At 63.1% G+C, this 108,184-nt stretch carries 123 protein-coding genes, 1 tRNA gene and 1 pseudogene (2 of these 125 cut by a window edge); 31 read left to right on the plus strand and 94 right to left on the minus strand.

Annotation, left to right across the window (positions count from 1 at the left end):
* Positions 1-836, minus strand: the 5' portion of a protein-coding gene (locus P7F60_RS06085) for an alpha/beta hydrolase (protein ID WP_277916821.1). 94 nt of this gene lie to the left of the window's left edge; only the first 836 of its 930 coding nucleotides appear in the window; it begins with the start codon at positions 834-836; its stop codon lies off the left edge, out of view.
* A 393-nt stretch (positions 837-1,229) separates the two neighbouring features.
* Here P7F60_RS06085 and P7F60_RS06090 point away from each other — a divergent pair, with 393 nt between their 5' ends.
* On the plus strand, positions 1,230-2,489 hold the full coding sequence (locus P7F60_RS06090; RefSeq protein WP_277916822.1) for an AGE family epimerase/isomerase: 1,260 nt from the start codon (positions 1,230-1,232) through the stop codon (positions 2,487-2,489).
* Between the two features lie 35 nt (positions 2,490-2,524).
* On the opposite strand, the gene P7F60_RS06095 is transcribed toward P7F60_RS06090, so the two are convergent.
* Positions 2,525-3,019, minus strand: coding sequence for a heme-degrading domain-containing protein (locus P7F60_RS06095; RefSeq protein WP_277916823.1), 495 nt, complete (start codon positions 3,017-3,019; stop codon positions 2,525-2,527).
* Between the two features lie 57 nt (positions 3,020-3,076).
* Positions 3,077-3,250 carry a hypothetical protein gene (locus tag P7F60_RS06100; protein ID WP_277916824.1) on the minus strand — a complete coding sequence of 58 codons (174 nt, stop codon included), beginning with the start codon at positions 3,248-3,250 and terminating at the stop codon, positions 3,077-3,079.
* 141 nt (positions 3,251-3,391) lie between these two features.
* On the opposite strand from P7F60_RS06100, the gene P7F60_RS06105 reads away from it, so the two are divergent.
* Complete coding sequence (locus P7F60_RS06105; RefSeq protein WP_277916825.1) at positions 3,392-3,649, plus strand: DUF2171 domain-containing protein; 258 nt, start codon at positions 3,392-3,394, stop codon at positions 3,647-3,649.
* Positions 3,650-3,784: 135 nt separating this feature from the next.
* Here P7F60_RS06105 and P7F60_RS06110 read toward each other — a convergent pair whose 3' ends face one another.
* Positions 3,785-4,144, minus strand: a complete 360-nt coding sequence (locus tag P7F60_RS06110; RefSeq protein WP_277916826.1) for a hypothetical protein — start codon at positions 4,142-4,144, stop codon at positions 3,785-3,787.
* A 165-nt stretch (positions 4,145-4,309) separates the two neighbouring features.
* Here P7F60_RS06110 and P7F60_RS06115 point away from each other — a divergent pair, with 165 nt between their 5' ends.
* The 4 genes from P7F60_RS06115 (at position 4,310) to P7F60_RS06130 (ending at position 5,914) form a co-directional block, all read left to right on the plus strand.
* Entirely contained in the window at positions 4,310-4,582 is a 273-nt protein-coding gene (locus P7F60_RS06115; protein ID WP_277916827.1) for a DUF982 domain-containing protein, read from the plus strand.
* Positions 4,583-4,633: 51 nt separating this feature from the next.
* Positions 4,634-5,056, plus strand: a complete 423-nt coding sequence (locus P7F60_RS06120; protein ID WP_277916828.1) for a secondary thiamine-phosphate synthase enzyme YjbQ — start codon at positions 4,634-4,636, stop codon at positions 5,054-5,056.
* 109 nt (positions 5,057-5,165) lie between these two features.
* The gene (locus P7F60_RS06125) at positions 5,166-5,504 is read left to right on the plus strand and encodes a hypothetical protein (RefSeq protein WP_277916829.1); all 339 of its coding nucleotides are present in this window, start codon (positions 5,166-5,168) and stop codon (positions 5,502-5,504) included.
* 89 nt (positions 5,505-5,593) lie between these two features.
* Positions 5,594-5,914: a hypothetical protein gene (locus P7F60_RS06130; protein WP_277916830.1), complete on the plus strand. Its 321-nt coding sequence runs from the start codon at positions 5,594-5,596 to the stop codon at positions 5,912-5,914.
* A 131-nt stretch (positions 5,915-6,045) separates the two neighbouring features.
* Here P7F60_RS06130 and P7F60_RS06135 read toward each other — a convergent pair whose 3' ends face one another.
* Positions 6,046-6,762 carry an SIMPL domain-containing protein gene (locus P7F60_RS06135; RefSeq protein WP_277917189.1) on the minus strand — a complete coding sequence of 239 codons (717 nt, stop codon included), beginning with the start codon at positions 6,760-6,762 and terminating at the stop codon, positions 6,046-6,048.
* A 174-nt stretch (positions 6,763-6,936) separates the two neighbouring features.
* On the opposite strand from P7F60_RS06135, the gene P7F60_RS06140 reads away from it, so the two are divergent.
* A tRNA-Ile gene (locus P7F60_RS06140) sits at positions 6,937-7,012 on the plus strand.
* 57 nt (positions 7,013-7,069) lie between these two features.
* On the opposite strand, the gene P7F60_RS06145 is transcribed toward P7F60_RS06140, so the two are convergent.
* Together P7F60_RS06145 and P7F60_RS06150 are read right to left on the minus strand one after the other, a co-directional pair.
* Positions 7,070-7,246 carry a hypothetical protein gene (locus tag P7F60_RS06145; RefSeq protein WP_277916831.1) on the minus strand — a complete coding sequence of 59 codons (177 nt, stop codon included), beginning with the start codon at positions 7,244-7,246 and terminating at the stop codon, positions 7,070-7,072.
* 148 nt (positions 7,247-7,394) lie between these two features.
* Positions 7,395-8,303 (minus strand): DNA cytosine methyltransferase, encoded by a 909-nt coding sequence (locus P7F60_RS06150; RefSeq protein WP_277916832.1) that lies wholly within the window; start codon positions 8,301-8,303, stop codon positions 7,395-7,397.
* 337 nt (positions 8,304-8,640) lie between these two features.
* On the opposite strand from P7F60_RS06150, the gene P7F60_RS06155 reads away from it, so the two are divergent.
* Complete coding sequence (locus P7F60_RS06155) at positions 8,641-9,141, plus strand: hypothetical protein (protein ID WP_277916833.1); 501 nt, start codon at positions 8,641-8,643, stop codon at positions 9,139-9,141.
* A gap of 10 nt (positions 9,142-9,151) precedes the next feature.
* Here P7F60_RS06155 and P7F60_RS06160 read toward each other — a convergent pair whose 3' ends face one another.
* The 52 genes from P7F60_RS06160 to P7F60_RS06415 all read right to left on the minus strand — a co-directional run bounded on the left by P7F60_RS06160 (position 9,152) and on the right by P7F60_RS06415 (position 48,394).
* Positions 9,152-9,406, minus strand: coding sequence for a DUF2312 domain-containing protein (locus P7F60_RS06160; RefSeq protein ID WP_277916834.1), 255 nt, complete (start codon positions 9,404-9,406; stop codon positions 9,152-9,154).
* Positions 9,407-9,410: 4 nt separating this feature from the next.
* Positions 9,411-10,391: a contractile injection system protein, VgrG/Pvc8 family gene (locus tag P7F60_RS06165; protein WP_277916835.1), complete on the minus strand. Its 981-nt coding sequence runs from the start codon at positions 10,389-10,391 to the stop codon at positions 9,411-9,413.
* Complete coding sequence (locus P7F60_RS06170) at positions 10,388-10,648, minus strand: tail protein X (RefSeq protein WP_277916836.1); 261 nt, start codon at positions 10,646-10,648, stop codon at positions 10,388-10,390. The genes P7F60_RS06165 and P7F60_RS06170 overlap by 4 nt, the downstream gene beginning before the upstream one ends.
* Positions 10,648-11,073 carry a phage tail protein gene (locus P7F60_RS06175; protein WP_277916837.1) on the minus strand — a complete coding sequence of 142 codons (426 nt, stop codon included), beginning with the start codon at positions 11,071-11,073 and terminating at the stop codon, positions 10,648-10,650. Before P7F60_RS06175 ends, P7F60_RS06170 begins: the two co-directional genes overlap by 1 nt.
* The gene (locus P7F60_RS06180) at positions 11,073-13,445 is read right to left on the minus strand and encodes a phage tail tape measure protein (protein ID WP_277916838.1); all 2,373 of its coding nucleotides are present in this window, start codon (positions 13,443-13,445) and stop codon (positions 11,073-11,075) included. The genes P7F60_RS06175 and P7F60_RS06180 overlap by 1 nt, the downstream gene beginning before the upstream one ends.
* A gap of 76 nt (positions 13,446-13,521) precedes the next feature.
* Positions 13,522-13,959 (minus strand): hypothetical protein, encoded by a 438-nt coding sequence (locus tag P7F60_RS06185; RefSeq protein ID WP_277916839.1) that lies wholly within the window; start codon positions 13,957-13,959, stop codon positions 13,522-13,524.
* Positions 13,960-13,968: 9 nt separating this feature from the next.
* Positions 13,969-14,487 (minus strand): phage major tail tube protein, encoded by a 519-nt coding sequence (locus tag P7F60_RS06190; RefSeq protein WP_277916840.1) that lies wholly within the window; start codon positions 14,485-14,487, stop codon positions 13,969-13,971.
* A gap of 12 nt (positions 14,488-14,499) precedes the next feature.
* On the minus strand, positions 14,500-15,798 hold the full coding sequence (locus P7F60_RS06195; protein ID WP_277916841.1) for a phage tail sheath subtilisin-like domain-containing protein: 1,299 nt from the start codon (positions 15,796-15,798) through the stop codon (positions 14,500-14,502).
* Positions 15,799-15,941: 143 nt separating this feature from the next.
* Positions 15,942-16,334, minus strand: coding sequence for a hypothetical protein (locus tag P7F60_RS06200; protein ID WP_277916842.1), 393 nt, complete (start codon positions 16,332-16,334; stop codon positions 15,942-15,944).
* Positions 16,331-17,368, minus strand: coding sequence for a glycine-rich domain-containing protein (locus tag P7F60_RS06205; RefSeq protein WP_277916843.1), 1,038 nt, complete (start codon positions 17,366-17,368; stop codon positions 16,331-16,333). Before P7F60_RS06205 ends, P7F60_RS06200 begins: the two co-directional genes overlap by 4 nt.
* Positions 17,368-18,090, minus strand: coding sequence for a hypothetical protein (locus P7F60_RS06210; RefSeq protein ID WP_277916844.1), 723 nt, complete (start codon positions 18,088-18,090; stop codon positions 17,368-17,370). Before P7F60_RS06210 ends, P7F60_RS06205 begins: the two co-directional genes overlap by 1 nt.
* Positions 18,091-18,102: 12 nt before the next feature.
* Complete coding sequence (locus P7F60_RS06215) at positions 18,103-21,267, minus strand: DUF4815 domain-containing protein (protein WP_277916845.1); 3,165 nt, start codon at positions 21,265-21,267, stop codon at positions 18,103-18,105.
* Positions 21,268-21,276: 9 nt separating this feature from the next.
* Positions 21,277-22,008, minus strand: a complete 732-nt coding sequence (locus P7F60_RS06220; RefSeq protein ID WP_277916846.1) for a hypothetical protein — start codon at positions 22,006-22,008, stop codon at positions 21,277-21,279.
* Positions 22,005-23,165, minus strand: a complete 1,161-nt coding sequence (locus P7F60_RS06225) for a hypothetical protein (RefSeq protein WP_277916847.1) — start codon at positions 23,163-23,165, stop codon at positions 22,005-22,007. The genes P7F60_RS06220 and P7F60_RS06225 overlap by 4 nt, the downstream gene beginning before the upstream one ends.
* Complete coding sequence (locus P7F60_RS06230; protein ID WP_277916848.1) at positions 23,162-24,046, minus strand: baseplate J/gp47 family protein; 885 nt, start codon at positions 24,044-24,046, stop codon at positions 23,162-23,164. Before P7F60_RS06230 ends, P7F60_RS06225 begins: the two co-directional genes overlap by 4 nt.
* Positions 24,043-24,426 carry a baseplate assembly protein gene (locus tag P7F60_RS06235; RefSeq protein ID WP_277916849.1) on the minus strand — a complete coding sequence of 128 codons (384 nt, stop codon included), beginning with the start codon at positions 24,424-24,426 and terminating at the stop codon, positions 24,043-24,045. Before P7F60_RS06235 ends, P7F60_RS06230 begins: the two co-directional genes overlap by 4 nt.
* A 5-nt stretch (positions 24,427-24,431) precedes the next feature.
* Positions 24,432-24,623: a hypothetical protein gene (locus P7F60_RS06240; RefSeq protein ID WP_277916850.1), complete on the minus strand. Its 192-nt coding sequence runs from the start codon at positions 24,621-24,623 to the stop codon at positions 24,432-24,434.
* A 24-nt stretch (positions 24,624-24,647) separates the two neighbouring features.
* The gene (locus P7F60_RS06245; RefSeq protein WP_277916851.1) at positions 24,648-25,184 is read right to left on the minus strand and encodes a phage baseplate protein; all 537 of its coding nucleotides are present in this window, start codon (positions 25,182-25,184) and stop codon (positions 24,648-24,650) included.
* Entirely contained in the window at positions 25,177-25,701 is a 525-nt protein-coding gene (locus tag P7F60_RS06250; protein WP_277916852.1) for a hypothetical protein, read from the minus strand. Before P7F60_RS06250 ends, P7F60_RS06245 begins: the two co-directional genes overlap by 8 nt.
* Positions 25,698-26,207 (minus strand): phage virion morphogenesis protein, encoded by a 510-nt coding sequence (locus P7F60_RS06255; protein ID WP_277916853.1) that lies wholly within the window; start codon positions 26,205-26,207, stop codon positions 25,698-25,700. The genes P7F60_RS06250 and P7F60_RS06255 overlap by 4 nt, the downstream gene beginning before the upstream one ends.
* On the minus strand, positions 26,204-26,623 hold the full coding sequence (locus P7F60_RS06260; protein ID WP_277916854.1) for a DUF1320 domain-containing protein: 420 nt from the start codon (positions 26,621-26,623) through the stop codon (positions 26,204-26,206). The genes P7F60_RS06255 and P7F60_RS06260 overlap by 4 nt, the downstream gene beginning before the upstream one ends.
* Positions 26,624-26,850: 227 nt before the next feature.
* Entirely contained in the window at positions 26,851-27,315 is a 465-nt protein-coding gene (locus P7F60_RS06265; RefSeq protein WP_277916855.1) for a hypothetical protein, read from the minus strand.
* Positions 27,316-27,427: 112 nt separating this feature from the next.
* On the minus strand, positions 27,428-28,405 hold the full coding sequence (locus tag P7F60_RS06270) for a capsid protein (RefSeq protein ID WP_277916856.1): 978 nt from the start codon (positions 28,403-28,405) through the stop codon (positions 27,428-27,430).
* Between the two features lie 24 nt (positions 28,406-28,429).
* The gene (locus P7F60_RS06275) at positions 28,430-28,807 is read right to left on the minus strand and encodes a hypothetical protein (RefSeq protein WP_277916857.1); all 378 of its coding nucleotides are present in this window, start codon (positions 28,805-28,807) and stop codon (positions 28,430-28,432) included.
* Positions 28,807-29,889 carry a phage protease gene (locus tag P7F60_RS06280; protein ID WP_277916858.1) on the minus strand — a complete coding sequence of 361 codons (1,083 nt, stop codon included), beginning with the start codon at positions 29,887-29,889 and terminating at the stop codon, positions 28,807-28,809. Before P7F60_RS06280 ends, P7F60_RS06275 begins: the two co-directional genes overlap by 1 nt.
* A 329-nt stretch (positions 29,890-30,218) precedes the next feature.
* Positions 30,219-31,424 (minus strand): phage minor head protein, encoded by a 1,206-nt coding sequence (locus P7F60_RS06285; protein ID WP_277916859.1) that lies wholly within the window; start codon positions 31,422-31,424, stop codon positions 30,219-30,221.
* Complete coding sequence (locus P7F60_RS06290; RefSeq protein ID WP_277916860.1) at positions 31,411-33,060, minus strand: DUF935 domain-containing protein; 1,650 nt, start codon at positions 33,058-33,060, stop codon at positions 31,411-31,413. Before P7F60_RS06290 ends, P7F60_RS06285 begins: the two co-directional genes overlap by 14 nt.
* Positions 33,060-34,727 carry a hypothetical protein gene (locus P7F60_RS06295; RefSeq protein WP_277916861.1) on the minus strand — a complete coding sequence of 556 codons (1,668 nt, stop codon included), beginning with the start codon at positions 34,725-34,727 and terminating at the stop codon, positions 33,060-33,062. Before P7F60_RS06295 ends, P7F60_RS06290 begins: the two co-directional genes overlap by 1 nt.
* A complete protein-coding gene (locus P7F60_RS06300) occupies positions 34,724-35,371 on the minus strand; it encodes a phage protein Gp27 family protein (RefSeq protein ID WP_277916862.1) in 648 nt (215 codons plus the stop codon). The genes P7F60_RS06295 and P7F60_RS06300 overlap by 4 nt, the downstream gene beginning before the upstream one ends.
* Positions 35,372-35,374: 3 nt before the next feature.
* On the minus strand, positions 35,375-35,677 hold the full coding sequence (locus tag P7F60_RS06305; RefSeq protein ID WP_277916863.1) for a hypothetical protein: 303 nt from the start codon (positions 35,675-35,677) through the stop codon (positions 35,375-35,377).
* Positions 35,674-36,036, minus strand: coding sequence for a DUF2730 family protein (locus tag P7F60_RS06310; RefSeq protein WP_277916864.1), 363 nt, complete (start codon positions 36,034-36,036; stop codon positions 35,674-35,676). Before P7F60_RS06310 ends, P7F60_RS06305 begins: the two co-directional genes overlap by 4 nt.
* 225 nt (positions 36,037-36,261) lie before the next feature.
* Positions 36,262-36,627 (minus strand): hypothetical protein, encoded by a 366-nt coding sequence (locus P7F60_RS06315; RefSeq protein ID WP_277916865.1) that lies wholly within the window; start codon positions 36,625-36,627, stop codon positions 36,262-36,264.
* Positions 36,624-36,926: an NAD(P)+ transhydrogenase beta chain gene (locus P7F60_RS06320; RefSeq protein WP_277916866.1), complete on the minus strand. Its 303-nt coding sequence runs from the start codon at positions 36,924-36,926 to the stop codon at positions 36,624-36,626. Before P7F60_RS06320 ends, P7F60_RS06315 begins: the two co-directional genes overlap by 4 nt.
* An 87-nt stretch (positions 36,927-37,013) precedes the next feature.
* Positions 37,014-37,847, minus strand: coding sequence for a peptidoglycan-binding protein (locus P7F60_RS06325; RefSeq protein ID WP_277916867.1), 834 nt, complete (start codon positions 37,845-37,847; stop codon positions 37,014-37,016).
* Between the two features lie 78 nt (positions 37,848-37,925).
* On the minus strand, positions 37,926-38,285 hold the full coding sequence (locus P7F60_RS06330) for a helix-turn-helix domain-containing protein (RefSeq protein WP_277916868.1): 360 nt from the start codon (positions 38,283-38,285) through the stop codon (positions 37,926-37,928).
* On the minus strand, positions 38,282-38,482 hold the full coding sequence (locus P7F60_RS06335; protein WP_277916869.1) for a hypothetical protein: 201 nt from the start codon (positions 38,480-38,482) through the stop codon (positions 38,282-38,284). Before P7F60_RS06335 ends, P7F60_RS06330 begins: the two co-directional genes overlap by 4 nt.
* 3 nt (positions 38,483-38,485) lie before the next feature.
* Positions 38,486-38,728 (minus strand): hypothetical protein, encoded by a 243-nt coding sequence (locus tag P7F60_RS06340; RefSeq protein WP_277916870.1) that lies wholly within the window; start codon positions 38,726-38,728, stop codon positions 38,486-38,488.
* Positions 38,725-39,198, minus strand: a complete 474-nt coding sequence (locus P7F60_RS06345) for a hypothetical protein (protein WP_277916871.1) — start codon at positions 39,196-39,198, stop codon at positions 38,725-38,727. The genes P7F60_RS06340 and P7F60_RS06345 overlap by 4 nt, the downstream gene beginning before the upstream one ends.
* Positions 39,198-39,887 (minus strand): DUF2786 domain-containing protein, encoded by a 690-nt coding sequence (locus tag P7F60_RS06350; protein WP_277916872.1) that lies wholly within the window; start codon positions 39,885-39,887, stop codon positions 39,198-39,200. Before P7F60_RS06350 ends, P7F60_RS06345 begins: the two co-directional genes overlap by 1 nt.
* On the minus strand, positions 39,884-40,525 hold the full coding sequence (locus P7F60_RS06355; RefSeq protein WP_277916873.1) for a regulatory protein GemA: 642 nt from the start codon (positions 40,523-40,525) through the stop codon (positions 39,884-39,886). The genes P7F60_RS06350 and P7F60_RS06355 overlap by 4 nt, the downstream gene beginning before the upstream one ends.
* Complete coding sequence (locus P7F60_RS06360) at positions 40,522-41,532, minus strand: DUF5131 family protein (protein ID WP_277916874.1); 1,011 nt, start codon at positions 41,530-41,532, stop codon at positions 40,522-40,524. Before P7F60_RS06360 ends, P7F60_RS06355 begins: the two co-directional genes overlap by 4 nt.
* The gene (locus P7F60_RS06365) at positions 41,532-41,801 is read right to left on the minus strand and encodes a hypothetical protein (protein WP_277916875.1); all 270 of its coding nucleotides are present in this window, start codon (positions 41,799-41,801) and stop codon (positions 41,532-41,534) included. The genes P7F60_RS06360 and P7F60_RS06365 overlap by 1 nt, the downstream gene beginning before the upstream one ends.
* Positions 41,798-42,094, minus strand: a complete 297-nt coding sequence (locus P7F60_RS06370) for a hypothetical protein (protein WP_277916876.1) — start codon at positions 42,092-42,094, stop codon at positions 41,798-41,800. Before P7F60_RS06370 ends, P7F60_RS06365 begins: the two co-directional genes overlap by 4 nt.
* Positions 42,095-42,096: 2 nt before the next feature.
* The gene (locus P7F60_RS06375) at positions 42,097-42,633 is read right to left on the minus strand and encodes a host-nuclease inhibitor Gam family protein (RefSeq protein ID WP_277916877.1); all 537 of its coding nucleotides are present in this window, start codon (positions 42,631-42,633) and stop codon (positions 42,097-42,099) included.
* 11 nt (positions 42,634-42,644) lie between these two features.
* Positions 42,645-43,061, minus strand: coding sequence for a hypothetical protein (locus P7F60_RS06380; RefSeq protein ID WP_277916878.1), 417 nt, complete (start codon positions 43,059-43,061; stop codon positions 42,645-42,647).
* The gene (locus P7F60_RS06385; protein ID WP_277916879.1) at positions 43,061-43,360 is read right to left on the minus strand and encodes a hypothetical protein; all 300 of its coding nucleotides are present in this window, start codon (positions 43,358-43,360) and stop codon (positions 43,061-43,063) included. The genes P7F60_RS06380 and P7F60_RS06385 overlap by 1 nt, the downstream gene beginning before the upstream one ends.
* Complete coding sequence (locus tag P7F60_RS06390) at positions 43,360-44,202, minus strand: AAA family ATPase (protein ID WP_277916880.1); 843 nt, start codon at positions 44,200-44,202, stop codon at positions 43,360-43,362. Before P7F60_RS06390 ends, P7F60_RS06385 begins: the two co-directional genes overlap by 1 nt.
* 266 nt (positions 44,203-44,468) lie before the next feature.
* A complete protein-coding gene (locus P7F60_RS06395; RefSeq protein WP_277916881.1) occupies positions 44,469-46,526 on the minus strand; it encodes a transposase domain-containing protein in 2,058 nt (685 codons plus the stop codon).
* Entirely contained in the window at positions 46,523-46,720 is a 198-nt protein-coding gene (locus tag P7F60_RS06400; RefSeq protein WP_277916882.1) for a hypothetical protein, read from the minus strand. Before P7F60_RS06400 ends, P7F60_RS06395 begins: the two co-directional genes overlap by 4 nt.
* Positions 46,720-47,181 carry a hypothetical protein gene (locus tag P7F60_RS06405; protein ID WP_277916883.1) on the minus strand — a complete coding sequence of 154 codons (462 nt, stop codon included), beginning with the start codon at positions 47,179-47,181 and terminating at the stop codon, positions 46,720-46,722. The genes P7F60_RS06400 and P7F60_RS06405 overlap by 1 nt, the downstream gene beginning before the upstream one ends.
* Positions 47,178-48,020, minus strand: a complete 843-nt coding sequence (locus P7F60_RS06410; protein ID WP_277916884.1) for a ParB N-terminal domain-containing protein — start codon at positions 48,018-48,020, stop codon at positions 47,178-47,180. Before P7F60_RS06410 ends, P7F60_RS06405 begins: the two co-directional genes overlap by 4 nt.
* The gene (locus tag P7F60_RS06415) at positions 48,020-48,394 is read right to left on the minus strand and encodes a hypothetical protein (RefSeq protein ID WP_277916885.1); all 375 of its coding nucleotides are present in this window, start codon (positions 48,392-48,394) and stop codon (positions 48,020-48,022) included. The genes P7F60_RS06410 and P7F60_RS06415 overlap by 1 nt, the downstream gene beginning before the upstream one ends.
* Positions 48,395-48,518: 124 nt before the next feature.
* On the opposite strand from P7F60_RS06415, the gene P7F60_RS06420 reads away from it, so the two are divergent.
* The gene (locus P7F60_RS06420) at positions 48,519-48,992 is read left to right on the plus strand and encodes a hypothetical protein (protein ID WP_277916886.1); all 474 of its coding nucleotides are present in this window, start codon (positions 48,519-48,521) and stop codon (positions 48,990-48,992) included.
* Positions 48,993-49,271: 279 nt separating this feature from the next.
* Here P7F60_RS06420 and P7F60_RS06425 read toward each other — a convergent pair whose 3' ends face one another.
* Positions 49,272-49,622: a helix-turn-helix domain-containing protein gene (locus P7F60_RS06425; protein ID WP_277916887.1), complete on the minus strand. Its 351-nt coding sequence runs from the start codon at positions 49,620-49,622 to the stop codon at positions 49,272-49,274.
* 130 nt (positions 49,623-49,752) lie between these two features.
* On the opposite strand from P7F60_RS06425, the gene P7F60_RS06430 reads away from it, so the two are divergent.
* Together P7F60_RS06430 and P7F60_RS06435 are read left to right on the plus strand one after the other, a co-directional pair.
* Entirely contained in the window at positions 49,753-50,316 is a 564-nt protein-coding gene (locus P7F60_RS06430; protein ID WP_277916888.1) for a helix-turn-helix transcriptional regulator, read from the plus strand.
* Between the two features lie 134 nt (positions 50,317-50,450).
* Entirely contained in the window at positions 50,451-50,651 is a 201-nt protein-coding gene (locus tag P7F60_RS06435) for a hypothetical protein (RefSeq protein ID WP_277916889.1), read from the plus strand.
* 325 nt (positions 50,652-50,976) lie between these two features.
* Here P7F60_RS06435 and P7F60_RS06440 read toward each other — a convergent pair whose 3' ends face one another.
* The gene (locus P7F60_RS06440) at positions 50,977-52,215 is read right to left on the minus strand and encodes a RelA/SpoT domain-containing protein (protein ID WP_277916890.1); all 1,239 of its coding nucleotides are present in this window, start codon (positions 52,213-52,215) and stop codon (positions 50,977-50,979) included.
* Between the two features lie 144 nt (positions 52,216-52,359).
* Between P7F60_RS06440 and P7F60_RS06445 the strand changes: the two are divergent.
* Positions 52,360-52,656 (plus strand): annotated as a pseudogene (locus P7F60_RS06445) (tyrosine-type recombinase/integrase); the annotation flags it as partial.
* A gap of 217 nt (positions 52,657-52,873) precedes the next feature.
* A complete protein-coding gene (locus P7F60_RS06450) occupies positions 52,874-53,308 on the plus strand; it encodes a hypothetical protein (RefSeq protein WP_277916892.1) in 435 nt (144 codons plus the stop codon).
* 47 nt (positions 53,309-53,355) lie between these two features.
* Here P7F60_RS06450 and P7F60_RS06455 read toward each other — a convergent pair whose 3' ends face one another.
* Both P7F60_RS06455 and P7F60_RS06460 read right to left on the minus strand, forming a co-directional pair.
* Positions 53,356-54,009, minus strand: a complete 654-nt coding sequence (locus P7F60_RS06455; protein WP_277916893.1) for a glutathione S-transferase family protein — start codon at positions 54,007-54,009, stop codon at positions 53,356-53,358.
* A 10-nt stretch (positions 54,010-54,019) separates the two neighbouring features.
* A complete protein-coding gene (locus P7F60_RS06460; protein WP_277916894.1) occupies positions 54,020-54,661 on the minus strand; it encodes a dihydrofolate reductase family protein in 642 nt (213 codons plus the stop codon).
* Between the two features lie 97 nt (positions 54,662-54,758).
* Here P7F60_RS06460 and P7F60_RS06465 point away from each other — a divergent pair, with 97 nt between their 5' ends.
* The gene (locus P7F60_RS06465) at positions 54,759-55,274 is read left to right on the plus strand and encodes a helix-turn-helix domain-containing protein (protein WP_277917190.1); all 516 of its coding nucleotides are present in this window, start codon (positions 54,759-54,761) and stop codon (positions 55,272-55,274) included.
* Positions 55,275-55,281: 7 nt separating this feature from the next.
* Here the strand turns inward: P7F60_RS06465 and P7F60_RS06470 are convergent, their stop codons facing one another.
* On the minus strand, positions 55,282-56,025 hold the full coding sequence (locus tag P7F60_RS06470; protein WP_277916895.1) for a response regulator: 744 nt from the start codon (positions 56,023-56,025) through the stop codon (positions 55,282-55,284).
* Positions 56,026-56,214: 189 nt separating this feature from the next.
* Between P7F60_RS06470 and P7F60_RS06475 the strand changes: the two genes are divergently transcribed.
* Positions 56,215-56,898, plus strand: coding sequence for a Crp/Fnr family transcriptional regulator (locus P7F60_RS06475; protein WP_277916896.1), 684 nt, complete (start codon positions 56,215-56,217; stop codon positions 56,896-56,898).
* A gap of 148 nt (positions 56,899-57,046) precedes the next feature.
* Here P7F60_RS06475 and ccoS read toward each other — a convergent pair whose 3' ends face one another.
* Genes ccoS through ccoG form a run of 4 tightly spaced genes read right to left on the minus strand, consistent with a single transcriptional unit; the run spans position 57,047 to position 61,540 of the window.
* Complete coding sequence (gene ccoS, locus P7F60_RS06480) at positions 57,047-57,187, minus strand: cbb3-type cytochrome oxidase assembly protein CcoS (protein WP_277916897.1); 141 nt, start codon at positions 57,185-57,187, stop codon at positions 57,047-57,049.
* Positions 57,184-59,469 carry a cation-translocating P-type ATPase gene (locus P7F60_RS06485; protein ID WP_277916898.1) on the minus strand — a complete coding sequence of 762 codons (2,286 nt, stop codon included), beginning with the start codon at positions 59,467-59,469 and terminating at the stop codon, positions 57,184-57,186. The genes ccoS and P7F60_RS06485 overlap by 4 nt, the downstream gene beginning before the upstream one ends.
* Complete coding sequence (locus P7F60_RS06490) at positions 59,466-59,957, minus strand: FixH family protein (RefSeq protein ID WP_277916899.1); 492 nt, start codon at positions 59,955-59,957, stop codon at positions 59,466-59,468. The genes P7F60_RS06485 and P7F60_RS06490 overlap by 4 nt, the downstream gene beginning before the upstream one ends.
* Positions 59,954-61,540 carry a cytochrome c oxidase accessory protein CcoG gene (gene ccoG, locus P7F60_RS06495; RefSeq protein WP_277916900.1) on the minus strand — a complete coding sequence of 529 codons (1,587 nt, stop codon included), beginning with the start codon at positions 61,538-61,540 and terminating at the stop codon, positions 59,954-59,956. Before ccoG ends, P7F60_RS06490 begins: the two co-directional genes overlap by 4 nt.
* 208 nt (positions 61,541-61,748) lie before the next feature.
* Here ccoG and P7F60_RS06500 point away from each other — a divergent pair, with 208 nt between their 5' ends.
* Positions 61,749-62,486 (plus strand): GGDEF domain-containing protein, encoded by a 738-nt coding sequence (locus P7F60_RS06500; protein ID WP_277916901.1) that lies wholly within the window; start codon positions 61,749-61,751, stop codon positions 62,484-62,486.
* Positions 62,487-62,559: 73 nt separating this feature from the next.
* On the opposite strand, the gene ccoP is transcribed toward P7F60_RS06500, so the two are convergent.
* From ccoP to ccoN, 4 genes are read right to left on the minus strand one after another with little or no spacing between them, the layout of a single operon-like run.
* Positions 62,560-63,423, minus strand: a complete 864-nt coding sequence (gene ccoP / locus P7F60_RS06505; RefSeq protein ID WP_277916902.1) for a cytochrome-c oxidase, cbb3-type subunit III — start codon at positions 63,421-63,423, stop codon at positions 62,560-62,562.
* A gap of 4 nt (positions 63,424-63,427) precedes the next feature.
* Positions 63,428-63,580: a cbb3-type cytochrome c oxidase subunit 3 gene (locus P7F60_RS06510; RefSeq protein WP_277916903.1), complete on the minus strand. Its 153-nt coding sequence runs from the start codon at positions 63,578-63,580 to the stop codon at positions 63,428-63,430.
* Between the two features lie 12 nt (positions 63,581-63,592).
* Positions 63,593-64,324: a cytochrome-c oxidase, cbb3-type subunit II gene (gene ccoO / locus P7F60_RS06515; protein WP_277916904.1), complete on the minus strand. Its 732-nt coding sequence runs from the start codon at positions 64,322-64,324 to the stop codon at positions 63,593-63,595.
* A 12-nt stretch (positions 64,325-64,336) separates the two neighbouring features.
* Complete coding sequence (gene ccoN / locus P7F60_RS06520) at positions 64,337-65,974, minus strand: cytochrome-c oxidase, cbb3-type subunit I (RefSeq protein ID WP_277916905.1); 1,638 nt, start codon at positions 65,972-65,974, stop codon at positions 64,337-64,339.
* Between the two features lie 259 nt (positions 65,975-66,233).
* Between ccoN and P7F60_RS06525 the strand changes: the two genes are divergently transcribed.
* Both P7F60_RS06525 and P7F60_RS06530 read left to right on the plus strand, forming a co-directional pair.
* Positions 66,234-66,947: a helix-turn-helix domain-containing protein gene (locus P7F60_RS06525; protein ID WP_277916906.1), complete on the plus strand. Its 714-nt coding sequence runs from the start codon at positions 66,234-66,236 to the stop codon at positions 66,945-66,947.
* A gap of 148 nt (positions 66,948-67,095) precedes the next feature.
* A complete protein-coding gene (locus tag P7F60_RS06530) occupies positions 67,096-69,021 on the plus strand; it encodes a PAS domain-containing sensor histidine kinase (RefSeq protein ID WP_277916907.1) in 1,926 nt (641 codons plus the stop codon).
* A gap of 69 nt (positions 69,022-69,090) precedes the next feature.
* On the opposite strand, the gene hemN is transcribed toward P7F60_RS06530, so the two are convergent.
* The 6 genes from hemN to P7F60_RS06560 all read right to left on the minus strand — a co-directional run bounded on the left by hemN (position 69,091) and on the right by P7F60_RS06560 (position 73,935).
* Entirely contained in the window at positions 69,091-70,443 is a 1,353-nt protein-coding gene (gene hemN / locus P7F60_RS06535) for an oxygen-independent coproporphyrinogen III oxidase (RefSeq protein ID WP_277916908.1), read from the minus strand.
* Positions 70,444-70,532: 89 nt separating this feature from the next.
* A complete protein-coding gene (locus P7F60_RS06540) occupies positions 70,533-70,979 on the minus strand; it encodes a hypothetical protein (RefSeq protein WP_277916910.1) in 447 nt (148 codons plus the stop codon).
* A 16-nt stretch (positions 70,980-70,995) separates the two neighbouring features.
* Positions 70,996-71,184: a hypothetical protein gene (locus P7F60_RS06545; RefSeq protein WP_277916911.1), complete on the minus strand. Its 189-nt coding sequence runs from the start codon at positions 71,182-71,184 to the stop codon at positions 70,996-70,998.
* A 65-nt stretch (positions 71,185-71,249) separates the two neighbouring features.
* Positions 71,250-72,893, minus strand: a complete 1,644-nt coding sequence (locus P7F60_RS06550; RefSeq protein ID WP_277916912.1) for a cache domain-containing protein — start codon at positions 72,891-72,893, stop codon at positions 71,250-71,252.
* A 130-nt stretch (positions 72,894-73,023) separates the two neighbouring features.
* Positions 73,024-73,272: a hypothetical protein gene (locus P7F60_RS06555; RefSeq protein WP_277916913.1), complete on the minus strand. Its 249-nt coding sequence runs from the start codon at positions 73,270-73,272 to the stop codon at positions 73,024-73,026.
* 87 nt (positions 73,273-73,359) lie between these two features.
* Positions 73,360-73,935 carry a hypothetical protein gene (locus tag P7F60_RS06560; protein ID WP_277916914.1) on the minus strand — a complete coding sequence of 192 codons (576 nt, stop codon included), beginning with the start codon at positions 73,933-73,935 and terminating at the stop codon, positions 73,360-73,362.
* Positions 73,936-74,117: 182 nt separating this feature from the next.
* Between P7F60_RS06560 and P7F60_RS06565 the strand changes: the two genes are divergently transcribed.
* Positions 74,118-74,366 carry a hypothetical protein gene (locus P7F60_RS06565; protein ID WP_277916915.1) on the plus strand — a complete coding sequence of 83 codons (249 nt, stop codon included), beginning with the start codon at positions 74,118-74,120 and terminating at the stop codon, positions 74,364-74,366.
* 3 nt (positions 74,367-74,369) lie between these two features.
* Here the strand turns inward: P7F60_RS06565 and P7F60_RS06570 are convergent, their stop codons facing one another.
* On the minus strand, positions 74,370-75,311 hold the full coding sequence (locus tag P7F60_RS06570; RefSeq protein WP_277916916.1) for a DMT family transporter: 942 nt from the start codon (positions 75,309-75,311) through the stop codon (positions 74,370-74,372).
* A gap of 119 nt (positions 75,312-75,430) precedes the next feature.
* Between P7F60_RS06570 and P7F60_RS06575 the strand changes: the two genes are divergently transcribed.
* Positions 75,431-76,213 carry a helix-turn-helix transcriptional regulator gene (locus tag P7F60_RS06575; protein ID WP_277916917.1) on the plus strand — a complete coding sequence of 261 codons (783 nt, stop codon included), beginning with the start codon at positions 75,431-75,433 and terminating at the stop codon, positions 76,211-76,213.
* A gap of 4 nt (positions 76,214-76,217) precedes the next feature.
* On the opposite strand, the gene P7F60_RS06580 is transcribed toward P7F60_RS06575, so the two are convergent.
* Positions 76,218-77,219 carry a DUF930 domain-containing protein gene (locus P7F60_RS06580; protein WP_277916918.1) on the minus strand — a complete coding sequence of 334 codons (1,002 nt, stop codon included), beginning with the start codon at positions 77,217-77,219 and terminating at the stop codon, positions 76,218-76,220.
* Positions 77,220-77,487: 268 nt separating this feature from the next.
* Here P7F60_RS06580 and P7F60_RS06585 point away from each other — a divergent pair, with 268 nt between their 5' ends.
* The gene (locus P7F60_RS06585; RefSeq protein WP_277916919.1) at positions 77,488-77,727 is read left to right on the plus strand and encodes a DUF2798 domain-containing protein; all 240 of its coding nucleotides are present in this window, start codon (positions 77,488-77,490) and stop codon (positions 77,725-77,727) included.
* A 54-nt stretch (positions 77,728-77,781) separates the two neighbouring features.
* Here P7F60_RS06585 and rpoD read toward each other — a convergent pair whose 3' ends face one another.
* The 4 genes from rpoD to P7F60_RS06605 form a co-directional block, all read right to left on the minus strand.
* Positions 77,782-79,836 (minus strand): RNA polymerase sigma factor RpoD, encoded by a 2,055-nt coding sequence (gene rpoD / locus P7F60_RS06590; protein ID WP_277916920.1) that lies wholly within the window; start codon positions 79,834-79,836, stop codon positions 77,782-77,784.
* A gap of 426 nt (positions 79,837-80,262) precedes the next feature.
* Complete coding sequence (locus P7F60_RS06595) at positions 80,263-80,610, minus strand: GFA family protein (RefSeq protein ID WP_277917191.1); 348 nt, start codon at positions 80,608-80,610, stop codon at positions 80,263-80,265.
* A 110-nt stretch (positions 80,611-80,720) separates the two neighbouring features.
* A complete protein-coding gene (gene dnaG, locus P7F60_RS06600) occupies positions 80,721-82,718 on the minus strand; it encodes a DNA primase (protein WP_277916921.1) in 1,998 nt (665 codons plus the stop codon).
* Between the two features lie 429 nt (positions 82,719-83,147).
* Positions 83,148-83,600 carry a GatB/YqeY domain-containing protein gene (locus P7F60_RS06605; RefSeq protein ID WP_277916922.1) on the minus strand — a complete coding sequence of 151 codons (453 nt, stop codon included), beginning with the start codon at positions 83,598-83,600 and terminating at the stop codon, positions 83,148-83,150.
* A gap of 282 nt (positions 83,601-83,882) precedes the next feature.
* On the opposite strand from P7F60_RS06605, the gene carA reads away from it, so the two are divergent.
* Positions 83,883-85,088 carry a glutamine-hydrolyzing carbamoyl-phosphate synthase small subunit gene (carA, locus tag P7F60_RS06610; RefSeq protein ID WP_277916923.1) on the plus strand — a complete coding sequence of 402 codons (1,206 nt, stop codon included), beginning with the start codon at positions 83,883-83,885 and terminating at the stop codon, positions 85,086-85,088.
* Positions 85,089-85,130: 42 nt separating this feature from the next.
* On the opposite strand, the gene P7F60_RS06615 is transcribed toward carA, so the two are convergent.
* From P7F60_RS06615 to P7F60_RS06625, 3 genes are all read right to left on the minus strand, one after another.
* Positions 85,131-86,522, minus strand: coding sequence for an MATE family efflux transporter (locus P7F60_RS06615; protein WP_277917192.1), 1,392 nt, complete (start codon positions 86,520-86,522; stop codon positions 85,131-85,133).
* A gap of 284 nt (positions 86,523-86,806) precedes the next feature.
* Positions 86,807-88,048 (minus strand): TCR/Tet family MFS transporter, encoded by a 1,242-nt coding sequence (locus P7F60_RS06620; RefSeq protein WP_277916924.1) that lies wholly within the window; start codon positions 88,046-88,048, stop codon positions 86,807-86,809.
* A gap of 308 nt (positions 88,049-88,356) precedes the next feature.
* Positions 88,357-89,295 carry a LysR family transcriptional regulator gene (locus P7F60_RS06625; protein WP_277916925.1) on the minus strand — a complete coding sequence of 313 codons (939 nt, stop codon included), beginning with the start codon at positions 89,293-89,295 and terminating at the stop codon, positions 88,357-88,359.
* Between the two features lie 99 nt (positions 89,296-89,394).
* Between P7F60_RS06625 and P7F60_RS06630 the strand changes: the two genes are divergently transcribed.
* Positions 89,395-90,387: an aldo/keto reductase gene (locus P7F60_RS06630; RefSeq protein ID WP_277916926.1), complete on the plus strand. Its 993-nt coding sequence runs from the start codon at positions 89,395-89,397 to the stop codon at positions 90,385-90,387.
* 43 nt (positions 90,388-90,430) lie between these two features.
* Here P7F60_RS06630 and P7F60_RS06635 read toward each other — a convergent pair whose 3' ends face one another.
* Both P7F60_RS06635 and P7F60_RS06640 read right to left on the minus strand, forming a co-directional pair.
* The gene (locus tag P7F60_RS06635; RefSeq protein WP_277916927.1) at positions 90,431-91,339 is read right to left on the minus strand and encodes a neutral zinc metallopeptidase; all 909 of its coding nucleotides are present in this window, start codon (positions 91,337-91,339) and stop codon (positions 90,431-90,433) included.
* Between the two features lie 54 nt (positions 91,340-91,393).
* Positions 91,394-91,909 (minus strand): DUF2306 domain-containing protein, encoded by a 516-nt coding sequence (locus P7F60_RS06640; RefSeq protein WP_277916928.1) that lies wholly within the window; start codon positions 91,907-91,909, stop codon positions 91,394-91,396.
* A 107-nt stretch (positions 91,910-92,016) separates the two neighbouring features.
* Here P7F60_RS06640 and P7F60_RS06645 point away from each other — a divergent pair, with 107 nt between their 5' ends.
* The gene (locus P7F60_RS06645; protein WP_277917193.1) at positions 92,017-92,799 is read left to right on the plus strand and encodes a LytTR family DNA-binding domain-containing protein; all 783 of its coding nucleotides are present in this window, start codon (positions 92,017-92,019) and stop codon (positions 92,797-92,799) included.
* 8 nt (positions 92,800-92,807) lie between these two features.
* Here P7F60_RS06645 and P7F60_RS06650 read toward each other — a convergent pair whose 3' ends face one another.
* The gene (locus tag P7F60_RS06650; RefSeq protein ID WP_277916929.1) at positions 92,808-93,743 is read right to left on the minus strand and encodes a phosphatase PAP2 family protein; all 936 of its coding nucleotides are present in this window, start codon (positions 93,741-93,743) and stop codon (positions 92,808-92,810) included.
* A gap of 294 nt (positions 93,744-94,037) precedes the next feature.
* On the opposite strand from P7F60_RS06650, the gene carB reads away from it, so the two are divergent.
* Positions 94,038-97,535 (plus strand): carbamoyl-phosphate synthase large subunit, encoded by a 3,498-nt coding sequence (carB, locus tag P7F60_RS06655; RefSeq protein WP_277916930.1) that lies wholly within the window; start codon positions 94,038-94,040, stop codon positions 97,533-97,535.
* A gap of 154 nt (positions 97,536-97,689) precedes the next feature.
* Here the strand turns inward: carB and P7F60_RS06660 are convergent, their stop codons facing one another.
* Positions 97,690-99,183, minus strand: a complete 1,494-nt coding sequence (locus P7F60_RS06660; protein ID WP_277917194.1) for a UdgX family uracil-DNA binding protein — start codon at positions 99,181-99,183, stop codon at positions 97,690-97,692.
* Positions 99,183-100,415 (minus strand): putative DNA modification/repair radical SAM protein, encoded by a 1,233-nt coding sequence (locus P7F60_RS06665; RefSeq protein ID WP_277916931.1) that lies wholly within the window; start codon positions 100,413-100,415, stop codon positions 99,183-99,185. Before P7F60_RS06665 ends, P7F60_RS06660 begins: the two co-directional genes overlap by 1 nt.
* A 258-nt stretch (positions 100,416-100,673) precedes the next feature.
* On the opposite strand from P7F60_RS06665, the gene greA reads away from it, so the two are divergent.
* On the plus strand, positions 100,674-101,150 hold the full coding sequence (gene greA / locus P7F60_RS06670) for a transcription elongation factor GreA (RefSeq protein WP_277916932.1): 477 nt from the start codon (positions 100,674-100,676) through the stop codon (positions 101,148-101,150).
* Between the two features lie 30 nt (positions 101,151-101,180).
* Complete coding sequence (locus tag P7F60_RS06675) at positions 101,181-102,266, plus strand: glycosyltransferase family 4 protein (RefSeq protein WP_277916933.1); 1,086 nt, start codon at positions 101,181-101,183, stop codon at positions 102,264-102,266.
* On the opposite strand, the gene P7F60_RS06680 is transcribed toward P7F60_RS06675, so the two are convergent.
* Entirely contained in the window at positions 102,263-102,727 is a 465-nt protein-coding gene (locus P7F60_RS06680; RefSeq protein ID WP_277917195.1) for an Lrp/AsnC family transcriptional regulator, read from the minus strand. The genes P7F60_RS06675 and P7F60_RS06680 overlap by 4 nt on opposite strands.
* Before the next feature lie 226 nt (positions 102,728-102,953).
* Between P7F60_RS06680 and trxB the strand changes: the two genes are divergently transcribed.
* The 4 genes from trxB (at position 102,954) to P7F60_RS06700 (ending at position 107,293) form a co-directional block, all read left to right on the plus strand.
* Complete coding sequence (gene trxB, locus P7F60_RS06685; protein ID WP_277916934.1) at positions 102,954-103,928, plus strand: thioredoxin-disulfide reductase; 975 nt, start codon at positions 102,954-102,956, stop codon at positions 103,926-103,928.
* 80 nt (positions 103,929-104,008) lie between these two features.
* On the plus strand, positions 104,009-104,905 hold the full coding sequence (locus P7F60_RS06690) for a LysR family transcriptional regulator VtlR (protein WP_277917196.1): 897 nt from the start codon (positions 104,009-104,011) through the stop codon (positions 104,903-104,905).
* 913 nt (positions 104,906-105,818) lie between these two features.
* The gene (locus P7F60_RS06695; protein ID WP_277917197.1) at positions 105,819-106,151 is read left to right on the plus strand and encodes a metalloregulator ArsR/SmtB family transcription factor; all 333 of its coding nucleotides are present in this window, start codon (positions 105,819-105,821) and stop codon (positions 106,149-106,151) included.
* A 29-nt stretch (positions 106,152-106,180) separates the two neighbouring features.
* Positions 106,181-107,293: an alkene reductase gene (locus tag P7F60_RS06700; protein ID WP_277916935.1), complete on the plus strand. Its 1,113-nt coding sequence runs from the start codon at positions 106,181-106,183 to the stop codon at positions 107,291-107,293.
* Positions 107,294-107,413: 120 nt separating this feature from the next.
* Here the strand turns inward: P7F60_RS06700 and P7F60_RS06705 are convergent, their stop codons facing one another.
* Positions 107,414-108,184: the 3' portion of an NAD-dependent epimerase/dehydratase family protein gene (locus tag P7F60_RS06705; protein ID WP_277916936.1), read on the minus strand. Its footprint extends 252 nt past the window's final position; the window shows 771 of its 1,023 coding nt (coding positions 253-1,023); its start codon lies off the right edge, out of view; it ends in the stop codon at positions 107,414-107,416.

A 108,184-nucleotide genomic window follows, 5' to 3' on the forward strand; every position in this document is an offset into this window, starting at 1 on the left:
TGGACCATCTGCGGCTCGTCGCGATACCAAACCTCGATACCGGCCGCCGCCAGGCGCGCGGCAAACAATGCGCCATCGTCGCGCAACGGGTCGAAATGCGCCGTGGTGATATAGGCGGGCGGCAAGCCGCGGACATCGGCGATCCGCAAAGCATGGGCGACCGGGTCATCAGGCGCTTTTAGAATGTCACGATAATAGCGCACATCCGCCGTCGTCAGGCCGGGAGCTTCGCCCATCTCCTCATAGGAGCCGGTTTCGAGATCGCCGCCGAGCGCCGGATAGATCAGCGCCTGCGCCACGACACCCTTCAATCCGTCGCGAAGCGCCCGCACCGCCAGCCCGGCCGCGAGATTGCCTCCGGCACTGTCGCCGATCAGCACGACCTCATGGCCCTCGGCCAGCAGGGATTTCAGCACGGCATAACAATCATCCGTCTGGGACGGCCAGACATGCTCGGGCGCCAGGCGATAATCCACCGCCGTCAGTTCCGCCCCGACACCCTCGGCGATTTCGGCGCAGATCGCATCGTGGCTTTCCAGCGAACCGACCACGAAGCCGCCGCCATGCAGGTAGAGCAGATGTCGCCCCGTGCGCAACGCCGCCGGCCGGTAGCGGCGGATTGTCACCGCCCCGATTTGGCCATCGGTTTTCACCAGCCCGGCCGGCAGCGCCGGCGAGAAGGCGGCGCAAAGCGCATCGTACCAGCCGCGCTGCTGCTCGATGGTGCCGTTGACCGCATCCACCGGATAGAAGGCATCGCAGCGCGCCAGAAAGGCCAGGATACCCGGCTCCGTCGGCATCGGCCGGGTCACCGCCTGCGTTTGTTCCTCGGCCATGACTCTCTCCCTTTGCTTATGATCCGTGAGCGAAGGTGGCAGGCCTATGGAGGAATTTCAATACAAAACAACGCCATACAAAGTCAGCATGAATCGATTTCTCCGGGTATTGAAGTTGTCCTTCATCCGGCCTGCCGCACCTTCTCCCCACACGAAGCAATGCCGTAAGGGAGACGCGCGAGGGAGAAGGCCAGAATGAAGAGCAAAATTCTTCACCCGATTTGCCAGTGACCTGAATCATTCTGTCAGCCAAGCCTGACAAAGCCCGGCATCGATTCATCAATCGCCGCCGCCCTGGCACCTTGCGATAACGTTTCCATCCCCGGATGACAGACGTACATCAGCCGGATATATCTGCTCGGCGCATCGCGTCGCCAGGGAGGACAAGCATCGATGACCGGAGAAAACCAAGCCACGGGCCTGCCCGGCCGCTGGAGCGACCGCCCCTATCACCGCCGCTGGCTGTGGCAGCAGGCGGACGGTCTCTACGATTTCTTCCAGCATCGCGCCGTCAATCCGCGCGGCGGCTTCAACGATCTCGACCGCGCCGGCAGGCCGCTGGATGCGGCGGGACAGGTGCGCGCCATCCATTCCACCGCCCGCATGGTGCATTGCTTCGCAATCGCCAGCCTGCTCGGCCGCCCTGGCGCCGACGACATTGTCGATCACGGCATGACCTATCTCTGGAACCGCCATCGCGACACGACCCATGGCGGCTATGTCTGGTCACTGAACGACGACGGCCCGGTCGATAGCTCCAAGCAGGGATACGGCCATGCCTTCGTGCTGCTTGCCGCCTCCTCCGCCAAAGTCGCTGGCCATCCGCTGGCCGAGCGGATGCTGGCAGATGTGACAGACATCCTCGAAACGAAATTCTGGGAAGCGCGGCACGGCGCCATCGCCGAGGAATTCAATGCCGACTGGAGCGAGATCGAAAGCGGCGCCTATCGCGGCCAGAATTCCAACATGCACCTCACCGAAGCGTTGATGGCCGCTTACGAGGCGACCGGCGAGCGCGCCTATCTCGACAAGGCCGAAAGCATCGCCGACCTCGTCATCCGCCGTTCGGCCGGCTCGGTCGGCTGGCGCGTCGCCGAGCATTTTTCGCGCGACTGGGCGCTCGACAAGGACTATCGCGGCAACGAAATGTTCCGCCCTTCGGGCACGACGCCCGGCCATTGGCTGGAATGGGCGCGGCTGATCCTGCAGCTTTGGTCGCTGGGCGGCAAGCGCCACGACTGGATGCCGCAGGCCGCCGAAGGCCTGTTCTCCCAATCCATGGCGCTCGGCTGGGACGAGACCAAAGGCGGCTTCTTCTACACGCTCGACTGGGACGATGCGCCCGCCAAGCGCAGCAAATTGTGGTGGCCGGTCAGCGAGGGCGCGGGTGCAGCGCATTTTCTCAACCAGCATCGCCCGAGCGATTTCCACGAGGGCAGCTACCGAAAGATCTGGAACATCGTCGCCAATGCCTTCCTCGATCACGACCATGGCGGCTGGCATGAGGAATTGACGGAAGACCTGCGGCCCGCCAACACGCTGTTCCCCGGCAAGGGCGACATCTATCACGCGCTGCAGGCCTGCCTCATCCCGCTCTATCCGGCAGAAGGCAGCCTGACGAAGATGATCGCCGAAAGCGGCGGCAAGGTTTAACGAAAATGGTGCCGGATCTCTGTCCGGCACCCCTATTATTCCGCGCCGAGCTTCAGCGCGTCGTGGTCAGCACCCAGCATGGCGCAGAGCGCCTCGACCACCAGGTTGTGATCCTCACGCTGCGGCAAGCCGGAAACGGTGACGGCGCCAATGCAGCCGGTATCCTTGACGAAGATCGGATAGGAGCCGCCATGTGGCGCGAAATCCACCTCCGACAGGCCGTTGTCGGCCACCGTCTTGCCGGCCTTCTTCAGCATCAGCCCGCAGGCATAGGAACTGCGGAAATAGCGCAGCGTCATGTTGCGCTTTCGGCGAACCCAATTGGCATTGTCGGGGGTCGAGCCGGCAAGAGCGGCATAGAAGGCCGGCATGGAATGCAGCGTCACGTCGATGGCGACGCCGAGATCGCGCTCCGTCGCCATCTTCACTAGCCGCTTGCCGAGCGAAAACGCCGCCTTCAGGTCGAATGCGTCGAAGCGCAGCGCCGCCTCTTGGGTTTCGATGTCGTTGAGATCCTGTTCGATGGTCATCTCGTCCTCCGTATCACGCGGCATTCATTCCCGAAGGCGCGGCGGAAGTAAAGCGGCTCAGCTTGCCGGCGACGCGTCATCGGGAATGTCGATGGTGATCGTCAGCGGCTGTGGATGCGACGACCACAGCAACTGGTAACCGGCAACGGAGCCGAGAATGGCAAGCCAGATGAAGACGGCCTGCGGAGTGATCGGAAAATCGCGGAAACGGCGCTTGGGATCGGAGGACATGGGCTTTTCAAAAGGAACTGACGTCAATCGAGATGGGAAGTGCGGCGCGTCTTGCAAAGGGCCTGCCGGAAATTTCGATTTCCATGGATCGATTTCAGCGGCGCGGCGTTCCTTCTGTGTCAAATCAAAGGAGGATTAGACATGATCAACGCTTCCGAGATCAAGGAACATGCCGAAGTCGTCGGCGCCGATGGCGTGCATGTCGGTACCGTCGACCGCGTCGAAGGCGGCCGCATCAAGCTGACGAAAGCCGATAACGGCAAGGCCGGGCATCAGGGTCACCATCACTTCATTCCTCTGGACATGGTTTCGGATGTCGACAGCGGTCGCGTCCGGCTTTCTAAGAATGGCAAGGACGCCATCGACATGGCCCAGGAAGAAAACGGCCGCATGAACTAAAAACGCATAAATCCACGCTGAAAAACCCGCCGTTTCCCCGGCGGGTTTTTCTCATGCCTAAAATCCCGCAAACGAAATCGGCCCGAATCGAACGATCGATCCGGGCCGAAATTCATCGGGAATGGCTGCGATCGATCACAATTCCGGGCAGCCGGGCCGGTTGGCGAAGGTCATGCGCTCGATACCGTCATCGGTGCGGCCCTCGACCACGATGCGGCGCTCGTTCATGCGCACCACGCGCGCACGGCGCAGACCGGCATCGCGGGCTTCCTCGACCGCCTGGTCCGGATCGCAGCCGGCACGGAAGTCCTCGCGTTCCTGTTCGCGCAGCCGCCGGCGGCGCTCCTCTTCACGGCGGTCGCGAATGACCGGGCGCACGCCATCCGGGCCGATTTGCAATTCCATATCCTGCGCATGCGTCGGCGTGACGAAAGGCACGAAGGTTCCCGCCGTCACGAGAGCAGCCAGGCAGCACGAGGAGACAAGTCTCAACATTTCACTTCTCCGAAAAAGCCGGCCGACCGGGCCGGCGAAAACCTGCACACATCCGCGGAAGAACGAGTCAAAGCAAAAATGGTTCCCATTCCGCATGCGGACGAGGCAGTTCGCGGAACATAAGGCCGCCCAGAACGTTCGACAAGAATCAACGAGGAGGAACCCATGCAACCCCATTTCACGCCGGAAACCACCGGCATACGATGGCTCGTGCCCGTCGACGTGACCGTGCCCGAATGCGGACATCGCGTTTTCCATGGCCCCAGCGAAGCGCTGTGCTACCTCATCCATGAATGCCACAGCGCCAGCGGGCTGACCTATGAAGCGGCGAAGAATGCCTGTATCGAAGCCTTGCGCCACACACGCGATGCCGAAGAGGCGAGACGCGCCTTCCTGGATGCGCTCGGCGGCGAGCACATCCAGACGCTGCACCATTGACCGGTACGCCGGCATGGCGCATCTGCGTTGCCATCGAAACCGGAGCGCGCCATGCCATCCAAGACCATCACCATCGATACGAAGGGCCAAGGGCTCTACGAATTCACCCGCACGGCAGAAGAATTCGTTCAGGCCGATGGCAACGAAGATGGTTTGCTCACCGTTTTCGTGCGCCACACCTCCTGTTCGCTTCTTATTCAGGAAAATGCCGATCCGGACGTTCGCCGCGACCTCGAGGAATTTTTTGCGCGCGTCGTTCCGCCTTCCTCCGATCCGGCGATGCGCTGGGTGCGCCATACCGACGAGGGACCGGACGACATGCCGGCGCATATCAAGGCGGCGCTGACACAGGTCTCGATCGGTATTCCGGTTATCGCCGGACGGCTGGCGCTCGGCACCTGGCAAGGCCTCTACCTGTTCGAGCATCGCGACCGCCCGCACCGGCGCAGCGTCGTGCTGCATCTCTCGGCGTGAACATAAACGCCGGATGAATGGCCGGTTCCGGCCGCATTCAGTTTCGTGCGGATAATGTCGCATCATCGGCAAACCGGAATGGGTCGGTTGCCGGAACAAGGTGACGACGATGACGACACGACAGCGGATTGCGGGCTCGCTTTTCCTGATGCTGGGATTGGCCGCCATGACGGCGCCGGTCGCCGCTGGCGAAGCGATGCTGGGCCGCGACCGCGATGTCGCAGTGGTCTATCCCGATGCGCCGCGCAACGATCGCCATCGCGGCTGGCGTGGAACGCGCGGCTGCGCACCCCTCAATGCCATGGGCCAGGCGGAACAGGAAGGCATTCGCCGCCCGACGGTCGCCGATTTCAACCAGCGCAGCGTCGTCGTAGAGGGCCATGGCCGCTTCGGCTGGGGACGGATGGTCTTCGCCAACATGCCGGGCTGCCCGTTAGTTCTTCGTTAGCCATACCGGCACACTGTGCCATTTTTTGCCATGAACCCTAGCTAAGGCCGGACTCGCTATCGCGCGATTCCCTTTGAAGGAGAACCTTGATGATCCACTTTGCCAAGAACGCCGCCATCGCCGCACTTCTCGCCGTTACCGCGCTGCCGGCCACGGCCGGCTTCGCCGCCGCCGGCGATTTCGGCTATTACGATGGCCCGCGCGTCGAGCATGTCCAGGATGGCTGGGGCGGTTCGCGCCGTGGCTGCCATCCGCGCATGGCCGAAGACATCGCCCGCGACTACGGCATGCGCCGCGCCCGCGTCACCGACGTTACCCCGCGCCGCGTGATCGTCGAAGGCCGCAGCCGTGGCGGCTGGGACCGCATGGTCTTCGCCAATGTTCGCGGCTGCCCGCTGATCCGACGCTAAAATTTTCATGCGGCTCGTTTGAACGAACCCCTCGCGGCCCCGGCTGCGAGGGGTTTTCATTTTCCGCCCTGCCCGGACAGCAGAAAGTCCCGCAATCGCTTGCGGGACTCCCGTTTCGAATCGTCTGCGCCTTACTGGTCGATGGCGAAGACGATACTGACATTGGCGGTGTAATTGGTCTCCCCTTGCGCGATCGGCACCGGCGCATCGGCCGCTTCCTTGGCCATGGCCATGCGGTACATCGGCTGGGGAATCGGGCGGCCGCCGCTTTCGGAGATCTCGATGATGCGTCCGAGCTTGACGCCGGCGGCTTCGGTCAGCAGCTTCGCCTTGGAGACGGCATCGGCGACGGCAGCCTTGCGGGCGTCGTTGAGCACGGCGTCGGGCTTGTCGTTGGTGAAATTGATGTCGCCGCCCTGGTTGACGCCGAGGGTGACCGACTGGTCGAGCAACGCACCGAGCTTGTCGAGATCGCGCAGACGCACGCTCAGCGTATTGGTCGCCTGGTAGGCGACGATCTTCGGCGCCTGCGGCGTCTCGTTGTTGTTCGGATAGACGTATTGCGGCGAAATGCTGAAGCCGGAGGTCTGCAGGTCGCGCTCGGCGATGCCTTCCTTCTTCATGGCGTCGAGAACGGCGGCCATAGCCTTGTTGTTGTCGTCGAGCGCCTGGCGCGCCGTTTCCGCCTGACGCATGACGCTGAGCGTGATCACCGCCATGTCGGGCTTGACGGCGGCATTGCCCTCGCCGGAGACGGTGATGCGGGCTTCCCTCCGCTCGGCACTCTGGGCCATCGCTGGCGCACCCGCCACGGCCAGAATTGCAAGGCTGATGCAGGCTGCCGCCATGTCGGCTTTTCGGATCAGGCGCATACGTTCTCCTATTGCGTGAAAGACCAGAAACATTTCTTGTCCTGCGATTGTGAAGCTATTGCGGCAATCACTTGAGAATGTGCAGGATTTGCGCTAGAGCGAAACCCGCGCCGGGATACCATTGCCCCGCCACCGCCGGAACCTCCGGCCGGGCCTGTAGCTCAATGGTTAGAGCCGGCGGCTCATAACCGCTTGGTTGGGGGTTCGAGTCCCTCCGGGCCCACCAAATTCCATATAGTCCAACCGCTTACAAGGCGGTTGGACAGTGGATTTCTGTGGCTAGTTAGCCTGCAGGTGGGAACGTGATGTCGCCGCGCATTGATAACCCATCCGGGTCGCGTTCGCCCTGTTCGAACTCAATTTGGTTGACCGTATCGACGGCTTCTCGAAACAACCGCTTGAACTCCTCGTTGTCATCGAACTCTATGTCTTCGAGTTCGATGTTGAAAGAGTCGCTCAAGTCTTCCACGCCCAATGTAGCGTGACGCGAAATTTCGGAATTTTGACACCATGATCCGGAATTTGTGGAATTCCAGAGAGCTGTCAAAATGAGTCGGCGGGGTTGTTCCCCGCCTTTTATTTTTCCTCATTGCCCTTCTAAAGGGTCTTCAAGGCTCCCTGAAAGCAGCCTTGAGAGTTCGCCACGCATACGCCGCAGCCAAGCTGACCACTCCGTTACCGGCTGCATCGGATCGGTCCATCCGATCGGCCAACCCATCACCCAATCCGAAAAGTTCGGGTTGAAGATCAGGTCGCCGGGCAAGGATCGGTGCCCAGCGTTCAAACTCAGATGGAGCGGGCGGGAAGACGGGAAGCTGAAAGGCTTCGTCGGTGTCGCCCCGCAGGCTTTCATCAGCAGCCAGATATGCGTCCACACTCTGGCCGCCTTGCCGATCCCGAACTGCGATCCCGCCGCTGCCGCATCGTCCCTCATCCTGAAGCAGTCGTTCACCAGCTCCAGTTCGATCCTCGTGCAGTAGAGGGACTTTGTCGGCGTGGGCCACAATGAAGAGCCGCCGGCGCTGGTGGGATGCGCCGATCTCTGCCGCGCTGAACAGGCCCGCTTTGACCGTAAAGCCCAAGCCGCGAAGGTCTCGGAAGACAGTGTCGGCTCCCAGGGACAAGTGCCCCTCGACGTTTTCGAAGAAGCACCATTCGGGATCCAGCTCGGCAATGATCCTTCTGATATGGGGCCAGAGGTGCCGGGGATCGTTTTCCCCGAGGCGCTTGCCGGCGTAGGAAAACGGCTGGCACGGATATCCGCCAGTGAGGATATGAACCTTGCAACGCCAAGGGCGGCCGTCGAAGGTGGTAACGTCGTCCCAGATAGGCGCTTCATCCAGGGCCGCGTCCTCCATCCGAGCCACGATAGTGGACGCAACGAAGGCTTCCCGCTCGACGTAACAAACAGTTCGGTATCCGGGCTCGGCGATATGCAGGCCGAGTTCGAGGCCACCGACGCCGGCGCAGAGGGCGATCCCGGTGAAGGGATCAGATTTCGTGGGATGTAGAGCCACACATTTTACTCCTTGATGGTCGCTCCTGGCGATCGGAGTGGGGCTCGATAGGCCTCAGGGAATTAAAGGTGCCGCATCGGCGGCACTTGATTTCAATGGTGTTGGCTATGGCGCCCTGCGCCGCCCGAAACAAGAGAGCGGCGCAAGAGCCACAACGGATATTCTGCATTTCAAAAAGCTCACGACTCAGTCACAGGTAGTCCCGCCCTGCAGGGTACGGGTGTGACGGTTGTGCATTCACTACGTCAGGCGGGCTTTGTGGCCAAACTCAGTCCCGTCGTTGAGGGCGTTCATGCGCCCCAGCCACCCGGACAAGGAATTAGCTCGGGTAGCAAGCATGTATATCGAACCTCCCTCCGCAGACGTTTTCTTCCCGTATATCGACCAAGCCAACCGCGAGCTGGGCCAATTTGAGCAGGCCGCTGCCGCGCGCTTGTCTGAACTCATGCCTCAACGGATGAAGCTCGGGCCTGCAAAACTCAACAGCATTCTGGTGCCGTCCGATCTTGAAGACCTGAAGGATCATTCCAAGCATGATCCGATAGGTGCGCTTCACGCTGTTCTCGACAGAGCACACTTCCTTTGGGATTGCGCCCGAGGGATGAATGCACTGAAACCAGGCGGGAAAACCAGTAGAGCGTTTCCTGGCATGGTCGTAAAATTTTGCAATTTCTGCCCTCCCAAGCGCGCCGGGCGCGAGCTGACAATTAAAGTCGAGCAGCTTGAATACCATCCATTGCTGGATTGCTCTTTGCCGGTCTGCCAAGGCAGCGCTTACCTCGCGACAAGCAGCAAAGTTAGCAAAACTGGCTTCAGTGATCTGCCACCCAAAGATTGAGGACGATGGCCTATTCCATGCCCAGCGCGGCCATATAGGACTGCAAAATGCTATCCTCCTCCATCCGCTCATTGGCGTCTTTCTTTCGCAGCCGGATGATGGTGCGGATGGCCTTGACGTCGTAGCCGCGACCCTTCGCCTCGCTATACGTATCCGCAACATCATCTTTGCGGGCGGACACTTCCTCTTCCAGGCGCTCGATGCGCTCAATGAATTGCCGCAGCTCGGCGGCCGCAATGTTTTCGACACTCTCACCATCGGACATGGCATCACTCCTTTCCGCTTTCAGGGGCTTCGAGCGACACCGACGTCATGTAGGTGCCATCGAATTTGTGATCGACACCGGCGCAGCGCCAGAGGCCGTTCGCCTCCGGGCGGAAGTCCACGGTGTTGATCGGGCGGTCGGCCATAATCGAGGGACGGCCGGCCAGGGTGATCGAGCCGGAGCCGGTGCCGCGCGCCTGGCGGTCGCCTTCGGCCCGCGCCGCCGCCTTCGCCTCGGCTTCGCTCGAATAGACGGTTCGAACCCGCTTTGAAGGGCCTTTGAGGGCAGTCGAATAGCTCTCGATGACGGTCTTGCCGGTCGTGCGGTCGAACCAGCCGGCTTCCGTGGTGCCGAAAAACGGCCGCGGCTCGATGTCGAAATTCCAGCTCTCACATTCGAACTTGGAAATGGTCAGCGGCGCGAAGGAGCCGGGTGTCAGGAAAAGGAACTTCTGATCCTTGATCGAGAACAGAGCGCCGTATCGGTCGGCCAGACGCGTCAGGAAGTCCATGGCGCTCTGGTTCGTCCGGCTGAGGTAGGGGAGCTTGATGGACTCCAGTTCGGCCGAGACCTTTGCGCCGAGCTTGTGACGGCCGGCCAGCTCCTTGACGACGTCGCCGAGGCTGGCATCGTCGAAGTGCTCGCTGAGCGGTTCCTTCAGGTCGCTTCGCATATCGGCGGCGCGGCCGGAGACACTGACGAATTCGCCGCCGTCGCCGCCCTCGATGCCGGTCTTTTCGACCGTAAAGACACCCATCTTTTCCGATGTCGTCTGATCGCCGTCGCGGAAACCGAAGCGCACGGTGATGACCGCGCCTGTGGTCGGCAACGCCACGGCATTGGCTTCATCATCGAACTTCAGGTCGATATTGTCGGCCTCCTGGCCGGGTGCGTCGTGGATCGTCGCCGAGACCAGGCGTTCGTAGAAGGCCGAGTTGACGGGCTTCCCGCCTATCGACACGTCAATAAAAGGTTCAAGGTTCATTCGTCCCAAAGCCTTTCGGTCTGCTGTCCCTGATCGGCGATGACGAATTCGGGCAAGGCAACCTTGCACCCGAGCGGCAGCAACAGGCCGGTGCGGGTGATGCCCGGATTGGCCTCAATCGTGGCCTCGACATAGCCGCGCAGCTTGCCGGCGCGCTTGCGGTCGCCGAGCAGCGCATAGGCATAATCGAAGCACAGCAGGCCGACCGTCATGTCCTCGACCTTGACCTCTACTGTGGCAGCCGGAAGCGTCGCCATCACAGCCACCCCGCCAGCAGGCCGGCCGCATCGGAGACGGGCACGAGATTGATGGAGTAGGAAACCTTGCCGCCCTGACCCTGCCAGTTGATCTTGCTGTCCGTCGTCTTGATCGAGAGGATCAGAACCTGCCCCAGCATCTTGCCCTTGACCGTGCCGTCCTCGGACCAGCCGACCATGCTGACCGGCCGCTTGGCGCGCTGGGTGGCGCGCAGCTCCGCCAGTTCCTCCCGGCCGCCGAGTTCGTCCGGATAGAGAATACCGGTGATCGTGATCGGGTCTTCGCCGTAGCCGGTCACCTGCCGGCCCGGCCGGCCGCCGAAACGGGCAATCGCCGGGGCTTTGATCGACGTGTCCCGTTCAAGCTGCTGATAGTTGAGAGGCGCGATTTCGAAGACATGCGGGCCGAGAGCGAGCAAGGGCATCAGTCCGTCCCTCCATGCATCGCGCCGGTGCGTGCGCCTACAATAGCCCGTGCCACCCCGCCACCGCCCGCGCCGGCGCTGGCGGCCGAACGAAGGCTGGAAGCCGCCGCGCTGATGGCACCGGCTGCGTTCTGAATTTCGCGTGCTGCTGCAAGGCCACCCTCGCGAACGGCTATTCCGCCCTGGGTGATGTCGTCACCTGCACCTTTACCCGCACCAATGAGGTCCGAAAGATATCCGCCAAGCGACCAGCTACTGTTGTTGTTGGCCGGTGTCGGCACCGCTGCCGTTTCGTCAACTCCCCACATGCCGCTGGCCCACTTCTTCGCGTCTTCCCAATAGCCGGCCGCGACATTGCCGCCTTTGTTCAAGGCGTCGCCGCTTTGGTCGAGCAGCGAGCCGCCTTTGTCCATCAGCCAGCGCAGCCAGTCGGGCGGCTCCGGCCATTCGATCTCCAGCGCAAACTTGAACAAGTCCTGGATCGGCGTGATCCATTCCGCCACGAATTCCTTGATGCCGTTGATGATGCTTTCGCCGAGCGCACGGCCGGCGTTGTACATCTCGGCTTTTTCACCGTCGGTCAGCTCCTCGGCCGAGAAGAAATCGCCGATCGATGCCCACAGGTCCGCCAGCATCTGTTTGGCGCTGTCGATCAGGCCGGAGAAGTCGAATGCGGCCTTGAACGCCGCCTTGAAGGCCTCGACCTGCCCAGGCGGCAGATTGAGGAAGCTGGCGAGCTTGTCCGCCACCCAATCGGCTGCAGACGCCGCGCCGCTCTTGACGCTGTCCCAGATCCCGGAAAAGGCGCTGGCGAAGCCGGAGGCGAAGGACGAAATCCGGTCCCAATATTTCCAGACGGAGAAGCCGGCCGCCATCAAGGCCAGCCCGACCGCAAGCACCGGTGCCGAAATACCCGAGATCGCGCCGACAATCCCGACTGCCGCCGCGCGGACGATGCCGAAGGCACCGCCCAGCATGCTGCCAGCGCCGGCAATGATCCGCCAGCCGGTGGCGATATTCCGGCCGCTTTCGTCGAATTTGAGGAAGGTCGAGGCCAGCCCGATCAGTGGCAGGCGCACGGCGGCGATGGCGAAGGCGAGAAGGCGCGAGGCGATCGAAAGCGCAAGCATGCCGGCCGCCACCTGCACGATCGTCGCTGCAAGCTCGGGATTGGCTTCCGCGAATTCCACCGCCTTGTCGATCAGGTCGCCCATCACCTCCATGGCGCGGACGGCGATCGGCAAGAGCATGTCGCCGATGACGATGGAAAGGCGGGTCAGCTTATTGGTCAGCAGCTCCCACTTCTTAACCGCGCCTTCGGCCTGCTTAGCCGCCTCCTGGGTGGCCGAGCCGGCATAGTCTTGCGCATCGGCGACATAGCCAAAGGCCTGCCGGATGAGGTCCGGATTGTTGACGAGCTTGGAAAAGTCGTCGGAGAAGTCCATACCGACCAGATCGACTAGGGCGTCCATGCCTTCAGGCGACTTGTTCATGGCGTTGAAGAGCTTCATCAGCGCCTTGGGCGCATCCTGATCCAGCTCCTTGAGGAACTTCTTGCGGTTGATGCCGAGCGTCTGAAACGCCTCTTCAGCCTTCTTGCCGCCGACCGTCACCCTGGTCGCAAGCGCATTGAAGCCGCGCGCCGCCGTCTCCGGCACGATGCCGGCCGAGACCATGGCCGCGCCCATGGCGGTCGCCTGGACAGCCGTGAGCTTGAGCATGTTCGCGCCGCCCGCCGCGCGGTTGCTGAAATCGGTCAGCTCCGACGCCTTCGCCGCCATCTTGTTCGACAGATGGTTGGTGGCGTCGCCCAGCTCCTCGATGCCCTGCTGATTGAGCTTGTAGACGTTGCGCAGCTTGGCGAAGCGGTCACCGATCTCGCCGCCGGCCATGTCGAAGGCCACCGCCGCCTTGGCGACGTAGAGCGAGAAAGCCTCAAGCTCTTCCTGCGGAACGCCGCCCTGCGCCGCCTCTGACATGAGGTCGACTAGATCGCGGGCCGCGATCGGCACCTCGGCCGAGGTGTCGAGGGCGAACTTGCGCAGGTTCGCCAGGCGCTCGCCGCTGACATCCAGCACCTTGTCCAGGCCGCGCATGGACTGATCGAATTGCGCTGCCTGCACCACGGGCGCGCCGAGCGTCATCGCCATGCCGAATGCGCCGAGAAGGCGCGCGCGCGCCTTCGACAATGCCTGCTCGGCATTGGCGCTGGCCTTCTCGACATTGTCGACAGAAAAACCTTCGCGAACCGACTGGCCGAAGGCGGAGCCCATCTCTTTCGCTGTGTCGCCAATGGCCTTCAGCTTGCCGGCGATGGTTTTCGCCGGCGCGGAGAACTGGTCGATCAGGCGTATGAGCAGCGATACGTCCATCACTCAGTCCTTGGGGGCATGCGGCGCGCGAAGTGGGAAAACAGAATGATGGCCTCGATCCAGTCGAGGCCGTCGATCAGGCTTGGGTCGTAGCGTCCGAAGACGGCGAGGTCGCCGGCGACAGTCCAGACGCTACGGACTGGAGTGCGGGAAAAAAACCGGCGAAGGCCATGCCAACGGCCATGATGTCGGCCGCGTCGATGTTATCGATGACGGCTTGGTCCTCGCCGCAGAGATCGGCGACTAGCAAGGTCAGGCCGTCGAGCTTGTCCTGGTTGAGCAGTTGGCCAAAGATTTCGCGGGCAATGGTCTTGCCGTCCTTTTCGGACGCGCCATCGTCGCCGGCAAGTATGTTGACCAGGTCTTTGCCGATCAGCGCCGCCAGCCACTTGGTGTGGCGCACCTTGGGCCGCGTCATGGTCAGCTTGACGCGCTGGGCCTCCTTGCCATCCGCGCCGGTGACGGGGACCGGAACGGAAAGCGGGATTTCGATCTGGGTTTTGAGCGTAGACATGGAAAGCCTTTAGGGGAAGAGGATGCGCTGACGGCCGATGTTGACCGCCTCGAAATTGCGAACGACCCAGCCGCCGCGCTTGAAGGAAAAGCGATGCATGATCCGGTTGTCCCAATATTCGGTGTAGTCCCAGATCGCGCCGATCTCGTTGTCGTAGCCGGTGACCTTGCCGCCGCTCATCTCCTGACCGGACAGCTTGGTCAGCCGGCCGCGCATGTCGACCGCGTGCTCATGTTCGGAGCCGTCCTCTTCGTCGATGATCAGCTTGCGGCCGGTGAACGGCAGGCGCACGCCCGGCGCACCGCCGAAATAGCCTGCGACCTCGGGCCGGTGGCTCTTGGTCTTGAAGGGGCACTTCAGGGCCTTGGTGCCCATGCCGGCGATTTCGATCTCGCCGTCCGCGCCGCCCGGCTGGAACGTCTCAAGGCTTTCCTCAAGCGTCGGGAGCTGCATGGTCTCGATCTCAAGGGCGAGATTGATGTTGTCGTTGATGATGAGGGTGAACCCTCGAAGAAGGCGCAGGGACATGATGGTCTCCGGTCAGGCGGCGGCGAGGTAGTCGGCGATGGTGCCGCCGAATTCGACGCTGACGCGGCGCTGGATATCGGCCGCGAGGTTGTCGATATAGGCTTCGTTGCGGCGCGAACCGAAGATCAGGTCTTCGAGCGGCGGGGCTTCCTCGGCGTCGAATTCGACACGGATTTTGCCCAGGCGAATGCTGGCATTGGTGTTGGCGGACCGCTCGAAATAGACCGCGCCGCCGAGAATGGCGCCGATGTCGATCATGCTGTCGATCAGGTCTTGCAGCGTGCGCATCACAGAGATGACGTGCTGCGCCGAGATGTTTTCGTCATTCGCCCAAGGGCGGAAGCCGGCGACGATGGCCTTTTCAAGCGTGGCGCGTGTGCGGACCACGTTGACGAACTGCCAGAGAGGATCGGCCGAGGTGGTGCGGTTGCCCCAAAGAATGCGGCCATTGGCCGAAAACGCCCCGCCGCTCTGCTGGATGACACGCTTGGGAATGAACGTCGCGATGCCGTTCTTGTTTAGCAGGTTGGCCTCGTGCTCGATCTCGCCGTCGAAATAGGTGACCGGCCGGGCAATGCCGAGGATGCCGGCAACTTCCTGGTTGGACGGTGAGAAATAAGGTCCGCCCTTCTGCTTGTCGCGCTTTGCGAACATCGCAGCGGCGAAGGGCGATGCCGGCTTGGCGATGATCGACGTGCCGGACTGCACGCGCACGAAGGGATCGACCAGATAGCCGAAGCGACTGGAAAAGTCGGCGGCATATTCCAGGCTGGCTTCAGCATCCGGACCGCCGGTGTCGCAGACGAAGACGCCCTTGACCTTGCGCGAGACCTGATCGAGCGCATCGGCATAGGGGTTCTTGGCGTCAGAGACGCGGCCGGCCGAACGCGCGCCACCGGTGAAGATATCGACCGAACGACCGACATGACCTTCTGCATAGGACAGCGCATGCGCGCCGGTCATCTGCCCGGCGGAGCCGACCAGTCTCGCCAGTTCTTCCTCGGCCTTCTGAACCGGATCGGTCTTTACCGAATGCGCGACACGGGCGGCGACGATGCAGACTTCGATACCTTGCGCCTTGGCGGCGTTGACCTGATCGACGGCGAGATTGCCGGGCGTGGTGCCGAGCTTCGTGACCTTGTCGACCTCATGGGAATAAAACAGCACCGGCTCATCCATCGGGAAAAGGGTGTTGTCGGCGGTCGGGTCAATGAAATTGAGGCCAATGGTCGAGCCATCGGCGACTTCGAGCGGGCGGGACGACGATCCGGCGTCTATGACGCGGACGCCGTGATTGAATTCGGTGGCCATCCATGGTCCTCGCAGGCAGTTGCGTGCCTATCAGACCATTTCGCGCGCGCGGACGCGCCCCTGACAGTGTCAGGGGCAACGCTTCAAATCCGCTTTGAGGAAGTGTCAAAGGCTTATCATCGCCGCCTTGAAGCGGCAAGACATCACAGCCCCGCCGCCCAGAGCCAGAGGGCATCGACCTGTTCGGCGGGCAGGTTCATGGCGGTGGCGATGTCGGCGATGAGGGGATGGGTGCGCTCATACGATCCGGCGGCGCGCCATTCGATCAGGGCGGCTTCGCGCTCCATCGGATCGGATACGGCCGCCGTGATCTCGGCCTCAACGTCGCCTTCGGTGACGCCGATCGAAAGAAGGCCAAGGAGGAGCTGGCGGCGGGAGAGCGCTGGATAGGCTGGTGCTGGCGAGGGGGCCTCTGGCATCGGCCCCACCAGCTCCCACCGTCCCGGGTAGGCCGCCTCGACAAACGCTTCGTCGGCGACGATCTGATTGACCGCGTCGCCGGCCTCGTTCACGATTTTGTAGATCGCAGCCGTCACGACAAAATCTCCAAGAAGATTGCACCATCCCCGCCCTTGCCAGAACCGGGCGCGGTGCTTGTTGACCCGCCAGCCGAGCCGCCTGAGCCGCCGCCGTAGGTCGCTGCCGAAGTTGTGCCGCTAGCACCAAAATGGGCGTAACTGCCACCACCGGCGAACTCACCCGGTGTATATGAGCTGTTTGACATTCCGGGATTGCCTGCGCCCGGGCCCGAACTCACAGAACTGCTGCTAGATCTTGGCCCCAGCTTATCCCAAAAGCCCATAAACGAGCGTGCGATTAACGTCGTCGCTGCGGCATCTCCCAAGCCCGTGATGCTTCCGCAACCACCGCCGAGCGTGCTATCACCCGTATTGGCAAGGTTAAAACCATTCTCACCGATTCCGGCGCCACCGGTGGAGCCCAGGCCCGATGAGGTGCCATAGTTGATCGGGCCGATGTCCCCACCACGGCATTCCGCCTCTCCGAGGAGGTTTACCGCGCCGCCGCCGGTTGCCTGAGCCAGATACGTGGACCCGTTGCCGGTCAGCGAGCCTGCATTGACATTGCCACCACGTCCACCGTTTCGATTGACGTCACCACCAGACGCGATACCTCCGAGACCGCCGTTGAGCAGCGTCGTGGTGTGCGGACTGGTCCCGTTTCTGGATGTGCCCTTTTTGCCGCCACCGGCGACGATGGCGAGACCGCCACCGGTAACCGTGGTATCGCCGCCATCGTTGCCGTCTGCCCTGGTCGGGTAACTGGTGCTTCCAACGACAGCAGCACCCCCCGCACCAATCGCAAAAGTGTAGGTAACGCCCGCCTTGAGCGTAACGCGCTTCATGACATACGCGCCGGCACCGCCGCCTGTGGCTAAGGAAACGGCATAGCCACCTGCATTTGCAACGCCGCCGGAGGCACCGCCACCGATGGCATGGATGATAACATCCATGTCCCTGTCAGGCGTGAAGGTGCGCGACGTCAGAAAACGGCGCCATTCGCGCGTGGGGGAAAGCGCGGTGCTGCCCAGAAGGCTCTCACGAATACCCATTAGACAAGCCTCCAGGCGCCGGAATAAAATTCAAGGATCAGCGACGTCGGCACGCCGATCACAAGGTTGGCGGTCGCGCCGTCGAAGGTCGCGCCTGCGAAATTGATCGTGCAGGGCGTGTCCTTGATCGCGCTTTCTGTGACGATACCGATCCGGTCGCCAACAGCCGGCGATGCGGGAAAGGTGCAGATGATGCCGGCCGTGATCAGGTAGGCGTTGCCAGCAGAAGCAGCGAAGTTGGTATTCTTCGTCTGCAAGATCAGCTTCCCGGCTTTGGCATTGATCGACGTCGTCAGGGTCGCGACTGCGGTGGCGATTGCACTCGCCCGCGCGGTCGCCTCGGCTGTGTCGGCGTCGGCCCGGGCCTGCGCCTCGGCCGACACCATGCCGTCCACCGTCGCCCGGCTGTAGACATTGGCGGCGTTGGCCTTGGTCGCGAGGCTCGCCATGATCGCCGCGACCGCATCGTCATTCTCGGCGAGCTTGGCCGCGACTTCGGCCAGGGTGTCGAGCGCGGCGGGCGCGCCGGCGACCAGGGCATTGATCGCCGCCGTGATCGCCGGGCCGATATCGGCGGCATTGGCCTTTTGCCCGAGCGCGAGCAGCAAGGCCGCGATCTCAGCATCGACGGCGGTGAGCGCGGTGTTGATCCGCGCTGCGCCGTCGCGTTGCGGCTGGTCGGGATCGATCAGCGGCAGGTTGCGGTTTGGTGTCTCAGTCATGGACTACTCCGGTCAGACCGTCAGCGGCATGACGACGAGGTCGGACACGCGCGGGCGATGCAGCGCCGAGCCGGTCAGCGTCACCCGCACCCGCGTGGTCGGCGCGCTGAAGCCGGTCAGCTTGTGGGTGTAGCGTTTGTAGCCTTCGCTATCGTCGGCCACGCTATCCAGCGGCACGGACGTCCAGGTGCCGTTCGTCTGCTGGACGTGGACGGCGACGGTCGCCGTGCCCGGAATGCGGGCGCGATACTCGGCCTGGACGGTGCGGTTGGAACCGCAGTTGAAGGCCCGGCTGACATAGGTGTCGCTGGCCGACAGCACTCCAAGCACGATCAGCGGATCGGGGAACAGGATCGGCGAGGCATTGGCGACGCCGCGTAAGATTGCCTTGACGGTCAGGTTTTCATTGAGCGCCGTATCGAGGGAGACGACAGCGCCGGGCGCAAGCTTGATCTGCTGGCCGTTCGGCCGCTCGAAGATGAGATCGACACCGGTGGCGGCGGCCGGGATATCGACGCCGGCAAGGGCGAGGATATCGGTCAGCGCCGTCGCCTGGATGGTGCCAAGCTCGATGGTGCGGGTCGATTGCGTGAACACCGGCCGCCGAACCTTGAAATAGGCGTCCAGCTCCTGATGGATCGTCCAGGCGCGGTTGTTCGAAGACGAACCGAAGACGCCGACCTGATAGGGCTGGGCCGTGACCCAGCGCTGCAGATGCGCATCGAACTTGCCCAGCTCGGCGACCGCGATCGCGTGATCGGCATCGTTGGTGAGCCAGACGACGGTGACTTCGACGCCGCCATCGATCCAGGGCAGCGTCGAGAACACCAGCTCGACATCCGCCACGGTGTTGACCTGATGCATGTCGATCGTGACTTCCGCCAGCACCGTGCGGCCGGGCTGGCCCTGCACCGCATCCCGCAACTGCACGACGACGGGTTCGTTCTTGTTGCCGATCTCGGCGAAGCGGAAGACGAAGCCGCCGAAGTGCATGCCCTCGGGCGGCGCGGTGAACGACTGATAGACCGGATCGAACTGCTGGAAGATCGTCGTGACGCGCCGGCGCTCCTCGATCGTGATCGTGCCACGGCCGGTATAGGTGGCCGTGCCGCGCGAGCCGCCAGCGCCGACCGCCTCGACCGTCTTGGTGCCGGCCGGGATGTTGGCGGGCACGGTGAACAGGCCGGCCAGCACGCCGAGATTGTTGGCGGCAGGCTTCGGGTTCGGCGTCACGTCGATGCCGTCGAATTTCAGGGTGGCGAGCTGCTCGCCCGCGCCGAAACCGGATATGGAAAACTCCACCGAACGCGTGCGCAGGAATTCGGCCGCCACCGTAGAGCGCGACAACAGCACGTCGGTCGAGGTCGAGCCCGAACCGCCCTGGGACGGGGTGCGCATGATCGTCTGTGTGATCGGGCTGGCCCATTGCGTATCGATCTCCACCCATTCGTCGATCGACGGCGTCAGCGTCACCTTGGCCGGGACCGGAGCGAAGCTCTGGTAGGGATTGATCTTGAAAGCTCTGGTGAACAGGGGCTGCACGATCACGTCTTCCAGCGTGTAGTTGAGCGTCCAGCCGTTTCCGCCGGTGTTGATGTTGTCGAGCGTGGCCGCGATCGACAGCGTCAGCTCGCCGTTGACGATCGATGCCGTCTGGGCAATGCCGGCGTCGCGCTGATCGTCATTGTCGAAGTTGTCGGCGAAGATGCCGTTGACGGCGGCGGGGTTGCGGGCCGAGGCTTCGGACTGAAGGCGGATGCGCGCCAGCTCCTGGCGGTTCTCGACGACCGCATCGCGGATCGCCTTCAGGTCGGATTTCGGGAGCGCCTGGATGGCGGTATCGCGCACCAGGGGATAGCCCGTCGTCCACCGCTGCTCGATCTCGGCCAGCTCCAGCAGGCCGGCCGGCAGGCTCGGGCGCTGCGGATTGTAGGGCGAGGCAACGCCCTTGATGCGATGCACGGCGTTCAACCGGTCGAGCGCGATCAGGTCGAAGCGCGGCATCTTCCACGAATAGTCGATATCGACTTCCGAGCCGGTGACCGCGCCGGCGACGGTGACCGTCGTGGCCGTCTGCGCCGTGGGCGCGATGGACTTCTTGTAGCGGTAGGTCACCGAATAGGAGCTGCCGGGCGACGGCTCGCTGCCTGCCGGCGACCAGTCGATTTCGTCGCCAAGGCGGTTGTAGGACGTGACGGCCGTGTAAGTTGTGCCGCCCTGCTTGACCTCCATGATCTGCTGGATTTGCGCGTCGGGCAGCGGATCGCGCCCGCCGCTCGACTGGCCGCGCGTGACCGACACGGTCTTTTCGGTGAGCACGCTGACATCGTGGATGGTGGCGATCGGCGTGCGGTTGAGGGTGATGACCAGGCTGCCGGAACCGCCATCGGTGAACAGATGCGGTTCGGCGTTGATGCGCTCGAGGTCCGGATCCTCGACATAGGTCAGGCGTACCGAGGACGGACGGTCGATCTTGCGGCCATCGACGTTGGCGACGCCTTCAGCCAGCGAATAGTTCTGCGCGCCGGCCGTCGTGTCGAGATAGGTGACGCCGCAGCCGCGGGCGACATAATGGCCGTTGCTTTCGCGGTCGTAGCGCTCGACCAGGGCGGAAAAGGCCGTCGCATCGGTGGCCGGCGCGGTATCGACCACGACGCCGTCGCGCACCGTGTAGACGGCGAAGAAGCTGTAGGCGACGTCGGCCGTATCGGCCAGCGTCTCGGCGGTCGAGCCCCAGCGCGGCGTTTCGACAAGCCAGTCTGCGCGCGGCAGGCCATGCGCATCGAGCGCCCGCGTCGGGAAATTCTGGCCGATCAGTTCCGGGTCTTCGAGCGAGGTGACGACGCGGGTTTCGAGGATGACACCGACCAGCACTTCGCCGGAAACCGGGATCGTCAGCGTGGCGGCCGCCAGATCGCGCATCATGCCCTGGACATAGACCTGGCCGGCATCGAGCGTGGTCGCGCCCGTCTGGGCGTTGACGAGGATTTGCGCGCCGCGCAGCACCTGGCCGTCGCGGAAGATGGCGTCGGCAAGGCCGCGCCGGGAATGGCGCTCGGCGCTCAGGCCTTCATTGAGGTCTTGCGCGAAGAAGTATTCGCCTTCCTGGAACAGCGGCTTGGCGCGGTGCTTTTCGGGATCGAAGGCGTCACGGTAGTAGAGCGGAAAAGACGGCATGGTCGGCCCTTAGATTTCGAGGATGATGGACATGGCGAGGCCGACCGTGCCGTCATGCGGCACGGGGCTGCGATGCTTGGCGATGACGCAAGCGCCCGAGGTGACGATGTCGGCCGGCTCGAAATAGGTCTGGCCGGGCGGCAAGCCGGCATCGACGGCGCAGCCGGAAAACAGCGCATATTCGCGGATGGGATCGCCGACGCCATCGGTGGCGTTGAGCACGGCCGAGAACAGCAGCATGCGCGTCGGGGTCGCCGAGAGGGCATACTTCGCGCCCTCGATGACGACGAAGGGCGCGCCGGCATCGTTGGCCTCGGCAAAGGGCAGGATGAACTGCACCGACGAAACCGGCACGCGGCCGACTTCATCGACCAGCACCTGCGTCGTCAGGTCGGGCTCGGGAACCCTTGCCGTGTAGCTGACCTGTAGGGTGGCGCCGCCGGCGATCGCGCCCGACACCACGCGCTCGATCGCGCCCGTCGCGGTGCTGATCAGGTAATCGGTGCCGACCTGATAGAGCGTGACACCATCGGCCGAGCGGATGACCGGCGCGGTCACCGGGACATGCGTCGGGTTGATCTGGGCCTTGCCGTCGCCGTCCAGCGCCAGCAGCACCTGTTGCTGGCTTCCCCACCAGTTCTGGCCCGCCCCGAAAGCGATCATGAAATGATTGGCGATGGCGGCGAGCGCCTTGTATGCGGCGGCGATATCGGCGCGGCCGCGCGTCTTGAGCACGCTCATGTGGTCTCCTCTGTTGCCTGGACACGCGGGCTGCTGCCGAGGGCATCATCGCCCCAGGGCAGGCCCGACCAGGGCGCGTTGTCGAGTGTGGCGATGGTGCCGACATGGGCCGGGCCATCCGGCGTGTCGGCGGCAAGGATGGAAGGCGCGACGGTGACGGCCGCGCGGTCGAGCAACTGCTCGCGCAGATCGACAGTCGCGCCGGCATCGACCAGGGCGGCAAGGTCGATGGGGTCGGGGATGCGCAGCACGCGCTCGATCTCGGCCGGGCGAAGACGCTGGCCGAACCGGTAGGACGCGAGCATCGGTGTTTCGCCCGACAACAGGCGATAGGGCACAAAGACGGCCTGGCGGCCGGCGAAGCGGGTGCGTCCGCCGACGACGCCGGCGACCGGCAAGGCGGCATCGATGGCGCGATGGTCCGCAAGCGCGCCGGTCAGCGACAGGCTGTCCGACAGCTCCATAGCAAAGACCGGGCCGGCCTTCGGACGGCTGCAGAAGCGGGAATTGCCATAGATGATATCGCCGCGCAGGCTGGCCCAGGCGGCAACCGTCAGCGTTTCGGCCGCAGACACTTTCGTCGAGGCGGGCCAATGCATGACGCCCGTGGCCCGGAATGACAGGCGCGGCCAATCGGGGCGGACATCGATGCCGGAAAAGCGACCGAAGATCGCGCCGCCGAACCGGGACATGCCGCCGCGCACCGGGCGAATGTCGTAACCATGGACCAAGCGGAAAAAAATGCTGTCGCTCGACTTGGCAAACAGCTCCACCGCGATCAGCCGTTCCAGCTCCGCGCGCCAGGGTACGCGGTCGAGATGGATATGATAGCGGTCATAAAGCGCGGAACCGATCTCGCCGTCCTCGAAACGGATGGACCAGCCGACCCACGACAGCGCCTCGACGGATGCCGCCGGCGTGCCGCGAAGGGTGAGCCATGCCGGACCCTTGTCCCAGAGGGTCGCCCAATCGACATAGGGCATCATCGCCTGCAGGCCGGCATTGCGCAGCAGCCACGGCATCCAGCCATCGGGCATGACGGTGCGGCCGATCTGGGGAACGAGGTCGAGAGCCTCGGCAAGACGGCCGAAGCTATCGTTGGCCTCGGCGATTGCCCGTGTGGCTGGCGGCTGGCCGGAAACGAGGAGACCGCTCAACGCTTCCTCCCCGCCAGCCTGGGCGTGATCGAGCGGATGGCATAGGCGCGTGAAGGATCGGCGACCAGGTCGGCCGTGGGCGCGACGATGGCAATCGAATAGACGTCGCCGGCATCGAGCAGCCGCGTGAGATAATGGTGGGTCAGGTCGCGATCCAGCGCCTGTTCGGCATTGTGCGTGGCCTTGGCATCGGCGGCCAGTTCTGCCAATCGGCTTTCGGCCGCATCGGGAAACAGCCAGACGTCGGCGACCACGTCGATCTCGTCGATGATGGCGCTCTTGACGGTCGGCATGACATTGCGGGGACGCACGCCGGCTGCGGTCAACCGTGCCGAGACGGTATCGAGCATCGCCCGATCCGGCACGCCGCCATTGTCGCGCGCCAGCAGATAGATATCGAGCTGGCCCTGGCCGCGATAATCGAGGCCGATAGAGCGCACGCGCGCATCGGCGGCGCGGGCATGGGTCAACCACCATTCATCCGGGCCTGCGGCCGATGAGCCAGCGCGCGCCTCGATGATGCGGGCGGCATAATCTGCATCGCTCTCCCCGGAGTGACGAACGACGCCGGCGGGATGCGCAGGCACCTTCGTCGCCAGACCGTGCAGGTCCACGTCGCCGTCCTGGGCATAATCGACCAGCAGCGCCGCGCGGGCGACGTCATTGCTGCGGGCGATCAGGAACATGTCGCCCTTCGCTGCGGCTCCGAGCGCGATGACGGCGGTTTCGTTCTCGATCGACTGCGTATCGTAGGCAGGCAGGTCGGGCAGGCGCTGGCGCATGTCGGCCCACGATGCCAGGAATTCGGCAATGCGCTGCGACCGCAGGATTTCGTAATCGTATTCGGCGTGGATCGTGGGGGCGGGATAGGAAAAGGTCACGCTGCCTCCAGCATCCAGTCAGTCGACTGGCGTTCGTAGACGCTGAAATCGCCGAGGTGGCCGCGCGGGAAAAACACGCCGGTCAGCAGAAAGACGATGCGGCCGCTGCGCGCGCCGCTCGCCACGACCTCGATGTCCTGCAGGCGGAAACCGGGCTCGCCGCCGTCCGGATCGGACAGAGCCTCGGCGATCGCGGCGAAGAAGCGGAAGATCGTCGCCTCGGACAGGTTGTCGTCCTGCAGCTCCGGCACCTCGCTGCCGAGGTGGTAACGCATTTCGCGGGTGCGGAAGAGCGTGCGAAGGCAACGGCGGATGCACTGCTGGCAATGCGCCCATCCCGTCAACAACTGCCCCGTGCGCTCGTTAAGCCCCACCCGCATGCGCGTCAGGCCTCGGCCGGCTTGGAGGGTTTCTTGGCGACTTCCGGTTTCGCGTCCGGGCGGCGCAGTTCGCCGGCATCGAGCGCATAGACAGCTTCCTCTTCGGTGAGCGGCAAGGCACTGCCTGCTCCTGGCGAGCGCCGGCCGGCGACCCAGAGGCCGGCCTTTTCGGTGACGATGAAGTCGATTTTTTCCATGTTCAAAGCTCCTTTGAAGCGTCTTCAGGGGATGGGGTCGCCGGAAATCTGAGAGCCCCGAATGACCTTGTCGTGCTTGTGCGTCTTGCCGACCGGAACATTGTCGTGCGTCAGGTCAGCCGCCTTGACGTCAACTTTGCCGGTGGCTTCGAGCACGATGGCCGAGCCCTTGATGCGCACCGGCCCGTCATGGGCGATGATGAGTTCGCCTTGCTTCTTGTCGGTCGGGTTGGCGGCCGATTGGGTGTAGCCGTCGCGGATTGCGATCGAGGCCGCGCCGATCTCGCCGTTGGGCGACAGAAGCCGCATCGGATCGCCCTTCTTGACGGGGAAATGGGTGCCGCTCTGGCCGGCCGCTTCCTGCACCTGCACCCAGGGCGAGAGAAAAGCCTTGCCCGTGCGCTTGTCCTTCGGACCAAGCTCCAGGCGGACGAGATCGCCCTTCACCTCGGCGACCGGTCCCTGCAGGATGACGTTCGACAGGCGACGATCCTGATCGTCGATATGCTTGTAGACCTTCCGAAACTCGCGGGCGATGGCCTGGGCGTCGCGCTCATGCATGGTCGCCACCCTCGGAAAGGTCGATCTCCTCGCCGTTGACATACAGCTCCTGCAGGAGGACGCCGGCTTCGTCGAAGATGTTGTCGCCGAGGTGGCGCAGCTCCTGCGACCAGAGCACGGCCATGACCGCGACGCCGCGCTGTTTCAGGGAACCGGAAACCACGGGCTCGATGCTGGGCTTCTCCGGTGCGCCGAGCCTGGTCAGGCCCCAGAGCTGGCCAGAATGCAGTTGCGTGGCGATGGCCTCCGCCAGCGTCCAGGCCGTATCGTCGCGGTCAGAACCGTCGGTGACAACGAAGGCGGCGCAATCCAGCACGGCGGAAATGCTGCCGGCCGGCAGGTCTTTCAGGGTGACCTTCAACACGGAGACGCGGACTGCCGGGCAGCGAATGACGTTGCGCTCCAGTTCGTCCAGGTCGAAGCGGCCGAACTGCGTTTCAGCGGAGCGAAGCGCCGGCGCAATGGTCTTGATGCGGGCAACGACAGCGCTGCGGAAGGTCTCGACGCGGCCGGTCATTGGACAAGCTCCGAGAGCCAGGACTCGGTTGCGAGAATGATCTTCGTCAGATCGTCAGGGGAAAGCCCGAGATAGGGGCGCGCTGGCATGGTTACGCTGGGCATGTTGACCGACTTTGCGAAAACGAGCCGCCCACCGACCTTGAACGCCAATGCCTTAGCCGACCTTGGTTCAATCTTCCGTGCAGGAATGGTTCCGCCCATTTGATGAATGCGGGCATAGACCAGGCCGGAGCCGACGACGACACTGTCGGCGCTGGCAACATAGTCGATCGAGCGTTCCAGCGCGCCGGAGCGATAGAGGATCGCAGTGCCGGCGCGGTTCGCCTTCCAGGCAGCGCCGGCCGGCGATGTCTTGGTCGAGCGGATACGGTTGCGAGTGCTTTCCTGCACAAGCCGGCCGATGCCTTCGGCCAGTTCTTCGGTCGGGGCGTTGGCGATGCCCTCGATCTTCAACAGGGCTTCGGTCAGCCCCTGTTCCTTGACCTCGAAAGCGACGCCGCTCATGGCAGGCGCTCCCGCGAGAACATGCGCGGCGATGCCGAGAAGAATGCGCCGCCGGCGGAGGTGCCGGGATCGGTGGAAACGCGCGGTTCGTCCTCGCCGAGGCCGGCCTTGCCGTCCGCGATGCGCTTCAGGAGATCGACCGTCTGCTTGTAGCGCTCTTCGATCGTCGTCGTCAGCGCCGTGTGGCGGATCGCCAGCATATAGACGGCGATGTTGGCGCAGGGCGTGATCAGCGCCGCCGGCGCTGCGGCGAGTGGAAGCGGATAGCGGGCGGACAGATACAGATCGATTTCGCCGCTGGCGCGGGCGAGCGCGCCGCCGACCGCCTCGGCGGTATCGACGTCCTCAGGCAGGAGATCGCCGATGAAGTCGGCTCCCCATACCTCTTCCAACTGTTCGCGGCTGGCGTAGATCATGATCGCTCCGAAATGGGGTGGGAGGCGGGCTAAGCCCCTACGTTCGAACGTTCCCTATCCGGCCGAGGCCGGGTCGATGGGTGCTGACCGCCTCGCGAGCGGGACCAGACCTCCCCAGGTATTGGTGCTGCTGTTTTCTGGCGGCATCGTTTCCGCCAGTGGGGCTTCGGGCTTGCTACCGGTCTGACCCGGCTCCGCCGCTCGCAGCGCTCCCCGCCCGGTATTCGTCAGATGGCGTCGTAGTCGTCGAGTTCGTCGAGCGTCGTGTCGTCGATGTCGGCCGGCAGGTATTCGCCGGGTGCGTAGGTCTTGCCGCGATAGCGGATTTCCTGACGGGCGCGTGGGCCTCGATCGCTGGGCAGGTCTGCCGTGATCGTCACCGATTGGCCATCGGCGGATACGAATGTCGTCCCCGCCTGCGGTTTGTTGTCGGCCGTATCGCCACCGACGCCAGCAGCCGCCACCTTCATATTCTCGATCATCAGGTTCAGCGCGGCATCGCGGTCGGCTTCCGGCAGATCGTTCCAGGCCTCCGGCTGCAGACCGGATTTCTGAAACGCGAGCATGACGACTTCGCCGAGCTGGACGGACTTGCCCTCGGCAATCTCGATCTGAGCCGGCAAGGTGTTGGAGCCGTTCAGCGTCATGTCCTCGGGGATTTTCACAGGTGCGGTGCGTGTGGGTTTTGCCATGGTGGCCTCCGGTTCTTGGGAAAGAGGCGGCAGCGCCGCTTGCCAAAGAACCGCCGGCGACAGGGAGGTGTGTCGCCGGCAGGCGGGCGATCTCTGCGACCGCCCGACGAAATCAGGGCACGGCGTTCTGGATCAGGTAGCCGACCGACTTCGCGGCAACCAGTTCGCGCACGCGCTCGCCGACGCGGACACGCTCGCCGCCGTTGAGGCCGATATCCGGATCCGGGATCGAGCCGGAAATGCGCCCGCCGAGTTCTGCCGTGAAGCCCCAGGAGATGACCGAACCATCCGCCTGCTTCTTGCTGGGATCGAGGTACAGCAGCGCGACAGAGTTGCCCCAGACACGGGACAGGTTGACGGACTGTCCCTTGCGGGCAAGGTTGACCTGGGCCATGCCGACCAGGAAGTTTTCCAGCGGGATTTCAAAGAGATCGGCGAACTGCGCCTTGGTGATCGCGCCGTCTTCCGTCAGCCCGCCCTTCACCGCCTTGATCAGCTTCGGATTGCGCTTGATTTTCGACCAGACGGGCTGGCCCATGACGATATGGTTCGGGCGATAGACCAGCGTCTTGTCCATGCCTTCGTCGATGACGCCGTAAGGATCGGAATTCGCGAAATCCGAGAAGCGATCCGTGCCGGTCAGGACGATCTTGCGCGAGGCGTCATAGTTGTTCGGGTCTTGAACCACGGCGGCGGCGCGCACCTCTCGGCCGAGTTCGACGAGGTTGGTCAGGCCTTCGACGGCCATGTTGCGCGGATCGATGTTCGACAGCCTGGCGGCGCGGGCACGGGCGGCGGCATCGATGTCCGATTGCGGGATGGCATCGTCCAGGCCGTAATCCTTGATAGAGCTGTCGCGCTCCTCGGCTGTGAACTCGACCTGGGCCGGGCGGCTCTTGCGGCCGACTTCGAGATCAGGAACCGTGAAGCCCTGGCCCAAAGGAAATTCTGTCCACTTGAACTGTTCGGACAGGACGGGAACGCCGGGAAGGACGCGATTGTAGATCAGCGTGCCGGCCGGATTGCGGTAGCCGATCGCAATCGCGGTCAGCGTCGGATCGACAGGAAAAGGCCTATTGACGGTGGACATGGAAAACCCCTCGGGAAATCAGCTTCAGGCGGACGGCTTCGTGAGGATGCCGGGCGCGATCTGGTAGGAAATGATGTCGTCGGCCGCGCCATCGGACATGGCGAAGCCGATGGTGCGAACCACCGTGCTGGCAGTCGGCACGGCCTTGACCGCCTTGCTGGCCCCGTTGACGGTCAACGGATCGCCGGCCGAGACGTCGCCGCCCAGGCGAACCTCGGACCAGCCGGTCATGTCGATATCGACCATGCCGCCCTGAGGCGCGCCCATCGAGCCGGCCGCGCCGACCAGGGCGTCCGTGGGCGCGGTGGCGAGCGTGACGCCGCCGGTGCCATGCTTCAGGACGAGGTAGCCGGCAATGGCGACCAGCGCGCGAAAACCCTTGGTGAGAAGCGGATTGGTCATCAGCCTGCGGCCTTTACGTGTTCGACGGCTTCGGAAATGGAGACGAGGATGCCGAGCGCGGCCTGATCGTCCTGGTACTTGCGCGCCTTGGAGGCGAGCGCCGTGGGATTGAAATCGTCGGCCGGGTCGCCGGTCTTGATCGCGGCCTGACCAAGCGGCGACGGCGCGCAGATGACCGGCAGGGTGGCGGCCAGCGCCGTGAAGCGTGCAAGCCCGCCTTCGGCCGCACACATGGCGCGATAGCTCTCGCGCGATGCTGGCGTGATCTTGCCCTCGGCCGAGGCCTTGTCGAGCGCGGTTTCGATTTCGCGATCCGCATCCTTCTTCTGGATAGCGGCGAGCGCTGTCTGGGTGTCCTTCAGCGTGGCCTTGACGGTCGCCAGCTCGGAGGCGTTCGGAGCGGCCTTCAGCGAGGCGAGCGCGGTTTCGGTTTCGCTCTGCAGCGCCGTGACGGCGGCATTGATCGCGCTGGCATCGCTGCCGGCATCGATCTTCAGGAGCGCGCAAAGGGCAGTGCTCTGCTCTTTGCCGGCGGAGATTGCGGCCAGGACCGCCTTTTCGTCGGCATCGTCAGCGAGGCCGAGCGCGGCGGCAATTGCCTTCAGGCTCATGTCGGTATCCTTGTCGTTGGGTTGCTGTCGGCTCAGCGCCGTCATGACCAGCGCCGGCCGATTGACGAGGCCAGCGCCATTGAGCTGCACGATCACGCCCTCTCGGGTGTGACCGAAGTCGGGGGAAACGAAGCGGTATTCGCGTTCGACGATCTTGCGGGCGGCGGAGGCCGTCCATTCGACGCGGCCCCAGACCGCGCCATCGCGCTCCTCGACATCCGTGATCCAGCCGGCCGCCGGCGCTTCCTCGCCGGCCGGAGCCTTCAGCGCCTGACCGTGCTCATAGTCGATGGCGAGCGGCCCCTGATTGGCGGCGAAGGCCGCGACGACGCGCGCCGGCTCCAGCGTCCAGCGCCGGCCATCACGAGCGGCGATCGCCGGCCCCTTCGGGAACAGCTCGATCCACTCCGGCGGCTTGTCGGCGACGGCGGCCAATTCGGTGAAAAAGGGTGTTGCGGTGGCGGTTGTCATGGGGGCATAATGGCCGGGCGGCAAAAGCCCCGCGCCCCTGACAGTGTCAGGGGCAAGCCGCAGGGATCACATTCCCCGCGCATCCGTCCGCCCAATCAAAAACAGATCGAAAATTGAAGCGCTTTTGAAGCCCGTGGGCGCGCTTCTAACCCCTATGGGCTATGACGAGGCATGCACGCGGGCCAAGCGGCTGTACGGGCCTCTATTTCGCTTTCGTCCGCGCCCTTGAAAACGCCAACCTTCTGGGCAATATTGCATTCAGGCGCGAGCAAGGTCGACCGGGACGGCGAGCAGTCGGACCCGAGAGGGAGTGCCGCCCCTCCGCGCCATCATTCCATCAAGCTTCCGCTGCGTTTCGCCCGCTCAATCGCCTTGAGCGTTTCCGCCTCGCTCTTGCGATGGAAGCTGGTCAACCACCATTCCTTGCCCTCGGCCGCCGATTTGACGACGACGCGCCACCACGTTCCCAGCGCCGCGCCGACCAGGCGCACCGAACGCGAGCCTTCCTCGCGCATGGCGGCGGTCGGAGACGTGAGCACCGAGATCGCGGCGCGGAATTCGTCAACGCTGAGACCTCGGGCCGAATGTTCCGTCAGGATGTGGGCAACGCTGTCGGCCGAGAGGCGAACCAGTGGCGTTTCCGCCCCCATCGCCTCGACGATGCGGGCCGGCAGCTGAGCCACCGGCACGAAACCTTGCTTCAGCCGCCCCTCGGCGAATGCCTTCAGCACCGGCGACGACACGATGTCCTCGATGGCGCTGCGCTGGCGCGAGGCCGGCATGGTTTCGATGCGGTCCGTCAGGAAGCGCGAGACGTTGGCGGCGCGGTGCTTGCCGGGATTGGTGTCCCAGCCGGGATCGACGCCTTCCGGCACCATGACGGTTTCGCCGGTGCGCTTGTTGCGCCACGGGCGTTCGGCAGGCTGCGGCGGCTCCTCGCCATCCCAGCCGAGATCGACGGCCTGTTGACGCGATACCTGGCGCACGCCGCATTTGCAGCCCCAGCCGTTCGGCGGATACAGCCGATCCCAGATCGGATCGTCCACCGGCGCGACCGTGCCGACATAGCGCAGGTGCTCCAGGCGCTTGTTCTCGGAAACCGAGCGCAGATAGATCAGGAACGGGAGGAAGCGCTTGTTGCGCTGGGTGCGCTCCCATTCGCCGGCCGCGTGCGCCGTGGCGGTGTTGGCCCAATAGATCGTTTGCAGACGGCGAGGCGATCCGAGCTGGACGGCGCGCAGCTCGCCGGTCGCCGGATCGGCAGCTTCCTTTTTCCCCCACCAGCCTTTCACCTGCAGGATCGGGGTCAGGCGGGCGCTAAACTCTTCGAAGGGCACGCGGTTGGTGATGGCGTCCTCGACCGCCGCCCTGACGTCGTCGAGGATGTCATAGCCGGCCGATTTCGCGACGGTGAAGCTGAAGGCGTGTTCGGCAGGCGCGATGTCGCGCCAGTCGAAGCTTGGCACGTTCGCCTTGGCGTCGAAATAGCGGGTGACCTCGCGCGGCGCTGTCTTGAACAGATCAGGCGCGTCCATCGCCGGCGTCTCCCAGGCCGCGCGCCTTCATCTGCAGTTTCGCCAGCCGATCGGCGAGCGGGCCCGCATCCATCTTGGCGACCAGGTCATCAAGCCCGGCCTCCAATTCGGCATAGCTCGATGCGCGTTCGAAGAGGCTTTGAAGCGGCTTCACGATCGGGCTCAAATCCTCTTCCCAATGGTCAAGCGCATCGTCGACCAGGGCGTCCAGCTCCGGCGTCTGGTCGGAGGCGATAGCGTGATAGCCGCCGCAGTTCTGGCACTGCGGCTGAAGGCGGGCCGCTGCCTTGGTCGGCTCCGGGACGTCTTTCGGCAGATCGTCGGGTTTTGTCGCCGTCTTGCCGGACGGCGCGCCAGTCTCGGTATCCGATGGCGTTTGCGTCTTGCTGGCAGGAACAAGCAACTCGTCACCGTCTTCGGGTTCGTCGAAACCGATCCGCTCGCGCACCTCGGACATGCTGATCTTCAGCCCGAGCGGCACAAGCTTGTCGATGGCGTCCACCAGGGACTTGACGTCCTCGGCCTCGACAATCGGGATGACCAGGCGCGGATAGCTGTCGCGCGGGCCAAAATTCAGATCGACGAACGGGCGGACAAGATCGCGGTTTGCGGTGATTTCGGTTTGGCGCGCATCGGCGCGGGCAATGTCGTGGCGGACGTTTTCATGGACGGCGGCCTGGCCGAGCGACGATCCGTCGTCGGTGGTCATCGTCTGGCCGAGAACGCCCTTGGATACCTGCCGGTCAAGATATTCTGCCTTGGCCGAGAACACGGCGTTGCCGGTCCCGCCCTTCGCCTCGATAAACTCGATGTCCATTTCCTTCGGGATCATCGCCGCAGCATCCGAGGAGATATCGCGCAGGGCCTGCAACATGACGCGCCGATCGTCGAGGCTGGCGCCGGTGCCATAGCGGCCGACGCGGAGCGGCATGCCATAAATTTCCAGAAAAGCCATCCAGTCCTTCAGGGTGTAGGACTTGAACAGGAAAGCCCACGCCGCGAGACGGGCAAGGCCGGCCTTGATTGGCAGGCCGCTTTTCAGCTTCGGGCGATGGACGGAAAACTGGTATGGCGGCAGATCGACGCCCTCGATGTTGCCCGGAGCCTTGAACCGCAACGTACGGCCATCGCGCTGGTCGATGACGAAGTGCCGCTGGTCGCGCCATTCGTACCGGGCAGGAAACCAGTCCTTGCCGGATCGGTCCCATACCGTTTCGACGATGGAATATCCCTTGCCGAGAGCGTCGAGGAGATCGGTCAGGTAGTCGTCAACGAACTCGGGTTGCTCGATCAACTCGCGAACGGCATCGGCGATCATCTCGTCCTCGGCAGAGTTCGAGGCGGCAACGACGATCGGCTTGATGCCGGTGATCGCGCGCTTGCGGGTGCCGAGCACGGCGGCATAGTGCAGATCGCGCTCCTCCATCTCGCCGGCGAGCACGAAGAAGCGATCCGGATAGCCGTTCCCGGCGGCGCGCAGGACCTCGGCCATCGCCATCGGCGTCAGGCCGCTGACGATCGTCTCCGACCAGACGGAATGAATGCCGCCGAGCGTCGGCGCGGCGAATTCCTTGCGCAGCGAGGCCGAGGAGACCGGGTTTCCCCACTGGTCGATGATACGGGGCGTGGTGGCCATCAGTGAAGCCCTCGGGAAATGTTGGGGATGAGGCCGCCCATCGAGGGCGATTCGAACATGGGCGTGCCGCCCAGGCTCTCAAGCTTGCGGGTCGGCGTGTATTCGTAGGCTTCGAGATCGGCGCGGCTGGCGAAATAGGCGAGCGCGCCGGCGATCGCGGTGTCGCCATGGCGGTCGTAGCCGTCGCTGCCCTTGGTGCGATAATCGTCGGGCACCTTGATATAGCCCCGGACATAGGCGAGCGCCTGGTGATCGTCGCGGATGTCGATGTCGAAGGGCAGCAAGACCAGCTTGTCGGAGAAGGCCATGACATAGGCGGCCATTTCGGTCTTGTACCAGGCTTCCGAAAACTTCACCTCGATAACCTTGGAGCCGTAGCGCTGGGCGGCCTTTTCGGCGAGGTATGCGCCGTTACCGCCGCTGTCGAGCGCACCGCCGGCGAGACGCGGCAAACCATCGACGACGAAGAACAGGATTTCCCGCTGCTGGTCGAAGGGGACGTTGTGCAGCTCGACGACGAACGGCACGCGGCGCACCATGTCCTGGCCGATTTCCATCGGCACGATGGCGGTGGCATCGCCCTTGCGGCCGAAGTCCTCGCCGAACACATGCTGGCGGCGCGGGTTGAGCCGCGCCAGCAAGGGGGCAACTTCCTTTTTCAGCCAGGCCTTCGTCTGCTCGGTTCGGGTCTCCTCCGGCAGCATCTTGAAATCGTCCGAGCAAGCCCAGCGGACAACCGGAATGCCGGGGCGCATGCAGCTCTCGATCAGGACGCTGGTCAGCGCCGCGCCCTCGGCCTCGGCCGGGATCGCGTCCAGCTCCTGGCGCATCTTCGCGGTACGCGTGCCATAGGCCTTGCGGATCGTAGCTTCCCACTTGTCCTGCTCCTCCTGCGACCAGTCCTCGCCCTTGATCAGGCAGACGCGCTTATAGAGGCCGTTCTTAACGGCATCGCCGAAGGTGTAGGTATGGACGCTGTAGCCGTTTTTGCCGGCGCGGGCTTCCTTGATCAGCTCATTGAACGGGTTCGTCATGCCGTTGTGAGACGAGATGATGCGGATTTTGCCGCCCCAGATCAGCAGGGCGCTGACGGCATCGAGCACGGCGAACACGTCGCGATGGAAGGCCGCTTCGTCGATAACAACGGTGCCCTGCAGACCGCGAATGTTCTCCGGCCGGCTCGACAGGGCTTCGATGCGGAAGCCCGAGGCGAACCGGATGATATAGCTGGAAATGGCCTGGGTGCTGCCGTCCTCGCGGATGTCGAAGAAAATGCCGTCCTCGATCGTCAGCATTTCCTTGGCGACGGTTTTGGCGAAGTGTGCGCAATAGCCGACGAATTCACGGCCTTTCGGCTTGCTGTCCGGGATGTAAAAGACGTTCTGGCCGCCGGCCGAGCGCTGCGCCGCCGCGATCAGGGTGCAGTCCAGGGCCTCGGCGAATGTGATGCCGGTTCGACGGCCCTTTTCGCAGACCTTGAGGATACTGTCGTCGGCGATCCAGTCGGCCTGATGCTCCATCAGCACGCCGTCTTCGAACGGATCGAGATTGTCGGGGATATCGCCGCCGCGCGGCAGCTCGACCGGCAATTCGTCCGGATCGAGCGGCATCACGGGCGGATCGACCCATTGACCGCGCGGCAGGCCCGGTGCGGGTGTGGCGATCATTCGTCACTGCCTTCCGGCGCTGGCTTCGGTTTCTTCGGACGGACACCAAGGAATTCGCGCTTGGCGCGGGCGATGGCCTCCTTGGATATGCCGGGCTCGGATGAAAGCATATCCAGGGCTTTTTCCGCCTTCTCCTTCATCTCGGTTTCGATCCGGTGAGCACGCTCCTCGGCCTCCAGCTTCAGACGGCGGTTGGCGCTAGTTGCCTGGGCGCTCGCCAGGCTCTTCAGGGCACTACCCAATTCCATGGCCGATTTGGTCGTGAGCTTGCCGCCGATCGAAGCCATTGCCGTTTCCAGCATCAGCGCCTTGATCGCCTCGGCTGCAATGATGGTCAGATCGTCGGAGCCGGCCGCATCGAACCGATCGGCAAGGGTCGATGCGATCTCGCGTGCCTGCTGGATTGTTTTCGACAGGTTCGCCAACCGCGTCGAATGGCGACTGAAGCTACGATAGTGCGGAATGTCGAAATCAAGGCCCTGCTCGCCCTGCAGGGCGATGAGCTTTTGCTTGAACTCGGCATAGACGTCCACCTGGGTACGGTCCATCTTCCCCAGTTCCTGGGCGGCCCAGGCGACGATCGGCTGACATTCGTCCGGCAGCCTGTCGATAGACGACAGCCAGCCGCGCCCCTTTCTGCTCATCGCTTATCTCCCGCTCGGGCGCTGCACGCCGGGAATGCTGACGAGACCCTGAAGATGAAATTCGCCACGCTCAGCCAGGCGCGCGACTTTGACGCTTTCGGCCTGGATGATGGTCACCGCATCCATGCTCTGCAGGAAGCGGTATTGCTCTTCAATCCATTCGCGCGGCTTGTCGATCAGCAGCTTCGTCAGGAGATAGGTTCGCATCCGCGCCGACGACATCGCCTTGTTGTCTTCCTTCGCCAGTTCCTTCAGGATTGCCAGCCGCGCCTCTTCTTCCATTCTCACCTCCATGGTCAGTTTCACTTCTTCACCTGATCGAGCAGGAATTCTTGCAATCGGACGCTGGTGGCGGCGATCGGATTGAGACGTTCGTCCATGGCATTGAGGCGGCCGGAGATTTGGGCATCCATGGAATTCAGACGACCCGATATCTGAGCCAGGGCGAGTTCGAGGTTATGTGCCGTGTCCCGGTTGGGCAGATGCTTGAAATCGCTCTCGACGGCCTGGATGCGCCGATCATGCTCAATGAGCTTTTGATCATGCTTTGAAATCTTCTCGGCATTTTCTTTCGCCGGAGAACCGAGGATATTCTTGATCGCGGTCAGAAAAGCGATGATCGAAAGGGCAGCCGTAATCCACGGCAAGATGATGGCGAGGTCCAAAACCATTACTCTCCGGCTCCGGTTGTCGTCACGGCCGGGTTGACGGCCGCCGCGCGGCGGGCCTCGCAAACGCGCAAAGCGGTTCGGTCGGCTCCCCAATAGCTCTGCGTTTCGGGCTCCGAGAGACGGCGATCGGGAAGCGCCACCGGAGCGGCGCACTTCCTCTTCGCTTCGGGCGGCGTCTCACGCTCGACGATCACGGTTCGCACAACTGGCTCCCATTTCTCATCGCTGGTTGAGCAACCGCACGCGCTCGCGGCCAAGACCACCATTGCCATCGTCCGGCAGAGCAGCATTCTCGATCTCCAATTCACGCGCCCGTTGCTCGGCGGCCGCGACCTGGTCGCGGGCGGCGTCCTGCGCGGCCATCGTCTGTTTCAGGTTCTGGGCGATCTGCGCATTCGCAGCGGCATTGCTCCGCTCGATCTCGGCCGCCCAATGCGCATCGCGCTCGGCTTTCATGGAGGATCGTGCGGTTTCGACCATACGATCCACGGTGCTGAGTGCCATGACCCCCAAAAACATGGCGGCGAGGATCATGGCTCCGAATATGACGAGCGGCCCACCGACCTTGGCCAGCAGCGCGCTCATTGTGTTTCTCCTGCCGGATCGTCGCGGGCATCGTAGGGTGGCGCACCCGATGACAGGGGCTGCGCCGCGGCCGCTCTATAGTCGGCCGATCCGAAGCCGCGATGGATGCCGAGCAACGACGCGATCAAGAGCACCATCGACGGAAAGGTGATCTGTGCCAGTTCGATGGCTTCGGGTACGCGCAGGAGCGCGCCGATGACGACGGCAAAATTGATTGCCCAGGAACTGCCGAACGAAATCCAGAGCATCTGGCGTGTCGTCGTATAGCCGGGCTTCTGCAGGACGCGGGTTAGCTGCATGTCGTCACCACGAAGGAGGATTGAGGAAGAGGAAAGCGGCAGCGGCGGCCAGCATGACCAGGAGAAAGGTGGTGTCCGCGCGCAAGGTCAGTCCCCGGTCAGCATCACCCAGGTCGCGCCGTTGGCGATCCCGGTCGGCGGCAGGCCTTTGCGGCGCTGCCAGTCCTTCAGCGCAAGCTCCGTCGCCGGCCCAAAGTCGCCATCGATGGCGAGCGTGTAGCCCGCTTTGGCAAGCCAGTATTGCAGCCGCTCGACGCCCTTATCGTCCATCAAGCCGCGATGGAGGATCGGCCATTCGTCGCGGCCAGTATCGAGGGTGGCGCTCGCCATCGCCTTGGCGATCTCGGCTTTGGCGCGGCCGAGCTTGACCTTGCGATCTTCAAGACCGTTTCGACCGCCGTTGATGATGCGGGTGACCGCAAGAATGTCGTCGCGATCGGCATGACGGTTGAGGCCACGCGTGATCCAGAAATAGATGGGCGAATAAGCGACCCAGCGATCCGCCAGCACCAATTCCGGCCGACCCTCGAAGTCGGGCGCATCGGCGGAAACATACTCCCGCATCCAGGAGGTGAAGGCGCGGTAGTTGCCCCGCCCGGTCAACTGGAAGGGACCACGGCCCTTGAAGCGCTTGCCATCGCCGACATGGAGGTTGCCGAGGTCAGCACGGCCTTCGTAGGCCGCGCCGCTGGCATATTCCTCCATGGTGCAAAAGCTGTCGCTCTCATGCGCCATCTGGCCGGTGAAGTGAGCCATCCGCAAGGGGCGGTCGATTTCGAAGCGCTGCATGAGAGCCGGCAGGTGCTCAGCCAGGACGCCGGCATGCGCACGGCGGCTCGCTGCCTTGGCATCGGGCACCGGCCCGCCGATGCGGCAAAGCATTTCCGTCGTGAAAATGGATGGCAGATTTTCGGGGGACATGTTCGGCTCCGATTGATTGGAGCCATATTGCTGATCGTGGTCGGCACTCTCGCCCCTGACAGTGTCAGGGGCACGCCCTTAGAAAAGGGAACCTTGCCGATCATCCTTGTGGTTCTTACGCGCCCGATACGCGGAGCGGATATGCATTCCCGCAGCGGCAGAAGCCTCGGCGGCGGAAGCGCCATCTTTGAGCGCTGCAATCAGCCGCCGGCGCTGCATCGAAAGCTTCGCCATCGGAATGATGATGCGGCTCCCGCGATAGTGATCGCAGATTTTGCGCGCGGCCTCAAGGCCAACGGCCCTGGTCAACCAATGATCGTCCGTGGCGGCAACAGGAACATAAATCTCCTGGCCTCCCTTGGCCATGGCAAGCTCAAGCGCGGCCTCGGAACCGGCGATACGCTCGATCTCGGCGATGATAAGCGGCAGGTCGCTCATGGGCGGTCCCTGCGAAGCTGGTTTTCGAGCTGGATTTGCTCAAGGGTCAACTGCTGGAGCTTCATCACCAACACGACGCGGCGATGGCAATGCGGGCGCAATTGCTCGATCCGCTGGCACAGCTCCGCCCGGCGCTGGGCGAGACGATCAATCTCGACCTGCTTTTGCCAGGACATGAGCGGCAGCGTGTCGGCCATGAACTATTGGCCCTCCGGCCGAAGGCGTCTGTCGATCGAAGGCTTGTGAAGAGGTACGCAGGTGACCACGCGGTCACCGACCAGCACGAACTTCACCCCTTCGAAGATGACGCCTGACGCGCCGAGCGCAACACCCCGCGATACGACGCGCTCGATGTGGGCACGAATGCGCCCCGTGTCGAAATCGTGGGCGCGCTCCAGATAGCGGATGACTGCATGGTCGGTGACGCTGATCAGCTTAGTCATACTGCGCGCGTCCTTTCGGCGGATTGACGGGCCTTCGCCCTTTCAAGGATGGGTGTGATGTCAAAACCCTGCCAGCCAGGCCCACGATAAATCCACGGTGGGTTCTCTGGATCGAGCCGGCCAACGTCGTAGCTGTGCAGCAGATCAAGCAGGTAAACGGGCGTGCCTGGATAAGGGCAGGTGTTCCACAGCCGACGCAAGGTCAGCCGGATATTGTTGCCATAGCCGAACAGGCGCTGGCGCGCCCGACGCCAGAGCTGTGCACGCTGATCGCGATGCTCCTGCTGCCACTGGTCCCATTGGACCGCGCGCTTTGCCATGACGGTGTCGGCGTCGGGCTGCTGCTCAGCAATCACTTCAGCAAACAGCGGGAGCCGCTCGCGTTCCATGCGCTGCTTTCGAGCAAGGGCAGCACGCTTCCGGCTGGTGTCCTCGAACGGGCCGTGACGAGTGGCTTTCACGAAGCGCATTATGCACCTGCCTTTCCAATGAGGCCGGCAACGCCCCCTCGCTCAACACCATGGCGAAAGTTCACGCGAGCGCCGGCGCGGTCCCCGGCATAGGTGGCGTCGGCAAATCTGGCTTTTGCCTCCTTCGGCCTGACCATCCGCGCCTTCGGAAACATTTCGTCCAAGGCTGCGCGAGCCTGATCGCCTCTGGCTGTCGAGATGTTGGCGCGAAACATGAGAAGCAACCGGCAGACAAGGGAGCGGATCATGCCGTCAACGAAATCCTCGACAGCTTTCCGCCGTGTCTTGTCGGAACGGCGCGCTTTATAAAATGCGCCCTTTCGAAATTCCTTCACCCCGCCCTCAATGGCGCGATGAAGCACGTCGTGAAGGTAGCAAGCGATCTGCGGGCCGGGAGCAGCACCAACGTAGATGACTGTCTTGTCGCGCCCCTCGCGGAGATGAACCATCGCCGAGTTAGTGACATGCGCGACAGCAGTGCAGACGCGCGTCTTAATTGACCGGACGTCGAACTTGACGCCGATCGACGCCTTCTCCATGTCGATGACCGTTTCCGACACAGCATGATCGCGCATCAGGGCGGCGACCTTCTCGGCCGCCGCCATAGCCTCGGCTTCGGTGCAGCCAGCCGCGACGGTCTTGGCGGTCAGGGCGCGTATTTTGGCGATGAGCTTTTCACGGTCGGTCATTTCGCACCCGCCTTCTTCTGCAGGCGGATGCGCGCGCCGAGTTCGTTCATGACCGCGATCCACTCTTCCTTGCTCACTGAGCGGGATGATGCAGGCTTGCCGAGCATGGCGTTGATGCCTGGCCAGAAATCCGGCGCGCCGGCCGGATGCAGGATCTTCCACTGCGCTCGCGCTATCTGGCAGCCGAAAGCCTCTTCATGCTTGGCCTTGCCCTTGATCGACCAGTTGACGCCGGCGCGGGCCGCGCGCGCCTTCAGCGCTTCGATGACGGCCGTGCCGTCGTCGTGGTGATGGACGAAACGCATGGCTTGCACTTTCGCCTGTCTCTTGACGAATTCCAGGATGGCGCTGTCCCGGCGATCCTTGACCACGCCGAGATTATAGAGGGCGATCCAGAGCGCCTGGACCTTGGGGGAATACTTCCCGCTCATGTCGGGCTGGCCTTGAAGGCGCTTCGCAGCCGGTTTGAAGCCCAAGCGGAGCAGCTCGTCGGCGACCGCCTGTTTCTGCCCGTCGCTCATCAACGAGAGGCGGCTTTCACCCGTGACGCGGTGGTTGAACGCCCGCTGGTCGGCCTCGTCGTCAATCTGCAAGGCGCGATACCCGCCGAAAATGAGCCTGTTGAGATTGGCCATCATGCGACCGCCGCTATTATGGGGCGGGCGTCGTGTAGCTTGCCATCAAGCAGGCGTCCGGACCGGCGCTTTCCAATGCGGATGCAGGCCGTACCGTCTTCAAACCGATGGACGCGAGGATCATCGGTCCCGGCCTGCCAGGCGAAGCGATCGGCGTCGAACCAATTCTCAGGCAGGTATTCGCCGTTCTGCTTGTGGTGAAAAGGAACACGCTCCTTTTCGCACTGGTCGCGAAGGCGGATAAAACTGGCCGGATGCGTGGGGCGGGCAAGATGTTCGCCCTGGTTCGTTTCCCCGCCGGTTATCACCCAGCCAAGGCGATGGCAGAGACCGACATAATCGCGATCTCCCTCGATGTGACCAGTGCCGGGGATGGTATTTCGGCCGGCCGGCATCCATATGCGGCCACTGAGGGCGTCGATGTGATAATCCCCACCCTCGACCTCGGGAAAGCTCGTCAGGTCGATATCGCCAAGCAGCGGCTCGCACGAAACGAAATTGAAGAGAGGCCGCATATCCAGCTTCCACAGCTTGACGCTGGCTTCGAGGAGGTCGGGCACATTCAGGTTTGCGCGCTGCTGATCTTCAACGGTCGTTCCGATGGCGGCATTGGCCGGCAAGCCACCGGCCTCGGCCGAAAGGCGGGCGATATTCGAGGGGCGCTTGGTCAGCAGCAGATAAACCAGATGCGGCGTCCGCCGCATGACGTCGAAGGCTTCTGCACGCCACTGCGGCGGCACCTTGTTGTCGAAGATATCGGCAAGGGAGGCGCAGAAGACGAATGGGCGGGTTCCGGACGCAGCGGCTTTCCGATCCCAACGGAGAGGATCGTTCCAGGTGTGGGCGCTCGTGCGGACGCGCTCGCCGTGCGGTCCCCACGCGACGCGGCCAAGCCGCTTATCCATCAGGTGCTCGGCATAGCAGCCATCGCAAGCGGGCGACACTTTCTGGCAGCCGATCCACGGGTTCCAGGTGTGATCCGCCCATGTGATATGGGTTTTCTCAGCCATCAATTTTCCTCCGAATAATACGGCAAGCCGAGCAGCGGAGCCGGCAGGGCGAGCGGCTTCTTGCGCTTCGCCGCAGCGGCCTCTTCCTTGGCCTTCTTGTCGGCGACGATCTGTTCGTGCTCGATCTCGCGGAGCTGTTCGAGCAGGAAACCGAGCGAGCCGGGTTCGGAAACCTCGATCTCGACTTTCACGGTGGACTTCGCCCGCTTCACCGAGGCGGAAAAGTCCTTGAGCCGCATATGGCGTTGATCAATCCAGATGCTGCTCATCGGATCGGCTCCTTCAGCATCGCGATCTTCCGTTCGGCGGCAGCTTTCCAGTTCAGCATCAGGCCGACGCTGCCATAGGTGCAGCTCGTCTTGACGCCGCCCAGCGTCATATGCTGGGCGTCGTGTTTCCGAATGACGCGAGCGCCGTGATCGTCTTCAAGGGATTGCAAGGCGTCGTCAGCCGCAGCGAAGTATGCCTTTTGGCGGGGGCGCGGTTCGTCGATGCCGGTCGGCGGCAGGCCGGCAAGCTTGCCCTCGACGATTGAAACGAGATTTTCGAGGTCGGCAATCATCCTCAGGCCTCCGCCTGCATGGCGCTCGGCGCATCGATCTCTGCCGGTTCGATGATGAAGTCTTCGCCATCGGACGTGATGGTCACGCCCTCGATCTTGCGGGCGCGTGCGGGGTCGGCGAGCATCGCCTCCCTGTTGATCTCCTCTTTGATGCGGAGGAAGCTCTTGCCGAGGCGCATACGCTTGATCGTCGCGACCGCGACCGCAACGGTGGTGGTGATGCGCACGCTGGCGGGTCGAGCCCGCCAGTTGATCCGACCAGTCCCGAAATCGTGGAACTTGACCTTGTTGTCATTGGTGAGCGCGGCGCGATTGGCTTCGCAATAGGTCTGCAAGCCGCGCTCGTGCTCGGCCAGCTCCAGCGCGAGAAGGGCCGTATCCTGTTCGAGCTGCTCGCCGGCCAGCCGCACCTTGTCTTCCGCAATCGACTTATGGCCTGCAATCAGGCGGCGCAGTTCGCCGACACGGCCGACCGACTGAACGGCCTCCTGGCGGTTCTGTGGTACGCGGGCGATGGCCTTCGCCTTGGTTTTCTTCATGGGTGGTTCCTTCAGGCGTGGTTGGCGTTGGCGACCTCGGACGCGCGCAAGGTCGCGGCCTGTGCCAGGAGATATTCAAGAGCGGCCCGTTCGCCGACCGTGTGTTTCGTCTGCTCGTAGGCGGTCAGGGCGTGGATCACGTTGAGGACGGCACGCCGGCCGGAGACGGGTTGCGGCCGGAAATGCACCACGTTGCCGGCGGCGGGGATAAGCGGCCGGGGCCGCCCAAGCTTCGCCTCGGCCTCGCGCAGCGCCTTACCGAGAATGCGGTTTTCGTCCTCGACCTCGCGGCAAATCTCGATCACCGTCCGCAGGCGCTTGCAGAAGCTAACGATCTGGTCGGGGGTGAACTCGACGCCCCGTTTCTGGTGCGGCCGCAGCGCATCGCGGATCGCGGCGACATGTTCGGAAGGGAGAGCGGAGATCATCAGCGCTTCCCCCCGAAATCCGGGCGAACGACCTTGCCGTCTACATCGCGGGCCAAGCCCTCGAACTGATCGGCGGCGAGCTGGTCGATAATTGGACGATTACGCCGCGCCGCATCGGCGAGGCGGAAGGAACCGATTTCGCGTTCATCAATCAGAACGATCCTCCTGATCGCCGAAAGCGTTTTCACCAGCCCGTCGAAATCCTCGCCGGGCATGGTGACCTCGACGGCGCCGCAGTGGCGGCCGAGATCGCGGATGACTTCGTCCAATGCAACGCTGGCTGGAACTGCAGAGACCATTACATGTCCTCCACATCGCGGTTGCGCCAGGCGGCTTCCAGATGCTGCTTTTTCAACTCGGCGGCGCTGCAACCGGCCGCGAGGCAGGCGATCTTGATCGTCCGGTCGATTTGTCGCAAAGCGCCACCTTTCATGCCCAGCCCGGTCAGGAACTTGACGCTGGCTGCATCGAGAACACCCCATGCCTCGATAAAGGCACGCACATCGTCGGCCCGGCCGGGATCGCGCTTCAGGTTCTTATCGATGCGGCTGACGATCTGGTCGCGGCTGGCGGCGTTCGGCCCGCCCTGGCTGATACGGCGGCGGATGTCGGCATTGCCGACCAGCGCCACGCCTGTCTGGTACTGATCGGAGAAATGCCGAAACTGGTTGACCGCCCGCCCATCGGCGTGCTGCGCCTCGTCCACGATCAACAGCGCCGATCCGCTGCGCTTCAGCCGCTCCCCAATGGTCTCGACCACTTCGCCTTGGTTAAACACGCGCACACCGAATTGACGGGCAAGCATGTTCATAGCGCCAGTCACCGTCGTCGCCTTCTCATGCAACGTCACCATGTAGACATGCGACTTGACGCGTCGAAACGCATCGCAGGCCGACGTCTTACCCCTGCCCGCATCGAGCGTGATCGTGACAAAGCCGGAAATGGCCTGGGCGAGCTTCAGCGTATCGTGAATGCTGCGCGCCGCGTTCGTCACGAAGAAGTCCGGCGACTGCGGCAGCGCCGACGACATTCCAACGCTGTCCTCGAACGTATCCAGCCAGCGGCTGACGGAAGTATTGGCATTCTCCAGAACGCCTTCGAGCGTGCCGGAGCACCACATGGAGAAAGAACTCTCGGCCATGCCGATGCGCCGACCGGTGTCGTTCTTCGTCCATCCTTGCTGGGCGGCAATCTCGAATAGCCGTGACCGAAGCTCACGCCACGCACCGACGTCATGCGCCGAGTGTTTGGCAAGAAACTTCGAAGATGGTTCGGGCTGTGCCCAACGGCTGTTCGGGCTTGCACCTACAATATCAAGCATTACAATGGTCCCTTGTGTGATGCCCTCAGGGGCTGATTAGCGGCCGGGATTTCCCGGCCATTTTTTCTTTGAGGGAACCGTACTCACTACTTCTCGGCTCGTTTGGTCCGGCCGGACGCAATACCTGCTCGGCCGGTATTCCCTTTCGGGAATGGGATGATCGAGCTGACGCCCGATAGCTGGGAAAGGCTGCGGGAAATCCCGGCCTCGAATTCTTCGTCCGTCATCACGTCGGTATCGGCCTCCACGGCAAGATTGCCGGCGACAATGCGGGTGACGGCGGGGCGGATCGGCTTCTTGGGCGCATCCGGTTCGCTGGCGCTGTAGAGATCGGCCAATTCGTCGGCGGAAAGGATGCGATGCATGTCCGCCTGAGCCTTCTGGAGCTTCACGAAGGTTCTGCGATTGCGGTTGTGGATATGCGCCGCCTCGACATCGTTGAAACGGCCCTTCTCCGTGCAAGGCGCAGCGCAGATCAGGCGGCCGTTCGGCTCGTAGACCTTGATGGGATCATGCAGTCGGTCCGGATCGAAACGGATTTTGACCTTCTTGCCCGACCAGGCGGTCAGGTCGTTCGACCAATAGATGTTCTTCAGGTAGTGGATTTCGCCACGGTTCTTGCGAACCTGAACCACCTTCTCGGCCAGCATCCAGAAATCGCGCTGCGCTTCGGTGGCGCGGCGAACAATCGTGCCGGGATGAGCCATGCTTTCCTCAAAGGTCGCATCGAAGCTGCGGCCTTTCGCCGTGTGCGACTTGCGACCGGTGCGGGCATTGTGCTCCGCGATCCGCTCGGCGACGTGGGCCTGCAGAACATCGAGAGGGATCGCCCGGCTGCGATAGTTTTCCGGCTTGGCATTGGTATTCGGGCCGGTATAGCAGCCAGACATGGCGGGGTGCTTGGAGATTTCCTCGGCCAGATCGCGCCATGCGCGCTCGATAGGCTTCGACTGCCCGTGATAGACCTTGGTGAAATGCGGCTCGATGCCGAAATTCTTCAGGATGCCGGACATCTCCTCTTCGTCGATGCCGAAGCGGTTTGCCTTCGTGCTGGCCTTCTTGCGGAACAGGTTGCGGTGCGCCGCGCCACCCGAAATCGCCTTGCTGGCAAAGGCGCGGCCGTTGTCCATGTAGAAATGCTCGGGGATCCCGAAATCCTCGATCATATCGCCGATGCAGGCGCGAACAACGTCCCATGTCTCGGCGCTGGCGAGCCGCCAGGACAAGACCTTGCCCGAATAGATGTCCTGGATGCCGAGCAGGATCACACGCACCGGGCTTTTCTTGTTCCAGGGTGCCCATACGAACAGGTCGAGCTGGTGACCGTCGGTATTGGCGATTTCCATCGCATGCAGGTGATCCTTGGTGCGGACCTGCGGCGGATAAAGTTGCTCGGCCTTCTTCTTCCCCTCGCGGGTATAGACCTGCACCGACTTCTCGACCTCGGCATCGAGGCGGCGGCGCAGCGACCGCTCCGAAGGGATCGGAGCCCATCCCTTCTTCTTGGCCGCTTCGGTAACACGTCGATAGCAGGCCGAAAAGCGCGGGGCTTCCGGCCGGAGATAATCCGACTTCAAGGCCGCCCAGGCGTCTGGATGGCACTCGGCGCGATCACGAACAACGCCGTCCTCGACATACTTCGGGGCAAGCGCCGGCAACCAGTCTTCCTGATCCACGTCGCTGACCAGCTTCCGCCATTCGTAGTAGGTGGAAACCGGTGTCTTATGCGCACCCAGCACCCTCGCCAGCACCGACTTCGTGTCTTCCGGCGTATCCGAGGCTTGGCGCTCCAACAGCGCAGTCTCCACTGCCACCAAGACGTTGTGGCGGGCGTGGCAGACGGCACGCTGATCGTCCGTCATCGCTTCCCATTGGACCCAATAGAGGCGCTTGCGCTTTTCGCGGGTCTCCTGGCGGGCTTCGTCTGCGCCAACGATCACAGCCAGTCTAACCTGGGCGCTGTGAGGCAAAGCAGACCTATGGAAACGCCAGACTGGCTTGGTCTTGCCGTCGAACTGCCGCGCGCGCTCCAGATCATTTTTCCAGCCGGCCTCTTCCACAAGGCGCTTCATCGCGGTCAAGCTCGCCGGAAGACCCGGCAGCCGTAGGTCCAAAAGCTCCTGGACGGAAAACCATTCCTTCATCTCGCCCCTGCCTTTCGGGATGCCGAGAATTCGCGGAAGGCCGCTTCGTTCTGCTGTATCCAGCGCAGGGTCTGCGCCGCCGCGCGCATGTGCTCGCGGTGCAGGTCGCCCTTGGCTCCGGTGTAGATCGTGCAATTCCGTTGCAGGAACTGATCGACAGCGGCGATCTGGCTGGCGATGGAAACCTTCTGCATCACCGCTTCCCCCGCGACGTGATCGAGATCGGCCGGGCGCGCAGCATCTTCAGCTCGGCTGTGATCCGCCGCCGCTCCTGCTCGCGCAGGGCGATCTCGGCAAGCACGGCCTCCTCGCCAATCAGGACGGTTACGCCCTGGACGGATGCGGCTTCGTCCCAAAGCCACATAGCGCCGGTCGCATAGACCAGGGCGCAGAAGCGCGGCATGGTGATATCGTGGCCGGTCTTGCTCTCGGCGGTATAGGCATCGATCGACGCTTTGCTGATCGATGGTAGGCCGAGATACCGGGCCATGCGGGTGGCAATCGTTGGGCGGTCGTACTGGCTTTCGCGAATGGCGCGGCTCATCGCCGCCTTCAGCTTGGCGCGATAGCGGTCGATATCGATCTGAGTGGCCGGCGCGCGAACCGGAAATACCGGCTCGCCGAACATGTCGAGTTGGGAGGGATCGGGCTTCATGCCGCCGCCTCACGCTTGATGCTTTCCATCAGGTCGCCAAGCCCTTCGAGCGGATCGACACCGATATGAACAAGGAATTCGCTCCTGGTCTCTTCGTCGGCCTCGTCCCAAACAGAAATCAGCTTAGTCAACAGGCTGACGGGCTTCTTCGGTTTCTCTGGCTTCATCGCGTCAAGCACGCGGTAGATATCCGGTTCGACCTTCAGCCCGCCGACAAGCCCGGCCTGCTCTGTCTCCGGCATTCCAGCCAGCTTCAAGAGTAGCTTCTGATCGTCTTCAGCCGGAGTTCCACGGAGGGCCGCGCGAAGGCCGGGATGTAGCTTCAGGCCAATCGTCGAAAGACGCTTATATGTCGTCGCGCCGATGCCAAGCCGTTCTTGGACCCGCTCGGAAAGCTCTCTGCCGGGTGCAAACATCAAAGGTCCATCGTGGTCCTTTGATTTCCTGTTACCGCCTCGCACGATTTTTCCGTGTTTCTCTTCGGCAATTTCCCGAAATTTGACCACGAACATTCCGCGATCGAGCTGCGAAAGCTCGTTACGAAACAGGTTTTCGGAGATCTCGATAAGCTGCGCCTCGGCAACATCGGTAGAGACGATTAGAGCGTCGATCTCCGTCCACTCGTTCAGTTCGCCACCACGCAACCGGTGTGCGCCAGCGACCAGCGACCAGGGCGTCTTGCCGCCCTTTGCTGCCGGCGTCGGCCGCACCGTGATCGGATTGATCAGGCCGCGCTCGGCCATCGACGCGGCAATCGCCAGCGCGTGTTCTTCATCGACCGGCCGGGCGCGTTCGCCGACGAAAATGGAAGCAATCGGAATGGATTTCAGCGTTGCCATCAAGCAACCTCATCAAAATACGGCGCTTCGCCGTCGGATGTCCTGAGAAACAGGAGCGTCCGTGCGCGTTCGGCCATGGATTGGTAATGAATGGCGAAGGGGTCATGAGCTATGCGGGCGTCGATCGTCCGCAGGCCCCGGTTGATTGCCTCACGGGAGCGATCCTCCATCTCGACGACACGGCGTTTCGGCCAGCCGAATTCACGCACCACCAGATGCATGACAACCTGCCGGGCAAGCGCGGCATCGAACCACTCGTGTGGTGGATCGACGATGTCGCGGATCGAGAGATGCGGAAACCCTTCCCGCACGGCGCAAAGGCAGGCATGGATGGTGGCTTCATAAACCTGCTTCTGATCGTAAACGTTCAACATCGGTCACCAGACGCTGGATACGAGCGCGACGGTCGCCGCGAGGATGCCGGCGCACGCGGTACACGTCACCAGCAGCATTTCCACCGCGAGGCCGGCTCGGCGGAGCGCCGGGACCATCGGAACGATGTCTATTTCGGAGCGCTTTTTCGTCATTGGCGATGGCCTCGAAATGCGGGAGGGTGTGCCCGCAACGAACGAATGGAGGGATTCGGAAATGGAAGAGGAAACGCAGATCGAACGTACGGCGAACTTCGCGATGGCGGACGCCAATGTTCTCGGCATGCTCCTGTCTGAGCTTGCAGACGCGCTGAAGCAGAGAAACCTTCTCAACAACGAGGATATCGCTGGCGCTCTATTGAGGGCGGAATGTCGGGCTGAAATGGCTGACAAAATCGGAGAAGAGGATGGCGACATCAGCGGTCACCACGTCGCAGCAGCGCAGATAACCATCGACGCATGGAGCCGACGATTGACGTTGGAGCCTGCGCTGGATCAGCTTCGCACCCAGCAACACGCGTGGCTTGCGGCGGGACGTCCAGGGGAAAGCCCCCTTGAGGCAGAACGCATCGTCGAGGAATATCCTGACGACGAGGAGTAAGCGCCCCCTTGGCGTAAAGAGCATACAGATCGTCAGCAGTCAGGCTTCGTTTTTCTTCGGCCGATTGCCGTGCTTGCTTCAGATGGGCGCGGCGGGTGGAGGCATGTATCTTCGCCGCCTCCTTGTCGAGGCACGAACCCTTTACGCCCCGACCAGCCTTGGCTAACGCAGATCGGAATGCCTCAGTAAACTCTTGATCCAGGGCTTCTTGCCGTTCGACGCGCCTGCGTTCGACGGCATCAATCAATGCGTCAAGAAGTCCTGCCGAAAACGAATAGGTCACGCCGCCACCCCGCTCGATGCAACGGCGCTTTTATGCTTGGCCCGGCGCTGGCGCATATTCGGCGGGCGAACATAGTTTTCCTTGGGCTGCGGGCTCTTCCGCGTCCCGTCGCCATGATAGCGCGTGCGCCACAGATGCTCGGGACGCCGGCGCAGGGCCGCCGCGATAGCGCGCTCGCCAGCCAGATTGGCCTGCTGAAGCGCGTTGCCGCAGGTGCCCTTTGCAAGGCCGTAATCCGCGTCAATTCCGATCAGCGTCAGGCCGGCCTCGGAGAGCAGGCGCTTGACGCGGTTCATCTCATCAAGGCGCAGCTTCGCCGCCTTGTCCGCTATGCGGTCATGGTGCATGGTATTCCCTTATTGTGATGAGGGAGGCCCTGGCCGGCCTCCTTTTTCATGTGTGATTTGGTCTATGTTTATAGAAGGAGGATAAACATAAATTTCGGATTTTAAAAGCCCGAATTTTATGTTTTTGAGAATGGCTCGAAAACCCGTGTACAAAACGCCACTCGGCCGCCGGCTCGCCGATATTCGCGAGGAATTCGGCTTGGACCGCGAAGAACTTGCCGCGAGGTTCGTTTCCGTAAGCGCCGCAGCCATCGCGAATTACGAGCGAGGTGACAATGTGCCGGACGCAAATGTCCTAGCCGCCTACCACAGAGAATTTGATGTAAATCTTGAATGGTTGATAACAGGCGAGGGAGAAATGTTCGGCAAAATTGGCGATACAGGTGAGAAGCGCAGAATAGAGTTTCCGCCTACGGACACCTCTACTCTTGGTATTGATAATCCCACTCTAGTTTTGAGACGGCGCATCTACCGACACGTTCGCGAGGCATTCGTAACTAGCGAAAAATTCGTTCAAGAGGATGCAATGGCAATGGTGGCAATGGACCTTTTTGCTGCATTAACTCATCAGGTTAAAGACCTCGATGATGAAGAGGAGGTCCAGTTAGCCCTCGCACAACTCATTTACAATTTGAGGAAAGAAATCTCCCGAACCTCTGCCAATCCGGGCACCACCAAACGCTCGGCCTCATGATTGTACGTGTAGCACAAGATCGGAATGACAACCCATAGGGGCGCGAGGCAATAGCGCCTGATCCCCAATGAGTTGCGAATGGTTAAGGGTTAAGGTTTCGGTAAGGATAGATGGGAAAACCGGAGGAAATCGCCATGCCGGTGGTTGACTGGAAGAAAGCGCCAAAGGGCGCGCGCTGGTGGGCAATGGATGCCGACCGAAAAGCATACTGGTACGGCGCTCCAGACATCGCCGCCTTCACCGATTTCTGGTTTGCCGAACAGATCGAGGCTCCCGATTTCGGCTTCACCGGCGACTGGCGCAAAAGCCTCGTCGAGCGCCCTGAAAGGAAATAGCCGGACTTTTCTCACAGGAGGGCACGGTAGGCGTAATTATCTGTTTTCGCGTGCTTTTTTCAATTTCCGGCGAAATAGGTCCATTTCGGACTTTTCTCAATTGGAATTTCGGTCAGAACCGGCTGAAAAAATCGTGGATTCCCAAACTTCCCTGAAGAAACTGGTGCCTATATTTTTCAATGGCTTGAAGTCGCCTTAAAGGCATTCCGAGGATTTCTGAGCCCCATCTTGAAGCCTCGCCCCCACCGACTATAATCCACCGCCAGGCGCACCGATTTGCTCCGCCGATCTGTCAAAATCATCCTTGGCCCATCACCTCCCGATGTCAGGCTAATGACTTGTTCCATAAGGCTTTTGCCTCGGAATGACGGGCAATGACAGGAAATGACAAGAATTCCGGATACCGGTGACAGACAACACCCAACGGAAAATCATCAATCGGACCGATTGGCGCTCTCGCGATAAGAACCGAGTTTGCACGTCCAACCGCCCTTATAAAGTTGATGTGAAAAGGCAAATTGTCGTCTCTAATGTTATTCTCGCTGTCCGGCTCGTACCACCGCGCAGCGACATGAGTCATAATGAGGTAAGCCCGAACTATCTGCTTAAGCGCTTGGTCGAAGTCGCGGTGGGCCTCCCTCGTACCCCAGTCGGGCTTAAGAAATTTGAGGTATATGGCTGGGTGTCGACGCAACAGTGACGCTATAAGTTGGAGGGCCAACGGCTCTTTGTTGACCAAAGTAAGTTTGTCGAGTTCCGCTCTTAGTTCAGTCGCAGAGGCTATGCCGGCCATTCGTAGAAGCCGATCAAGGTTGTCGATACGGCCCAGACTGACGTCTGTCTTTCCGTTTTTCTCAAGCCAAGAGTAGATCAACGTAGCCAGGTCGTACCTGCTGTCCCATCTTTCTTGATCAAGCATTTGTACACGGCGTTGTACCGCTTTCTGCAATCTTTCTAGCGCAATCTCCCCGGAAAGTACGAGGCCGTTCAACTCATCTAAGATGGCCCGCTCCTCCTCCGACGGCGTGCCGCTGTGCGGTTTATAAATTAGGTCATGCTCGACCTCAGCCCACGCATGCATCAAAACTGACCCTACCTGGATCTCGATGGACGCCTGAGCGTAGTCGTGTGCGGTTCCCACTTTCTGATCGGATTTGAGACGAACACGATAGTGATCCGCGTAATAGCCGTTGAACCTGTTGCTTGGATGTCGCTCGATTGTCGTCGGGAACGTCTTGCTCGCCAATACTTCGAATGTAGATGACAAAAGCTCCTTGACCCTCTTGGCATCACCAGGAAAGTAAAGTGCGATTCGCACACCGGCTAGGTCGACTATGTCTTCCCTAACATCGTCGATACTTGCGTAGTGTTTTGCTTTCTTGCGGGAGGGTATCTTGTCGGCAAGCTTTTTGATGGACTTGGCTCTGTGAGATACAATTGCTCTAATGCCGGCTGTCTCCAGAATTTCCTCGCAAAGCGTGGCGCAAGAGTTCGCGGCGTTTTTGTAGAAATAGAATTCTCTAGCGTATGCCCTTAAGAAATCGGAGATCACATCAGCGTTCATGCTTGGCCCCTGGACGAAAGCAACAATCGAAAACCAGAGGTAGCATTTGCTTTTTGTCCGCGCGGGATGTCAATGCGCTACATCCGAGACGGGCGCGAAAACAGCAACAAGTTACCGATGCTGGAAGCAGCGCTCGTCGACCTCCCCCGCCACTGCGAAACCGTCTTGTCGACGGAGTACAAAAAGCCGTTCTCCGAGAAATCTCTCACGGGGATGATGGCGCACTGGACCGAGAAGGCCAACATGGGGCCGGGAGCTACCTTTCACGGATTGAGGAAGACGCTCGGGAAATACTTGTCGGAGTGCGGCGCGACTGCTAAACAATCCGCAGGCATCCTTGGCCACGACGATCTCGAACACGTCGAATTGTACAGCCGGGAAGCTGAACAAGAGGTGCTGGCGGTCGACGGCCTGTCGCTCCTACTTAAGCGATTTTCGTGATTTTGTAGACTCTACAAATACCGACAATACACGACAATATGGAAAGGTCTCTGTCCAACCGTCTTCCCTAAGAGGCTGGAAAGACTGGTTTTTCCAAGGCCCTCCGGGCCCACCATTTCGTTCCATCAAGAACCAATTCGGCACTGCAATTCAAAATCGTGCCGCTTTCCGTGATTATCGGTAGGGGATCGGCGAAGCCGTCTGAGGGCTTGAGGGGATGTCGGACATGTTGCGATTGGCTTTTGCGGCGGTGATGGCTGTCCTGCCTGCTGGAGTGCAGGCGTCCGAATGGCCGCCGGCAGCGGATTATCTGAGCATGACGGATTGCAGCGCAGCGGAGGATCCGGGGTCGTGCAATGCTGTGCGGCAGGATCTGCTGCGGGATTATGCAGAGGCGATTGCAGGAAAGCCGCGGGGGCAGCGCAAGGTTTCGTTTTGCCTGACGACGGGCTGCGATTCCGCAGTCCAGGCCAATCCTGTCAGGGGATGTGCCTGGCAGATAGTGCTCATCAAGTCGCGCCGGCCGGGATTGACGCGGAACGATCTGGCGAATTTCCGTAATTATTGCGGCCCGGGCTTCCTCGACGATGCCGGGCGGGAAGCGGCCATGGCGCAGGCAAAGGATTTGCTGAAGAAGCTTGGGGTCAATTGAGCGATGGCCGGCCGGCGATTCGTCGCCGGCGGAGACGGAAAACCGTCTCAATCGCGGTCGGTGGGAGCGCCAAGCGGGAAAAGGTGGCGGTAAGGCCGCGCCTCATCGAGGGCGCGGGCATAGCTTGGGCGGCTAATCAGTCGGGTGCGGTAGACCCAGAGATGGCGGTGGCGCTCCGGAATCGGATGCGTCCAGTCGGCATAGAGTAAGGCGGGTGCGGCGGCGCAATCGGCCAGGCTGAAACGATCGCCGACCACCCATTCGCGGCCCGCCATGCGCTCGTCCAGCACAGAATAGGCAGTTTCCAGCCCGGCGCGCAGCGTCGCGCCGCCATCCAGGCCGGCGCTGTCGCGGCCGATGGCGGAAAGGACCAGCCTTTGCTGCGGTGTGCTGATGTAATTGTCGAAGAAGCGGTCCCACATGCGTGTTTCCACGGCCAGTTGCGCATCGGCGGGGATGAGGCGCGGCTCCGGGTGATTCAGGTCGATATGATCGATGATGCTGGTCGCCTCGAAGACGACGCGGTCGCCGTCGACGAGGATCGGGAAGCGGCCGACGGGCGAGAGTTTTGCGAATTCGCCGGCGACCGGCTCGCTGCCGTCGAGCATCCGTGTTTCAAAATCGAGGCCTTTTTCATAGAAGGCGGTCTTGGCCTTCTGGCAATAGGATGACAGCGGGTGGAGATAGAGGCTGAAGGGCATCGGCTTTTCCTCAACGGCTGAGAACGATATGGGTCGCGCCTTCGCCGAACACATGTTCGGTGACGCGAAAACCGAGCGCCGGCAGGTCTATGCCGGCGAACAGGTTTTCGCCCTGTCCCAGCACGACGGGCGAAACCGCGAGATGCATCTCGTCGACCAGGCCAGCCTGCAGATATTGCCGCACGGTCGAGACGCCGCCGCCGATGCGCACGTCGCGTCCGCCGGCCGCCGCCCGCGCCTGCTCCAGCGCCGCACCGATCCCCTCGGTGACGAAATGGAAGACGGTGCCGCCTTCCATGACGATCGGCGCGCGTGGATAATGGGTGAGGATGAAGGTCGGCGCATGATAGGGCGGGTTGTCGCCCCACCAGCCTTTCCAGCTCTCATCCGGCCAATCGCCGCGCACCGGGCCGAACATGTTGCGGCCGAGGATGAAAGCTCCGCAATTGTCCATCGCGCGAATGGCGAAACTCTCGTCAATGCCCTGTGTGCCACCCTCCTGCCCAATCATCGTGCGAAAGCTGCGCGTCGGGAAGAACCATTCGTGCAGTTCCTTGCCGCGCAGGCCCAGGGGCTGTTCGAGGCTCTGGTCCGGCCCCGCGCCGAAACCATCAAGCGATATGGAAAACCCTGCCACGCGCACTTTCGTCATCGCTTCCTCCCGAAAGTAGTCCGATTGCATTTTACAACTGGTTGCAGACTGCCATAACCGATCCTATGTTGCAACCGGTTCGAAGGACGAGGTGAGCGTGGATATCGAGCGACGGTCGGGCTGCCCGATCAACCTGTCGATGGAGGTGGTGGGCGACCGCTGGAGCCTGGTTGTCATCCGCGACATGATGTTCGGCAATCGCCGGCATTTCCGTGACCTGCTGACGCGTTCGCACGAAGGCATTGCCTCGAATATTCTCGCCTCGCGGCTGAAGCGGCTGACGGCGCTCGGGCTGATCACCCGCATGGACGATCCGAGCCATGCGCAGAAGGCCATCTACAGCCTCGCCGAACCGGCGATCGCGCTGGTGCCGGTGCTGGCCATGCTCGGCGCCTGGGGCCGACGCTTCCTGCCGGTCACGGAGGAGCTCAGCATTCGCGCGCAATTGCTGGAGGAAGGCGGCCCGGCGCTCTGGGAGGATTTCATGCGCGATCTGCGGGTGCTGCATATCGAAGACCCGATCGGCGGCGCCAACGGAACACGCAAATCCCCGGTGCTGGCGCGGCTGACGCAGGCCTATCTCGACGTTCTCGCGCGCAAGGCGGGAGGGTGAAACGAACTCAGGTCACCCGGCCGGTGAAGATATAGCCGACGCCGCGCACGGACTTGATGAACTGCGGATCGGCCGAATCGGCCTCGATCTTGCGGCGCAGGCGCGCCACCTGCGCATCGATGGTGCGGTCGAAGGCTTCGAGATTGCGGTTGCGGGTCAGATCCATCAAGCGCTCGCGCGACATCACCCGCCCGGCATTGCGCACCAGCACCACCAGCATGTCGAATTCGCCCGTGGTGAGGATGATTTCCTCACCCTTGGGACAGACGAGCTTGCGGCGATCGACATCCAGCACCCAGCCGTCGAACCGCAGCGGCGGATGCGCTTCGCTTGCCGGCGGTGCCTCGACCACCGGCGCCTGCTGCGGCTGGCGCCGGCGCAGGATGCTGCGCAGCCGGGCCAGAACCTCGCGCAGGTGAAACGGCTTGGCGATGTAGTCGTCGGCGCCGACTTCCAGTCCGACCACCTTGTCGACCACGTCGTCGCGGCCGGTCAGCATCAGGATCGGTATATCGGATTGCGAGCGCACGGTGCGGGCGAGCGACAGCCCGTCCTCGCCGCCCGGCAATACGAGGTCGAGGAACAGGGCTGAAAAATCCTGCCGCGCCAGTTCGTCGCGCATGGCGACGCCATCGGCGACGGCGGTCACGGCATAGCCTTCGCCCTCGAAATAACGGGTGAGCATCTGGCGAATGCGCGGGTCGTCATCGACCACCAGCAATCGTTCCTGTGCACTGCCCGCTGCTGTCACGTCTTTTCTCCCCGGCAATGAATCCGCTTCGTCGACAAGGACATAGCCAAATCCGCGCGCAATGGAAACGCGCGAGATAGCCTGTTCCCCGGCCGAATCGTCGCATGCGACAAATCGCTGTGGTTGCACCATTGCAGACCATTTGACAAAGATCAAAGAGGGTTCGGAGGAGCATGATAGATATTTCACATGACCCGGACCGCTCTCAAGATGAACCCTGATCTCGCGACGCTGATGCATTCGGCGTTATTCTCGCATCTCAGCCGCAAGGCGGCCTCGACGCTGGCCGGCAGCGCGCTCTTGAAGACCTATCTCGAAGGTGATGTGATCTTCCGCCAGCAGGAACAGGCGCATTTCTTCTGCGTCGTGCTGCGCGGCTATGTGCGGTTGACCCGGACCTGCGACAGCGGCCGGATCGCATCCTTGCGCATCTGCGAGCCGGGCGACGTCTTCGGCGAATGCATGCTGCGCGCCGGCCCGACCTACCCCTACGGCGCCGAGGCGGCGGAAAACTGCGTGCTGGCGCAATTCGATCTCGCCGCCGTGCGCAAGCTCGCCGAGGACGATCGAAGCGTCGATGACGCCGTCATGCATGTGCTGTCGCAGAACCTCCTGGCCACGCTCAATTGTGTCGCCGAGGACCGGCTGCACACCGCCCCGCAGCGCCTCGCCGCCTATCTGCTGCGCACCGCCCAGGCCGAACGCCGTCAGGGCGTGTTCCGCCTGCCCTTCCGCAAAAGCCTTCTGGCCGCCAAGCTCGGCCTGACGCCCGAGGGATTGTCACGCGCCTTCGCGCTTCTGAAGGAGCACGGCATCGCCGTGCAGGGCCGCACCATCCGCATCGAGGATTCGGAGCTGCTGCGCAGCATCTGAGCAGCGCCGGATATTTTCCGGGTTTTATTTTCCCCCTCTCCCTCTCGTCCGTGAGGGACAAAGTCCCCCGTAAAACCGAAGCGGGTGGATGGAGCCCTCCCTGCTCCATCCGCCCCTGCGCGCGTTCCGACAAATCCCCCGATTGCGATCAATCGTCGTCGTCCAGCACACGCCACGACGCCCCTTCCAGGTCGTCGTACTGGCCGGAGCGCAGGGACCAGAGAAACGCGGCAAGCCCGGCGCCGCCCATCAGCAGCGCGATCGGGATAAAATAGATCAGCAGGTTCATGGCGCGGTTCCCATGGCTTCGGAAAGGATGGCGGTGCGCGGCTGCCGATCGGCCGCCGGCCGGCGGCGCGCCATCCGGCCGAGACGCAACGCGTTGGCGACCACGATCAGCGACGAGGTGGACATCGCCACCGCCGCGATCAACGGCGTGGCATAGCCGGCGATGGCGATCGGGACGGCGATGACATTGTAGCCGATGGCAAGCGCGAAGTTCTCGCGAATCAGCCGGCCTGCCTTGCGCGACATGTCGATGGCATCGGGTACGGCATCGAGGCTTTCATGCAGGAAGACCAGATCGGCCGCCTGCCGCCCGACATCGGCGGCGCTGGCCGGCGCCATCGAGACATAGGCCGCCGCCAGCGCCGGCGCGTCGTTGATGCCGTCGCCGACCATCAGCACACGGTGACCCTTCGCCGCCAGATCTTCGCAAACCTCGACCTTGCCCTTCGGCGTCAGTGCCGCGAACCAGCCGTCTATGCCGAGCCGCCGGGCAGTATCCGCGACCACGGCGCGGCCGTCGCCGGAAAGCATGTAAGCCGAAAACCCGCGCTGCTGCAGCGCTGCGACCGCGCCGTCGGCGCCGGGCCGCAACATATCCTCGAACAGGAAGCGCGCCCGTTCCCTGCCGTCCAGCGACAGCACGACCGCCGACCGGGCTTCGTCGGTTTCCGCCGCCGCACCCGTCAAGGCAAAGCGCGGATTGCCGAGCCGCCAGATGCCGTCCGGCCGTACCGTCTCCAGGCCGGCGCCGGGAATTTCACGCACGCCGTCGAGGGCGGCAGGCAGCGCGTCGAATTGCCCAGCCAGCGCCATGGAGAGCGGATGGCGCGAATGGGCGGCCATGCCGGCGGCGATCGCCCGGTCGCCCGCCTCGCCACTGCTGTCGACCAGACGCGGGCGGCCGAGCGTCAACGTGCCAGTCTTGTCGAAGGCGACGGCGTCGATTTCGGCAAGCCGCTCCATGGCGGAGCCGTCCTTGACCATGATGCCGCGCCGGAACAGTTCGCCCGCCGCAACCACCTGCACCACCGGCACGGCAAGGCCGAGCGCGCAGGGGCAGGTGATGATCAGCACGGCGACGGAAATCAGCATCGCCTGTTTCCAGTCGCCGCCGAAAATCCCCCAGCCAAGGAAGGTGATGAGCGCCAGCAGATGCACCACCGGCGAATAATAGCTGGCGGCGCGGTCGGCGATGCGGCGATAACGCGCCCGCCCGCCTTCGGCCGCTTCCATCAGGCCGATGATTTCCGACAGCAGCGAATCGCGCGCCGTGGCGACGGCGCGCACCGTCAGCGAGCCGGTGAGGTTCATCGCCCCGGACTTCAGTTCCGAACCGACCGAGACCGCCACCGGCCGGCTTTCTCCTGTGACGATCGACATGTCGACATCGCTGGCGCCGGAAATCACCGTCGCATCGACGGGAACCCGCTCACCGGCGGTGAGTGCGATGCGGTCGCCGACGGCGATCTCCTCGACCGGCATGTAGCGGCGCTGGCCATCGTCGTTCAGCACGGTGGCGCCGCGCGGCACAAGCCGCGCAAGCCCGGTAATGGCCGAGCGTGCCCGGTTGCGCATGACGTGATCGAGCGTGCGGCCGATCAGCAGGAAGAACAGCAGCGTGACGGTGGCGTCGAACCAGGCATGCTCACCATGATGGATGGTTTCCCACAACGAAACGGCATAGGACAGCGTGATTGCCAGCGCGATCGGCACGTCCATGTTGGTGCGCCCGCGCTTCAGGGCATTCCAGGCGGAAGCGTAGAAGAAGCGGCCGGCATAGATGAGCGTCGGCGCGGCGATCGCCGCGGAAATCCAGTGGAACAGATCGCGCGTGGCGGCATCGGCGCCCGACCAGACGGATACCGAAAGCAGCATGATGTTGGTGGCGGCGAAGCCGGAAAGTCCGACCGCCTGCAGCAGCCGGGTGCGCGCCTTGTCGTCCTCCTCGGCCGCCGCCGTGAACAGATGGCCGCGATAGCCGCAGCCGGTGAGCGCATCGAGGATGACGGTCGGATCCGACGGCTTGCCGTCGACGGTTTCACGCCAGACGCAGGAGACGCGCCGCGACGTCAGGTTGACACGCGCCTGCTCGACGACGGGCAGACGCTTCAGCGCGCTCTCGATGGTGGTGATGCAGGCGCCGCAATGGGCGGCGGGGACGCTCAGATCCACCTGCAGCAGCCCGTCGCCGAGCGGGCGGCTGGCGAGCAGCAGTTCGTCGCGGGAAGCGTTGTTATCCTTCGCAAGCGCAATAACGCTGTCTGGATCGACGCAGCAACTCATTGGCCCTGCCCCTTCATATAGATGCGCGAGGCCTCATGCATGATGATCTCGCCGTTGCGCTTCGAGATGACCTCGACGATCCAGTCGCCGGCCGGCACCACATGGGCGAGCGTGAAATTGCCCTCGCCGGCCTTCACCAGTTCCACCTGAAAATCCTGGTGATCGCCGACCGGACGCTTGAAATGGGCCGTGACGGTGTCGGCGATCGCTGGCGTGCCGTCGCGCTGCTTGAGCGTATAGGAGATGGTTTGCGGTGCAAGCGTTACCTCGCCATGGATGCCGGTGGCGGCCATCGCCCGCATCGCCGCCGCCCGGCTGTTGAATTGCTGGCTGGCCACGTAGGTATTTTCCACCACCAGCCCGCTCCAGCTCGACGTGGCGTACCAGGCCATGGTGAAATTGACGGCGATGACCACGCCGAAGAAGGACACCATGATCGCGGCCATATGGTAGCCGGTAAAGCGGGGCTGCGAAGTCTGTGCGGTCATTGCTTTTTCTCCGGAGCGTTGAAGGAGGCGTCGTAGACGGCGTGCTCGCTGCCGTCCCTGTCCTCGGCAAGGAAGCGGAAGGGCGTCACGGCGCCGGCCACACCTTCCCTGGGCAGGGTGACGAAGACTTTCAGCGTCGTGGCCTGATCGGGCTGCGTCGGGATGTCGAAGCGCTCGCCGGGATCCTTGGAAAGCGTCGGCACGGTCATGGTCGCGCCCGGCAGCGCCTGCAGCGACAGCGAGATCACCCGGGGTTCGGGGATCATGTTCAGCAGGCGAATGGTATAGCCGTTGCGGATGGCGCCGCTGGATTCGACGACGAATTGCGGGTTGCGGTCGTGCAGGACGTTCAGTTCCAGCCGCTCGCGCTGAGCGAGATGAATGGCCATGGCAAGCCCGATCGCCAGCCAGACGGCGCAATAGACGAGCACACGCGGACGGTAGATGATGCGCCAGTTGAAGTGTCGCACCTTGTCGTTGAGCCTGCCCGCGCTGTCATGCACCCGCGCCGGATCGATGGCGATGGTTCCGTTGTCGGTCGCCAGTGCCATATTCGCATTGTATTCGGCAAGCGTCGCATAGGCGATCAGGCCGCGCTCCTTGCCGATCTTGTCCATGACGCCATCGCAGGCATCGATGCACAGCGCACAGGTGATGCATTCGAGTTGCTGGCCGTCGCGGATGTCGATGCCCATGGGACAGACCGCGACGCAGGCGTTGCAGTCGACGCAATCGCCGACCGGCTGCCCGGCGGCCATCGCCTTCTTGGCATGGCGCGAGCGCGGCTCGCCGCGCCAGTCGTTATAGGTGACGACCAGCGAATTCTCGTCCAGCATCGCCCCCTGGATGCGCGGCCAGGGGCACATATAGGTGCAAACCTGCTCGCGCATCAACCCACCGAAGATGTAGGTCGTGGCCGTCAGCAACGCGACCGTGGCATAGGCGACGGAAGCCGCCTGTCCCGTGACAAAATCGGTCAGCAGCGCCGGCGCATTGGCGAAATAGAAGATCCAGGCGCCGCCGGTCAGCACGCCGATGACCAGCCAGATCGAATGCTTGACCACCCGCTTCCACAGCTTGTCGAAGGTCCACGGCCCGGCATCGAGCTTCATGCGCGCATTGCGGTCGCCCTCGACGGCGCGCTCGACCACGAGAAAGAGATCGACCCACACCGTCTGCGGACAGGTATAGCCGCACCAGGCGCGCCCGATGGCGGTCGTAACCAGGAACAGCCCAAATCCCGCCATCACCAGCAGGCCGGCGACATAATAGAACTCCTGCGGCCAGATCTCGATGAAGAAGAAATAGAAACGACGATTGGCGAGATCGATCAGCACCGCCTGATCCGGTGCGTAAGGCCCGCGATCCCAGCGCAGCCAGGGCGTCACGTAATAGATCGTCAGCGTCACCAGCATCACCAGCCATTTGAACTGGCGAAAGCGCCCTTCGGCACGCTTGGGAAAGATCTTCTTGCGCTTTTCGTAAAGCGGCTTGCGGATCTTCGCGGAGTTGACCGGTTCGGCTTCGAGGCGCTCGACGCTGCTTTCGTCCTTGCCGGTTCCCGGGGCTGTGTAGAGATTCATGGCGGCACCATCCTTTCTGCCTTCTTGCGCCTCGCCGCCGCCCGCTGCCTTGACTTAAGTCAACATCGTCATGCGCCACGCTGCGACAAAAGGCGCGCCGCTTTGGCAGGCAGCGCATAAAATTCATGCAAATTCGTCACGCGGATTCAGGTTTCTTCAATGCATAGTTTCTAATAAGTCAGCAGAACCATCAACCGCGTGCGTCGTCATGTCCCGCATCCTGGCAAAATCGATCGCTGTCACCGTCCTGGCGCTGCTCGCATCGCTGGCGATTTCCTTCACCTTCGTGCCGATGCTCGGCGGCGAGGTGTCGGGCGCGGGCCTCGTGATGACGATCGTCTGCCCGATCGCCGTGGCGCTGCCGGCCTCCACCCTGCATTACTGGCAGTCGGAGCGGCTGCGCCGCGCCAATGGCGCATTGATGGCAGCGAACGACAAGCTGGCGGAAGCCTACCGCCAGCTTCACAGCCAGTCCCGACTGGACGCCCTGACCGGCGTTTTGAACCGCCATGCCTTTGCCCAGGAATTGCAGGCGGTCAGCGAGGCGGCCGCCTCCGGCGGGCTGCTGTTCATCGACCTCGATCATTTCAAGTCGATCAACGACCGCTTCGGCCATGCCACCGGCGACGAGGCGCTGCGCGCCATCGGGCAATTGCTGACCGGCCATGTCCGCGCCACCGACATCGTCGGCCGCCTCGGCGGCGAGGAATTCGGCATCTTCCTGCACAGCGTCACCGCCGAACACATGCTGGATCGTTCGCATCGTATCCGCGAGGCGGTGCGCAGCCTGGATTTCCGCACCCCGGCCGGCGCCCAGGTGGCGCTCGGCGCCAGCATCGGCGCCTTCCATTGCCGCGCCGGCTTCGACCCTTCCCAGGCACTTGCCGCCGCCGATGGCAATCTCTACCGCGCCAAATCCACCGGCCGAAACACCGTCATCGCCTGATTCCAGACGCAAAGGGCGCGGCACTTTCGCGCCGCGCCCCCTTTCCATCAATGTGCCCGACCGGACACAAAGCTCATTCGCCGCCGCCCAGCGAATGGACGAAGATGGTGAGCTGCTTGACCGTGGTGTCGCCGAGGCGGGCGCCCCATGCGGGCATGACACCGTGACGCGGCGACGAAACCTGGCGCACGATCGCATCCTCGCCCGAGCCCTTCAGCCAGATGGCGTCGGCGAGATCGGGCGCGCCCATGTCGCGGTTGCCCTTGGCGTCTTCGCCGTGGCAACTGGCGCAATTGTCGGCGAACACCTGCTTGCCCGGCTCGACGAGCGCAGGGTCGGAGGGCTTGGCCGTCAGGCTGACGACATAGGCCGCGACTTCCCGGATCTGCTTCGGTTCGAGAACGCCCTGGAAGGCCGGCATTTCCGAGACGCGCGTATCGGGATCGGCATCATAGCGCACCCCATGGGCGATGGTCTGGTGGATGGCGTCGAGATTGCCGCCCCACAGCCAGTCGTCGTCATTGAGGTTGGGGAAGCCGGGCCCGCCTGCGGCACCCGAGCCATGGCAGGGAGCACAGTTGACCTTGAAGGCCGACGCGCCGCCGGAAATGGCGAACTGGCGCAATTGCGGATCGGCGTCGATCTCGGCGAGCGGCAGGGTGGCGATCTTGTCGAGATAGACCGTCTGGCCGGCCTTGGCCTTCTCGACGTCATGGGTCAGTTCGGCGCGGCTGGAATAGCCGAGCCAGCCCCGTGTCGCTTCCCGCACCAGCGGGATCGACGGATAGGCGATGGCATAGATCACTGCCCAGACGATGGTCGCGTAGAAGGTGAGCAGCCACCAGCGCGGCATCGGAGTGTCGAGTTCGCGGATGCCGTCCCAGACATGGCCCGTGGTTTCGACGCCGCTGACATCGTCGACATGTTTGTCTGCCATGGGATCAGTCCTCCTTCAGGGGAATGAAGGCGGCTTCCTGCGCGGTTTTCTTGCCGCCGGGCCGCAGGGTATAGATGATGACGCCGACGAAGAACAGGACCATGCCGGCCAAGCCCCAGCTATCGGCGAAGGTGCGCATTGCGGTGTAGGTTTCCATGGGTTCCTCTCCTCAGCGATAGCCGGATGCGTCGTCATAGGTGGAGAAATCGACCAGCGTGCCGAGCATCTGCAGATAGGCGACGAGCGCGTCCATCTCCGTCAGCCGCTTTCCGTCACCGTCGAAATCGCCGACCTTGGCTTTCGGATAGCGGGCGAGCAGACCCTTGGTATCGGCATCGGGATCGGCCTGCGCCTTCAGGTCGGCCTCGGCGTTGTCGATCATCTCCTGGCTATAGGGCACGCCGACATCGACATTGGCCTTCAGGTCCATGGCAACGTCGTTGATCTTCAGATCCGTGTCCTTCAGGAAGGCATAGCGCGGCATCACCGATTCCGGCACGACGTCGCGCGGGTTGCTCAGGTGCTGGACGTGCCATTCGTTGGAATAGCGGTCGCCGACGCGGGCGAGATCCGGCCCGGTTCGCTTCGAACCCCACTGGAAGGAGTGATCGTACATCGATTCCGCCGCCAGGCTGTAATGGCCGTAGCGCTCCACCTCGTCACGGAACGGCCGGATCATCTGGCTATGGCAGAGATAGCAGCCCTCGCGGATGTAGATGTTGCGGCCAGCCAGTTCCAGCGGCGAATAGGGACGCATCCCCTCCACCTTCTCGATGGTGTTCTGCAGGTAGAAGAGCGGCGCGATCTCGACGATGCCGCCGACCGTGACCACGGCCAGCGAGGCGAGCAGAAGCAGCGTCGCGTTCTTCTCCAGCGTGGAGTGTTTCTTCAGGATAGACATGGTTCACACTCCTTATTCGGCGGGCTGCAGCTTGGTCCCGGCGACCGGCTGACCGCCGTCCATCGGGGATTCGATGCGCAGGCGGCCACGAACGGTCTGATAGACGTTCCAGGCCATCACCAGACCACCGGCGAGGTAGAACAGGCCGCCCGTCGTGCGGATGACGTAGTAGGGGAACATCGCCAGCACCGTTTCGGCGAAGGAATAGACCAGGAAGCCCTGGCTATCGTATTCGCGCCACATCAGGCCCTGCTGGATGCCGGCGACCCACATGGCGGCGGCGTAGAGCACGATGCCGAGGGTGGCGAGCCAGAAATGCCAGTTGACCATGCGGATCGAGTACAGGCGTTCGCGGTTCCACAGCTTCGGCGCCAGGTAATAGACGGCGGCGAAGGAGATCATGCCGTTCCAGCCAAGCGCGCCGGCGTGAACGTGGCCGATGGTCCAGTCGGTGTAATGCGACAGCGAGTTGACGGCCTTGATCGACAGCATCGGACCTTCGAAGGTCGCCATGCCGTAGAAGGCAATGGCCGCGACCATCAGGCGGATGATCGGATCGGTGCGCACCTTGTCCCAGGCACCCGACAGCGTCATCAGGCCGTTGATCATGCCGCCCCAGGAGGGCATCCACAGCATGATGGAGAAGATCATGCCCAACGTCTGCGCCCAGTCCGGCACGGCCGTGTAGTGCAGATGGTGCGGACCTGCCCAGATGTAGAGGAAGATGATCGACCAGAAATGCACGATCGACAGGCGGTAGGAATAGACCGGCCGATTGGCCTGCTTCGGCACGAAGTAATACATCATGGCGAGGAAGGGCACGGTCAGGAAGAAGGCGACGGCGTTATGGCCGTACCACCATTGCGTCACCGCATCCTGGACGCCGGCGAAGGCCGAATAGCTCTTGGAGCCGAGGAAGGACACCGGGATCGCCAGGTTGTTGATGATGTGCAGCATGGCGATAGTGACGATGAACGACAGGTAGAACCAGTTCGCCACATAGATATGCGGCTCCTTGCGGCGCAGCAGCGTGCCGAGGAACACGGCGAGATAGGCGACCCAGACGATGGTCAGCCACAGGTCGACATACCATTCCGGTTCGGCATATTCGCGCCCCTGCGTGATGCCGAGCAGATAGCCGGTCGCCGCCATGACGATGAAGAGCTGGTAGCCCCAGAACACGAACCAGGCCAGGCTGCCGCCGAACAGGCGGGCATGACAGGTGCGCTGCACGACATAGAAGGAGGTCGCGATCAGCGCATTGCCGCAAAAGGCGAAGATGACGGCGGAGGTGTGCAGCGGGCGCACGCGGCCGAAGTTCAGGTAAGGCCCGAAATTCAGGTCCGGAAAGGCAAGCTGCGCGGCGATGACCACGCCGACCAGGAAGCCGACGACCCCCCAGAACACCGTGGCGATGACGCCGTAGCGGATCACCTCGTCGAAATATTCGCCGTCGCGGGTCGCCGTCGCGGCCCTTGCACCGGCCGGCGCGAAGCTGAAACGACGCACCATCACCACCGTGCTGACCATCAGCACGAAGAAAAGAACCCACATATGGGAAGCAAAAAGACTGTCATGCGCGAAGGCCGCGCCGAGCAGGGCAAAGAATGCCCCGACGGCGACAGCCAGCGTTGAGACCGTGTAATTCATTGTGATCATCCCCGATTCAGAAATTGGGGCAGGAAGAAGGGCCTAGAATCCCATCCCGCTTACGATCACATCTGCCACGAGGGTGCATCAAGGCTCTTTGACATAGGTCAATACTGGCGGCCGGCGCACCGGAATTACCCTTGCGCGCCGGCCTGTTACACACTGTTACACTTTCGCTCGGCCGGTTACGCGCCGGTCATCCTTGCGTGACGGTGAGGCTGAATATTCCGCAGCATAGACGCTTCAAGGATGTTCGCCGATGCTGATGGAAAAACACACCGCCTTCGAAACCGAGATTACCCGCGCAGGGGAATTCGCCCCTGCCCTGTCGCTTGGATCGCTGTTTCAGGCGCAGCCGGCCGAAACGCTTGGCAGCGGCAAGGCGCTGTTCTGGGAAGGCGATCCCACGAACCACCTGTTCGAAATCGCGGAAGGCGTCATCCGTCTCTATCGCATCATCGGCGAAGGCCGGCGCGTTATCACCGCCTTTTTGTTTCCGGGCGACATCGTCGGCGCCTCGCTGCAGGACCGATACCTCTACACCGCCGAGGCGGTGACCGACTGTCGCATTCGCCGCATCGGCCGCAAGACCTTCCATGACGAGGTCTCGCGTTCGCCCTGCCTGCGTCCGGACCTGATCGCCCTGCTCTGCCGGGAAACCGCCGCCGCCCACGACCAGATGGTGCTGCTTTCCAAGAAAAACGCCGAGGAGCGGCTGTGCAGCTTCCTGCACGACCTGCTGCGCCGCGGCCCGGCCGGCGCCGAGGAAATCGGTGCGGTATCGCTGCCGATGAGCCGCCTCGACATTGCCGATTATCTGGGGCTGACCATCGAGACCGTGTCGCGCACCATCACCAAGCTCGCCAATCGCGGCGTGCTGACCCCGGTCGGCCGCCACGAGATCCGCATCCTGCAGCCGCGGCGCCTGGCCCATCTCTCGGGCGACGGCCGCGACGGCGCCAGCCTTCACTGAAGCAAGGATATCACTCGCCCCGCCCCAAAGTTTCGATGGACATCGCCGCGCGACAGGACGAAATGGAATGCAAATCGGATATGAGATTCGGCAGCACCAATGGTCGCGACATCAGAGCGGTCCCGGCCTGCCGGGCCGGGAGAGGGTCATGCCCCATCGCCAGATACCGCAGCGCACGGCGACGACGACGGAACTGGACGCCATCGAGCGCATTCTCGATGGCGCCACCGTCATTGCACATAGCTTCGACGGCATCATCAGCCATTGGACGATCGGCTGCGAGAACACTTATGGCTGGACCCGCGCCGAGGCGATCGGCAAGCCGGTCTTCGATCTCCTGGAAACCCGCGCCAACCAGCCGCGCGAGGACATCGTCGAACGCCTGCACCACGCCGGCGTCTGGGAAGGCGAGCTGATCCACCGACACAAGGCCGGCCACGACGTGCATGTCGCCAGCCGTTGCGTGGCGGTGCGCCTGGCCGACAGCGACGCCTTCACCATCATCCAGACCAACAACGACATCAGCGCCCAGAAGAAGGCGCAGGACGATCTCGCCGCCCGCGAGGCGCATCTGCGCTCGATCCTCGAAACCGTGCCAGAGGCGATGATCGTGATCGACGACCACGGCATCGTCATCTCCTTCAGCCCCGGCGCCGAAAAGCTGTTTGCGATGAAGGCGCAGGATATCTGCGGCCGCAATGTCAGCAACCTCATGCCCAATCCCGACCGCGATGCCCATGACCGCTATCTCGAACATTATATCGAGACCGGGGAGCGCCGCATCATCGGCTATGGACGTGTCGTCACGGCATTGCGCGCCGACGGCACGAAATTTCCGGTCGAGCTGCATGTCGGCGAGACCAGCGTCAACGGCCAGCGCATCTTCACAGGCTTTATCCGCGACCTGACCAGCCGCCTGAAGATCGAGGACGACCTGCGCCAGGCGCAGAAGATGGAAGCCGTCGGCCAGTTGACCGGCGGCATTGCCCATGATTTCAACAACCTGCTGACCGTTATCAGCGGCAATCTCGAAATGATCGAGGCCAAGCTGGCGCCAGGCCCGGTGCTGGAACTGATCGGCGAGGCGCAAGGGGCCGCCGCCGATGGCGCCAAGCTGACCTCGCAACTGCTGGCCTTCGGCCGCCGCCAGCCGCTGAACCCGAAGCTCAGCGATCTTGGCCAGCTCGTCTCCGGTTTCTCGGACCTGCTGCGCCGCACGCTGGGTGAAAACATCGACCTGCGCACCGTCATCAACGGCTCGCAGCACAATGTCCTGGTCGATGGCTCGCAACTGCAGAACGCGCTGCTCAACATCGCGCTGAACGCGCGCGACGCCATGTCGCGCGGCGGCACGCTGACGACGGAGATCTCCCGCGTCCATCTCGATGCCGATTATGCCAAGATGTATCCGCAACTGCGCACCGGCGATTTCGTGCTGATCTCGGTCACCGATACCGGCACCGGCATGACCGACGACGTCAAGGAACACGCCTTCGAGCCCTTCTTCACCACCAAGGGCGCCGGCGCCGGCACCGGGCTGGGGTTGAGCATGGTCTATGGCTTCGTCAAGCAATCCGGCGGCCATGTGCAGATTTACAGCGAGGTCGACCATGGAACGACCATCCGCATCTACCTGCCCTGGGTGAAGGTCGATACCCAGGCGACGCCGGAAAAGATCGAGCGTCCGGCGATCCGCGAAACCCTGCCCGGCGGCAGCGAGACCATCCTCGTTGTCGAGGACGATCCGCGCGTGCGCCGCGTCTCCGTCTCGCGTCTCCTTGACATGGGTTACGCCGTCATCGAGGCCGGCGACGCGCAGGAAGCGCTCACCCTGCTGAAACAGAATCCGCAGGTCGCCCTCCTCTTCACCGACATCGTCATGCCCGGCGGCATGCTCGGCGACGAACTGGCGAAAGAGGCCCGCATCCTGCGCCCCGACATTCACGTCCTCTTCACCTCCGGTTACGCCGAACCCGTGGTCGGCGGCCGTGATTTCGTCATCAACGGAAGCTGGCTGAAGAAGCCCTACACCGCAAAGGAACTGGCGACCCGGATCCGCGAATTGCTGGATTGATACGCCGTCTCCCCTATACAAAAAGGCCGGTGCATCGCTGCACCGGCTTTTTTTCACGTCTCCCGATAATCATGCCGCCTTGCTGTGTGTACGCGCCTTGGTGTCGATATAGGCGTCGAAGCTGGCGGCCACCGCCCGCACGAGGAAGCGGAAATCGGTGCGCACGATGACGCGGGTGCCGGCGATGGCGACGACGCCGTCCTCGGCCAGTGCCGCAAGCCGGCCATTGCCCTCCAGGACCGAGGCGGGATCGACGCCATGGCGGGAGGCAATGGCCCCGACATCGACGGCGAAATCGCACATGACGCGCTCGATGAGGTCGGCGCGGAAACGGTCGTCAGCGGTCAGCCGATAGCCCTTGACGGTCGCCAACTGGTTTGCGGCAATGCGCTGCTCGTACAGCCCATGCGCCACCTCGTTCTGGACATAGCCCGAAGACGTGGTGCCGATCGAGGACGCGCCGAGCCCGATCAGCACGTCATAGGGTTCGGCGGCATAGCCCTGGAAATTGCGCCGCAGCCGGCCTTCGCTTGCCGCGATCGCCATGCCGTCCTGCGGCAGCGCAAAATGGTCGAGCCCGATCTGGACGTAACCGGCCTCGCGCAGCGTCTGCGCGATCGCCTCGGCCTGTGCATTACGCTCTTGCGCTCCCGGCAGCACGGCCTCGTCGATCATCCGCTGGTGCTTCTTGAAAGACGGGATGTGGGCATAGCCGAAAACGGCGAAGCGATCCGGCTTCAGCGCCGCAGCGGCCTTGGCGGTGGCGATGCAGCTTTCCACCGTCTCGTGCGGCAGGCCGTAGATCAGGTCGAAATTGATGCCGCGCACGCCGACGTCGCGCAGCCGCTGCACCGCCAGCTCGGTCTGTTCGAAGGACTGGATACGGTTGATCGCAACTTGCACCTTGCGGTCGAAGCTCTGGATGCCGAGGCTGGCGCGGTCGGTGCCGATTTCGCCGAGCGTCGCCGCCATTTCGGCCGACAGGGTACGCGGATCGATCTCTATGGCCAGCTCCGTCGCCTTGCCAATGTCGAACTGCGCGATCAGCGCGCCCATCAGCCTGCGCAACGCCGCCGGCGGCATCACGGTCGGCGTCCCGCCGCCGAAATGGATATGCCGCACCTCGAGCGGATGGCGAAGATGCCCGGCGACCAGTGCCGCCTCGCGCTCCACGGCCGCGAGATAGGTCAAAACCGGCGGATCACGGCGGCTGACCGTGGTGTGACAGCCGCAATACCAGCACATCGCCCGACAGAAGGGAACATGGATATAAAGAGAGGCCTTCGCATCCGCCGCGATCTGCTGCAGCCATTGCCCATACCGGCCCTCGCCGATCTCGGCATCGAAGACCGGCGTGGTCGGATAGCTGGTATAGCGCGGCAGGCGGGCATCGCCATATTTCTCGACGAGCGGATGGCTCATGGTCGCTCCTTGATGATTGTCAAGGAACAGTGCTAACGGACGCGCGCATGCGCGTCCTTGCTTTGGATCAATAAGGACGCGCTCGCCGTCTATTGGGCCGGGCGGATCGTATCGGTGCGGATCGAGCCTTCGAGAACGCCGCGCTTCAGATCCTGCCGGCCACGTTGGATCTCGATGACGCTGTAGAGCTTGTCGTCGCGAAAGGCGCTGGCGTTGGAGGTCGTGACGTCCTCAGCGGGCGCCGCGTCGATTTCCATGAAATCCAGTTCACGCGCCGCCGCGACGATACGGGCGTCGCCCGCCGTGCGCGCCGCGACGACGACTTCGCCGTGATCGGTGGCATTGTCCCAGCGGGGATCGTCGAATTTGGCAATCGGGACGAGGCGATAGACGTTCAGGGTCTCGAAACCGTCACCGGCGTCGGCGAGCCGTGCGGCATCGCGCATCTGCGCCTGGCTTTCGACCGACCGGCCGAAAGTGGTGGAACTGGTGCCATTGAAGGCGGCATCGCCGCCAGTTCGGGCGCTGTTGGACATGACCGCTCTCCCACCCTCACAAGTTCTGCTTGTCGCCGGCGCCGCGGCCGTCCGAACTGCGCGATCGCTCCTCGATGCGGTCTGCGCCCTTGGCGAGATCGGAGCCCTTTTCAGCCTCGACCTGCCGCTCCTCGCGTTTGGTTTCCTTGCGCAAGCCGCGCGCGGCCTCGCGGCCATCCGGCGTCGGCGCCTGTTCGATTCCCATGGCACGTTCTCCCGTTGAATTGCGTTCATGAAGGAACGGGCCGGCCGGCCAATTGTTCCCAGGCATCATTCCGCGACATCGAGGCGGAAATGCAAAGTGAAGACCAATCCGGTCGGCTCGAATACCGATTTCGCCTCCGGTGCGTATTCGCCGGGAAAGGCGCTGCGGATCAGCCGCGAGCCGAAGCCTTGCCGTGCCGGCGACGTCAATGGCTTGCCGCAATGCTCGATCCAGGAAAAGGCGACACCCGCGCCGTCGTGCCGCCAAGTTACGTCGATGCGCCCGTCGGGATGGGAGAGCGCGCCATATTTGGTGGCATTGGTCGCAAGCTCATGCACGACCAGCGACAGGGACAGCACCGCCTGCGCCGGCAGCCGGCAGGGATCGCCATGCAGGGCGATATGGTCGTCGTTGTCGTTGCGATGCGGCCGGAGCGCGCGCACCACGACCTCACGGATATCGCCGCTCTGCCATTGGCCGGAAACGAGGATGTCATAGGCGCCGGCCAGCGCGCCCAGCCGCTGCGAAAAGCTCTCATATTCGGCAGCGTCGCGCCGGCCGAAGGTCTGGCGGGCAATCGCCTGCACCACCGAAAACGTGTTCTTCACCCGATGGCTGAGTTCGCGCACCAGCAGGTTGCGCGCCGTCTCCGCCGCCGCCGCCACCCGCCGGCGTTCGTCCAGTTCCTCCAGCATGCTGTCGATGGTGGCGCCGACGAGGCCGATTTCACCATGACGGCCGCGCAGCCGGGTGCGCGCCGTCTCGTCGCCGGCCCGCCAGCGTTCCAGCGTGTCGACGATCTGCGCGATCGGCCGGATGAGAAACCGGTTTCCGACCAGAAGCGCCGCGGCGATGGCGAGCAACGCCCCGACCGCAATGATGGCCACACCGGCAATCGACGCCTGATCGATGGAAGCGAAGCCCTCCTCCTTGGCGATGCCCGCGGCAACGAACAGCGGCATGGCGTCGGACAGCGCGGGCTCGTAGCCGATGATGCGCGCCACGCCGTCACGCCCGGTCATTTCCCGGGTGCCGGCGCTCCTTTCACGGACAAGCGGCATGGAATCGTCGATCAGCCGCGTGCCGACAAAGGCTTCCGGATGAGGATTGCGCACCAGGATGATGCCGTCGCGATCGGCGATGGTCACCGTGCCGCCCGGCAGCAGCCCACGCTCCTCGATACGTCCCTGCAGCCAGTCGAGCCGGATGCCGGCAACAATGAAGCCGCGCAGCACGCCGTCCTTCTCCATGGCTATGGCGACCGGCAGGACTTTCAGCCCCGAGGGACGGCTGATCGTATAGCCGCCGACGGCGAAAGCGCCGCCGGCGCGCGCTGCGGCGAAATAGGGCCGGTCTGAAAAATCCGTTCCCTTCTCCCGGCCGTTGCTGTCGCAGACCAGCTTGCCGTTCGTGTCCAGCACGATGACGCTGTTGATCGAAGCCATGCGGTCGACGATGCGTTTCAGCCCGTCGATGCAAGGCTGCCCGCCTTCATCGACGACGGCGGGAATGACGGAAACCGCAGCCAGCAGGTTGCGGGTGCCATCGAGGATATGCTCCACTTCGGAGGCTGTCTGGCGCGTGGTCTGCGCGGCGACCCGGTGAATTTCGAGACGGCGCTGCTGGCGGCTCAAAAACTCGTTGTATCCGAGCATCGCCACTGCCGGAAGCAACGCAGTCAGAACCACCGCGATCAAACGTCCCTTCACGCCACGCTCCCGTCGACCCCGTTCGTCCGCCATGGCGGCAGCGCGTTCCGGCTCAACCACTAGCATGATTGACGCATCCGGCGCAAAGCCGCAAGTCCCAGATTTCACCATGAAACCTGGGACTTGCCTGCTAGTCCGCCTTTGCGAGACTGGGAATTATTTCTACCTTGAGGCGAACCTCGTAGATCGCATGGCGTTGCGCATCCAGCACTTGCACGGAATAGGCATTGACAGGCTCGCCCGGCAGGCCGTCCAGCGCCATTTCCGCCAGCACCGTCTTCGCATGACGACAGGCGGCGTCCGCATTTTCGAATTGGTAAGCCTGTTCAGTCGAAAATATACCGTCGCGATCGACGATTCGAAAGTGAAAGCCGGGCATGTATGTCCCTCCTTATCGAAGGAACCGCCGCCCAAAAACTTTGTTCCGCGAATCGATGTCGGCACGCGTTTTTGATCGACTGCAAATTCAATTCGGGCAGCGTCGCAGCTGCTGCCAGTAGTTCACCGCCATGTTGGCGGTGCGCCGCGCCGCGCGGCGGATGCCGGGATCGGCACGCCAATCACCACGCGCATAAGCGGTATGGCCGAAATAATAGGCAAGGTATAGGTTGTAGGTGTCGTTGAGCGCGATGCCGTTCCGGCGGCGGCTTTCGGCATGGTACCAGCCGATGAAGCGGATGGCGTCGGAAAACTTGGTGCGCCTTGCACTCCAGCGGCCGGTCTGGCGCTGATAGCGCGCCCAGGTGCCGTCTATGGCCTGGCTGTAGCCATAAGCGCTGGACTGGTGTTTCCAGGGAATGAAACCGAGCAGCTTGCGGCGCGGTGGCCGGGCATAGGGGCGGAATCCCGATTCGGTATAGATCGTCGCCATCAGCACCGCGACCGGCACGCCATATTCGCGCTGCGTGCTTTCGGCCGCGCGCCGCCAGTTGTTGAACAGCCCGTCGCGCTGTTCGAAAATGGCGCAGGCATTGCGGGTTTCGCGCGGCGCGGTGGCACAGCCGGCCAGCAGCAGAAGCGCAACGACCAACACAAGACGCATCGTGGAACCTCTCGTCATCGAGAGATTGATGAAGCGCAAACCTTAAGATTCTGTTCTGCGGCCCCGCTCCCCGGAACCGATGCCCCGCGACGGCACAGTCTCGCCATTTCGTGGTGAACGAAAGGTTAAAACCCGTTGCAGCCGGTGGCGGGGTCTGGCACAAGGAGAAATACACGGAAAAGATGAGCAGGCCCATGTGGATCGCCAATGCATCGCAGGAGATCGGGATCGCGCTGGCGGTCCTTGCCATGCTTGGCTATGGCGCCGTGACGCTCGCCTGCATGGCTTGCACCGCGGCCGAAGGCCAGGTGGAAGGGCGCGGCTGGAATACCTGGCGCACGGCCGGGCTGGCGCTTTGTCTCGTCTGGCCGGTGATGATTGTCGTCTTCGCGATAGCACAGCTCGCCCAACGGCGGCCGCACCATGCCTGACGATCAGGCGGGGCGGGTCGCAGCGCTGCGGCCGGCCTTCTGCCGCAGCCAGGGACAGGCTGTCACCATCATGATTCCGCAAAGCACGCCGGCGGCGCCGAGCATGAATTCCTGCGTCAGGGGTTCGCCAAGCAGGACGACCCCCAGCACCACGCCCATCATCGGCGTCATGAACGAAAACACACCCAACTGAGACGCCTTGTATTTGGTCAGCAGCCAGAACCAGACGAGAAAGCTGAAGAAGGACACCACCAGCGCCTGGAAGGCGATATTGCCAACCAGCGGCCAGGCCAGATGCACGGCCGCTTGCCCCGAAGCCGCCGCCGCCATGGTTAGCGCAATGCCGGCGACGGCGAGCTGATAAAACAGGGTGTGTGCCGCCGGCACCCGGGCGAGAACCGTGGTGCGGATCAGCACGGTGGTCATGCCCCAGCAGAGGCCAGCCGCCAGCGCCAGCGCATCGCCCATCAGCCGCCGCGACATGTCGGCGCCGGGCACGCTCTCCCCGCGCCCCAGGAAGGCGACGCCGATGCCGAATGCGGCAAGTCCGATACCGGCCCATTGCATCGCCGCCAGCCGTTCCGAGGGAATTTTCCAGTGCAGCCCGAGCGCCGCGAAGATCGGCGCGGTATACATGAACACGACGACATGCGATGCTGAGGTGAACTTGAGGCTTTCGCCGACCAGAATGAACTCCCCCGAAAACAGCAGCCCGGCGAAAGCGCCGGCCAACGCCACCCGGCCGACGAGCACCACCCGCCCGCCGCGAAACCGGATCAGGGCATAGACGCAAACCGCCGCCAGCAACGAGCGCAACCCGATCTGCATCACCGGCGCGGCATAGTCGGCGGTGGCCTTCAGGGTGATCGGCTGCACCGCCCAGATCGCGCAGGCAAGCACCATCAGCGCGACCGCTTGCGCATCCAATGGTTTACGATCGTCCATGACATTCTCCTGCGGCGCTGAGGCGCGTTGAAGGCCATCTAGCACTTGTCAGCTTTCACGCATATAATGATCTTATGACAATCGGTATCACATACCTGCCAGCGGCCCGGCGTGGCGAGATGCCTCCGCGGCATTTCCTCGAACCGCCATTTCGCAGCGCCCTGCCCTCGCCGCTCTATTTCCGTGTCGCCCATACGCCGGCGGACGCCGCTTATCCGCGCCACAGCCATAGTTGGGGCGAGTTCGTCTATTCCTATAGCGGCGTCATGGAAATCAGCCTTGCCGACCGGCATTACCTGGCGCCGCCGCAATACGGCATCTGGCTGCCGCCCGACATTGAACATCAAGGGCTGAACCGCCACGAAGCCTATCACTGCTCGCTTTATGTCTCGCGCGCGCTCTGCGACCGCCTGCCCGACACGACCTGCGCCCTGTCGCTGAGCCCGCTGCTGCGCGCCATGCTCGAACATCTCAGGCAAAAGGAAACGGTCGCAGATCCCTCGGCGGAGCATCAACGTTTCCTGCAGGTGGTGGTCGATCTTCTGACTGAAGCGCCGCGCGTCGGCAGCTACCTGCCGTGGTCCACCGATGCCCATCTCGCCCCGGTTCTGGCGCATCTGCAGGACAATCCAGGCGACAACCGGTCGCTGGCCGAATTCGCGCGCCTGGCCGGCACCACCGAGCGGACGCTCATCCGCCGCTGCCAGGGCGAACTCGGCATGACCTTTTCCGAATGGAAGCAACGCCTGCGGGTGCTGAAAGCCATGCCGCTGCTTGAGGGCGGCGAAACGGTGGATGCGATCTCGGCGCGGCTGGGTTACGGCAACGCCTCCGCCTTCATCGCCATGTTCAAGCGCATGACCGGCACGACGCCGGACGAATACCGCCGCTCCGCCGCCTGAGTCGTTACTCCGCCGGCAACTTGCGCCTCGCCCAGTCGCCGCGCGGCACCGGGCCGCCGATCTCGTAGCGGAAGGAGACGATGCGGGTCGTCTCTGCATCCACTTGGCAGCGATAAGCGATATCGAACCAGCCCTCCCGCGCGCGGAAAGCGCCGCCCTTGGCATCCAGCACATGGTCGGAAATCAGCCCGCCGCCGGTGGAAAACGGTACCAGAAGATCGGGAAAGGCATCCGGCCGCGCATGGCGCACCTGCTCCAGCGCCTCGATGCTGCAGATCTGCACGATGCGCCGCTCCGGCGGCAATTGCCCCAGCGCCTGTTTCACGCGCGGATCGGAAAGCATCTTCTTGGAATAATGCTTCTTCGCCTCGGTCATCTGCTCCAGTGCGACTTTGGCCGCCTCGTCCTTGCCCTTGGGCTTGTCGGGCTCGCCTTCAGCTTTGGCCATCTCCTGCGCGGGCTTTTCCTCGGGCTTCTTCTCTTCGGGCGGCTTTTCCGCCGGCTTGGGTGGTTCGGCCTTGGCCTCTTCTTTCGCCTGCTCAGCCTCCGCGGCCTGCATCTTGGCGCGCAGCATGTCGATGGCGGCGGGCGTCAGCGCCGGCTTGGGCACTGGCTTTGCAACTGCCTCCTGCTCGGCGGGCTTGGGCGCGGTCGATGCGTTGCCGTCGGCGGCGGTGGAAGGGGCAGCGCCTTCCGGCTCGTCCATCTGCTCGTCCTGCGAGCCGGTCTCGAAGGCCTGTTCCTGCGGCGGGGGCGGCGCACCGGCGGAAGTGGGCGGCGGGGGAGCCGGCGGTGTCGATTGCTGCTTCGGCGCCGGCATCCGCGCTTTCTTTTCCGGTTCCTGCTTCTTTTCCGGCTCCGGCGGCTTGGGCGGCTCGACGAGTTCGACCGAAACCGCGTCTTCCTTGGCCGCATCCGTCTGCGGCAGCGGCAGCTTCAGAAGGAAGACGACGGCAAGCACGAGATGCAGCACGACGGAGACGGCGATGCCCCGCGTAAACTTCATCCTCGGTTTTGTCGCCGCATCCGTCATGTTCGGCATGTAAGCCGTGGCTGAGGCAATGTCCAACCGCCGGCTTGCGAATTCTCCCTGGCGATGCAGCCTTGCCACGCGGGCCGGGATCGGGTATGCGACCGGTGTCGATGAATGATCGGCCGTAAGCGTTTGACGTCAAGCAACGCATCCAGACCTGAAATCGTCCGCGAGGGCGTTTCCGCAAAGGTTCGAGATGCCGACGCCGAAGACGATTTCCCTTCCCAAAAGGAAAACTGCCATGCAGCTTACGCGCCTGCCGGCCCGCTATGCCGGCATCGTCATGCCCTTCATCCTCTCCATCGTCATGACCATGGTCGTGTCCGCCGTCGCCACCGCGCGCAATCTCGGTCTGCAAGCCGATTTCGCCGCCCATTGGTTGCCGGCCTGGGCCATGTCCTGGCTGATCGCCTTCCCCACCTTGCTTATGGCCCTGCCGCTCACCCGCCGCCTCGTGCGGCTGCTGGTCCGCCCGGCTTAAAGCAAAAGGCCCGGTCGCTTTCACGACCGGGCCTTTGCATCGAACAAGGAAACCTTAGCTGTCGAGGAAGGAGCGCAGCTTGCGCGAGCGGCTCGGATGCTTCAGCTTGCGCAGCGCTTTCGCCTCGATCTGGCGGATACGTTCGCGGGTCACCGAGAACTGCTGGCCGACTTCTTCCAGCGTGTGGTCGGTGTTCATGCCGATGCCGAAGCGCATGCGCAGCACGCGTTCCTCACGCGGCGTCAGCGAGGCGAGAACGCGGGTGGTCGTCTCGCGCAGGTTCGCCTGGATGGCGGCGTCGATCGGCAGCAGCGCGTTCTTGTCCTCGATGAAATCGCCGAGATGCGAATCCTCTTCGTCACCCACCGGGGTTTCGAGCGAGATCGGCTCCTTGGCGATCTTCAGCACCTTGCGCACCTTTTCCAGCGGCATGGCCAGCTTTTCGGCCAGCTCTTCCGGCGTCGGCTCGCGGCCGATTTCGTGCAGCATCTGGCGCGAGGTACGGACGATCTTGTTGATCGTCTCGATCATATGCACCGGAATACGGATGGTGCGGGCCTGGTCGGCGATCGAACGGGTGATCGCCTGCCGGATCCACCAGGTGGCATAGGTCGAGAACTTGTAGCCGCGGCGATACTCGAACTTGTCGACCGCCTTCATCAGGCCGATATTGCCTTCCTGGATGAGGTCGAGGAACTGCAGGCCGCGGTTCGTATACTTCTTGGCGATGGAGATGACGAGGCGCAGGTTTGCCTCGACCATTTCCTTCTTGGCGATGCGCGCCTCGCGCTCGCCCTTCTGCACCATATGCACGATGCGGCGGAATTCCGTCACCGAGATACCGGTTTCGGTGGCGAGGTTCTGGATCTCCTGGCGGATGTCGCGGATCGTCGAATTCTCGGCGCGGGCGAATTCCTTCCAGCCCTTGGCGGCGAGGTTCGAGATCGACTTCATCCAGTTCGGATCGAGCTCCGCGCCCTGATACTGTTCGAGGAAGCTCTCGCGGCGAACCCCGTAGGATTCGGCCAGACGCAGCAGGCGGCCCTCGTTCTGCACGAGGCGCTTGTTGATGTCGTAGAGCTGCTCGACCAGCGAATCGATGCGGTTCTGGTTGAGCGACAGCGACTTGACCGCCGTGATCAACTGATCCTTCAATTCCTTGTAGCGGCGCTCCTGGCCGGACGACAGCGTGCCGACGGCGGCGAGGCGCGCCTCGACCTGCTGGTCCTGCAGCTTGCGCAGCTTCTTGTAGGTATCGGCGATCAGGTCGAGGGTTTCCATGACCTGCGGGCGTAACTCGGCTTCCATCGCGGCGAGAGACAGCGAGGATTCGTCCTCGTCTTCCTCTTCCTCCTCGACCGGCATGGCTTCGCCGATATCGGTGATGTCGTCTTCGCCGGGCGCCGGCATGCGCGGACGGCGGGTCTTTTCCTTCTCTTCCGCCGCCTTGCGGTCGGCCTCGATCTTTTCCGGGCTCTGGAACTGCGGCGCCGCCTTGGCCTCAGGACCGGAATAGGTGGTTTCGAGGTCGATGATCTCGCGCAGCAGCGTCGAGCCTTCGTTCAGCTCGTCGCGCCAGATGATCAGCGCCTGGAAGGTGAGCGGGCTCTCACAGAGGCCCGAAATCATCGTTTCGCGACCAGCCTCGATGCGCTTGGCGATGGCGATTTCGCCTTCGCGCGACAGGAGCTCGACGGAACCCATTTCGCGCAGATACATGCGCACCGGGTCGTCCGTGCGGTCGGTCGGTTCCTTCTTCTTGGCGGTCGCAAGCTGGGTGCCGGCGCTGGGGGCCAGTTCGCCGCCCTCGCTCTCGCCGTCGCTTTCGCTATCGTCATCGTCGGCAGTCGCCTGCTCGTCGATGTCTTCGTCCTCGACGACGTTGATGCCCATGTCGGAAAGCATGGCCATGGTGTCCTCGATCTGCTCGGAGGTGACTTCCTCCGAAGGCAGGACCGAGTTCAATTCGTCCATGGTCACATAGCCGCGCTTCTTCGCGGCCTTGATCATCTTCTTGACCGCGTCGTCGGAAAGGTCGAGAAGCGGTCCGTCCGTTGCGCCATCGCGTTCGACATCTGCTTCGTCGTTTTCTTTGACCTTGGTTGCCATTACTTCGTCGCTTTCCCTGACGCTTCCATCATCACTGCGATAAAATGTCCGCCGAAACGGACACCTCTTCGCCGTGAATGCGAATCGGTTATCTTACCTAACGGAATGATCGCTAATTCCTGATTAAACACCGGGAAGATGCGAGAGTTCTGCGCGAGCGCGAACATTCTCTCCCGGTCATCACTGCCGATCCGCTCAATCCGTCCAATCTTCTAAGCCCGAAATGGTGATTCCCACAAAATTCCTCCCCGTCAAGCTCTCCAAGACGGAAAATGACGAGAAATGTCCGGAAATGCCTTTTAAGGAGCAACTTCCGCGAAAGACCACTCGACGCGAGAGATAGGCATCGTTCTTGCAAAAACAAGGGCATGGGCCGCATACAGCGGAAATTCGCCCGCGCCCTGCCTTCGAAACCCGTTTTTCGCCTCAATGACTGGCGCCGTCCCATTTGTTGATGTTCAACGAATCAAGATCGATGGCCGGAATGCAGCGCAGGTTTATCGCCGCCGTCGCCGAACCGTCCGGTGCCTTGCCCTCGCCATAGACGGCAATACCGCAATTTCCGCAGAAATAATGCTGGATGACATGCTTGTTGAAGGTGTAGCGCGACAGGTTCTCTTCCGGCGTCTTCAGGATCAGCTTGTCGCGCGGCACGAAGGCGAGCAGCGCGCCGCGCCGCCGGCACAGGGAGCAGTTGCAATCCAGCGCTTCGGTGAATTCGCCTTCGACATCATAGGCGATCTTGCCGCAATGACAGCTTGCCTCGTAGCGCACGCGCATCCTCCCTTTCGAAAATACCGGTGTTTCCGGCGGGCCTATCAATCAAATTCAACAACAATAGGGCCGGCTCATAGCATGTCGCGCCATGGCTTGCGAGCCCGGCGTCAACGCCCCGCCGCTCCTTTGATCCGGCCGGACATGACCCCGAAACCATCGATGATGGCCTCCTGGTTTTCCATGCGCAGGATCTCGAACTGGATTTCCTGCAGCGCCCGCATCAGCGCGTCGATGCGCCCGGCATCCTCGGCCTCGGCCGCTTCGGCAATCTCGCGCTCGAGCTCGATCTTCTGCCAGCGCAGCGCCTTGCTGCGCTTGTGCAGCGAAAGCGCCTGAAGGAAGGCGTCGGCGGCGTCCTCATAGGCGGCCTCAGGCGTCGCGGTCCACAGGCCCGCGCCACGCACCTGCAGATCGAGGGCGGTGACGAGGCCGGCAAAGCCCTGTGTCTCCAACTCCTCCAGCATCAGCGCGCGCGTCAGCCGGGTTCCGGACGCCGCCGTGATGCCGAGCACCGCCGCCCACAGCCGCTGCAGGTCGCGGTTTTCATAATCGATGGCGGCGATCTCGTCATATTCGCGGGCGAGAAGCTCTGGATGGTTGACGATGGAGAGCGCCATGACGCTTTCACGCAGCGTCGGCTGGTCGCGATGGCCCTTGACCATGCCGGAGCGCATCAGCCGGTCGGAGACCGCGTCGCTGGCCGCCATCTGCCCGCCGCGCGCGCCCTGTTGACCGCCACGCCCGCCGCCCTGCTGGCGGCCGCCCCGGGCAAAGCCCTGCCGCCCGCCGCCGGCCTGAACCGGGCGGAAGAAGGCGTTGAGACGGTCGCGCATATCCTGCCCGTAATGGCGGCGCACGTCCTCGTCCTGGATCTGCGCCACGATCTGGCGCAGCCGGCTTTCCAGCTCGGCGCGCTTTTCCGGCGTGTCGAAATTGCCGCCCGAGGTTTCGCGGGCCCACAGCATATCGGCCAGCGGCCGCGCTTCCGTCATCACCTGGTCGAAGGGTGCGCGGCCATCATGCTTGACGAGATCGTCAGGATCCTTGCCCTCCGGCAGCAGCGCGAAACGCACCGAGCGGCCCGGCTTGATCTGCGGCAGCGCGAGATCCAGCGCGCGGTTGGCGGCGCGCAGGCCCGCACCGTCGCCGTCGAAGCACAGCACCGGCATCGGCGACATCTTCCAGAGCAGATCGAGCTGGCTTTCGGTCAGCGCCGTGCCGAGCGGGGCAACGGCATTCTCGATGCCGGCCTGATGCAGGGCGATGACATCCATGTAGCCTTCCACCGCAATCACCGTCGCGCCCTCCTCGCGACCGCGCACGCTCTCTTGCGCCGCGCGCCGGGCGCGGGTGAAGTTGAACAAGACATTGCCCTTGTGGAACAGCTCGGTCTCGTTGGAGTTTAGATACTTGGCCGGCGCATCCGCCGACATGGCGCGCCCGCCAAAGGCGATCACCCTCTCGCGCGACGACAGGATCGGGAACATGATGCGATCGCGAAAGCGGTCGTAGGAAACGGGAATCTCCGCGCCGTGCACCACGAGGCCGCAGGCCTCGATCTGGTCCTTGGGGATGTTTTTCCCGGCCAGATATTCCTTCAACGCGTTGCGGCTGTCGCTGGCGTAACCCAGCCGGAAGGTTTCGATGGTGCGCCCCGTCAGACCGCGGTCGCGCAGATAGGCGCGGGCACGCGCCCCGGCGGCGGTGTTGAGCTGGTCCTGGAAATAGGCGGTCGCCAGTTCCATGACATCGAGCAGCGTCGTGCGTTCCTTCTCGCGCCGCTCGGCCTGCGGATCGGGCTGCGGCATGGGAATGCCGGCCATGTCGGCGATCTGCTGCACGGCCTCGGGGAAATTCACCCCTTCGAGATCGGTGAGGAAGCGGAAATGATCGCCTGATACGCCGCAGCCGAAGCAATGATAGCGGCCCTTGCGATCCTCGCAATGGAAGCTCGGCGATTTCTCGCCATGAAAGGGGCAGCAGGCCCAGTAATCGCCGCGCGAGACGTTGGTCTTCTTGCGATCCCAGGTCACGCGACGGCCGATCACGGCCGATATCGGCACGCGGTCACGGATCTCGTCGAGAAAGGCATTGGAAAAACGCAAACCGGGTCACCTCTGGGAACGACTGACAATATAGGACGGCGGCACCGGTTGCGCCACCAGCGGATCGGCAGGTCCACCGCTATTTCGCAAGCGAAAAACGAAGCAGCCTCCGCCGATGTGGCAAGAATGGGGCAAAATCCGCACCGGCAAAATTACTTATTTGTAATTTGTCCCGCGGCCTGCGCGGGCCTACCTTCCGAACCGTAGGATGCAGCCGGGAAATGATTTCCCAGCCGCATATCGGAACCCCAATCTCCGATCCCGGATGGAGAGCCCCCACCCCCGCATTCTCCATCCGGGTGCCTCCCCGCATCCGCGCAGCCTCCGCTGATCGTTAGTCGGGATGCCAGGAGCACGGAAAAGGCAGGAGCCGCGCTCCTGCCTTTCCTGTTTTCAGGGGCCTTTCCTGTTTCAAGGGTCTTGCGATTCTTATTTCAGCAGGTCCTTGACGATGCCGGAAGCCTTGGCGAAATCCATCTTGCCGGCATGATGCTCCTTGAGATGGCCGATTACCTTGCCCATGTCCTTCGGCCCCTGCGCGCCGGTCTCGGCAACGGCCTGAGCGGCGGCGGCGCGGATTTCCTCGTCCGACATCTGTGCCGGCATGAAGGTTCTGATGACGGCGATTTCGGCGCGTTCCTTGTCGGCCAGCTCCGCGCGGGCGTTCTCGTCGTAGATGCGGGCGGATTCCTCGCGCTGCTTCACCAGCTTGGCGAGAAGCTGGGCGATATCCTCGTCGGAAGCCTCGCCCTTGCCGGCGGTGCGGTTGGCGATATCGCGATCCTTGATCGCGGCCTGGACCAGGCGGATGGTCGACAGCCGCAGGCTGTCCTTGGCCTTCATGGCCTCCTTGAGGGCGGCGGTGAGTTCATCGCGCATCATGTCATTGTCTCCTGAGCATTCCTGTTTGCAGGTGTCTTAGCCCACAGACGCAAGGAACTGCAAGAACGGGGGACCGCTCCACAATTCCGCTGCCTTTGCATGGCTCAAGCATTGACCCTGGCGCAGGCTTTGTCTATGGGTCGGCGCCTGCACGACAATCGACATCAGGGCCGCCGACCGCGCATGGATTTCGCGCGCCCCTGCCTGCGACATGAAATGGCCCAAGCGCATGCCGGGTTCAAGACCCTCTTTGCGACTTCACGCGGCCGGAAGGGATTTGAGATGAGCGCGACCGCACCCTGGACTGTGAAAAAACCGACCGCCCTGCTGGTCCTGGCCGATGGAACCATGATCGAGGGCACCGGCATCGGCGCCACCGGCAAGGTGCAGGCCGAAGTGTGCTTCAACACCGCCCTGACCGGCTATGAGGAAATCCTCACCGATCCCTCCTATCTCGGCCAGATCGTCACCTTCACCTTCCCGCATATCGGCAATGTCGGCGCCAATGACGAGGACGTCGAAGATCTGACGCCCGCCGCCCGCCACGGCGCCGTCGGCGTCATCTTCAAGGCCGACATCACCGAGCCGTCCAATTACCGCGCCGCAAAACACCTCGACGCCTGGCTGAAGGCGCGCGGCATCATCGGCCTGTCCGGCATCGACACCCGGGCGCTGACCGCCTGGATCCGCGAAAACGGCATGCCGAACGGCGTCATCGCCCATGATCCCGCCGGCGTCTTCGACATCGAGACGCTGAAGGCCGAGGCCAAGGCCTGGAGCGGCCTCGAAGGCCTCGACCTCGCCAAGGTCGCCTCCTCCGGCCAGTCCTCGGAATGGACCGAGACGCCGTGGGTGTGGAACGAAGGCTACGGCACGCTCGGCGCAACGGATGCGCGTTATCACGTCGTCGCCGTCGATTTCGGCGTCAAGCGCAACATCCTGCGCCTCTTTGCCGGCCTCGACTGCCGCGTCACCGTCGTGCCGGCAACCACCAGCGCCGAGGACATCATGGCGCTGAACCCGGACGGCGTCTTCCTGTCGAACGGCCCGGGCGATCCGGCCGCGACCGGCGACTATGCCGTGCCGGTCATCCGCACGCTGATCGACAAGGAACTGCCGCTGTTCGGCATCTGCCTCGGCCACCAGATGCTGGGCCTCGCCGTCGGCGCCCGCACCTCGAAGATGCATCAGGGCCATCACGGCGCCAATCATCCGGTCAAGGACCACACCACCGGCAAGGTCGAGATCGTCTCGATGAACCACGGTTTCGCCGTCGATTCCGACTCGCTGCCGTCGGGCGTCGAGGAAACCCATGTGTCGCTGTTCGACGGCACCAATTGCGGCATGCGCCTGGTCGGCAAGCCGGTCTTCTCGGTGCAGCACCACCCGGAAGCCTCGCCCGGCCCGCAGGATAGCCACTACCTCTTCCGCCGCTTCGTAAACCTCATCCGCGAACGCAAGGGCGAAGAAGCGCTCGCCGAGCGCTGAGACGACTTAAAATCGATGGAATGATTGGATGGCCCGGCGAAATCACCGGGCCATTTTCATATGGCTGCGCAGCAGCCGGTAATACCGCCAGCAAAGCAGCGCCGAGGCCGTGCCGAGCCCGACGAGGAAACCATACCAGATGCCGATGCCGCCGAAGCCGACCGGGAAGGCCAGCACCCAGGCCAGCAGGAAGCCGACCGGCCAATAGGAAATCAGCGCCAGCACCATCGGCACGCGCGCATCCTTCAGCCCGCGCAGCAAACCGCTGGCAATCGCCTGCATGCCGTCGACGAGCTGGAAGATGCCGGCAATGACGATGAACGAGGCGGCGATTTCCAGAACCCGGGCCGCATCCGGCGTATGCGTGTTGATGAACAGGCTTCCAAAATAGGCCGGGAACGAAGCCAGCATCGCCGTGCAGACCATCGACACCATGATGGCGAGCGCAGTGACCGACACCGAGGCGCGCACCATGGCGGTGGTGTCGCCGCGCCCATGCGCCATGCCGACCATGACGGTGCCCGCCTGCGCCAGCCCCAGCGGAATCATGAAGGTGATCCCGGAAAGCTGCAGCGCGATGCCGTGGGCGGCAAGCTCCAGCGTGCCGATGCGCCCCATCATCAGCGAGGCCGCCGTGAACAGGCTGACTTCGGCCAAGAGCGTCATGCCGATCGGAAAACCGAGATGCAGCACCTCGAAAAAGGCGCGCCAGTCCGGCCGCCAGAAGCGCACGAACAGCTCGTATTTGCGGGTTTCCTCGAAACTCTGGACATAAGCGACGATAAAGATCAGGCCGGCCGTCTGCACCACGACGGAGACGACGGCTGCGCCTTCCATGCCCATCGCCGGCAGGCCGAAATGGCCAAGAACCAGCACATAGGCGCCGATAGCATTCAGGACCAACATGGCGATGGTGACAAACAGGATGATGCCCGCCTTGCCGATGGCGCTGACCATCGCGCGGTACACGAAGAACAAGAGCGCCGGCAGGATGCCGAACTGGGCAATCATCACATAATGCCCGGCCAAGGCCGCCACATCCGGCTTCTGGTTGAGCGCCAGCAGGATACGCTCGGCGTTCCAGAAGGCCGGCTGCATCAGAAGCCAGTAGAACACGGCCACCCAGATGCCCATGCGCAGCGAACGGCGCACATTGGTCGTATCGCCGCGTCCAAAGGCCTGCGCCACCATCGGCACCACGGCCATGGAGAAGCCCGAACCGAAGATCAGGATGGTGAACAGGAATTGCGTCGCCAGCACCATCGAGGCCAGCGTCACCGCGCCGAGACGGCCGACGATCACCACATCGGTGGTGTGGATGCCGAGTTGCGCCAATTGCGCGCCGATCAGGGGAATGCCGAGCGAAAGCGTCGTGCGGATTTGTCCCAGCCAGCTATTGTCGTTGCTTCCGGCCTTTGCCGGAACGTGAACCATCGTATCCATGGATCAACCGCCATATCGTTCGTGTGAAACGCGCCGCACACGCCGTTTCCGGGGCAACGCGCGTCATAAAATCGTCTGGTGTCGTATGCGGAGCGGGCCGCGGTCCTGTCACAACGCCCGGGATATTGTGAACCCGAGTGTCCGATTCCCCGCCGGCAGCCGCCCGGCCGCCGATGTCAAGCGCCCCCGCTCTACCCGAAGGGCCGGGTTAAAGCCAGTCCTATCGGAGGGAATTGCCTGATATTTCATCAAACCGTTATCAAACGGGCCACTTATCAGGCATTTCCAACCGCGAGCGTTCGGTGTTTGTCACGCACGCGCCAGAGGAAGGCGAGCAGGCCGATGAACAGGAAGAACGACGCGAGCGCAAACGGCGCGCCGGCAAAGGTCAGCGGCGCGGATGGCGCGGTGAAATAACCGAAAAGCTGGGTGAACAGCACCGGACCGATGATGGTGGTGATGCTGTTGAGGCTGCTCATCGCCCCCTGCAGCTCGCCTTGCGCCGAGGGCGGCACCTTGGCAGAGGCGATGCTGCGCAGCGCCGGATCGGCCACGCTTTCCAGCGCGGTCAGCACGATGACGGCATAGACCATCCAGCCCTGCGAGGCAGCGGCGAAACCGGCAAGCCCGAGCGTGGAAAAGCTCAGCCCCAGCGCCGCCGTGCGCCATTCGCCGAGAACCGGCACCAGCCGCGGCAGGATGACGCCCATGACGATGGCGCCGCAAATACCGAAAATGCCGAGCGACAGGCCGATCTGCCCCTCGCTCCAGCCGTAGCGAAAGGCGCCGACGAAGGGCCAGACGGCGGGATAAACCGCGTGCGCCATCCAGTAGAGAAACAGCACCAGCCCGATCCAGCCGATGCCGTGATAATGGCGCATCTGCCGGAGCGCGCCGAGCGGATTGGCGCGCGACAGCTCGAAGCGGCGGCGATTGGCCGGCTGCAGCGTTTCCGGCAGCAGGAAGCAGGCGGCGACGAAATTCAGGAAAGCGATCAGGGCCGCCCCATAGAAGGGCACCCGCACGCCAAACTCGCCGAGCAGGCCGCCGATGACAGGCCCGAGCGCGAAGCCGGTGCCGAAGGCGATGCCGATCAGGCCGAAATTGCGGGCGCGGTTGCTGTCGTCGCTGACATCGGCGATGAAGGCGGAACAGGTGGCGAAACTGGCGCCGCTGATGCCGGCGAGGATGCGGCCGACGAACAGGATCGCATAGCTGCCGGCCAGCGCGCAGATCAGGTTGTCGATGGCAAAGGTCAGCACCGAGGCGAGCAGGATCGGCCGCCGCCCGAAGCGGTCGGAAAGATTGCCGATCAGCGGCGCGAACAGGAATTGCATGCCGGCATAGGCCAGCAGCAGCCAGCCGCCGTCGATGGCGGCGGCGCTGATGTTTTCGCCGGTCACCTCTTTCATGAAAGCCGGCATGACAGGCACGATGATGGCTATGCCGATCACATCCAGAAACAGGATGACGAAGACAAGAAACAGGCCGCGTCGCGCCAGCACTGGATCGATCATGACTGCTCTCCCTGCCGGCGTCTCCGCCCTTTGCAAGGCACAAGGACGCTTGGTCGCCCATCGAAATATACGGAGCCGGTCCGGCCAGGCCGGTGCGGTCGGATGAAAGCGGAAGGGCGCATGGCCAAACGACACACGGGCGACCGTTCGCCGAGCTGCAATGACATGCCCGGCGCGGCCGCAGAACCACTCCCCGCGAATGCGACGTTTGCTTTAAAGCAGATTCGTCCCCGAAACAATCCGTGAACATTTCAAACTTTTTGATCCCAGGCACGCATTCCGCTGATGGATTCGAGAACAGGGCGTGATCATTCCGCGTCCTCCTGCGGAACATCCCCGTCACGCTGCTGCCGGCGGCGATGCGCGCGCAGGAAATCGACGAAGGCGCGCAACGGCGGCGGCACATGCCGGCGGCTGGCATAATAGAGATACGGGCCGGGAAAGGATTCGTCCCAGGTCACGAGGATGCGCACCAGCCGCCCCGCGTCGATGGCCGGCTTCAGGAACTCCTCGAAGGTTCGGATGACGCCGTGACCGGCCTCGGCGGCGCCCACCTCCAGCCCGGCGAGATTGCTGACGAAGCGCGCCGGCGGCTGCAGCCGCACCATGCGGCCCTCCTCCGGAAATTCCCAGGCAGGCATGGCGCCGCTCAGGAAGCGATGGACGATGCAGCGATGGGCAAGCAGATCGCCCGGGCGCTGCGGCGTTCCATGGCGGGCGAGATAGGCGGGTGCGGCGGCAGTGATGAAACGCTGCTCGCGCGGACCGATGGGCACGGCGATCATATCGCTTTCCAGCCGCTCGCCATAGCGGATGCCGGCATCGAAACCGCCGGCCAGCACGTCGAGGAACCGGTCGTCGGCCGTGATCTCGACAACGATGCCGGGGTAGAGCTCCATAAACGGGTCGAGAATGTCAGGCAGGATGAAATGCGCCACCGCCGAAGGCACGTTGAGGCGCAGCCGCCCGACCGGCTGGCCGGAGGTTTCCCCGACCGCCTCCAGCGCGCTGCGGATATCGAGGATCGCCGGGTTCAGTCGCTCGATCAGCCGCTCGCCGGCCTCGGTCGGGGTGACAGAGCGGGTGGTCCGGTTGAGCAGGCGCGCGGCAAGCCGCTCCTCCAGCCGCCGCACGGCTTCGGAAAGCTGGGAGGGCGAGACGCCGCGCAGGCGCGCCGCCGCGCGAAAACTGCGCTCGCGGGCAACGGCGACGAAAGCATCGAGATCGGCAAGCGGCAGATCGGTCATTGTGCAAAATCCCGGACAGGCTATCGCGATAAACATGGATTATCGCACAAAACCGATCGCGCTAAAACCGCCTCCGACACGATCCGAAGGAGAACGACCATGCAGACCACCCGTCTTGGAAAAACCGGCCCCGAAGTCTCGGCCATCGGCCTCGGCTGCATGGGCATGTCGGGCATGTATGGCCCGGCCGACCGCGCCGAGAGTATCGCCACCATCCACGCGGCGCTGGATGCTGGAATCACGCTTCTCGATACCGGCGATTTCTACGGCATGGGCCACAATGAAATGCTGATCCGCGAAGCCCTTCAGGGCAAGGACCGCGACAAGGTCGTCCTCAGCGTCAAGACCGGGGCGCTACGCGATCCCAAGGGCGGCTTCGCCGGCTATGATGCCCGTCCGGTGGCGCTGCGCAACTTCATCGCCTATTCTCTGCAACGGCTGGGCGTCGACTATATCGACATCTACCGGCCCTCGCGCCTCGATCCGGCCGTGCCGATCGAAGAGTCGATCGGAGCGATCGCCGATCTGGTGAAGGAAGGGTATGTCCGTCATATCGGCCTGTCGGAAATGGGCGCCGAGACCATCCGGCGCGCCGCCGCCGTTCATCCCATCGCCGACCTGCAGATCGAATACTCGCTGATCTCGCGCGGCATAGAAGCGGATATCCTGCCGGCGTGCCGGGAGTTGGGGATTTCGGTCACCGCCTATGGCGTGCTGTCACGCGGGTTGATCAGCGGCCATTGGCAGCCGAGCGGCACGAGCGGCTTCGATTTCCGCGCCATGAGCCCGCGCTTCCAGCCGGGTAATGTCGAGAAGAATCTTGAGCTGGTCGAGGCGCTGCGCAGCATCGCCGAGGAGAAGGGCGTGACCGTCGCCCAGATCGCCATCGCCTGGGTGGCGGCGCAGGGCAAGGATATCGTTCCGATCATCGGCGCACGCCGCCGCGACCGCCTCGCCGAGAGCCTTGGCGCACTGGACGTCCGCCTGACGCCGGAAGATCTGGCAACGATCGAAAATGCCGTCCCCAAGGATGCGGCGGCCGGCGGCCGTTACCCCGAATCGCAGCTCGCCCATCTCGACAGCGAAAAGTGATGGATGAGGCGGGGCGCAAATCGCGCCCCGCCTTAACCCCAAATCAAACCGGGCCGGTGAACGTATCGCAGGCCTTCATGTCGCCGGTGTCGAAGCCGCGCTTGAACCATTTGACGCGCTGGGCCGAGGTGCCGTGGTTGAAACTGTCGGGCACGACATAACCCTGGCTACGCTTCTGCAGCGTATCGTCGCCGATCTGCTGGGCGGCGTTGAGCGCCTCCTCCAGGTCGCCGGCATCGAGAATGCCCTTCTGCTGGGTGAACTTGCCCCAGACGCCGGCAAAGCAATCCGCCTGCAATTCGACACGCACCGACATGCGGTTGGCATCGGTCTCCGACATGCTCTGGCGCATCTGGTTGAACTTCGGCAGGATGCCGAGCAGGTTCTGAACGTGGTGGCCGACCTCGTGCGCGATCACATAGGCCTCGGCGAAATCGCCGGAGGCGCCGAACTGCTGGTCGAGCTGGCGGAAGAAATCCGTATCGAGATAGACCTTGCGGTCGCCCGGGCAATAGAAGGGGCCGGTGGCGGCCGAAGCCGAGCCGCAGGCCGATTGCGTGGCGCCGGAAAACAGCACCATGCGCGGCTCCTCATAGGTGCGGCCATTGGCCTTGAAGATGCCGGTCCAGGTATCCTCGGTTTCGGCGAGCACGGTGCGCACGAAAGCGGTCATCTCGTCGTTCTGGGGCGTGGAGGCCTGCTGGTTCGATTCGGTCTGGAAATTCGTGCCGCCCATGCCGCCGTCGAGCAGGGTCAGCGGGTTGATGCCGAGGAACCAGCAGACGATCAGGATCAGCACGATGGAGCCGATGCCGAGCCCGCCGCCGCCGCGACCGATGGGGATGCGCACCCGCCGCCCGCCGCCGAACGGATCGCCCCCTCCGAAACCGCCCGTGCCGGCGGAGCGCCGGTCCTCGATATTGTCCGACTGCCGGCGGCCTTTCCATTCCATGGTCTTAACTCCCGTCCTTGTCTCCCGGATGTTAAGCAAAGAACGGCGAAAACATCAAATGCGTTCCGCGCCCTCCTTCATGCCGCGCCCGACGATGAGATAGAGTAGGCCGCAAATGCCGATCGCCATACCGGCGAGCAACAGTGCCTGCGAAGCCGTTCCCGCGCCCGTGGCGCTCGACCAGACGACCTCATGCATGATCCGCCCCGGCAGCAGCGTGAAAGCCCCTGCTCCGACGATGCCACCGAAATAGAGGCCGATCACCTGCCGGCGATGATCGGCGATGCGCCGCTGCCTGGCTGAGCGATAGGCGGCGAAGGCGCCGTAGATGACATAGGCGGAGAGCAGGTGGATGGGGCTGAAGCCGTGGAACATGTTTATGCTGTGGATGAAGAAGGAAGATGCGGCGCTGACCACCATCAGCGCCAGCCACACGCGGCCCAGGCGCCGATGCAGCGGCGTGCCCTTGCGCGCCAGCAACATCCAGATGCCGAGCAGAGCGGCGGGCACGACGGTGGCGACATGGATCTGGATGGCGAGCGGCGCGTCGAGAAGGGGCGCGAGCGTCATGGCATAACTCCTGCACGGATTGATCTTGCCAATCGGTTGGATCAACGGTCTAAAGCGCTCAAGCAGACATGCGCGGCAGGGCGGAAAACTTCGTGAAAGACGGCATCATGCAATCCACGCTTCGCGAAATGCAGGCCTTTCTGCGCCTGCGGAACCTGTGGATCACCTTCGCGGCGGTGGTGCTGCTGTTCACCGTCACCGGCCCGTTCGGCACCTATGAGCACCTGCGCGCCCTGCCGCGCTTTGCCTACTGGTTCACCGTCCATGCGCTCGCCTGGCCGACGGCCATTGCCTTTTCCATCGCCGGCAACCGGCTGCTCGAACGCCTGACCCCCTATATGTTCATGCGCATGATGACCGGCGCGGCCGTCGCCGCCTTGCCGATTGCCGCCCTGGTCAAACTCATCGACTATGCCTGGTTCGCGACACCGCCGACGCTGGCGGGAATGGCCGGCGGCGTTCTCTCCTCGCTGCCCCTCTGCCTGATATTCTGCGTCATCTCCTACATGACGCTGGCGAACGGCAAGGCCGCTGCGGATTTCGAGCGACCGCAGCCGGCCGCCGTCGATTCGCAACCGCCCGGCGCGCGTCTGCTGGCCCGCCTGAAACCGCAAAATCGCGGGACGCTGCTGCATCTTTCGGTTCAGGATCATTATACGCACGTGCGCACCAGCCGCGGCAGCGAACTGATCCTGCTGCGCTTCTCCGATGCGCTCCGGGAAATCGACGGTGTCGACGGCATGCAGGTCCACCGCTCGCACTGGGTCGCGACCGCCTTCGTCGCCCGCCTAGAGCGCGGGGACGGCAAGCTTACGGCCATCCTCGAAGACGGCACTGAAATCCCCGTCAGCCGCACTTATGCGGCGCAGGCGCGGGCACGGTTCGGTTAAACGACCGGTCAGGTCTGCGTGGCCACCATTGTCTTCGCGGTCCGCACCGGCGCATGGGCGCGCAGGTTGCACAGCGCGCTGACGCTCGAGATCGATATGGAGGCAACGCCGATGCCGGCGATGACATCCACCAGATAATGATTGGCATGCGAGATCGCCGAGACCGCCATGAGCACATTGAGGGCGAGGAACGGATAACGCAGCAGGCGAATATCCCACATCGCCCAGGCGCACAGCACCGCAGCGGCGGCATGGACCGAAGGAAAGGTCACGATCCCCATCATCTTCGGAAAGGAAAAGATGAAATCCGGATCCGAGCGAACGGCGTTGAACTGCTCCAGAAACGCATAGCCGAAATGGGCATTGATATTGTCAAGCGATTGCGGCGCCACCGCATAGACGCTGTAGGTGCCGAGCGCCGGATACCAGAGCGAAATCAGGATCGACAGGAAACACAAGAGGCCATAGCCCAGCACCATGGCATAGCAGCGGGCATAGCGGCCGAATGCGGCAAGCAGGATCGGAATGCCCAGCAGTTGCAGGCCGAAGCTCTGATAGGCCTGCCCCAGGCTTTCCGCCAGAAGCGGACGCGCATCCACGAAACGGATGAAGGCGCGCCAGTCGAAGCCGAGCGCGGTATCCATGCGCATCAGCCGCTCATCCGCCAGCGGAAAATTCGCCCCCATGGCGATATAGGTGGAAAGCCCCACCGGCACCGACAGCAGCAATCCGCAGAGAATGCATTCGAGCAATACCCGCATCGGCTCCATGCGGCGGAACATCGTATAGGCGATCGCGGCGCCGAAGACCGGAATGAGAACCGCGCACAGCTTCATGATCGAGCCGTATTCCACGGCCGGTCCGACCATCCATGCCAGGCCGAAGACGATCCCATAGGCAAGCAGGGTCATCGAAAAGAGCAGCAGGCGCGGCTGCAGGAGCATGGGGCGTATCCTCGACGGGGCGATCTGGAGCGGGGCAATCGCGCCCCTTCGCCATAAGACACGCCATCGGTAAAAAAACGGGAAAAGGCTAAGCCTTTGCCGCTTCCGAATTCATGGAAACGAGGCCATATAGGCGCGCCAGACCTGTTGTTGAGGAAACTGCATTTATGGGGTTCCGTTCCCCCCGACATTTGCCTATAAGCCGCTTCTAGCCTTTCGAAACGACATAGTGCCCCCGGCCGGTGGAAAACACCGGGACCGGTTGTTCGCGCACGCTAGAAAACGGATGACGATATGCCGAAGCGCCAAGACCTCAAATCGATCCTCATCATCGGCGCGGGGCCGATCGTCATCGGCCAGGCCTGCGAATTCGACTATTCGGGCACGCAGGCCTGCAAGGCGCTGAAGGAGGAAGGCTACCGCGTCATCCTCGTCAACTCCAACCCGGCGACGATCATGACCGATCCGGGCTTGGCCGACGCCACCTATGTCGAGCCGATCACCCCCGAGGTCGTGGCAAAGATCATCGCCAAGGAGCGCCCGGACGCGCTGCTGCCGACCATGGGCGGCCAGACGGCGCTCAACACCGCCCTCTCCCTGAAGCGCATGGGCGTTCTCGACCGCTACAATGTCGAGATGATCGGCGCCAAGCCGGCCGCCATCGACATGGCCGAGGACCGCGCCCTGTTCCGCGAGGCCATGGCCCGGATCGGCCTGGAAACCCCGCGCTCCATGCTCGCCAACGCCACCGACATCAAGGATGCCGACCGCAAGAAGCACGAGGCCGAGCGCGCCAAGCTGAAGGGGGAACTCTCCGGCCCCGATCTCGACAAGGCGCTCGACGCCCTTGAAAACCAGTGGAACCTCGGCGAGACCGACCGCAAGCAGCGCTACCTGAGCCATGCCATGGCGGTTGCCGCCCAGGCGCTCGATCATGTCGGCCTGCCGGCGATCATCCGCCCCTCCTTCACGCTCGGCGGCACCGGCGGCGGCATCGCCTATAACCGCTCGGAATTCTTCGACATCGTCTCCGGCGGCCTCGACGCCTCGCCGACCACCGAAGTGCTGATCGAGGAATCGGTACTCGGCTGGAAGGAATACGAGATGGAGGTCGTCCGCGACACGGCGGACAACTGCATCATCATCTGCTCCATCGAGAACATCGACCCGATGGGCGTCCACACCGGCGATTCCATCACCGTAGCGCCGGCGCTGACGCTGACCGACAAGGAATACCAGATCATGCGCAACGCCTCGATCGCGGTGCTGCGCGAGATCGGCGTCGAGACCGGCGGCTCGAACGTGCAGTTCGCCGTCAACCCGGCCGACGGCCGTCTCGTCGTCATCGAAATGAACCCGCGCGTCTCGCGCTCCTCCGCCCTTGCATCGAAAGCCACCGGCTTCCCGATCGCCAAGATAGCCGCCAAGTTGGCTATCGGCTATAGGCTGGACGAACTGGAGAACGACATCACCGGCGGCGCGACGCCGGCCTCGTTCGAGCCGTCCATCGATTACGTGGTCACCAAGATCCCGCGTTTCGCCTTCGAAAAATTCCCCGGCGCCTCGCCGGTGCTGACCACTGCCATGAAATCGGTCGGTGAAGTCATGGCCATCGGCCGCACTTTCGCCGAATCGCTGCAGAAGGCGCTACGCGGCCTCGAAACGGGTCTGACCGGCCTCGACGAGATCGAAATCCCCGGCCTCGGCGCCAATGGCGACAGCGGCGACGACAAGAACGCCATCCGCGCCGCCATCGGCACGCCGACGCCGGACCGACTTCGCATGGTCGCCCAGGCGCTGCGTCTCGGCATGTCCGAAGAAGAAGTGCATGAAGGCTGCAAGATCGATCCGTGGTTCATCGCCCAGTTCAAGGCGATCGTCGACATGGAAGCCCGCATCCGCGAGCACGGCCTGCCGGAAGATGCCGAAAACCTGCGCATGCTGAAGGCCATGGGCTTCTCCGACGCCCGCCTTGCGAGCCTCACCGGCGGCAAGCCGAAAGACGTCGCCATGCTGCGCAACCGGCTGAACGTGCGCCCGGTCTTCAAGCGCATCGACACTTGCGCCGCCGAATTCGCCTCGCCGACCGCCTATATGTATTCGACCTATGAAACGCCCTTCGTCGGCGAAGCCCGTTCGGAAGCCGGCATTTCGGATCGCAGGAAGGTCGTCATCCTCGGCGGCGGCCCGAACCGTATCGGCCAGGGCATCGAGTTCGACTATTGCTGCTGCCATGCCGCCTTCGCGCTGAAGGATGCCGGCTTCGAAGCGATCATGATCAACTGCAACCCGGAAACCGTCTCCACCGACTACGACACCTCCGACCGCCTTTATTTCGAACCGCTGACGGCCGAGGATGTCATCGAAATCATGCGCGCCGAGCAGGAAAAGGGCGAGTTGGTCGGCGTCATCGTCCAGTTCGGCGGCCAGACGCCGCTGAAGCTGGCGGAAGCGCTGGAAAAGAACGGCATCCCGATCCTCGGCACCGCGCCTGATATGATCGATCTTGCCGAAGACCGCGACCGCTTCCAGAAGCTGTTGATGAAGCTCGATCTCGCCCAGCCGAACAACGGCATCGCCTATTCGGTCGAGCAGGCCCGCCTCGTCGCCTCCGAAATCGGCTTCCCGCTGGTCGTGCGCCCGTCCTACGTGCTCGGCGGCCGCGCCATGCAGATCCTGCATTCGGAAAGCCAGCTCCAGACCTACCTGCTCGACACCGTGCCGGAACTGGTGCCGGAAGACATCAAGCAGCGTTACCCGAACGACAAGACCGGCCAGATCAACACCCTGCTCGGCAAGAATCCGCTGCTCTTCGACTCGTACCTGACCAACGCCACCGAAGTCGATGTCGATGCTTTGAGCGACGGCAAGGACGTCTACGTCGCCGGTATCATGGAGCATATCGAGGAAGCCGGCATCCATTCGGGCGACAGCGCCTGCTCGCTGCCGCCGCGCACGCTCTCGCCTGAAATGGTCGACGAGTTGGAACGCCAGACCAAGGCGCTCGCCAAGGCGCTGAACGTCGGCGGGTTGATGAACGTGCAATATGCCATCAAGGACGGCACGATCTACGTTCTCGAAGTCAACCCGCGCGCCTCGCGTACCGTGCCTTTCGTCGCCAAGACGGTCGGCGCACCGATCGCCAAGATCGCCGCCCGTGTCATGGCCGGCGAATCCCTCGACCCGACCTTCGCCGCCTATGGCGAGAAGCCGGATCCGCGCGCGCTGAAGCATATCGCCGTCAAGGAAGCCGTCTTCCCCTTCGCCCGCTTCCCGGGCGTCGATACGCTGCTCGGGCCGGAAATGCGCTCGACCGGTGAAGTCATCGGCCTCGACACCGATTTCGCGCTGGCCTTCGCCAAATCGCAGCTCGGCGCCGGCGTCGAGCTGCCGCGCGAAGGCACGGTCTTCGTTTCGGTGCGCGACGACGACAAGGAACGCGTCCTGCCGGCGATCAAGCTTCTGGTCGAAATCGGCTTCAAGGTCCTGGCAACCGGCGGCACCCAGCGCTTCCTCGCCGAAAACGGCATTGCGGCGACCAAGATCAACAAGGTTCTGGAAGGGCGCCCGCATATCGAGGACGCCATCCGCAACCGCCAGGTCCAGCTGGTCATCAACACGACGGACGGCAACAAGGCGATTTCCGATTCGAAATCGCTGCGTCGCGCCACGCTGATGCAGAAGGTGCCCTACTACACCACCATGGCCGGCGCCGAATCCGCCGCCCAGGCAATCAAGGCCCTGAAAGCCGGCAATCTGGAAGTGCGGCCGCTGCAGAGCTATTTCGCCTGACAAAAACGAGCGTCCCTTGCGGGGCGCTCCATACTGCGAAGAAGTCTTAAAAGCTTTCGCATCGTCATGCTCGGGCTTGTCCCGAGCATCTTCAGCCTCTTGATTTTATGTGATGTTTGCAGATCCTCGGCACAAGGCCGAGGATGACGCCCGTTTAAGGAATCGCGAGTCGGGCACGGGGCAAAGCGTCCTCTTCGGTCATACTGGCGGCCTGCATCAGGCAGGTCACCGCCTTCAAATCCTCCAGAAAATTCCGCCACTCCACCTCTTTCTTCTGCGGATCGGGAATGCGCAGCAGATAGGACGGATGCACCGTGACGAACAGCGCCCGGTCGCCCTCCATCGCCAGGGTCTGACCGCGCACTTCCGACAGCGGCTTGCGCTCACCGGTCAGGGCCGCATAGGCGGTTGCACCGAGCGCGACGATCAACTTCGGCTTCACGAGGTCGATTTCCTGCGTCAGCCACCAGCGGCAATGTTCGATCTCCCCCATATTGGGCTTCTGGTGGATGCGGCGCTTGCCGCGCGGCTCGTATTTGAAATGCTTGACCGCATTGGTGACGTAGAGCCGCCGGCGATCCAGCCCAACCTCCCCCGCCGCGCGGTCGAACAGCTTTCCGGCCGGGCCAACGAAGGGGCGACCGGCGAGATCTTCCTGGTCGCCCGGCTGCTCGCCGACGATCATGACCTCGGCATCGCCGGGACCTTCGCCGAAAACGGTCTGCGTGGCGTGGCAATGCAGCGGGCAACGCGTGCAACCCATCGCCTGGTTCCGCAAGGCTTCCCAATTATTGGCAGGCACGGGCAAGGTTTCCGCCGGAAAGGAAGATTGCAGCCGGTCGTGGAACGGCAGGGGTGTGGTCGCCTGCCGCGCCGCCATTTCGGCGACCCGCGTTTCCGCCTCGGCAATAAGCTCGGGGATCAGCCGCGCCTCGGGCAGGTTCCTCCAGTATTTTTTCGGCATCTCCGCCTGCATCGCCTTCACCTTGAGGCGGGCGGGATTGAAGATGTTGGAATAATAGATGCGCCAAAGGTCGTCGGTCGCGTCTTCGGCCTCCGGCCTCGCAGCCGGCTCCGGCGTCACCGTCAGCCTTTCGCCGTCCCAGGCAGCCGAGCCCTTCGGCGTGGCGATCAGCCAATCCATGTCGGTGAAGCGCCGCTGAAAGAAAGGCGCGGTGCGGGCAACGATAAAATGCTCCGGCTCGAACCAGGCGACGAAGCGCCGGCGCGCGCCCGGCGGCGCGACGATCTCCCGAAACCGGACGAAGGCCGTCATCTTGTGGGCATCGCGGCGCACGGATTTTTCCATCGCCCGGGCAGCGGCCACATCCGCATCCGCATGCACCCTCAAGAGCAGGCGCTCCTCATGCACCAGTCGCCACAACAGCCGATACAGCAGCGCAAAACGCGCCGGATCGCTGTGACAGATGGCGGCGGCGGCGAGGTCGAGAAAGGCGGCCGGCACGGCAGACGTCTTTCCCGCGCCGCCCGCCGGCACCGGCAAGGCGTCGAAATCTAGCCGCGCCTCCGCAGCATCAAACACGCGCCAGTCCACTGCATCGGGAGCAATTCCAGCCTGCAACAGCGCGCGGGCGGCGTCGCGCCATGGCTCGAATGCACCCCTGCCCTCGATGACGGCGGCGTGGATCATAGCAGGCTGAGCTGTTGCGGTTTCGGTTCGAACATCGTTCGCAGGTCGGAGCGGTCGGTCAGCTTCAGCGGCGACCAGCCCTCGGCGGCAACGAAGGCCTTGACCTTGCGGATCGAAACCCCAAGCCGCGCCAGATCCTCCAGCCGCAGCCGCCTGTGCGGCCGGGCGGAGAGGATCGATTTCACCGCCTTGGTGCCGAGTCCAGGCACCCTTAGCAGCATTTCCCGCGCCGCGCGGTTGACATCGACCGGAAATTTTGCGCGATGCGCAAGCGCCCAGGCGAGTTTCGGATCGAGATCGAGATCCAGCATCCCATCCTCGCGCCCGGAAACAATCTCGTTGATATCGAAACCATAGAAACGATAAAGCCAGTCCGCCTGGTAGAGCCGATGTTCGCGCATCAGCGGCGGCTTGACGAGCGGCAGGTTACGCGAGGCATCGGGGATAGGGCTGAAGGCGGAATAATAGACGCGTTTCAAATCGTAGCTGCCATAGAGACGGGCGCTGGTCGAGAGAATTGCGGCATCACTGGCGCCATCGGCGCCGACGATCATCTGCGTGCTCTGCCCCGCCGGAACGAAGCGCTTGCGCCGGCCGGTCTGCAGGGTCGGCTCGCCGGCATCCTCGATCTTGAGCCTCAGATCGGCCATCGAGCGGCGGATATTGGCCGGTCGCTTTTCCGGCGCGAAGCGAGCAATACCGGCATCGGTCGGCAGTTCGATATTGATCGACAGGCGATCGGCATAAAGCCCCGCCTCTTCGATCAGCGCCGGCGAGGCCTCGGGGATGGTCTTGAGGTGGATATAGCCGCGAAAGCCATGGGTGATGCGCAAGGTCCGGGCGATGCGCACCATCTCTTCCATCGTATAATCGGAGGAGCGAATAATGCCGGAAGACAGAAACAGCCCCTCGATATAATTGCGCCGATAGAATTCGATCGTCAGCCAGACGACCTCTTCGGCGGTAAACCTTGCTCGTTCGACATTGCTGGAGGAGCGATTGACGCAATAGGCGCAGTCATAGATGCAGAAATTGGTCATCAGGATTTTCAGGAGGGAAATGCAGCGCCCGTCCGGGGCATAGGCATGGCAGATTCCGGAGCCTTCGGTCGAGCCCAGCCCGCCGCTTGCGGCCGAATCCCGTTTCGCCGTGCCGCTCGATGCGCAGGAGGCATCATATTTGGCGGCGTCGGACAGGATGGCAAGACGATCCTTCAGCGATTTCCTCATTATTTGTTCACTATATGTTCCTTGTCGATGCGTCAAGCCATCATCGCTGAAATTGCTGAAAAGCAAGCGACATCAAGGGAGAAGCTCAGGCGTCGTAAAAGGGCGCTTCCGGTACGGTTGCGAATTTTCTGGCCTTTTCGCCCTGCACTCTGCTATAACCGTTCAAATTGGTTTGTGACATGGTTCCGAAGTTCCGCTTCGGAACCTGTTTCTTTTTGTGTCCGCCAATGAGCGATACGAGGTTCGAAGGACAGCAAAATGGTTGATAAGGTACCGATGACACAGGGCGGGTTCGTCAAGCTGCAGGAAGAACTGCGCTGGCGCCAACAGGAAGAGCGCCCGCGAATCATCGAAGCGATCGCGGAAGCGCGCGCCCATGGCGACCTCTCGGAAAACGCCGAATACCATGCCGCCAAGGAAGCGCAGAGCCACAATGAAGGCCGCGTCGGCGAGCTGGAAGATCTGATCGCCCGCGCCGAAGTCATCGATCTCTCGAAAATGTCCGGCTCGACCATCAAGTTCGGCGCCACCGTCAAGCTGGTCGACGAGGATACCGAGGAAAAGAAGACCTACCAGATCGTCGGCGATCAGGAAGCCGATGTGAAGGCCGGCCGCATCTCCATTTCCTCGCCGATCGCCCGCGCGCTGATCGGCAAGGAAGTCGGCGATTCCATCGAGGTCAATGCGCCCGGCGGCTCAAAGGCCTACGAAATCCTGGCGATTTCCTGGGGCTGAGACCAACCGGACCGGCCAACGGAGTGTCGTGTGAGTGATGTGAGCGAGGTCGAGATCGTCGCGCCGAACTTCAAGCGGCGGCTGTCGGGAGTGACCTCGACGATCATCCAGCTGGTGCCGGTGCAGGCGCGACTCGGCCAGCGCATCGCCACACTCGGCCCCGGCCTGCCCGCCGGCCTGCCGTGTATCTCTTTTTCCGATCTCCTGCGTTTCTGGACGCCGCCTTCACGGCGGCGTCGGCGCGTCTGGCATGCCCGCCGCAACATCGAGATGCTGCCGGCGCTCATGCTGCGCGACCTCCTGCGCATGCCGCTGAAGATCGTCTTCACCTCCGCCTCGCAGCGGCGCCATAGCGGCTGGACGAAATTTCTGGTTGGCCGCATGGATGCGGTGATCGCCACCAGCGCCCGCACCGCCGCTTACCTCACGGTCCCCAACACCGTCATCCGCCACGGCATCGACACCACGCGGTTCTCCCCGCCTGCCGACCGGGGCGCGGCAAAAAGCGCGCTCGGCCTCGATCCGGCGAAGAAAGTTGCCGGCTGCTTCGGTCGCGTCCGCCATCAGAAGGGCACGGATCTGTTCGTCGATGCGATGATCCGCCTGCTGCCCGCGCGGCCGGACTGGATCGCCGTCATCGCCGGCCGCGCCACCGCCAAGCATGCCGGCTTCGAAACCGAATTGAAGCAGCGCGTCGCGGCGGCGGGATTGGCGGATCGTATCCTGTTCGTCGGCGAGCACACCAATATCAATGACTGGTATCGTGCATTGGACCTGTTCATCGCCCCGCAGCGCTGGGAAGGGTTCGGCCTGACGCCGCTGGAAGCCATGGCCAGCGCCGTGCCTGTGGTCGCGACCGATGTCGGTGCCTTCCCGGAACTGGTGATTTACGGTAAATCGGAGATCGGCGCCGTCATTCCCGCCGCCGATCTCGACGCCATGGCAGCGACAAGCGCCGCCTTCATGGATGACGACGCCCGCCGCGAACAGGCGGGCGCGCGCGGACGCGATCACGTCATCGAGAATTTCAGCATCGAGGGCGAGGCCCTGGCGATCGGCGCCATCTATGAAGCGCTGCTGCGCGGAGAGCCGTTACCGGCCCTCACTCCGGCCTAGATTTCCACCAGCCCGATCTTTTTGACCTGGCGGATGGTCAGCATGGTGCGCACCGTGTCCACATGCTCGTTGGCGGTCAGCACCTCGATCACGAAATCCTGGAAATGCGTCAGGTTTTCGGCCACGCAATGCAGCAGGAAGTCGCTGTCGCCCGAAACCATCCACGCCTGGCGCACCAACAGCCATTCGGTGGTCGCGGCCGCAAAGGCCTTGAGATTGGCCTCGGACTGGTGTTTAAGCCCGACCATGCAGAAGGCAACGAGGTCGAAGCCGAGCGCCGGCGCATTCAGCATCGCGTGATAGCCCTCGACGATGCCCGATTCTTCAAGCTTGCGCACCCGCCGCAGGCAGGGGGGCGCGGAGATGCCGACGCGGTCGGCCAGTTCTACATTGGTGATCCGCCCGTCGCGTTGCAATTCGCGCAGGATTTTAAGGTCAATGGCATCGAGTTCGGCACGCACCGGAAAGGTCTCCAGAATCTTTTCGTTTCTTTTAAACGAAGTCGCGAGATACGCAAGAATGTGTCCCTGTTGCGACCGATTATTACCGCGTGCCAAAAGCCCTGTTATTAACGCAACCCTGCCCTTGAATATTTGCATGGAGCAATCGTAAACTGAGCCCCATATACGGGCGGCTTCATGCCTGACGCGCCGGCGCGAGCGCGCGACGAATTCGAAAGGAACGATTATGAACGCCCGTCATACCAAGGTCCTGATCATCGGATCCGGCCCGGCCGGCTATACGGCCGCCATCTACGCGGCGCGTGCCATGCTGAAGCCGGTGCTGATCGCTGGCATGGAGCAAGGCGGCCAGTTGATGATCACCACCGATGTCGAGAATTATCCGGGCTATGCCGAGCCCGTCCAAGGTCCGTGGATGATGGAGCAGATGCTCAAGCAGGCGACCCATGTCGGTGCCGAGATCGTCAACGACCTCGTGACCTCGGTCGAACTCTCCCATCGCCCCTTCTCGGTGAAGACCGATTCGGGTGAAAACTGGACCGCGGATACGCTGATCATCGCCACCGGCGCCAAGGCCAAGTGGCTGGGAATCGAAAGCGAGCAGCACTTCCAGGGGTTCGGCGTTTCCGCCTGCGCCACCTGCGACGGCTTCTTCTATCGCAACCGCGATGTGATCGTGGTCGGCGGTGGCAATTCCGCCGTCGAGGAGGCGCTGTATCTGTCGAACATCGCCCGCAGCGTGACGGTTGTGCATCGCCGAGAGGGCTTCCGCGCCGAAAAAATCCTGCAGGAACGGCTGTTTGCCAAGGAGAACGTCAAAATTCTCTGGAACACCGAGATTGCCGAAATCACCGGCACGCCGGCCAAACCGCCGATGCCGCCGTCGGTCACCGGCGCCAGGCTGCGCGATACGAAAACCAGCGCCATCACCGAAATGCCGATCGACGGCGTCTTCGTCGCCATCGGCCATGCGCCGGCGGTCGAACTGTTCAAGGACCAGATCAGGCTGAAATCGAACGGCTATATCTGGACGGCGCCGGATTCGACGGCGACCACCGTCGAGGGCGTTTTCGCCGCCGGCGACGTCACCGACGACACCTTCCGGCAGGCGATCACCGCCGCCGGCATGGGCTGCATGGCGGCGCTCGAGGCCGAGCGCTATCTCGCCGGCATCGAAACCGTGGCCATCGCGGCCGAGTAGAGTTGCGCATTTCCGGGGTGGAAAACCGTTAAACACTTTTCCAGGAAATGCTTTAAGGGGGAATCATGAGGGGCGCAGGAATGCCGCTGGACTGGGACAAGCTGCGGATTTTTCATGCCGCGGCGGAGGCCGGTTCGTTCACCCATGCGGCCGACAAGCTGCACCTCTCGCAATCCGCCATCAGCCGTCAGGTCAGCGCGCTGGAGCAGGATGTCGGCGTCAAGCTCTTCCATCGCCATGCGCGCGGCCTGATCCTCACAGAACAGGGCGAACTGCTGTACCGCACCGCCCATGAAGTGCTGCTCAAGCTTGAAACCGTGAAGATGCAACTCACGGAAACCACGGAGAAGCCAAGCGGCCGCCTGCGCGTCACCACGACGGTCGGGCTCGGCCAGGGCTGGCTGACCGACAAGATTCAGGAATTCCTGCAGCTTTACCCGGATGTGCAGATCCAACTGATCCTCGACAACGAGGAACTGGACGTCAACATGCGCCATGCCGATTGCGCCATCCGCCTGCGCCAGCCGCAGCAATCGGACCTTATCCAGCGCAAGCTGTTCACCGTGCATATGCACGTCTATGCCGCCCCCTCCTATATCAACCGCTATGGCGAGCCGCAGTCGATCGAGGACCTGGACAATCACCGGATCATCTCCTTCGGCGAACCGGCGCCGAACTATCTGCTCGACGTCAACTGGCTGGAAGTCGCCGGGCGTTCGTCGGACAACAAGCGGGTGCCGCACCTGCAAATCAACAGCCAGACTTCGATCAAGCGCGCCTGCCTGCTCGGCATCGGCATCGCCTGCCTGCCGGATTATATCGTCGGGCGCGATCCGGGCCTCATCCAGCTCGCCATCAATGCCGATGTGCCGTCCTTCGACACCTATTTCTGCTATCCCGACGAAATGAAGAACGCCGCAAAGCTGAAGGCATTCCGCGATTTCATCGTTTCCAAGGCCCGCAACTGGAATTTTTAAAAAGCAGGTTTGCGTCGCCTCCGCAGCACGGACGCCCGTGACACAACCCGATATTATCGATTGATTACATGGATTTATCGCAGTTTTCCGAGGCTAAAAACAACTTTCGCGACAGTTTTCATCGATCGCCACGCCTGGAGAGTTGCGGTTTCCGCATGACAGCCATGCGCAAATGCCTCTTGAAACCTGCCTGAATACACACCATATCACCCTCAGCTGATGCATATGGCGGCTTTTTCCTCCCAGTGCCGCCGCAGCAGCTGTTCCCCTCTGGAGGTTGAAGAACCTTCACACTTACGGGCCGCGGAATTTTCCGGCGGCCCATTTTTTTTGCTCTCTTGCGTTCAGTCTGGCTTACGCTGCCGTCCGCAATGCGAGTGACGATTTTACCAGATGGTCAAAAAATGCATGGCCGCCCCGCGTTTTCGTTCATTGTGCCCTGCACAAAAATCAACCATATTGCACCCAGCTAATGCACATGGCGGTTTTCCTCCCAGTGCCGCCGCACTAGCTGTTCCCCTCTGGAGGTTGAAGAACCTTCACACTTAAAAGGGCCTTGGAGACACTCCAATGGCCCTCTTTTTTTGCCAGCGATGCCAGTTTCTTTACCAACCGGTTAAAAATGCATGGCTGCCCTGCGTTTTCGCTCGTTGTGCCCTGCACAAAAATCGACCATATGAAAGGCAGCTAATGCACATGGCGGCTTTTTCCTCCCAGTGCCGCCGCACTAGCTGTTCCCCTCTGGAGGTTGAAGAACCTTCACACTTAAAAGGGCCTTGGAGACACTCCAACGGCCCTCTTTTTTTGCCCGCATTTCTTCTGCGCCATCCATCGATCACGCTGTCGTGAGTTGCCATATCGAAGTTCATCGATACATATATCGATAAATCGCGATATATCATTGAGCCGCATGATGAACACCGACGACATCCTCAAGGCGCTCGCCCACCCTGCCCGGCTGCAGATCCTGCTGTGGTTGCGCGAACCGGAACTGCATTTTTCCAGCCAGACGCATCCGCTCGACCTCGGCGTGTGCGCCAGCCAGTTCGAGCGTTGCGGATTGTCGCAATCGACGGTGTCGTCGCATCTGGCCGTGCTGCAACGCGCTGGCCTTGTGACGTCGCAGCGGCTCGGCCAGTGGATTTTCTATCGCCGCAACGAAGCCACCATCGCCGCCTTTCTGGCGGAGCTGTCGAGCCTCCTCGAATCCGGCGAAAGCCGGCCCCTCCCAACCCGATCCGAATGACCAACCGAATTTCAATGAAAGGTCAGACAATGACGAGCCTCTTCGATCCCATCACCATTGGGGATATCGCCCTTGCCAACCGCGTCGTCATGGCGCCGCTGACGCGCAACCGCTCTCCGAACGCCATTCCCAACGATCTGCAGGTGGAATATTACCGCCAGCGCGCCGGCGCCGGCCTGATCATCACCGAGGGCACGCCGATCACCCAGCAGGGCCAGGGCTATGCCGATGTCCCCGGCCTCTACAAGCCGGAAGCCATCGCCGGCTGGAAGAAGGTAACCGACGCAGTGCATGCGGCGGGCGGCAAGATCGTCACCCAGATCTGGCATGTCGGCCGCGTCTCGCATGTCAGCCTGCAGCCGGGCGGCGCCCCGCCGGTCGCGCCCTCGGCGATCACCGCCAAGAGCAAAACCTATGTCATCGACGACAAGGGCAACGGCACCTTCACCGAGACTTCGGCGCCGCGCGCGCTCGGCACGGAAGAAATCGCCGGCATCGTCGATGATTTCCGCAAGGGCGCCCGCGCCGCCATCGAGGCCGGCTTCGACGGCATCGAACTGCATGCCGCCAATGGCTACCTGATCGACCAGTTCCTGCGCTCGGGCACCAACCACCGCACCGACCAGTATGGCGGCTCGATCGAGAACCGCGCCCGCTTCGTGCTTGAGGTGGTCGAGGCCGTGACCCGCGAGATCGGCGGCGGCCGCGTCGGCATCCGCCTGTCGCCGGTAACACCCGCCAATGACGCCTCCGAACCCGATCCGCAGCCGATCTTCAATCATGTGGCTGAAAAGCTGGCCGCTTTCGGCCTCGCCTATATTCATGTGATCGAAGGGGCGACCGGCGGTGCGCGCGACTACCAGCAGGGCGACAAGCCCTTCGATTACGCCGCCTTTAAGCAGGCCCACCGCGCCGCCGGCGGCAAGGCCGCCTGGATGGTCAACAACGGTTATGACCGAGAAAGCGCTGCGGACGCCGTCGAAAGCGGTCGCGCCGACCTCGTTGCCTTTGGCAGACTGTTCATCGCCAATCCCGACCTCGTGCGCCGCTTGCGCGAACACGCCGCCCTCAACGAGCCGGACCGCAATACCTTTTACGGCGGCAAGGAAGCCGGCTACACCGACTATCCGGCGCTGGCCTGAGATTTCCAGATCTATTCCACGCATGCTCGGGCGTGTCCCAGCATGACGTGGAAAGAGACGAAAGCTTTACGATCAATCCAACCGGCCCTCAAAACAAGGGCCGGTTTTCATTTGCAGGCATCAAGCGGGCAGCCGCAGCGAAGGCTGGCGGCCTGCGTGCGCCGGGGGAGCCGGCGGCAGGCAATCGAGTGCGGTGAGCGTCGTGCGCATGGCTTCGTCCAGCGGGGTGCATGGTTCCTGGCCGAGGAAGGCGACGAGCCTGTCGTTGCGCATCCGCACCGGCATCTGCCAGAGATAGCGGATCTCGCGCAATTCGCGGAAGAACGGCACGAAGGGTGCGGCAAGCGGCAGCAGCCACCACGGAAAGGATTTGACCCTGGGCGGCGCGCCGGCCGCCCGGCCGATGGCGGCGATCAACTGCGTACCGTCCGCATCCCAGAAACCTTCCATCTGGAATTCGGCGAAATCCGGCAGTTCGGCACGGCGATCGACCAGGCGCATCATGGTTTCGGCGACATCCGGGAGGTATGCCCATTGGTGGCCGACGCCCTTGCGGCCGGGATAGGTGACGGAACGCACCGGCTTGCCCGGCGTCACCAGCAATTGCCCGAACCAGTTGTTGGCGGCATTCGGCCCAAAATAATCGCCGGCGCGGACGATCAGCACCGGCACGCCGGTGGCCGACGCCGCCCGCAACCGCTTTTCCATGCGGGCGCGCACCGCGCCCTTGCCGGTCACCGGATGCTGCGCGCTGTCCTCCGTCAGGTTCGGCAACGCATCCGGCCCGAAATTGTAGATCGTGCCGGGAAACAGGATGCGGGCGCCAACGGCGCGCGCCGCGGCGATGGTGTTTTCCAGCATCGGCAGCGACAGCTTGTCCCAGCCGCGATA

The sequence above is a fragment of the Rhizobium sp. YJ-22 genome (assembly GCF_029601685.1).
Lineage (GTDB): Bacteria > Pseudomonadota > Alphaproteobacteria > Rhizobiales > Rhizobiaceae > Metarhizobium.

What these genes read in the sequence shown, in the direction of transcription:
- P7F60_RS06090 (WP_277916822.1), top strand. Translation starts at nt 1,230, where the DNA reads ATGACCGGAGAAAACCAAGCCACGGGCCTGCCCGGCCGCTGGAGCGAC.
- P7F60_RS06095 (WP_277916823.1), bottom strand. Translation starts at nt 3,019, where the DNA reads ATGACCATCGAACAGGATCTCAACGACATCGAAACCCAAGAGGCGGCG.
- P7F60_RS06100 (WP_277916824.1), bottom strand. Translation starts at nt 3,250, where the DNA reads ATGTCCTCCGATCCCAAGCGCCGTTTCCGCGATTTTCCGATCACTCCG.
- P7F60_RS06105 (WP_277916825.1), top strand. Translation starts at nt 3,392, where the DNA reads ATGATCAACGCTTCCGAGATCAAGGAACATGCCGAAGTCGTCGGCGCC.
- P7F60_RS06110 (WP_277916826.1), bottom strand. Translation starts at nt 4,144, where the DNA reads ATGTTGAGACTTGTCTCCTCGTGCTGCCTGGCTGCTCTCGTGACGGCG.
- P7F60_RS06115 (WP_277916827.1), top strand. Translation starts at nt 4,310, where the DNA reads ATGCAACCCCATTTCACGCCGGAAACCACCGGCATACGATGGCTCGTG.
- P7F60_RS06120 (WP_277916828.1), top strand. Translation starts at nt 4,634, where the DNA reads ATGCCATCCAAGACCATCACCATCGATACGAAGGGCCAAGGGCTCTAC.
- P7F60_RS06125 (WP_277916829.1), top strand. Translation starts at nt 5,166, where the DNA reads ATGACGACACGACAGCGGATTGCGGGCTCGCTTTTCCTGATGCTGGGA.
- P7F60_RS06130 (WP_277916830.1), top strand. Translation starts at nt 5,594, where the DNA reads ATGATCCACTTTGCCAAGAACGCCGCCATCGCCGCACTTCTCGCCGTT.
- P7F60_RS06135 (WP_277917189.1), bottom strand. Translation starts at nt 6,762, where the DNA reads ATGGCGGCAGCCTGCATCAGCCTTGCAATTCTGGCCGTGGCGGGTGCG.
- P7F60_RS06155 (WP_277916833.1), top strand. Translation starts at nt 8,641, where the DNA reads ATGTATATCGAACCTCCCTCCGCAGACGTTTTCTTCCCGTATATCGAC.
- P7F60_RS06160 (WP_277916834.1), bottom strand. Translation starts at nt 9,406, where the DNA reads ATGTCCGATGGTGAGAGTGTCGAAAACATTGCGGCCGCCGAGCTGCGG.
- P7F60_RS06165 (WP_277916835.1), bottom strand. Translation starts at nt 10,391, where the DNA reads ATGAACCTTGAACCTTTTATTGACGTGTCGATAGGCGGGAAGCCCGTC.
- P7F60_RS06170 (WP_277916836.1), bottom strand. Translation starts at nt 10,648, where the DNA reads ATGGCGACGCTTCCGGCTGCCACAGTAGAGGTCAAGGTCGAGGACATG.
- P7F60_RS06175 (WP_277916837.1), bottom strand. Translation starts at nt 11,073, where the DNA reads ATGCCCTTGCTCGCTCTCGGCCCGCATGTCTTCGAAATCGCGCCTCTC.
- P7F60_RS06180 (WP_277916838.1), bottom strand. Translation starts at nt 13,445, where the DNA reads ATGGACGTATCGCTGCTCATACGCCTGATCGACCAGTTCTCCGCGCCG.
- P7F60_RS06185 (WP_277916839.1), bottom strand. Translation starts at nt 13,959, where the DNA reads ATGTCTACGCTCAAAACCCAGATCGAAATCCCGCTTTCCGTTCCGGTC.
- P7F60_RS06190 (WP_277916840.1), bottom strand. Translation starts at nt 14,487, where the DNA reads ATGTCCCTGCGCCTTCTTCGAGGGTTCACCCTCATCATCAACGACAAC.
- P7F60_RS06195 (WP_277916841.1), bottom strand. Translation starts at nt 15,798, where the DNA reads ATGGCCACCGAATTCAATCACGGCGTCCGCGTCATAGACGCCGGATCG.
- P7F60_RS06205 (WP_277916843.1), bottom strand. Translation starts at nt 17,368, where the DNA reads ATGGGTATTCGTGAGAGCCTTCTGGGCAGCACCGCGCTTTCCCCCACG.
- P7F60_RS06210 (WP_277916844.1), bottom strand. Translation starts at nt 18,090, where the DNA reads ATGACTGAGACACCAAACCGCAACCTGCCGCTGATCGATCCCGACCAG.
- P7F60_RS06215 (WP_277916845.1), bottom strand. Translation starts at nt 21,267, where the DNA reads ATGCCGTCTTTTCCGCTCTACTACCGTGACGCCTTCGATCCCGAAAAG.
- P7F60_RS06220 (WP_277916846.1), bottom strand. Translation starts at nt 22,008, where the DNA reads ATGAGCGTGCTCAAGACGCGCGGCCGCGCCGATATCGCCGCCGCATAC.
- P7F60_RS06235 (WP_277916849.1), bottom strand. Translation starts at nt 24,426, where the DNA reads ATGCGGGTGGGGCTTAACGAGCGCACGGGGCAGTTGTTGACGGGATGG.
- P7F60_RS06240 (WP_277916850.1), bottom strand. Translation starts at nt 24,623, where the DNA reads ATGGAAAAAATCGACTTCATCGTCACCGAAAAGGCCGGCCTCTGGGTC.
- P7F60_RS06245 (WP_277916851.1), bottom strand. Translation starts at nt 25,184, where the DNA reads ATGCATGAGCGCGACGCCCAGGCCATCGCCCGCGAGTTTCGGAAGGTC.
- P7F60_RS06250 (WP_277916852.1), bottom strand. Translation starts at nt 25,701, where the DNA reads ATGACCGGCCGCGTCGAGACCTTCCGCAGCGCTGTCGTTGCCCGCATC.
- P7F60_RS06255 (WP_277916853.1), bottom strand. Translation starts at nt 26,207, where the DNA reads ATGAGCGGCGTCGCTTTCGAGGTCAAGGAACAGGGGCTGACCGAAGCC.
- P7F60_RS06260 (WP_277916854.1), bottom strand. Translation starts at nt 26,623, where the DNA reads ATGATCTACGCCAGCCGCGAACAGTTGGAAGAGGTATGGGGAGCCGAC.
- P7F60_RS06265 (WP_277916855.1), bottom strand. Translation starts at nt 27,315, where the DNA reads ATGGCAAAACCCACACGCACCGCACCTGTGAAAATCCCCGAGGACATG.
- P7F60_RS06270 (WP_277916856.1), bottom strand. Translation starts at nt 28,405, where the DNA reads ATGTCCACCGTCAATAGGCCTTTTCCTGTCGATCCGACGCTGACCGCG.
- P7F60_RS06275 (WP_277916857.1), bottom strand. Translation starts at nt 28,807, where the DNA reads ATGACCAATCCGCTTCTCACCAAGGGTTTTCGCGCGCTGGTCGCCATT.
- P7F60_RS06280 (WP_277916858.1), bottom strand. Translation starts at nt 29,889, where the DNA reads ATGACAACCGCCACCGCAACACCCTTTTTCACCGAATTGGCCGCCGTC.
- P7F60_RS06285 (WP_277916859.1), bottom strand. Translation starts at nt 31,424, where the DNA reads ATGGACGCGCCTGATCTGTTCAAGACAGCGCCGCGCGAGGTCACCCGC.
- P7F60_RS06290 (WP_277916860.1), bottom strand. Translation starts at nt 33,060, where the DNA reads ATGGCCACCACGCCCCGTATCATCGACCAGTGGGGAAACCCGGTCTCC.
- P7F60_RS06295 (WP_277916861.1), bottom strand. Translation starts at nt 34,727, where the DNA reads ATGATCGCCACACCCGCACCGGGCCTGCCGCGCGGTCAATGGGTCGAT.
- P7F60_RS06300 (WP_277916862.1), bottom strand. Translation starts at nt 35,371, where the DNA reads ATGAGCAGAAAGGGGCGCGGCTGGCTGTCGTCTATCGACAGGCTGCCG.
- P7F60_RS06315 (WP_277916865.1), bottom strand. Translation starts at nt 36,627, where the DNA reads ATGAGCGCGCTGCTGGCCAAGGTCGGTGGGCCGCTCGTCATATTCGGA.
- P7F60_RS06320 (WP_277916866.1), bottom strand. Translation starts at nt 36,926, where the DNA reads ATGCAGCTAACCCGCGTCCTGCAGAAGCCCGGCTATACGACGACACGC.
- P7F60_RS06325 (WP_277916867.1), bottom strand. Translation starts at nt 37,847, where the DNA reads ATGTCCCCCGAAAATCTGCCATCCATTTTCACGACGGAAATGCTTTGC.
- P7F60_RS06330 (WP_277916868.1), bottom strand. Translation starts at nt 38,285, where the DNA reads ATGAGCGACCTGCCGCTTATCATCGCCGAGATCGAGCGTATCGCCGGT.
- P7F60_RS06335 (WP_277916869.1), bottom strand. Translation starts at nt 38,482, where the DNA reads ATGGCCGACACGCTGCCGCTCATGTCCTGGCAAAAGCAGGTCGAGATT.
- P7F60_RS06340 (WP_277916870.1), bottom strand. Translation starts at nt 38,728, where the DNA reads ATGACTAAGCTGATCAGCGTCACCGACCATGCAGTCATCCGCTATCTG.
- P7F60_RS06345 (WP_277916871.1), bottom strand. Translation starts at nt 39,198, where the DNA reads ATGCGCTTCGTGAAAGCCACTCGTCACGGCCCGTTCGAGGACACCAGC.
- P7F60_RS06350 (WP_277916872.1), bottom strand. Translation starts at nt 39,887, where the DNA reads ATGACCGACCGTGAAAAGCTCATCGCCAAAATACGCGCCCTGACCGCC.
- P7F60_RS06355 (WP_277916873.1), bottom strand. Translation starts at nt 40,525, where the DNA reads ATGATGGCCAATCTCAACAGGCTCATTTTCGGCGGGTATCGCGCCTTG.
- P7F60_RS06360 (WP_277916874.1), bottom strand. Translation starts at nt 41,532, where the DNA reads ATGGCTGAGAAAACCCATATCACATGGGCGGATCACACCTGGAACCCG.
- P7F60_RS06365 (WP_277916875.1), bottom strand. Translation starts at nt 41,801, where the DNA reads ATGAGCAGCATCTGGATTGATCAACGCCATATGCGGCTCAAGGACTTT.
- P7F60_RS06370 (WP_277916876.1), bottom strand. Translation starts at nt 42,094, where the DNA reads ATGATTGCCGACCTCGAAAATCTCGTTTCAATCGTCGAGGGCAAGCTT.
- P7F60_RS06375 (WP_277916877.1), bottom strand. Translation starts at nt 42,633, where the DNA reads ATGAAGAAAACCAAGGCGAAGGCCATCGCCCGCGTACCACAGAACCGC.
- P7F60_RS06380 (WP_277916878.1), bottom strand. Translation starts at nt 43,061, where the DNA reads ATGATCTCCGCTCTCCCTTCCGAACATGTCGCCGCGATCCGCGATGCG.
- P7F60_RS06385 (WP_277916879.1), bottom strand. Translation starts at nt 43,360, where the DNA reads ATGGTCTCTGCAGTTCCAGCCAGCGTTGCATTGGACGAAGTCATCCGC.
- P7F60_RS06390 (WP_277916880.1), bottom strand. Translation starts at nt 44,202, where the DNA reads ATGGCCGAGAGTTCTTTCTCCATGTGGTGCTCCGGCACGCTCGAAGGC.
- P7F60_RS06395 (WP_277916881.1), bottom strand. Translation starts at nt 46,526, where the DNA reads ATGAAGGAATGGTTTTCCGTCCAGGAGCTTTTGGACCTACGGCTGCCG.
- P7F60_RS06400 (WP_277916882.1), bottom strand. Translation starts at nt 46,720, where the DNA reads ATGCAGAAGGTTTCCATCGCCAGCCAGATCGCCGCTGTCGATCAGTTC.
- P7F60_RS06405 (WP_277916883.1), bottom strand. Translation starts at nt 47,181, where the DNA reads ATGAAGCCCGATCCCTCCCAACTCGACATGTTCGGCGAGCCGGTATTT.
- P7F60_RS06410 (WP_277916884.1), bottom strand. Translation starts at nt 48,020, where the DNA reads ATGGCAACGCTGAAATCCATTCCGATTGCTTCCATTTTCGTCGGCGAA.
- P7F60_RS06415 (WP_277916885.1), bottom strand. Translation starts at nt 48,394, where the DNA reads ATGTTGAACGTTTACGATCAGAAGCAGGTTTATGAAGCCACCATCCAT.
- P7F60_RS06420 (WP_277916886.1), top strand. Translation starts at nt 48,519, where the DNA reads ATGTCTATTTCGGAGCGCTTTTTCGTCATTGGCGATGGCCTCGAAATG.
- P7F60_RS06425 (WP_277916887.1), bottom strand. Translation starts at nt 49,622, where the DNA reads ATGCACCATGACCGCATAGCGGACAAGGCGGCGAAGCTGCGCCTTGAT.
- P7F60_RS06430 (WP_277916888.1), top strand. Translation starts at nt 49,753, where the DNA reads ATGGCTCGAAAACCCGTGTACAAAACGCCACTCGGCCGCCGGCTCGCC.
- P7F60_RS06435 (WP_277916889.1), top strand. Translation starts at nt 50,451, where the DNA reads ATGCCGGTGGTTGACTGGAAGAAAGCGCCAAAGGGCGCGCGCTGGTGG.
- P7F60_RS06440 (WP_277916890.1), bottom strand. Translation starts at nt 52,215, where the DNA reads ATGAACGCTGATGTGATCTCCGATTTCTTAAGGGCATACGCTAGAGAA.
- P7F60_RS06450 (WP_277916892.1), top strand. Translation starts at nt 52,874, where the DNA reads ATGTCGGACATGTTGCGATTGGCTTTTGCGGCGGTGATGGCTGTCCTG.
- P7F60_RS06455 (WP_277916893.1), bottom strand. Translation starts at nt 54,009, where the DNA reads ATGCCCTTCAGCCTCTATCTCCACCCGCTGTCATCCTATTGCCAGAAG.
- P7F60_RS06460 (WP_277916894.1), bottom strand. Translation starts at nt 54,661, where the DNA reads ATGACGAAAGTGCGCGTGGCAGGGTTTTCCATATCGCTTGATGGTTTC.
- P7F60_RS06475 (WP_277916896.1), top strand. Translation starts at nt 56,215, where the DNA reads ATGACCCGGACCGCTCTCAAGATGAACCCTGATCTCGCGACGCTGATG.
- ccoS (WP_277916897.1), bottom strand. Translation starts at nt 57,187, where the DNA reads ATGAACCTGCTGATCTATTTTATCCCGATCGCGCTGCTGATGGGCGGC.
- P7F60_RS06485 (WP_277916898.1), bottom strand. Translation starts at nt 59,469, where the DNA reads ATGAGTTGCTGCGTCGATCCAGACAGCGTTATTGCGCTTGCGAAGGAT.
- P7F60_RS06490 (WP_277916899.1), bottom strand. Translation starts at nt 59,957, where the DNA reads ATGACCGCACAGACTTCGCAGCCCCGCTTTACCGGCTACCATATGGCC.
- ccoG (WP_277916900.1), bottom strand. Translation starts at nt 61,540, where the DNA reads ATGAATCTCTACACAGCCCCGGGAACCGGCAAGGACGAAAGCAGCGTC.
- P7F60_RS06500 (WP_277916901.1), top strand. Translation starts at nt 61,749, where the DNA reads ATGTCCCGCATCCTGGCAAAATCGATCGCTGTCACCGTCCTGGCGCTG.
- ccoP (WP_277916902.1), bottom strand. Translation starts at nt 63,423, where the DNA reads ATGGCAGACAAACATGTCGACGATGTCAGCGGCGTCGAAACCACGGGC.
- P7F60_RS06510 (WP_277916903.1), bottom strand. Translation starts at nt 63,580, where the DNA reads ATGGAAACCTACACCGCAATGCGCACCTTCGCCGATAGCTGGGGCTTG.
- ccoO (WP_277916904.1), bottom strand. Translation starts at nt 64,324, where the DNA reads ATGTCTATCCTGAAGAAACACTCCACGCTGGAGAAGAACGCGACGCTG.
- ccoN (WP_277916905.1), bottom strand. Translation starts at nt 65,974, where the DNA reads ATGAATTACACGGTCTCAACGCTGGCTGTCGCCGTCGGGGCATTCTTT.
- P7F60_RS06525 (WP_277916906.1), top strand. Translation starts at nt 66,234, where the DNA reads ATGCTGATGGAAAAACACACCGCCTTCGAAACCGAGATTACCCGCGCA.
- P7F60_RS06530 (WP_277916907.1), top strand. Translation starts at nt 67,096, where the DNA reads ATGCCCCATCGCCAGATACCGCAGCGCACGGCGACGACGACGGAACTG.
- hemN (WP_277916908.1), bottom strand. Translation starts at nt 70,443, where the DNA reads ATGAGCCATCCGCTCGTCGAGAAATATGGCGATGCCCGCCTGCCGCGC.
- P7F60_RS06540 (WP_277916910.1), bottom strand. Translation starts at nt 70,979, where the DNA reads ATGTCCAACAGCGCCCGAACTGGCGGCGATGCCGCCTTCAATGGCACC.
- P7F60_RS06545 (WP_277916911.1), bottom strand. Translation starts at nt 71,184, where the DNA reads ATGGGAATCGAACAGGCGCCGACGCCGGATGGCCGCGAGGCCGCGCGC.
- P7F60_RS06555 (WP_277916913.1), bottom strand. Translation starts at nt 73,272, where the DNA reads ATGCCCGGCTTTCACTTTCGAATCGTCGATCGCGACGGTATATTTTCG.
- P7F60_RS06560 (WP_277916914.1), bottom strand. Translation starts at nt 73,935, where the DNA reads ATGCGTCTTGTGTTGGTCGTTGCGCTTCTGCTGCTGGCCGGCTGTGCC.
- P7F60_RS06565 (WP_277916915.1), top strand. Translation starts at nt 74,118, where the DNA reads ATGAGCAGGCCCATGTGGATCGCCAATGCATCGCAGGAGATCGGGATC.
- P7F60_RS06570 (WP_277916916.1), bottom strand. Translation starts at nt 75,311, where the DNA reads ATGGACGATCGTAAACCATTGGATGCGCAAGCGGTCGCGCTGATGGTG.
- P7F60_RS06575 (WP_277916917.1), top strand. Translation starts at nt 75,431, where the DNA reads ATGCCTCCGCGGCATTTCCTCGAACCGCCATTTCGCAGCGCCCTGCCC.
- P7F60_RS06580 (WP_277916918.1), bottom strand. Translation starts at nt 77,219, where the DNA reads ATGAAGTTTACGCGGGGCATCGCCGTCTCCGTCGTGCTGCATCTCGTG.
- P7F60_RS06585 (WP_277916919.1), top strand. Translation starts at nt 77,488, where the DNA reads ATGCAGCTTACGCGCCTGCCGGCCCGCTATGCCGGCATCGTCATGCCC.
- rpoD (WP_277916920.1), bottom strand. Translation starts at nt 79,836, where the DNA reads ATGGCAACCAAGGTCAAAGAAAACGACGAAGCAGATGTCGAACGCGAT.
- P7F60_RS06605 (WP_277916922.1), bottom strand. Translation starts at nt 83,600, where the DNA reads ATGATGCGCGATGAACTCACCGCCGCCCTCAAGGAGGCCATGAAGGCC.
- carA (WP_277916923.1), top strand. Translation starts at nt 83,883, where the DNA reads ATGAGCGCGACCGCACCCTGGACTGTGAAAAAACCGACCGCCCTGCTG.
- P7F60_RS06615 (WP_277917192.1), bottom strand. Translation starts at nt 86,522, where the DNA reads ATGGTTCACGTTCCGGCAAAGGCCGGAAGCAACGACAATAGCTGGCTG.
- P7F60_RS06620 (WP_277916924.1), bottom strand. Translation starts at nt 88,048, where the DNA reads ATGATCGATCCAGTGCTGGCGCGACGCGGCCTGTTTCTTGTCTTCGTC.
- P7F60_RS06625 (WP_277916925.1), bottom strand. Translation starts at nt 89,295, where the DNA reads ATGACCGATCTGCCGCTTGCCGATCTCGATGCTTTCGTCGCCGTTGCC.
- P7F60_RS06630 (WP_277916926.1), top strand. Translation starts at nt 89,395, where the DNA reads ATGCAGACCACCCGTCTTGGAAAAACCGGCCCCGAAGTCTCGGCCATC.
- P7F60_RS06635 (WP_277916927.1), bottom strand. Translation starts at nt 91,339, where the DNA reads ATGGAATGGAAAGGCCGCCGGCAGTCGGACAATATCGAGGACCGGCGC.
- P7F60_RS06640 (WP_277916928.1), bottom strand. Translation starts at nt 91,909, where the DNA reads ATGACGCTCGCGCCCCTTCTCGACGCGCCGCTCGCCATCCAGATCCAT.
- P7F60_RS06645 (WP_277917193.1), top strand. Translation starts at nt 92,017, where the DNA reads ATGCAATCCACGCTTCGCGAAATGCAGGCCTTTCTGCGCCTGCGGAAC.
- P7F60_RS06650 (WP_277916929.1), bottom strand. Translation starts at nt 93,743, where the DNA reads ATGCTCCTGCAGCCGCGCCTGCTGCTCTTTTCGATGACCCTGCTTGCC.
- carB (WP_277916930.1), top strand. Translation starts at nt 94,038, where the DNA reads ATGCCGAAGCGCCAAGACCTCAAATCGATCCTCATCATCGGCGCGGGG.
- P7F60_RS06665 (WP_277916931.1), bottom strand. Translation starts at nt 100,415, where the DNA reads ATGAGGAAATCGCTGAAGGATCGTCTTGCCATCCTGTCCGACGCCGCC.
- greA (WP_277916932.1), top strand. Translation starts at nt 100,674, where the DNA reads ATGGTTGATAAGGTACCGATGACACAGGGCGGGTTCGTCAAGCTGCAG.
- trxB (WP_277916934.1), top strand. Translation starts at nt 102,954, where the DNA reads ATGAACGCCCGTCATACCAAGGTCCTGATCATCGGATCCGGCCCGGCC.
- P7F60_RS06690 (WP_277917196.1), top strand. Translation starts at nt 104,009, where the DNA reads ATGCCGCTGGACTGGGACAAGCTGCGGATTTTTCATGCCGCGGCGGAG.
- P7F60_RS06695 (WP_277917197.1), top strand. Translation starts at nt 105,819, where the DNA reads ATGAACACCGACGACATCCTCAAGGCGCTCGCCCACCCTGCCCGGCTG.
- P7F60_RS06700 (WP_277916935.1), top strand. Translation starts at nt 106,181, where the DNA reads ATGACGAGCCTCTTCGATCCCATCACCATTGGGGATATCGCCCTTGCC.